The organism is Amycolatopsis mediterranei, from assembly GCF_026017845.1.
Taxonomy (GTDB): domain Bacteria; phylum Actinomycetota; class Actinomycetes; order Mycobacteriales; family Pseudonocardiaceae; genus Amycolatopsis; species Amycolatopsis mediterranei.
In genome coordinates this window covers 9,420,529-9,535,620 of sequence record NZ_CP100416.1, presented here as the reverse complement: position 1 = coordinate 9,535,620, position 115,092 = coordinate 9,420,529, and the positions used below count along the sequence as shown (strand labels likewise).

The following is a 115,092-nucleotide window of genomic DNA, read 5'->3' as shown; positions in this document are numbered from 1 at the left end:
ACCGCAGCTACGCCCAGCGCCTCGCCGTCGCCCTGGATCTGCTGGCCGATCCGGCGTTCGAAGCGCTGGTCAGCGGCGAGTGCATGTTTAAGGATCTTCCGTCCGTGCTACCCCGGCTGGTCGCGAATGAACTTTCCGCCCTGTGCCTCCGTGTCATGTATCAGCCGCAGTGACCACGTCCACCCGAACGCATCGGAGGTCTTGGTGTTCAGCATCACCGTCCGTGACCACGTGATGGTCGCCCACAGTTTCCGCGGGGAAGTCTTCGGTCCCGCGCAACGCCTGCACGGGGCGACTTTCGTGGTGGATGCGACGTTCCGCCGGGCCGAGCTCGACGAGGACAACATCGTCGTCGACATCGGCAAGGCCACGGAGGAACTCGGGGCGGTGCTGAGCGACTTGAACTACCGCAACCTCGACGACGAGCCGGAGTTCAAGGGCATCAACACCTCGACCGAGTTCCTCGCGAAGGTCATCGCCGACCGCCTCGCCGACGCCGTCCACGCCGGACGCCTCGGTGAAGGCGCGCGCGGCCTCGACGGGATCGTCGTCTCGCTGCACGAATCGCACATCGCCTGGGCGAGTTACGAGCGTGCCCTGTGAACTCCCTCTACGTGGTCCTCCCCGGGGACGTCGACGACTCGTCCGTGCCCAGCGGTGGGAACACCTACGACCGCCGGATGTGCGACCGGCTCGCCGCCGCCGGCTTCGACGTGCACGAGATCGCCGTCTCCGGCAGCTGGCCGCGGCCGGACACCGAGGCCCGCGCGGTCCTCGGCCACCTGCTCTCCGCGCTGCCCACCGGCTCGGCCGTGCTGCTCGACGGTCTGGTCGCGTGCGGCGTGCCCGAGGTCGTCGTCCCGCAGGCACGCCGGCTGTCGGTGTCGGTGCTGGTGCACCTGCCGCTGGCCGACGAGACCGGCCTGCCGCCCGCGCTCGCCGCCGAGCTCGACGCGCTGGAGCGCGAGACGCTGCGGGCCGTCGGCTCGGTCGTCGCGACCAGCGAGTGGGCCGCGCGCCGCCTGATCGGCCACCACGGCCTGGCCCCGCACCGCGTGCACTCCGTGACCCCGGGCGTCGACCCGGCGCCGCTCGCCGTCGGCACCGACGGGGTGTCCCGGCTGGTCTGCGTGGCCAACGTGACCCCGCGCAAGGGCCAGGGCGTGCTCGCCCAGGCCCTCGAAACCGTCGCCGACCTGCGCTGGACCTGCGAATGCGTCGGCGGGATCCGCCGCGAGACCAAGTACGTCGAGCGGCTGCGCGAGCACCGGCTCGGCGCCCGCTTCACGCTCACCGGCCCGCGCACCGGCGCGGCGCTCGAGGCCACCTACCACACCGCCGACCTGCTCGTGCTGCCCTCGCGCGCCGAGACCTTCGGCATGGTCGTCACCGAGGCCCTCGCCCGCGGCGTGCCGGTGCTGACCACCGACGTCGACGCGCTGCCCGACACCGTCGGCGTCGCGCCGGACGGCTCGGTGCCCGGCATGCTCGTCCCGGGCGACGACGTCGAGGCGCTCGGCGCCGCCCTGCGCCGCTGGCTCACCGAGCCCGCGCTGCGGACGCGGCTGCGCGCGTCGGCGAAGCTGCGCCGCGAGACCCTGACCGGCTGGGACCACACCGCCCGCCGGATCGCCGAGATCCTGCACCGGCAGGAGGCGGCGGCATGACCGCGTTCGCCCCCGACTGGCTCTACCTGCGCGAACCCGCCGACGCCGCGGCCCGCGCCACCGAGCTCCTCGAACCGCTGCGCGCCCACCTGCCCGAGGACTTCGTGGTTCGGGACCTGGGCTGCGGCACCGGCTCGCTCGGCCGCTGGCTGGCCGCCCGCCTGCCCGGCAGCCAGCACTGGATCCTGCACGACCACGACACCGACCTGCTCGCCCACGCCCAGGCGAGCCTCCCGGGCACCGCGCTCGACGGCAGCCCGGTCGACGCCGTCGCCGAGCAGCGCGACATCACCGCGCTGCGGGCCGCCGACCTCGCCGGGACGTCGCTGGTCACCGCGTCCGCCCTGCTCGACCTGCTGACCAGGGACGAGGTCACGGCACTGGCCACGGCGGTCGTCGAAGCCGGCTGCGCGGCCCTGCTGATGCTGTCGGTCACCGGCAAGGTGGAGCTCTCGCCCGCCGACCCGCTCGACCCCGCGCTCGCCGCTGCGTTCAACGCCCACCAGCGCCGGGTCACCGAAGACGGCCGCCGGCTGCTCGGCCCGAACGCCGTGGACGTCGCCGCGACCGCGTTCGGCAGGCTCGGCGCGACGGTCGTCCGCGCGGACAGCGCCTGGCGGCTCGGCCCGGACCAGGCCGAACTGCAGCGGCAGTGGCTCGAAGGCTGGGTCGGCGCCGCCGTCGAGCAGCTGCCGGAGCTGCGCCCGGTCGCCGACGTCTACCTGCAGCGGCGGCTGGAAATGGCCCGCTCCGGCGAGCTGCACGCGGTGATCCACCACGGCGACCTGCTGGTCCTGCCGCCGAGCCGGGCGGTGGCGGCGTGAAGCGCGCACTGGCCTGGCTGCGGATCCTCGGCGCGGCCGGCATCCTCGCCGTCCTCGTCTGGCAGCTCGGCAGCGCCGCCTTCCTCGACGGGCTCGGCCGGATCAGCGTCCCCGGCGTGCTGGCCGCCCTCGCCATCGGCTTCACGACGACGCTGTTCAGCGCGGGCCGCTGGCAGATCGTCGCCACCCGGCTCGGCCTGCGGCTTTCGCTGCGCACCGCCGTCGCCGACTACTACCGCGCGCTGTTCTTCAACGGCGTGCTGCCCGCCGGCGTCCTCGGCGACGTCCACCGCGCGGTCCAGCACGGCCGTGACAGCGGGGACGTGCCGCGCGGCGTGCGGGCCGTCGTCCTGGAACGCACCGCCGGCCAGGTCGTGCTGATCGCCTCCGCGGTCACCGTCGTGCTCGCGTCGCCGGACGTCGTCCCCGGCGCGTTCCGCGAGGTCGTGGTGGTGGCCGGGGTGGTCGTCGTGCTGGCCGCCGTCACCGCGCTGGTCGTCGGCCGCCTGCTGGGCGGCCGCTGGATCCACAGCCCGTCGAAGTGGCGCCGCGGCTTCGCCGCCACCCTCGCCGACGTCCGGCTCGGGCTGCTGACCCGCGAGACGTGGCCCAGCGTGGGCTTCCTGTCCGTCGCGACCCTGGCCGGGCACCTGGCCCTGTTCGTCGTCGCCGCCCGCGTCGCCGGGGTCGGCGCGCCGGTGTGGCAGCTGGTGCCCCTGATGGTCCTCGCGCTGCTCGCGATGGGCCTCCCCCTCAACGTCGGCGGCTTCGGCCCGCGCGAGGGCGTCTGCGCCCTGCTCTTCGGCGCGGCCGGTCTGGGAGCCGCCCAAGGTGTCACCGTCGCCGTGGTCTACGGCGTGCTCACGCTCGTCGCGAGCCTGCCTGGCGCCGGTGTCCTGTTCGTCCGGAGTGTCGCCGGGTTCCGCGAGACCCGCGCTCCGCACACCGGTGTCGTGCCCGCTCCGCGCACGGCGGCCGACACCGGGATCGAATCGGAAGTGGGGTTGAAGTCATGACCGCAAGTGACGTCAGTGATCTTGCCGGGGGTCTGCCGCGCCGGGCCGTGGTCGAGCGGGTCGTCGAAACCCGGCTGCCGACCCGGCACGGGACCTTCCGCGCGTTCGGGTACCTCGACCGCACCGGCACCGAGCAGGTCGCGCTGGTCTACGGCGACGTCGCCCCGCTCGGTGCGCTGGTCCGGGTGCACAGCGAATGCCTGACCGGCGACGTCTTCGGCTCGACGCACTGCGAGTGCGGCGACCAGCTGGCGGTGGCGCTGGACCGGATCGTCGAGGAGGGCTCGGGCGTGCTCGTCTACGTCCAGGGCCACGAGGGCCGCGGGATCGGCCTGCTCGCGAAGCTCGAGGCGATGCGCCTGCAGCAGGACGAGGGCCTCGACACGGTCGACGCGAACGTGGCGCAGGGCCTGCCGGTCGACGCCCGCGACTACCACGCGGCGGCGGGCATCCTGACCGACCTCGGCGTCCGCTCGGTGCGCCTGCTGTCGAACAACCCGGCGAAGGTCGAACAGCTCACGCGCTACGGAATCCGGATCAGCGAGCAGGTGCCGCTGCTGGTTCCGCCGAATCCGGAGAACCTGCGGTACCTGCGGACGAAGGCCGAGCGGATGGCCCACCTGCTGCCGCACCTGGGCCAGGCGTTCTCAGGCGCCTAGCACCTCGAGCACCCCGGCGAAGCGCTGGACCAGCGTGTCCAGCACGACGTGCCCCTTGGCCGCGCTCGCCAGCGAAGGACGGCCGACCACCCCCGACTCCGTGTAGGCCCGCAGGCCCAGTGTCAGCAGGTGCTCCCGGTCGGTGACGTGGTCGGCCGTTTCGTGTCCGGGCCGGACCAGGTGCGGGTGGGCGTGCAGCAGGATCGACGTCTCCAGCTCGCCCGCGTGCATGTCGTCGTCCAGTGACGTCCGCAGGCCGGCCGCGGTGTGCGCCGCCTGCCAGTCCGCGACCCCCGGGAACAGCGCCATCGCGCCCGCCGCCTCCTGGACCACATTGGACAGTACGTAGTTGCCGCCGTGCCCGTTGACCAGCACGAGCCGGTCCACCCCGGACGCTTTCAGGGACGCGGCGACATCGGTGACCACGGCGTGCAGCGTGCGCGCCGAAATGCTCACCGTGCCGGCCCAGCCCGCGTGCTCGTGCGAGCACGAGATCGTGATCGGCGGCAGGTGGAGGACGGGGTACGCCTCGGCCACCGCGCCGGCGAGGGTGGCCGCGATCACCGTGTCGGTCGCCAGCGGGAGGTGCGCGCCGTGCTGCTCGAAGCTGCCGACCGGGAGCACCGCGACCGACGCCCGCCGCTCCTGCTCGTCGGCGGTGGTGGCGAGCGGGAACAGATCGGTCATGCGCGCGTCCCTTCTCTATGTTGGTGGCATGACCGAGCATGCCGCACTACTGGACGTCGCGCGCGAGGCCGTGGCGAAGGCGACGGAGATCGTCAGGTCGCGCCCGAGTTTTTCCGTTTCCGCGAAAGGCGATCGCGATCTGGTGACCGACGTCGACACCGCGGTCGAGGACGCGCTGCGGGAGTTCCTCACCGCCGAGACGCCGGAGATCGGGATCCTCGGCGAGGAGCGCGGCCGCAGCGGGGACGGCGGCGGCCGCTGGTGGGCGCTCGACCCCATCGACGGGACCGCCAACTTCGCCCGCGGAATTCCGCTCTGCGGGATTTCCCTGGCGCTGGTGGACGGCGAGCACAGCACGGTCGCCGCGATCACGCTGCCGTACCTCGGCGTCACCTACACCGCAGCGCGCGGCGAAGGCGCCTTCGCGAACGGAGAGCGCGTCGGCGCTTCCACCGCGACGGAATTGTCCGACGCGATGATCGCCGTCGGGGACTTCGCGATCGGCGAGCTCGCCGAGGAGAAGAACCGCGCGCGGCTGACGCTGCTGTCGGACCTCGGCGCGCGGGCGCAGAAGATCCGGATGCTCGGCACGGCGGCCATCGACCTCGCCTGGGTGGCGGACGGAAAGCTCGACGCCGCACTGATCCTGTCCAACAACCCGTGGGACACCATGGCCGGCGTGCTGCTCGTGCGGGAGGCCGGCGGTGTCGTCGTCGACCGCGACGGCAGCGAGCACACGGTCGGTTCCGAGGCGACGATCGCCGTCGGCGCCGGGCTGCGCAAGGAGATCGTGGACGCACTTGATCGGGCGTACGGGGTTGTTCGTTAGGATTCCTGGGTACACCGTGGGCGGCGCCACAGCGCTCTTTTGCGCTGTCCGCGCAAGGTTTTCGGTTACGTTGGTACCGGTCGGCCGCGCAGGCTGGCATGCTGACCGGATCTCGTCGGCCACTTCGGAGAATGGTGGATGCTCGTGGAAAGTCGCCGGATCCGCGATCGGTACCGGCTGCTCGAGCCGATCGGCGGCGGCGCGATGGGCACGGTGTGGCGGGCCCAGGACGAAAAGCTCGACCGCACCGTGGCGATCAAGGAACTCCTGCTGCCGCACGACCACGACGAGCAACGCACCCAGGAGGCGAAGAACCGCGCGATGCGCGAGGCGCGGATCGCCGCCCGGCTCCAGCATTCCCACGCGATCACCGTGTTCGCCGTCCTCGAGGAGGAGGACCGGCCGTGGCTGGTGATGGAGTACCTGCCGTCGAAGAGCTTGGCACTGGTGCTCGGCGAGGAGCCGGCCACGGTGGACGACGCCATCCGCGTCGGCGTGCAGATCAGCTCGGCGCTGGCCGGCGCGCACCGCGCCGGGGTGGTGCACCGCGACGTGAAGCCGGCCAACATCCTGGTTTCCGAGGACGGCACGGCGAAGATCACCGACTTCGGCATCTCGCGCGCGATCGGTGACGTCAAGCTGACGGCCACCGGGGAGATCGCCGGAACGCCCGCGTACCTCGCGCCCGAAGTGGCCCGCGGCGAAGACGCGGACTTCGCCGCCGACGTCTTCTCGCTCGGGGCCACGCTGTACGCCGCCGTCGAGGGACAGTCGCCGTACGGCACCGCCGACAACCCGATCGCCTTGCTCTACAAGGCCTCCAGCGGCGAGATCGTGCCGCCGGAGAAGGCGGGCCGGCTGACGCCGCTGCTGCTGCGGATGCTGGCCTCCGAGCCGGCCGAGCGCCCGTCGATGGACGAAGTCGAGCAGGAGCTGCTGGCGCTCCTGCCGGACGCGGAGCCCGGCGATTCGGTGCTCGCGGCGACGGTGCCGGAAACCGAGCTCCCCGCTGTCCCGACCGTGCCGGCCGCCGTCTCCGTGCCCGCGGGCGAGGTCACCACGGTGTCGCCGGGCGCGCGCAAGGGCCTGATCGCCGTCGGGGCGGGCGCGGCGCTGCTGTGCGTGGCGGTCGTCGTGGCGATCCTGCTGGTCGTGCGGCAGCGGGCGCCGCAGGACAACAACGTGGCCGCACCGCCGTCGCAGACGCCGTCCACCTCGGCGTCCGCGACTCCCTCGACGCAGCCGTCGACGCCTGCGCCCTCTTCGCCACCGACGTCGGCGACCTCGGCGCCGTCGACCGCGCCGACCTCGCAGACGGTTTCGACGGTGTCCTCGTCGAAGACGGCGGCGCAGGCGCTGAGCGACTACTACTCGCTGCTCCCGGGCAATCCGCAGGCGGCGTGGAACCTGCTCACGGACAAGTTCCGGGCCTCGCGCAACCAGACGTACGAGAGGTACAAGAACTTCTGGGGCCAGTACCGGGTGGTGCAGGCGACCAGCGTCAAGGAGGTCGGGCCCAACCGGGTCACCGCGCACGTCACCTACGACGGCGGCAACCCCGAGAACGACACCTTCACGCTCGTCCAGGACAACGGCGTCTGGAAGATTGACTCGCAGAGCTGAACCTTCGCGGGCCGGGGTGCGTGTGACGTATGAGCCGTCACCGCCGTCGATCCACGCTGGAGGTAGCCGTGTCTGTTTCCGAACCCGACCTGCTCCGGCGTGCGCGATGAGGCCCGCCGACCCGATGGTGTTCATCCTCCCGGCCGCGCCGCCGGGCAGCGACACCTACGACAAGCGGATGTGCCAGAACCTGCCCGCCGTCGGGCAGCCGGTGCTGGAGCTGCCGATCGCCGGCGACTGGCCGGAGCCGGACGCGACGTCGAGACGGAGACTGGCGCGGTCGCTCGCCGCGCTGCCGGACCGGACGGTCGTGCTGCTCGACGGCATGATCGCCTCCGGCGTCCCCGAGATCGTCGTCCCGCACGCGCGGCGGCTGCGCCTGGCCGTGCTGGTGCACCAGGCCCTGGCCGACGAGCCGGGGCTCGCCCCGGCGCACGCCGCGGAGCTCGACGCGTGCGAGCGCGAGACGCTGCGGATGGCCGGGATGGTCGTCGCGACCAGCCCGTGGCTCGCCCGCCTGCTGATCGACCGCCACGACCTGGACCCGGGCCGCGTCTACGTCGCCAAGCCAGGAACCGACGCGGCCCCGCTCGCGGCGGGCGCGGACGGCGTGTCCCGGCTGCTCTGCGTGGGCGAGGTGACCCACCGCAACGGCCACGACGTGCTGGTCCAGGCCCTCGGCGAGGTCGACCACCTGGCCCTGTCGTGCGTGTTCGCCGGTTCGCTGGAGGCGGACCCGGCGTACGTCGCCGAGCTCGGCTGGTCGATCGAGCGGCTCGGCCTCGGCAACCGCATCACGCTCGCGGGCGACGCGGTCGACCTCGGCGCGGCGTACAACGCGGCGGACCTGCTGGTCATCCCGGCCCGCGCGGCGACGTCGGGCATGTTCGTGGCCCAGGCGCTGGCCAGGGGCATCCCGGTGCTGGCCGCCGAGGTGGGCGGGGTGTACGACGCACTGGGCGTCGACGCCGACGGCGAGATGCCGGGCCTGCTCGTCGAGCCGGACGACCCGTTCGCACTGGCCGACGCGCTGCACCGCTGGTACGCGGACCCGGAGTTGAGAAGGTCCCTGCGCACGGCGGCGCTGGGCCGGGGCAGCGCGCTGGAGGAGTGGGACGTGGCGGCCCGCCGCCTGACGCACGTCCTGTCGCGGCTGGCGTCCGAACCGCGGATCGTCGCCTGACGGCCTTGCCGGGGTGCTGAGATTCCAGCCTTCGCCCTGACTTGGCGGAACGGTTCGCCGGAGCACCGGCGAACCGGACCGTCACGCCAGGGTGAGCGCGTAGACCTCCACCCGCGGGTCGTTCGGCAGGCTCACCGACTGCACGGTCTTCCCGCCGTCCAGCCCGGCCGAAATCCCGAACAACCGGACCGGCGGCCCGTCGATCCCGCTGCCGGCCTTGATCCGGTGCGGCATCTCGAGCAGCACCGGACTGCCGGACCCCGCCCAGTCGCCGAAGGTCACGGCCAGGTCGGCGCTCGTGCCGTCGGTGTAGTGCGCCGTCAGCGTCGTCGACACCGGCCCGTTGTGCGACGCCCCGACCAGCTTCAACGCCCCGTGCTGCCCGGCGGGGAGCAGCAGCGACTGCCCGCGGGCCTCCACGAAGTTGGGTGACGTCCCCGAAGCGTCCGGCGCCGCGTACGTGACGCCGTCCCAGACCACCGGCCCCGCCGCCGGGAGCAGCGAAGCGTCGTAGCTCCAGCCGCCGCCGTCGAAATTGCCTTCCGTGGACGCGGCCACGGTCGCCGTGCCGTCGTGGTTGCGGTCGCGGCCCAAGTCCACCGCGCACTGCGGGCCCGGCGACACGCACGCCGACGGCGTGCGGACCTCGATCGTCGCCGAGCGGGTCACCGTGTTCGCGCCCAAGCCCGACACCGTCACCTGCACCGGGTAGGTCCCGAGAGCCGCGCCCACCGGCACATTCACCGTGATCGGCACCGTCCGCTGCACCGGCAGCCGTCCGGACCAGATCAACTCCCACGGCTGGACCAGGGTCTTCCACGGCGCCGTGACCGAGACCGTCACCGGCTGCACCACCGGGTTCTGGGCCACCACGTCCAGGTCGAGGTGGACCTGCTGCGCGGTGCCGGACGGGATCACCACGGACGTCTGCCGCAGCGAAGCGTCGACGTGCCGCCGCTGGTCACCCGGCGCGTTGTTCACCGAAGGCGGGGCCGCGGACGGCGAGGTTCCCCACGAAGACGGCCGGGACCCGAGCTGGTGCGCGAGCGTGCCGCCGTGCGCCAGCGAAGCCCAGTCCAGGGACGTCTGCCGGACGTCCCGGCCGTTGAGCGACACGCGCTGGATGTACCGGTTCGCGTCGCTCGCGCCCGGCGCCGACACCGTGAGCGTCCCGCCCTGCGCGGAGCCGTACTGTCCGATCCGGACGGTCGCCGACTCGAACTGCGGGCTCGACAGCGCGAGGAAGTTCGCGCCGCTCATCGTCGGGTACAGGCCGAGCGACGAGAAGACGTACCAGGCCGACATGGTGCCGAGGTCGTCGTTGCCGGTCATGCCGTCGGGGCCGGTGGTGAACAACGTCATCGCCGCGCGGACGACGGTCGCCGTCTTCGCCGGCGCGCCGACCCAGTTGTACGTGTAGGGGGCGAGCAGGTCGGGCTCGTTGTTCGGGTTGTAGGTGGACTTGCCGTAGTAGTCGTACGGGCTGGCGATCCAGTCCTTCCGCGCGGTGCCGGCGGGATCGGCCAGCAGCTTGTCGTAGGCGAAGAAGGAATCAAGCCGCTTCTCCGTCGACGTCCGGCCGCCCATCAGCGAGACGAGCCCGGCCGGGTCCTGCGGCACGAGCCACTGGTACTGGTAGGCGCCGCCTTCGTGGAACTGGTGGCCGGCGTCGACCGGGTTGTACGGCGCGAGGAAGGTGCCCTCGGTCGTGCGCGGGCGGAACTGCTGCGTCGACGAGTCCCAGAGATTCTTGTACCACTGACCGCGGTCGGCGAACATCTTCGCGTCGGCGCCGTGGCCCAGCCCGCGGGCCATCAACGCCAGCGCCGCATCGGCCGCCGAGTACTCCATGGTCGCCGACGCCGGGTGCTCGCAGTCGTTGTCGCCGCCCTTGGCCGCGCAGTCCTTGCCGAGCTCCAGCCCGCTCGGGATGTACCCACGCTCGTTGTAGTAGTTGACGCCGGAGCGGCCGTTGTACGGCGAATCGGCGGGCGGCGTGCTCGTCGCGTTCTTCTTGAGCAGCGCGTACGCCTCTTCCTCGTGCCCGGCGAGCAGGCCCTTCGACCACGCCTCGACGAGGAACGGCGTCACCGGGTCGCCGGTCATGATGTTCGTTTCGCTCTCGGCCAGCGCCCACCGCGGCAGCCACCCGCCGTCGCGCCCGATGGCGACGACCGACAGGGCGACGTCCCGCGCGACCTGCGGTTCCAGCATTTCGAGGAGCTGGTTCTGCGGCCGGTAGGTGTCCCACAGCGAGAAGTTCTGGTACGGCGTGTAGCCGCTCGCGGTGTGCACCTTGCCGTCGAAGCCGGTGTACGCGCCGTCGGTGTCGCCGGCCAGGTTCGGGTGCAGCTGAGCGTGGTAGAGCGCGGTGTAGAACGCCGTCTGCCGCTCGGTGGTGCCGCCGGCGATCTTGATCGCGCCGAGCCGGTCCACCCACTGCTGGTGCAGCGCGGTCTTCGTGGCGTCGAAGTCGAAGTCCTTGGTCTCCGCGGCGAGGTTCTTTCGCGCGCCGTCGAGACCGGTGTAGGACAGGCCGACCTTGAGCACGACGTCGTGGTCGGTGGTCGCGTCGAAGCTCGCCCAGGCGCCGTTGCCGCCGGTGCCCGCGGCGTCGCGGCTGCCGGGCGTGCGCGTCGAATCGCGCCAGGTGCCGAACGAGCTGAACGGCCGGTCGAAGGTGGCGGTGAAGTAGACGGTGTGTTCGTCGTGCCCGGCGCAGAAGCCGCCGGCTTTCACCCGCCCTTCGAGCGTCCGGTCGCCGACGACGTGGATCTCGGAGTCCTTGACGGACTGGTTGGCCTGACCGGTGTTGAACAGGACGTTCGCCGCGCCGGTCGACGGAAAGGTGTAGCGCTGCCAGCCGGTGCGCGCGGTCGCCGTCAGTTCCGCGTCGATGCCGTACTTCTTGAGGCCGACGCGGTAGTAGCCGGGCTCGGCGTGCTCGTCGTCGTGGCTGTATCCGGACCGGTAGGCGTTCTTGTCAACGTTGTCCACGGCGCCGGTGGTCGGCATGATCGGCAGCTCGCCCATCACGCCGCAGCCGACGCCGGACAGGTGCGTCTGGCTGAAGCCGTAGATCGCGTTCTGCAGGTAGTCGTAGCCGCCCTGCCCGCCGGTGTCCGGGCTGACCTGCACCATTCCGAAGGGCGCACTGGCGCCCGGGAACGTGTTCCCGAAGTTCTGCGTGCCGACGAACGGGTTGACCAGGCTCACCGGATCGACCGGCACGGCGGCGGCCGCGGTGGCCTGGGTCGAGGCGGCGACCACGAGCACGGCGGCCGCGGCGGCGATCAGTGGTCTGCTTGGCGACCCCATGGGGCGCGCACCTCCCAGGTGACAACGTTGTCAGAAGCGGACTGTCCAGCAGCTTTTCACATCGGGGGGCATTTGAGAAGGCGGCAAGCAGGTCAAGCCGTTGTCATCGCTTGCCGGAGCAGCCGGGCGGCGGCTTCGACGCCGGAGTCGGCGAGGTTGCCGTAGCCGAGGACGAGCGCGGGCTCGCCCGGCGCCGCCCGGTAGCCGTCGAGATCGGCCACCTTGACGCCGGCTGCCTTCGCCCTCCGGACGACGGCCGCGGCGTCCCGGTCGAGGTGGAGCAGGAGGTGCAGCCCGGCGGCGGCCCCGGAGAGCCGCGCGGGCCCGAGCGCGGCGACGAGCCGGTCGCGCCGGGCGCGGTACCGCAGCCGGGCGCCGCGCAGGTACCGGTCGTAGCCGCCGCTTTCGACGAAGCCGGCGAGCGCGAGCTGGTCGACCACGGGTGGCGGGTGCGCCCGAACTGTCCACTGTGGAGGCAGGACGGCCCAGCCGAGGCCGAGCGCGGGGCTGAGCGTCTTGCTCACCGACCCGAAGAGCGCGACCCGCGCCGGGTCGGTGCCCTGGACGGTGCCGACGGGCCGCCGGTCGTACCGGAACTCGGCGTCGTAGTCGTCTTCGAGGATCAGCCCGTCGACGTCGCGCGCCCAGCCGAGGAGCTCGGCCCTCCGCCGTGGCGAGAGGACGGAGCCGGTGGGGAACTGGTGCGCGGGCGTGACGAGCACGGCGCGGACGCCCGCCGGAATGCGCCCGACGTCGATGCCCTCGTCGTCGACCGGCACCGGGTCGACGGTCATCCCGGCGCTCTCGGCCGCCCGCCACAACCGCGTCCACCCGGGATCTTCGACGGCCAGGCGCGTGCTGCCGCGCTCGACCAGGGCGCGGCACACGCCGGCCACGCCGTCGGTGACGCCGCCGCAGACCAGCACGGTGCCGGGCGCGGCGCCGCGGACGCGCCGGAGGTAGTCGCCCAGGACCTGCCGCAGCCGGGGGTGGCCGCCCGGCTCGGGCAGTCCGAAGTCCGGGTGCGGTGTGGTCGCCAGGACTTCGCGCACCGCTTCGGCCCACGGCCGGCGGGGAAAGTTCCGCAGGTCCGGCAGGCCCGGAGCGAGGTCGTACCGCGGCGGGGCCGCGCGCGCCGGTTCCGCCGCCGCCACCGCGTCACCCACCCGCCGGATCCGGGTGGCCGATCCGGTGTGCCCGGCCAGGTACCCCTCGGCGACGAGCTGGGCGTACGCCTGCGTGACGACCCACCGTGAGCACCCGAGGTCGGCGGCGAGCCGGCGGCTCGGCGGGACAGTGCCGTCCAAGACGCCCTCCCGGATCGCCTTGCGCAAGGCCCTGGCCAGCTGTTCGTGCTTCGGACCCGGCCCGGCCGGCTCCAGCAGCACGCCCCAATCGGTCTGTGATCCCGCCACGGTGTTGGACTGTAGTACCGGACCGATCCGGGCTTAGCGTGGTCGGCATGAAGAAGGTGGAACTGGGCCGGACCGGCCGGCGGGTGAGCCAGGTGTCGCTGGGCTGCATGACGATGGGCACGTCGACCGACGAGCCGACGTCGGCCCGCATCCTGGACGCGTACCTCGACGCGGGCGGCGACTTCCTGGACACGGCGAACTGCTACGCGTGGTGGGCGCCGGACGCCACGGGCGGCGAAAGCGAAGCACTCCTCGGCCGTCTCTTGCGGGGCCGCCGCGACCGGGTCTTCCTGGCCACGAAGGTGTCGGCGGGGATCACGGACCTCCCGGCGGCCCGCGCGGCCCGGCACGCGGACGGCACGGTGGACTGGGACGCGGTGGAGCGCACGTTCGAGGGCGCGGGTGCCGCGGTGATCGAGCGCGAGGTCGAAGCGAGCCTGCGGCGGCTGGGCACCGGCCACATCGACCTCTACTACGTCCACGTGGACGACCGCCGCGTTCCGCTCGAGGAGACCCTGTCCGCTTTGGACGGACTGGTCCGCGCCGGCAAGGTGCGGCACATCGGCTGGAGCAACGTCCGCACCTGGCGCCTGGAGCGCATCCGGACCTTGGCGCTGGCCAACGGGTGGGCTTCCCCGGTGGCCGTGCAGGTCCAGCACTCCTACCTCCGCCCCGCGGCGGGCGTCGAAGCGGCGTCGATCGCGAGCGGCGAGCTACTGGACTGGCTGGCCGCGCATCCGGACGTCTCGCTGGCGGCGTATTCCTCGCTGCTGCGCGGGATCTACGACGACGCCGCCTACCGCGAGTCCACGCCGGTGTGGCGCTCCTACGCGGGTCCGGACGCCGAAGCGCGCCTGACCGCGGTGGCCAAGGTGGCGGCCGAACTCGGTGCCACGGGCAACCAGGTGGCGTTGGCGTGGTTGCTGCACCACGGCGTCATCCCGCTGATCGGACCGCGGACCTGGGCGCACTACGAGTCGATCGCGCCGGCCTTCACACTGGAGCTGCCGGAGGAATTGCTGTCCTTCTTGGACAACGCGTAGGCGGTGGCGAGCAGCGCGGCGACGCTCGGCTTGCGCTCGTCGCGCCGCCGCCACGTCATGGTGAGGTCGGTGGCCGCCCCGGCCAGCGGAACGGCGACCGCGCCCGCGTGCTCGACGAGGGCGGGCACGATCCCGCACCCCAGGCCGGCGGCCACGCACCGCGCGAGGGCGGCGAGGCTGCCGACTTCCGCTTCGACGACGGGGCCGTCGATCCGGTCCAGCATCTCCCGGAAGCCGCAGCCGTTGGGTGTCGCGAGGAAGCCGACACCGTCGAGGTCGCCGGGCCGGATTTCGTCCTTCGGCGCCAGCGGATGGCCGGGCGGGACGATGACGACGAGCGGTTCGGTGCCCAGCGACGCACTGGCGAGCGCCGGATCGGCGGGCGGCTCGCCGAAGGTGAAGCAAACGTCCATTTCGGACTGTTGCACGGCTTGGTAGAGCTCGCCGCGGCTGCCTTCTTCCAGCCTGATCCGCACGCGCGGCCACCGCGTCCGGTATTCGCCGAAGAGGGCCGGGATCCGTTGCGCGCACAGCGTTTCCAGTGCGCCGATGGTCAGGTCGCCGTCCGGTTCACCGCGTTCCTCGTCGACCGCGGCCCGGGCTTCCTCGACGAGTTCCAGCACCTGGTCCGCGTAGCCGACGAGCCGTTCTCCGGCGCCGGTGAGCCGCAGCCGCCGCCCGCGTTCGAACAGCTTCGAGCCGAGTTCGGCTTCGAGGGTCTGGATCTGTTCGGTGACGCTGGATTGCGCGTAGTGCAGCTCGGCGGCGGCGTGGGTGAAGTTGAGCGTCCGCGCGACGGCGCGGAAGGTGCGCAGGTGGCGCAGTTCCATGGCATCCCCCATCGGCGTTCCCGATAGCCGTCATCGTAACCGCCTGCTTCCGCCGAGATCACCGAGCGGTCACGCTTTCGGGGTGGCAAGACTCCTCGCCGGCCTTTCGCTGGGCTACTTCCTGGTCATGCTGGACACGACGATCGTGACGGTCGCGCTCCCGGCTCTCTCGCCGTCTTTGCCGGCACAGCAATGGATTTCGAACGGCTACACGCTGACGTTCGCGGCGTTCCTGCTGACGGCGGGGGCGTGGTCGGACCGCTTCGGCGCCCGCCGGGTGTTCTCGGCCGGCCTGGTCTCGTTCGCGGCGCTGTCCGGTTTGTCGGCGCTGTCGTTCGCGACGCCGTTGCTGATCGCCCTCCGCGCCCTGCTGGGCGTGGCGGGCGCGCTGCTGGTCCCGTCATCGCTGTCCCTGATCGCGGCGGCCTACCCGGTGCCTGCCGCGCGGGCGAAGGCGATGGGGGTGTGGGCCGCGGTGAGCGGAACCGGCTTGGTGGCGGGGCCGCTCCTGGGTGGTCTCCTGACGGAGGCGTTCGGCTGGCGGGCGATCTTCCTGGTCAACGTCCCGGTGGCGGCGGTCGCCTGGGCGCTGTCCCGATCGGCCCCACTGAGCCCGGCCAGGCCCGGTCGCATCGACGTCGTGGGCCAGCTCTCAGCCGTAGTCGCTTTGTCGACACTGACGTACGCCCTGATCGAGCGCTCGTGGGGCGCGTTGCTGCTCTCCGCGGTCGCGGCCGCGGTGTTCGTGCGCTCCCAGCGCCACCCGGAGGCGATGCTCCCGGCCCGCTTGTTCCGCAAACGCGCGTTCCCGCTCGGGCTGGCGGCGGGCGCGATCGTGAACTTCGGGTTGTCCGGAGTACTGTTCGTGCTTTCCCTGTATTTCCAGGAAAACCGCGGTTACCCGCCATCGGCGACGGGCCTGGCCTTTCTCCCGCTGACGATCCCGACGGCGTTCAACCCGATTTTCACCGGCCGGTTGGTGGCCCGTTCCGGGCCCCGGGTTCCGGCGGTCTCGGGCTTCCTGCTGATGTCCGCGGGCACGCTGGTCCAGGCGTGGTCAACCTCGCCCGCCATCTCGGCGGTCGCGCTGGCACTGCTGGGCTTCGGCGTCTCACTGGCCATCCCCTCACTGCTGGCGGCGGTGGTCACGGCGGCCCCGCCCGAGCTGACCGGCGTCGCCGGCGGGGCGTTGAACGCATCCCGCCAGACGGGCGCGGCTCTCGGAGTGGCAATCCTGGGCGCGCTGCTGACCGGCACAACGGCGTCGATCGCACTGCTCACGGCGGCGGGCGTGCTCCTGGCCGGAGCGCTGGTCGTCGCCGCGATCCCGGCGGCTCGGCTGGTGCGGGAAAGCTGAGCCGAAACTGCTCTCTTTCGGTTATCCTTGGATCCGGGAATTCTCCGAAGCACTCGGAGAAAAAATCACCGTTCCCGGGGAGGATTGGTCATGGTGAAGAAGCTGGCCGGAATTGCCGGCCCGGCGCTGGCGATCTGCGCGCTCGCCGCGCTGCCGCTGATCGGCGCCACTACCGCGTACGCCAACGCCGGGGTGTCGGCCGCCGTAGTCACCCCGACGCCCACCCCCGACGGCAACCCCTGGCACGGCTGAAGCCTGAAGCTGTGCGCAAGTTTCGGGTGGGCTCGGTGGCTCGGCTGTCGGGTCGACTGGCTGATCTCGACGTCCCGGCGGGTGCTAGGGTGCGGTGTAGGCCCTCGTAGCTCAGGGGATAGAGCACGGCTCTCCTAAAGCCGGTGTCGCAGGTTCGAATCCTGCCGGGGGCACAAAGTCCCTGGTCGGGGCGATGACCAGGGGCTTCGCGCTGGGTCGGCCCGTGCTTGACCCTCTTCTTCGGGAAGCCCGATCTTCGGACGCTCAGCCAGCGCGAACGAAATCGTGGCCGGGTAAGCACGTCGATTTTCGGTGGTGCCCGTGTGTGCTGTTTCAGTGGTGAACGGCGAGCCGCCAGAGCGACGTGACTTCGGCCGCGCGCGCGGCGTGCAACGGATCGTCCGGATCGGATGCGCGCGGGTGGCGCGGCCGCGTGTCGGTCTTCCCCACCACCGTCAGCCCGGCCGCGTCGATCGCTTCGAGGATATCGGCGCGGGACCGCAACCCGAGGTGCTCGGCGAGGTCCGACAGCACCAGCCATCCCTCGCCGCCGGGCTCGAGGTGCTTGCCCAGCCGGTCCAGGTATCCGCGGAGCATCCGGCTGCCCGGGTCGTACACCGCGTGCTCGATCGGCGAGGTCGGCTTGGCTGGCAGCCACGGCGGATTGCAGACGACCAGGGGTGCCTCGCCGGGTGGGAACAGGTCCGTCCGCACGAACCGCACGCGATCGGCGAACCCGAGCCGGTCGAGGTTGTCCCGCGCGCAGTCCAGTGCCCGCTGGTCCAGATCCGTGGCCACGACGGAGTCCACCCCGCGGGCGAGCAGCACCGCGGCGAGCACCCCGGAGCCGGTCCCGATGTCGAACGCGAGCCTGCTCGACGGGAGCGGCGCCGCCGCCACGAGGTCGACGTACTCGCCGCGGGCCGGTGAGAACACCCCGTAGTGCGGGTGGATCCGAGCGCCGAGCCCGGGCACCTCGACACCCTTGTGCCGCCACTCGTGCGCGCCGATCACGCCGAGCAGTTCGCGCAGCGACACGACCGATGGCCCCTCCGCCGGGCCGTAGGCCTCCGTGCACGCCTCCCGCACGTCCGGCGCCCGGCGCAGGGGGACGACGTGCCCGGGGTCGACGGGCACGAGCAGCCTGCCCAGCAGCTGGGCCTGCCGGGCCTGCCGTTGGCGGTGCAGGTGGAACGCCTCGGTGGCGTTCTTCGCCGGACGTCGCTTGCCCGCCCGCTCGATCCTCCGGTCGACCGCCTTCAGCAGCTGCCGCGCGTTCTGGAAGTCCCCGCGCCACAACACGGCCTTGCCCTCGACGGCCAGGCGGTAGGCCTCGTCGGCGGTGAGTTCGTCGTCGGCGACGACGATCTCGGCCGGCGGCGGCGCGTTGTTCTCCGACCGCCACTCGGCGGTCAGCTCCTCGTCGCCCTCGACCCAGCGGACGAACATGATTTCCCCCTAGACCACGGTTTTCCCGGCGGGCACGCCCACCACGTCGGGAACGAGTTCATCACGGACCGGCGCCGTCCGCAGGAGCAGGGCGGCTGGTACCGCCATGAAGACGAGCCCCAGGTGAACGCCGTGCCGAACGAGTCGGCGGCGGCCGCGCCGGTGAATGTCCACTCTGGACGTACTCGACAGCGGGACGCGGCCGGAAACCCTTGCCGCGACCCGCACTTCCGCGAGCCGGGTCAGCGGGTCAGCTCGCCGGTCAGGTAGCCGCAGCGCGTGATGCCGTCGGTGAAGCCGTCACCGGGGGTCGCGAACTCGGCCCCAGCGGCGTGCCCAGCGAAAGCGCGCAGTCGCCGGGCGACCGGAAGCCGACGCGCCGGCCGGACCCGCGCAGCAAGCCGGCGGTGTCCTCCCGCGGTTCGGCGTTCCATCTCCCGGATCGGCACGCCGAGGGTGTCGCTCGTCGCGGAGGGTCGCGATGACGTCCGGCGGCATGAGCAGGAGGGGCACGGATGGCGTAGCCCGACTCTCGTCGTCACCCAGGTGAGTGGTTCTCACGCCGCTCCCACAGCGCGGATACACCCTGGCGCACCGCCCACCGCACCTGACCTGGACGGACCAGTGCCTCACCTGGTCGTGTCTGGTTTCGAACTGCTGAACAACAGTAGGTAACCTTCGTTAACGGGACGCGGGGAGCCGCTCCCACCGGCTGTTGCGGAGGGCTTCGTTGATCAAGCTCATGTTCGCCGACGACGAGGAACTGGTGCGCTCGGGGTTGCGCGCGATGATGTCCGGGGCCCAGGACATCGAGATCGTGGGCGAGGCGAGCGACGGCAGATCCGCGGTGGAGGTCGCCCGGCGGTACCACCCCGACGTTGCCCTGCTCGACATCAAGATGCGCGCCCCTGACGACGGCATTCGCGCGCTCCGGGCCATCCTCGCCCTCCCCGATCCGCCCACCGTGGCCATGCTGACCACCTTCGACATCGATGAATACGTCAGCCTCGCGCTGCGGCTCGGTGCCAACGGCTTCCTCCTCAAGGACATCGACCCCGCCGCCTTGCTGAGGGCCGTGCGGGATCTGAGCCGGGGTGGGGCCGTCCTGGATCCGGGGGTGGCCGCGCGGATGGTCCAGTCGCACCGGGACGAACAACGCGCTGCTCAGCCCGCCCGGAAGCTGCTCGCGTCTCTGTCCGAACGGGAACGTGAGGTCGTCGCCCTCATCGGGCAGGGCCTGTCCAACGCCGAGATCGGCGGGCGGCTGCACCTGTCCGAAGCCACCGTCAAGGGGTACGTCTCCGCGGTGCTCTCCAAGATCGGTGCGGCCAACCGGGTGCAGGCCGCGCTGCTGGCCTACCGCGGTGGGCTGCTCGACCAATAGAACATGCTGCTCACGGCGCTGGAGTTCGTCGGGCTCGTCGCCTTCGCCGCCTCCGGGGCGCTCGCCGCGGTGCGGGCCCGGCTCGATGTCTTCGGTGTCGTCGTGGTCGGGCTCACCACCGCGCTCGGCGGCGGCGTCATCCGGGACGTCCTGCTCGGCATCCACCCGCCCACGACGCTGCGGAACTGGTCCTACCTCGCCGTCTGCGCCGGGACCGCCTTGGTCGTGTTCGTCTTCCACCCGCAGGTCGCGCGGCTGCGGCGTGGCGTTCTGCTGGCGGATGCGCTCGGGCTCGGCGTCTTCGCCACCGCCGGGACGACCATCGCACTCAACGCCGGCGCCACCGTCTACGCCGCGTGTCTGATCGGGATGACGACCGGCATCGGCGGCGGGGCCGTGCGCGATCTGCTGCTCCGGGAAATCCCGCTCGTCCTGCGGAAGGAGATCTACGCCGTGGCCGCGCTGGCGGGCTCGGTGCTGGTCGCCCTCGGTCACTCTGTGCAACTTCCGGAGGGGCTCGTGACCGTCGTCGCGGCCGCTGTCGTGGTTTCCATCAGGGTGGTCGCGCTCTGGCGGCACTGGAACGCGCCGGTCGCGCGCGGTCCCGAGTGAGAAATCCTTTGTGAGTTCTGCGTGTGTTCTTAGGCGGGTCTCAGCACGCTGCGTAAAACTAGCGCCATGCGCATCCTTGTGGTGGACGACGACCGCGCCGTCCGTGAGTCGCTCCGGCGGTCCCTGGAGTTCAACGGCTACCAGGTCCAGCTGGCCAGTGACGGTGCGCAGGCCCTGGAGGCGATCATCGCCGACCGGCCGGACGCGATGGTGCTGGACGTCATGATGCCCCGGCTCGACGGCCTGGAGGTCGCCCGCCGCCTGCGCAGCACCGGTGACGACCTGCCGATCCTGGTGCTCACCGCGCGCGACACCGTCTCCGACCGGGTGTCCGGGCTGGACGCCGGCGCCGACGACTACCTGCCGAAGCCCTTCGCGCTCGAGGAGCTGCTCGCCCGGCTGCGGGCGCTGCTGCGCCGCGCCATCCCCGAAGGCCAGAACGGCCAGGCCTCGGAGGCCCTGGCCTTCGCCGACCTGACCCTCGACCCCGGCACGCGGGAGGTCCGCCGCGGCGGCCGCGAGATCAGCCTGACCCGGACCGAATTCGCTCTGCTGGAACTGTTCCTTTCCTACCCGAAGCACGTCCTCACGCGGGGCCGGATCCTGGAGGAAGTATGGGGTTACGACTTCCCGACGTCGGGCAACGCGCTGGAGGTCTACGTCGGCTACTTGCGCCGCAAGACGGAGGCCGAGGGGGAGCCGAGGCTGATCCACACGGTGCGGGGAGTGGGGTACGTCCTGAGGGAAACCCCGCCGTGACCGAACCCGGCGATCCCCGCGGCACGCGCTGGGGAGCCCGCCGGTTCTCGCTGCGCGGCCGGGTGACGCTGCTCGCCGCCGCCTGCGTCGCCGGCGCTGTCGCGCTGGTGTCGATCGGCGCCTACATGGTCGTGCGCAGCAACCTCTACCAGCAGCTCGACGACAGCTTGCTGGCGCGCGCGCAGGCGGCGGCCAACTCGCCGCAGGTGCAGACCGAGCTGCGGCAGGTGCCCGGCGCGTTCCTGGCCAGCGCCGACCTGCAGATCGGGCAGCTCAACGCGGCGCCCGACGTCCAGCACGCCGTGATGACCTACCCGCTGTCGAGCTCGCCGCCGCCGTTCGGGCAGGACGAGCTGGCCGTCGCGAACGGCGATTCGCCGGAGTCGCTGCGGACGGACTTCCGCTCCGACAGCCGCGTGGTCGCCCTGCCGACCGGGCACGGCGAGGCCATCGTGCTGGCCCAGTCGATGGGCCCGACCAAGCGCACGCTGAACGAGCTCGCGCTGGTGCTCTTCCTGATCGGCGGTGCCGGCATCCTGGTCGCCGCCGCGGCGGGCACCGCGGTGGCCCGCACCGGCCTGCGCCCGGTCGACCGGCTGACGTCGGCCGCCGAGCGCGTCGCCAGGACCGGCGACCTGCGGCCCATCCCGGTCAGCGGCGACGACGAACTCGCGCGGCTCACCCAGACCTTCAACACCATGCTCGGCACGGTCGCGGACTCGCAGGAACGCCAGCGCCAGCTGGTCGCGGACGCGGGGCACGAGCTCCGGACGCCGTTGACGTCGCTGCGCACCAACCTCGAGCTGCTGCTCGCCGCGAGCAAGCCGGGCGCGCCGCCGCTGCGCGACGAGGACCGCGTCGACATCATCGCGGACATCAGCGGCCAGCTCGACGAGCTGACGCAGCTCATCGGCGACCTGGTCGAGCTCGCGCGCCAGGACGAGCCGCGCGAGCGCTTCGAGCGCGTCGAGCTGCTGGAGGTCGTCGAGCGGGCGCTCGACCGGGCGCGGCGGCGCGCGGGCGAGATCAACTTCGACGTCTCGCTGCAGCCGTGGGTGCTCACCGGCGACAACAGCTCGCTCGAGCGCGCGGTGCTGAACCTGCTCGACAACGCGGTCAAGTTCTCGCCGCCCGATGCGACGGTGTGGGTGCGGCTGTACCCGCTCGGCGACGGCACCGCCGTCGTCGAGGTCGCCGACGCCGGGCCGGGCATCGCCGAAGAGGACCTGCCCAAGGTGTTCGACCGCTTCTACCGGTCGTCGGAGGCCCGGACGCTGCCGGGTTCCGGTCTCGGGCTGGCGATCGTGAAGCACGCGGCCGAGCGGCACGGCGGGGCGGTGTACGCCTCGCAGGCACCTGAAGGCGGCGCGTTGATGACGATCCGGCTGCCGGGGGCGCCCGGCTGATCTCGGGCCCGCGGCAGCCAACCGGAATCGCCGTGAGCCGGTCGGCGTTGCCTGCTCGCGGCGGTGGCCGGGCGCGCTCGTTCTCCGGCGTTGTTCGGCTGGGGCCGGGGACGTCCGTTCCTGCCTGCGTCATGACCTGGTGTTTCGAAGTTCACCCTCGGCGGGTCTGCGGATCCCGTGTTTAGTCGTGTAGGATTTTGTGTAATTGGCTGGACGGGACGGAGTGAACGGTGCTGGCGCGTCAGCGACAGGCGGTGATCCTGGAAGAGGCTCGCCGGACCGGTGCGGTCCGTGTGAGCGACCTCGTGACCAGGCTGGGCGTGTCCGACATGACGGTGCGTCGCGACCTCGACGTCCTCGCCGGCCGCGGACTCGTCGAGAAGGTGTACGGCGGCGCCACTTCGGTCGTCGGCAAGAGCACCGACGAACCCGGCTTCGAGGCCAAGTCCGTGCGCCAGCGGGCGCAGAAGGAAGCCATCGCCGAACTCGCCGCGACGCTGATCCGGCCCGGCACCGCGATCGGCATCTCCGCCGGCACCACCACGTGGACGCTGGCGCGCGCGCTCGACGCCATCCCCGGGCTCACCATCGTGACCAACTCGATCCAGGTCGCCGACGTGCTCCGCGGGTCGACGCAGCCGGATCGCACGGTCGTGCTCACCGGCGGGGTGCGGACCCCGTCGGACGCGCTGGTCGGGCCGGTCGCGGTGCACAGCCTGCGGTCGCTGCACCTGGACGCCGTCTTCCTCGGCGTGCACGGGATGTTCGACGGGCCGGGGTTCACGACCCCGAACCTCACCGAGAGCGAGACCGACCGCGCGCTCGTCGAGGCCGGGCGCAAGCTGGTCGTGCTCGCCGACCACACGAAGTGGGGCACCGTCGGGATCTCGACGATCGCCGACCTGGACGAGGCCGACGTCGTCGTCACCGATGACGGAATTTCCGACGAGGCCAAGGAAATACTCGCCGAAAGGGCAGGGGAACTCATGATCGCCGAAACGGCGGAGACGGTCGAGGCCGAAGAAGCGTGAAGCGAACCGTACGACACCTGGCCGACGGCCGGGAGATCATCTACTTCGACCAGCCCGGCGCGCCCGACCGCGTCGCCGAGGACACCCGTGACCTGCCGCCGGTTTCGGCCGCGTCGGAGATCCGGCTGGACCCGCTGACCGGTGAGTGGGTCGCGATGGCCGCGCACCGGCAGACGCGGACCTACAAGCCGCCGGCGGACCTCTGCCCGCTGTGCCCGAGCAAGCCCGGAAAACCGAGCGAGATCCCCGAAAGCGACTACGACGTCGTCGTCTTCGAGAACCGGTTCCCGTCCTTCGCCGAAGATGTCATCGGTGAACCGTCCACTGTGGATGGTTTCGGGCTGGTGCCGGTGCGGCCCGGCCGCGGCCGCTGCGAGGTCGTCTGCTTCACCAGCAACCACGACGGTTCCTTCGCGCAGCTGAGCGCCAAGCAGGTGCGGGCCGTGGTGGACGCGTGGGCGGACCGCACGACCGGGTTGTCCGCGGTGCCCGGCGTCGAGCAGGTCTTCCCGTTCGAGAACCGCGGCGAGGAAATCGGCGTCACGCTGTCGCACCCGCACGGGCAGATCTACGGCTACCCGTTCGTCACCCCGAAGACCGAGCGGATGCTCGAGGTCGCCCGTGCCTACCAGGCCGAACACGGCCGCCCGGTGCTCGGGGACGTGCTCGCCGCCGAACGCAAGTCCGGCGCGCGCGTGGTGACCTCGAGCGAGCACTGGACGGCGTTCGTGCCGCCGGCGGCCCGCTGGCCGGTCCAGGTGCAGATCGTGCCGCACCGGCAGGTCCCGGACATCCCCGCGCTCACCGACGCCGAGCGCGACGACTTCGCCGACGTCTACCTCGACGTGCTGCGCCGCTGCGACGCGCTGTACGACCGGCCGCTGCCGTACATCGCGGCGTGGCATCAGGCGCCGGTGCACCGCGACCGGGAGCTCGGCTGGCTGCACCTGGAGCTGTTCTCCGTGCTGCGGGCGAAGGACAAGCTGAAGTACCTGGCGGGCTCCGAATCGGGCATGGCGGTGTGGATCAACGACGCGACGCCGGAGCAGATCGCGGAACGGCTCCGCGCGGCGGGCTGATCCCGGCATACTCATCTCCGATGCACAGGTTCGGCTCAGGAACCTCTCAGGACCATCGCGCAAGGTGAGGACATGACCGAGAACGACCCCAGCGCGCACGACCCCGCGGCACCGCGGCACCCCGAGACCGGCCGGCAGCCGGCCCAGGGCGGTTGGGCGGGGCACCCGTACGGTGAGCAGGCCCAGCCCGAGACCGGCGGTGCGCCGCAGTACTCCGAGCCGTCCTACCACGCGGTGACCGGGGCCGATCCGGCGTACGGCGGGCAGACCGCGAACCCGTGGTCCGCCCAGGGTGCGCAGATGCCGTCCGGCCCGACCCAGCAGAGCGTCTACCCGCCGCCGAACCCGTACGGGCAGCCCGGCACGTCCGGCTACCCCGTCGCCGCGCCGGAGCCCAAGCGGTCCGGCGGGAAGCTGCTGGCCGGCGTCGCGCTGGTCGCGCTGCTGGTCGGTGGCATCGCGGGCGGGACGGTCGGGTACTTCACCGCCGGGTCGTCCGGCCCGGCCAGCAACGCGCTCGATGCGCCCAAGCCGGCCCAGCAGACGGGCAACGCGCCCGCCGGCTCGGTCGAGGCCGTCGCGAAGAAGCTGTCGCCGAGCGTCGTCGAGCTGCAGGTCAGCGGCCAGCAGGGGGCCGGCGAAGGCTCCGGCTTCGTCATCAGCACCGACGGCTACATCCTGACGAACAACCACGTCGTCGAGGTCGGCGCGAACGGCGGCCAGATCCGGGCGGTGTTCCAGGACGGCAAGAAGGCCGACGCCAAGATCGTCGGCCGCGACCCGACGACCGACATCGCGGTCGTCAAGGTCACCGGCGTCGGCAACCTGACCCCGGTGGAGCTCGGCCGCTCCGACGACCTGCGCGTCGGCCAGTCGGTGGTGGCCATCGGCTCGCCGTTCGAGCTGGCCGGCACGGTCACCTCGGGCATCGTCAGCTCGCTGCACCGGCCGGTGCGCGCGGGCGGCAGCAGCGGCGACCAGACCACGGTGATGGACGCGGTCCAGACCGATGCGGCGATCAACCCGGGCAACTCGGGCGGGCCGCTGGCGAACATGTCCGGCCAGGTCATCGGCATCAACTCCGCGATCTACAGCCCGCAGTCGGCGTCCGGTGGCCAGGGTCAGGGCGCGTCCGAAGGCGGCAACGTCGGCATCGGCTTCGCCATCCCGATCGACCAGGCCCGCCGCACCGCGGACACGATCATCAAGACCGGCCAGGCGGTGCAGACCTACATCGGCGCGGAGGTCAAGGACGCCCCGCAGGGCGGCGCCGAGCTCGGTGCCATCAAGAGCGGCAGCCCGGCGGAGAAGGCCGGCCTGAAGGCGGGCGACGTCGTCACCAAGATCGACGACCGCCCGATCGACTCGGCCGACACGCTGGTCGCGGCGGTCCGCACCCGGGCCCCGGACGAGAAGGCGACGTTCACGCTCGCCGACGGCCGCACGGTCGAGTTGACGTTCGGCGGCCAGCCCGTCCTGCCCAACTGACCCGGTCCAGACGCTCGGCCGCCCTGGCGCGGCCGAGACCAACTTCGGCTCGACCCTCGTCTTCGGGGCCGGACCCACAAGGCCACGCGCGACCAGGCACTCGATGCCGGTCGCGCGTGGCCGCATTTGTGCCCGGATTTGTGCCCGGGGTCAGGGACCGGACCGGTCGGTCGCCGTGCCTGGGCGGTCGGTTGGCGCGCTTGGAGGGGCGGCCGGCGTGACCGTGAGGTCGGTTGGCGCGCCTGGAGGGTCGGCCGACGTGCCTGGAGGGTCGGCTTGCGTGCCGGGAGGGTCGGTCGGGGTGCCGGGAAGGGCATCTTGCGTGTCTGGCGGGGTATCTCGCGTGATTGGCGGGGCATCACGTGTTGGCCGGGGGACGAGATGGTGGCGGAGGGCCGTCAGGGCCACGGCCAGCCAGACTGCGGCCACGGTGAGGGCCAGGGCGGGGGCCGGATTGGTGTCGTGGAGGCCCGGCATCGAGGGGGTTCCGTACGGGCGCCAGAACAGCGGGAACGCCAGGATCGCCAGCACCCCGGTGATGACCGTGCCGGCCACCACCGGGGTTTTCCACGGGTGCGGCAGGACGCGGGCCAGGACGACGCCGAGCAGCGCCGTCAGCGGGGCGATGACGGCATCGTTGAGGATCGGGCCGCCGATGATCCAGCCGACCGTCCCGAAGACGTCCGGACGCAAGGGCAGCGCGTACTCGGCGAACAGCATCACGCCCCAGGCCAGCGCCGCGAGACCCGGCAGGGCGAGGAGCACTCGGGCGGTCTTCACAGCGCCTCCAGCTTCGTGACCCACTTCGTCTGCAGCACGCCAGGGCGGTTCGGGGCGATGATCCGGCAGGGGAAGCCGTGGTCGGGGGCGAGGACTTCGCCGTTCAGCTCCAAGGCCAGCAGCGTCAGCTCGTCGGCCGTGTGCTCGCCCGGGAGCACGCTGGCGCCATACAGCCCGCCACGCTCCGAAGAGGACACCCGGACCGCGGTGCCCGGTGACGCACCGGCGGCTTTCAGAAGCGCGGGCAGGGAGATTCCGCGCCAGGTGGCCGACTGGCTCCAGCCCTCCACGCACGCGATCGGGAGCTCCGCCGTCGTTTGCGGCAGGGCGCGCAGCTCGTCGAGCGAGAACTTCGTCGTCCCGCGTGGGGTCACCACCGAAAGCCGCCAGTCCGGCGACCACGTGACACCCGCGGCCGCCGCCGTGCGGTTCACCGGGAGGTTCTGCGTGCCCTTGCCGGTCTTCCAGGAAAGGGCGGAAACGCCGCGCAGGAACGGGACCGTCGCACCCGCGGTGGCCACGACCGCGACACCGGTCGCCAGCCCGGTGGTCACCAGGAAACCCCGCCGGGACAGCCCCTCGGCCGGCGCCTCCTCCACCGTCGTCCGGCTCAGGGCGCGGCGGATGATCGGCAGCTTCACCGCGACGTGCACCAGGATCGAGCCGATCGCCAGCCATGCGACCGCGTAGTGCACTTGGGGGAAGTAGAAGCCCCACGGGTAGTTCTGCGCGACGTTCAGCAGCCCGGTCGTCAGCTCGAAGAACGCCGCACCGGACAGCACCAGGATCGACAGCCGCTCCAGGGCGTGCGGCAGCGAGCGGACGAGCGGCCGGCCGAACAGCTTCGGGTAGACACTCCACAGTTTCGCCAGCAGCAACGGGATCGACGCCACGCCGGAGATCACGTGCAGCCCCTGCGTGACGCGGTAGAGCCCGATCGGGCGGCTGGGCCAGGAGAACCACCCCGGTGGGTGCTGGATCAGGTGGCTGATCAGCCCCGTCACGAAGCACGTCGTGAACGTGATCGCGAGCGCGAGGCCGATCTTCGACGTCACGCGTTCGTGGTGCGCCGGGGCCCGGAACTGCTCTTCTGCCGGAATCGGGAGCTTCACGACCGCTCCAATCGTGCGAACCAGCGGTGTCCGTGCCGGGTGGTCCAGTCGACGCGCAACCCGGCGCGCGCGGCGACCTCGGCGATCGCATCGACCCCGACCCAGGCCCAGGTGAACCAGGCGACGTCGGCGTGGCCGGGCCGCAGCCGGACGCGCTCGTGCCGCAGGCCCTGACCGGGCGGCTCCAGCTCGACGAGGACGTCGCCGCCGGGGGCGATCAGCCGCGCCGTGCGCCGCAGCAGCGTGGCCGGGTCGCCGCCGATGCCGATGTTGCCGTCCGCGAGCAGGGCGTGCCGCCACCGCCCTTCGCCGGGCAGACGGTCGAAGAGGTTGCGCTGCAACGCGGTTCCGCCGCGACGCCGGGTCAGCCCGACGGCCGTGCGCGAGCTGTCCACACCCAGCGCGACGACTCCGCGCCCGGCCAGCGCCGCGGTGAGCCTGCCGGGCCCGCAGCCGAGGTCGATCGTGGCACCCGAGCACGCGTCGAGCAGGACGTCGTCGCCCTCGGACGGTTCCGCCCAGCGTTCCACCGCCAGCTCGATCCGCTCGCCGTTGGCCAGCTCGAGCCAGCACTGGTGACCGAGCAGGCCGCGGTCGAACTCGTGGCCGGTGCTCACCGGGGCCGTCATCACGCCACCGCCCGTCCGCCGACCGCCGCGACGGCGCGGGCGAACCGGCCGCCCGGGCACGCCGCCGCCACCGAACGGGCGTCCGCCATGGTGTCCACATCGGACAGTTGGGCGGCGCGCCGCGGCCGCAACCCGCACGCGGTGAGAGCGCGCAGCGTCCGCTCGCCGGTGTCTTCGCGGGACATCGGGACGTCCGCGAGGGCTTGGGCGTGCCGCGGCTCGGCGAGGCCCAGCGCCCACCAGCCACCGTCCGCGGCCGGCCCGAGCACCGAGTCGTGGCCGCCGTGCAGGACCGGTGCGGCGGCCGCGGCGAGCGACTCCGGCGTGACCTGCGGGGTGTCCATGCCGATCTGGAGGACCGGCAGGCCCGCGTGCACCTGGGCGGCGTCCGCGTGGGCGTTCGCCAGCCGGGCGCCGAAATCGTGGCCACGCTGCGGGATCGTGGTGACGTAGCGGAGCGCCATGCCGATCTCGATGGGCCGGGCGGCCGCGCCGAGGTCGCCGGTCATCGCCACGACGGGCTCGGCGCCGGGCACCGCGCAGACGGCGTCGAGCGTGTCGAGCAAAGCAGCCGCGGCGATCTCGGCCGCCTGAGCCGGGGTGGCGGGCGGGCACAGCCGGGTCTTGGCCAGCCCCGGGACGGGCGCCTTGGCCACCACCAGCAGGATGAACGGACGCGTCATCGGGCCAGCACCCGCCCGAAGTCGCGGACCGCGCGCAGGGTGCCCCGCACCGACCCGGACACCTTCGACTTCGTCCCTTTGGCACGCTCGCCGTAGCGGACGTCGAACTCCCGGACCTGCCACCCGGCGCGCTGGGCCTTGATCAGCAGCTCCAGGGGGTAGCCGAACGCCCGGTCGGCGATGTCCAGGCGGAGCAGAGCGAGCCGGTCCACGGCGCGCAGGGGCGCGATGTCCCGCACCGGCAGCCCGCGGCTGCGCAACAGCGTCGCCAGTACGAGGTTGCCCATCCGCGCGTGCCACGGCCACACCCCGGGCCCGGTCGGCACCCGGCGTCCGACGGCCAGGTCGGCGCCGCTTTCGACCGCGCTCACCAGGCGCGGCAGGTCGGCGAGGTCCAGGGACCCGTCGGCGTCGGCGAAGCACACGATGTCCGCGGTGGCGGCTTCCAGCCCGGTGTGCACGGCCGCGCCGTAGCCGCGGCGCGGCTCGTGGACGACCTTCGCGCCGAGCGAGGCCGCCACTTCCGGCGAGCCGTCGGCCGAGCCGTTGTCGACCACGATCGCGCGGTAGCCCGGCGGCAAGCCGGCCAGTACGGCGGGGAGGGCACCCGCTTCGTCGAGGCAAGGGAGGACGACGTCCACTTCCAAGTCAGTCACGGCGCCGACCGTAAGGCCGTGGGAAACGTCGCAGAACCCTTGCGGGGCTTACCGAATCATGACATCGGACGAGTTCTTACCGCGTCGTTACGGCTCCCGGTTCCCGGGCGCGGATCACCCGCCGTGAACCTAGGGTGGGCGACGATGAGCGAGCCGACATCGGCAGCCCGGCTCGCCGAGCCGTCTGCCCGCGAACCCGAAGCCCCGGTCTCCGGCCGCCGCGCCGACCTCCTTGCCGTCGCCGCGGCGGTGGTGCTCGTCGCCGCGGCCACCGCGGTCGGCCTCTACTACAACCGGCCGCACTCCGGCGTGATCATCTTCGTGTCCGCGCCGCCGTTGTTCGCCGACTGGCTGCCGCACGTCGGCCCGGGCTCGGTGTTCGCCGTGCTCGTCGCAGTCGCGGTGGTGCTCCACGGCCCGGCGCTGGCCGCCCGCCTGCCGTGGCGCCGCACGCTCGCCGCCGGCTACCTCGCCTCGCTCGCCTGGATCTTCTCCCTGGCCATGGTCGACGGCTGGGGGCGCGGGTTCGCCGGGCACCTCACCATTCCCCAGGAGTACCTCCACGAGGTCCCGGGGATCACCGACATCCCGCGGATGCTGCGCGAGTTCTCCTCCCGCATCCTCGACTTCCGGCCCCAGTCGTGGACGACGCACGTGTCCGGTCACCCGCCGGGTGCGACGCTCGTCTTCGTCTGGCTGGACCGGCTCGGCCTGCACGGCGGCGCGTGGGCGGCCACGGCCGTGGTGCTCGTCGGCAGCCTGGTCGCGGTGGCCGTGCCGGCCACGCTCGCCCTGCTCGGCCGGCCCGAGGCGGCCCGCGAGGTGCTGCCGTTCGCCGTCCTCACCCCGGGCGCGGTGTGGATCGGCGTCTCGGCGGACGGCCTCTTCGCCGGGGTGACCGCCACCGGGCTGGCGCTGCTCGTGCTGTCCGCGACGGGGTTCACCCACGGCCGCCGGTACGCCGTTCCGGCCGGGCTGGGCGCGGGGGTGCTGCTCGGCTTCGGGATCTTCCTGTCGTACGGCCTGGTGCTGCTCGGCGTGCTCGTGCTGGCCGTCGCCGTCCTCGGCCGGCAGTGGCGGGCGGCCGCACTGGCGATCGTCGCGGCACTCGCCGTCGTCGGCGTCTTCGCCTGGGCGGGCTTCTGGTGGCTCGACGGCTACCACCTGGTCGTCGAGCGCTACTACCAGGGAGTGGCGCTGGTCCGGCCCTACTCGTACTGGGTGTGGGCCGACCTCGCCGCGGTGACCGTTGCGCTCGGTCCCGCGGTCGTGGCCGCCGTCCGGCGAGGGTTGGCGTCGTCTCCGCGCCGGGCCTTGCTCACCGATCCGGTCCTCCTGCTGGGCCTCGCCGCCCTGGCCGCCATCCTCTTCGCCGACGTCTCGGGCCTGTCGAAAGCCGAGACCGAACGGATCTGGCTACCGTTCGGGGTGTGGTTGCTGCCGATGACGGCGCTGCTGCCGCGGCCCGGCCGCCAGTGGTGGCTGGCCGCGCAGGCGGCGACGGCGCTGGCGGTCAACCACCTGCTGCTGACGGGCTGGTGAGGGAGACGTGATGAGCGATCAGGCCGGGCGAGTGCTCGTGGTCGACGACGACGAGACGGTCCGCGACGTCGTCCGCCGCTACCTCGAGGTGGCTGGGTTCACCGTCGACGTGGCCGGCAACGGCGCCGAGGGGCTGGCGAAGTTCGGCGCCCACGAGCCCGACCTGGTCGTGCTCGACGTCATGATGCCCGGGATCAACGGCCTGGAGGTGTGCAAGCGGCTGCGCCAGGTCAGCCAGGTGCCGATCGTCATGCTCACCGCCCTCGGCGAGGAGGAGAACCGCATCGCCGGCCTCCAGCTCGGCGCCGACGACTACGTGACGAAACCGTTCAGCCCCAAGGAACTCGCCCTGCGCGTGGCCTCGGTGTTGCGCCGCGCCCGGATGCCCCGCCCGGAGCCGGCCGCCGCCGTGCTCGTGGACGGCGACCTGCGCCTGCAGATGAAAGCGCGCACCGCGACCCTCAGCGGCCGCGAACTGCCGCTCACCACCCGGGAGTTCGACCTGCTGGCGTTCTTCCTCGCCCACCCCGGTGTGGCGTACTCGCGCGCGGACCTGCTCGAGAAGGTGTGGAGCTGGGACTTCGGCGATCAGTCCACTGTGACCGTCCACGTGCGACGGCTGCGCGAAAAGATCGAGCGCGACCCGGCCAAGCCGACCCGGGTCGCGACCGTGTGGGGTGTCGGCTACCGCTACGACCGGGAGCAGCCGTGATCGGCTCTGGCGAGTCCTTTCCGGAGATGCTGACGCACCTCTGGCACATCCTGCCGTTCGCGCTGCTCTTTTCGCTGCCGGTCGCGGCGCTGGGCGGCGTGGCGTTGTACGTCCTGCGCCGCGGTGCGCTGGCCACCACGCTCACGGTGCTGGTGCTGATCCCGGTGCTCGCCACGCTGGTCGGCGTCCTGGGGATCAGCGGGTTCATGTTCACCCCCGCGCTGACCACGATGCTGCTGGTCTGCCTGCTCGTCGCGCTGGTCACCGTGCCCGCGGCGATCATCCTCGGCCGGGCCATCGCCCGCCGCAGCGTGTGGGAGCGCGAGGCGCGCGAGCGGGAACGCGCCGCCGAGGCGTCCCGGCGCGAACTGGTGGCCTGGATCAGCCACGACCTGCGCAGCCCGCTGGCCGGGATCCAGGCGATGGCCGAGGCACTGGCGGACGGCGTGGTGTCCGAACGCAACGAGGTCGCCGACTACGCCCAGCGGATCAGCGGCGAAACCCGGCGGCTGTCCGCGATGGTCGGCGATCTGTTCGAGCTCTCGCGGATCACCGCGGGGGCCTTGGAGCTCACGATGTCCGCGGTGCCGCTGCGGGATGTCGTGAGCGACGCCGTGGCCGCCCAGGCGCCGGTGGCGCACCGGAAGCGGGTCCGGGTGCTCGCCAAGGCGTCGACCTGGCCGGTGGTGACCGGCAGCGACCCGGAACTGGCCCGGATCGTGCGGAACCTGGTGTCCAACGCGATCCGGCACACCCCGCCCGACGGGACGGTGGCGGTGCAGATCGGTGTCGACGGCAACGAGGCTCTGCTCGCCGTGGACGATTCCTGCGGCGGTATCCCGGACGACGAGATCAACCGCGTCTTCGACGTCGCTTTCCGCGGGACGCAGGCGCGGACGCCCGAGCGTGGCGGGACGACCAGCGGGGGCGGGCTCGGCCTGGCCATTGCCAAGGGGCTGGTCGAGGCGCACCGCGGGCGGATCGGGGTGCACAACCACGGCCCGGGGTGCCGGTTCGAGGTGCGACTGCCGCTCGCGATGCCCTAGATGAGTGATTCCGTGAAGATCACGTGAGGAGAGCCGCTGTGTGGGCGTGGGAGGAGGGTGTCCAAGATCAAACCGTGACGAAAGAACTAGACACCCTCCTGACCGCACTCTACGTGCTGATCGACGATCACGTGGTGCCGCCCCGTACCGGCCGGGGCCGCCGACCGGAACTGACCGACAGTGAGCTGATCACGATGGCCGTGGCGCAGGTGCTGCAGCGCTACAACAGCGAACGACGCTGGATCCGGCATATCCACACTGACGCCGGGTGGCGCACGATGTTCCCGACGATGCTGAGTTCCCGGCGATGCTGACCCAGTCCGGCTACCACAAACGGCTCAAGACCGCGCAGCCGTTGTTGTGCAAGGCGATCCTCACGCTGGCTGCGTGCAGCCCCTCATGGTTCGACGACCTGTGGATCACTGACGCCACCCCGGTGCCCTGCGGAATGTCGCGGGAGACGGTGAAGCGTTCCGACCTGGCCGGGCACGCCAGCTACGGCTACTGCGCGTCACACTCCCGGTGGTACTGGGGACTGAAGCTCTACCTCGTCTGCGCCGGCGACGGAATGCCGGTCATGTGGTGTCTGGCCACCCCGAAACTCGGCGAACGCGAAGTCTTGGCCGCCCTGCTCGAGGACAATCACCACCTCATCCGCAACGGCCAGGTCCTGTTGGCGGACAAGGGTTGCGCCGGTAAGGAGTTCAAGCAGCTGACCGAGGCGATGGGGCTGGAGCTGCTGCGCCCCGACCGCCGTGATGAGACCTACCGCAACGGCAACCTCGGTGGCGTCCGCCAGCGGATCGAATCGGTCAACCAGACCCTCAAAGGCCAACTCGACCTCGAAGCCCACGGCGGACGCACCCCGCACGGGGTGTTCACCCGGGTCGCGCAGCGCCTGCTGGCCATGGCCGCCGCCATCTGGCACAACTGGACCACCGGCGTGACCAGCAAACGCTCACTGATCGCATTCGACCACTAACACGAACTTCACGGAATCAACCTACTAGGGGCATGGCCGGTACAGCCCTGGTCCAGGTGCTCATGGCATGGAGGACGGCGGCGGCACGGCGGATGAGGCCGATTTTTCGTGGTGAGTCGGTAGACCACGTCGTTGTTTGAGCACGGTGAAGCGTGGTGACCGGCGGCGCCCAGCCGGGATCAACGGTGCTTTGGCGGTCGGCAGGGCGAGGCATCGGTGATGCGGTTGGGCTGGGCTTCGCTTCGGTGAGGCTGTCCCGGACCTCAGTCGTCAGAGTGAGACCGGTTCCCGGAGCTCGGCCGTGGCGAAGTCCGCGATGCCGTCCGCGAAGCCGATTTCCGCGGTGAAGCCGAGCTGCTCGCGGGCTCGGGCGGGGTCTGCCACCACGTGGCGGACGTCGGCCGGGCGGGCGCCGCCGATCACCTTCGGGGCCGGGCCCTTGCTGGCTCGGGCCAGCTCCGTTGCCAGGTCGCCCACCGTGTGCGGGGTGCCCGAACAGACGTTCAGCGGGCTTATCTCGCCTGCCGGACCTTCCATGTGCAGGGCCAGGACATTGGCCCTCGCCACGTCGTGGACGTGGATGAAGTCGCGCTGCTGGCGGCCGTCCTCCAGGACCCGGGGTGCCTCGCCGCGGACCAGTGCCGAGCGGAAGAGGGACGCGACTCCCGCGTACGGCGTGTTCTGGGGCATCCGCGGGCCGTAGACGTTGTGGTAGCGCATCGCCCACACCGTGCCGCCCGTCTGCCGGGCCCAGGCGCCCGCCAGGTGTTCCTGGGCCAGCTTCGTTGCCGCGTACGTGCTGCGGGGGTTCAGCGGCGCGTCCTCAGGCACCAGCTGCCAGCTCAGCTCCGCTTCGCACGACGGGCAGCGTGGCTCGAACCGGCCGGCGTCCACATCGGACCGGCGGCGCGGCGAGGGTGGCACCACGCCGTGGTCCGGACACGCGTAGCGGCCTTCGCCGTAGACGACCATCGACGAGGCCAGCACCAGCTTCCGGACGCCGGCGGCATGCATTCCGGCCAGCAGCACCGCCGTGCCGTAGTCGTTGTGCAAGGCGTACGACGGTGCGTCCGACGGGTCGATCCCGTGGCCCACCACCGCCGCCTGGTGGCAGACCGCGTCGACGCCGTCCAGCAGCTCCGCGACGATTTCGGTGTCGGTGACGTCGCCGCGCAGGAACCGGTGCCTGCCGGTGTACGGCGGCGGGGAGCTGGAGCCGTGGGCCGTGGGGAGGAGGTTGTCCAGCACCACGACCTCGTCGCCGCCGTCGGCCAGGAGGTCGGCGATGTGAGACCCGATGAACCCGGCTCCGCCGGTGACCAGTACGCGCACCCCGGCCACGCTAGGGGCCTTCGCCGGTGCTTGCCGTAGCCCGCGGCTTCACGTCACCGAATCGTCAGAACTCACCCGGCACCTCCCGGCGCCCGGTTGTCGAAACCGGCTACGGTGGGCGCCATGGAACGGAGTGCACAACGGCTGGGCCGGGCCCTCGTGGTCATCGTGGACGATCGCGTGGCGCACGGCGAGCACGAGGACACCACTGGCCCGCTGGTCACGGAGCTGCTCGAAGAAGCGGGCTTCATCGTCGACGGTGTCGTGGTCGTCGAGGCGGAGACCGCGGGTATCCGCAACGCGCTCAACACCGCCGTGATCGGCGGCGCCGACCTGGTGATCACCGTCGGCGGCACCGGCGTGCTGCCGCGCGACCGGACTCCGGACGCCACCGCCGGTGTGCTCGACCGACCCATCCCGGGCATCAGTGAGGCCATCCGTGCCTCCGGCCTGGCCGCCGGGGCCGTGGACGCCGGCATCTCCCGCGGGCTCGCCGGGGTGTCCGGCAGCACGCTCGTGGTCAACCTCGCCGGGTCGCGGTCGGCCGTCCGCGACGGGATGGCGACGCTGACCTCGCTCGTGCCGCACGTGATCGACGAACTTTCCGGCCTCGAAGAGGTCTGATCCCTCGCGGGCCGGAGCGGCGCCTCTCCCGTCGGAGGGGCGCTCGCACGGCCCGGCTTCCCCGCGGACCAGCTCGGCGGGCATTCGCTCTGGAGTTGTCAAACACCGCGTCGTGGGACACTGGGGTCATGCCGGGCGAACAGCGGAAACCCCAGACCAGCGAGCAGCGCCGCCGGGTCGACGAGATCTTCGGGGACGTCCTGCCCGAGACGACCTCCGACGAGCGCGATCCCGAGCGGCCCACCGGTCTCCCGGACGACTGGTACCGGGAGAACCGGCCACCGCACCACGACCGCTGACCTCGTTCAGTCGCGGTCGTCGCCGCGCTGGGTGTACTGGGCGCGCAGCAGGTCGCGGATCTCGATCAGCAGCTCCACGTCCGTCGGCTCCGACGGGCCCGGTTCCTGGCCGCGCTTGCGGCGCTCCTGCACCTTCTTGACCGGCATCACGATCACGAAGTAGACCACCGCCGCGACCAGCACGAAGTTGATCGCCGCGTTGATCACGCCGCCGAAGTCCAGGAACGTGGCTTTGTTGTTGTCGAAGATCTGGTACCCGAGACCGTTCGCGGCGTCCGTGCCGCCGATCGTGCTGATCAGCGGCTTGATCAGGCCGTTGGTGAACGCCGTGACGATCGCCGTGAACGCCGAGCCGATGACCACCGCCACGGCGAGGTCGACGACGTTGCCGCGCATCAGGAAGTCCTTGAAACCTTTGAGCACCTTGCTCTCCTCACGAACCGGAACGGGGACGCCCTCGCCCGTCTCGGCGGGCGTGGGCTAGCGGAGAGTAACCGTTACCGGACGCTCCAGTGAAATCGCCGCCACCCTCGTCGCGGCCGCTTCCGGCAGCCGCAGCAGCACCAGCGGCCCCTTGAGCGTGGCCGGTTCCTGGTGTCCGACCGTCACGACCGTCGCCCCGGCGGCTAGCACGGAGGCGGGTGCGGCCGGCTCTGGTGCCGCGACGACGTCGACGCGTTGGCCGGGCCGGAGCAGCGCGGCGACAGCCACGTCGGCCAGCCGGACCGGCACGGTCGCCGTGCCGGGATCAGCCGGGGCGGGGACCGTTGCCAGCCGGACGTCGGTCAGCGGCTCGCCGGCCCGGACGGCGCCCGCCAGCAGGCGCCCGTCGACGGCGTCGAGGGTGCTCAACACGCCCGTCGGACGTGCTTCGTCGGAGAGGTCGGCCAGCCTGACATCGGCAGCGCCCAGAGTCGCGCCGGAAGGGAGGTCGTGTGCCGCGAGGACGGTCGGTGCGCCTCGGGCGGAGCCGGGATGGATCAGGAACACCGCGCCCAGCACGAGCAGGCCGACGGCGAGCCAGCGGCGGATGAGCCGTGTCCGCCGGCTCTGCAGCCGGGTCAGGTGTAGCGGGCGGAGCTTCGCCAGGATGTCCACGGGGCCCCCTCGGCCGGATCGGGTGCGGCGGTGTGCTGCACGAGATCGACGTTAGGGAAGCCGGACGGGCCGCCGGAAGGGCCACGTCCGGCATCTGTGGACAACCGGGGTGTTGTGGACAACTGGCGGGTCAGGACGCGGCGGCGGCCGTCTTCGTCGTGGTCGAAGAGGAGGATGCCGAGCTCGTGTCCGGCTTCGACTCCGTCTTGGTCTCGGTCTTCGGCGGGGTGGCCGCGGTGCTCGACTTGCTCGAGTCACGCGAATCCGTGCGGTAGAACCCGCTCCCCTTGAAGACGACGCCGACCGAGCTGAAGACCTTGCGCAGCGCCCCGGAGCACTGCGGGCAGACGGTCAGGCTGGGGTCCGAGAACGACTGCACGGCTTCGAACCGGTGGTCGCATTCTTTGCAGGCGTACTGGTACGTAGGCACTGACGGCTCCTTTGCTGGCACTCATCCGACCAGAGTGCCAACCCGATTGTGCGGGAAAACATTCCCCGAAAGCAATTCCAGGTTGCTCACACCGGCAGTTCGACCACGCCTCGACCCGGCGTCAAGGCTCCGGTCATCCGCACGTCGTGCGGCTCGCCGGGCAGCCGTTCCACCAGCTCTTCGTCCCGGACGACGGCCAGCAGCGTAGCGCCGGCCGCGGCGAAGACCAGCGAGCGGTCGTAGTGGCCCGCCCCGCGCCCGAGCCGCACGCCCCGGCTATCCACGGCCAGCGCGGGCACCAGCACCAGCTCCGCCGCGCCGACAGCTTCGGTACCCAGGCGTTTCCCGCCCGGCTCCCGGATGCCGCGGAACCGGCTGGGCACGAGCTCGGCCTCGCCCGTGTACTCGGCCCAGTCGAGCGGATCGGTCCGGGACCGGATGACGGGGAGGAGGACTCGCGCGCCCCCGGCGGCCAGCGCGTCGACGAACGCCGTCGTGCCCGGCTCCGTGCCGAACGGCAGGTAGGCGCACACGGTGTTCGCTGTGACCTTCGCCACCGCGCTGACCAGGGCCGACGCCTCCCGAGCGTGCGATTCGGCTGCCTGCCCCGCCCGGGCGCGCGTCACCCGGTCACGCCACTCCGCCTTGCTCAGGTGCTCATTGCCCAGCGCGTGCATGACCTCACGTTAGGCTCTGCGCCCATGACGGGCGCCGCAACCACCCAGACGTTCAGAACCGCCATCGTGCCTGCCGCCGGCCTGGGGACACGGTTCCTCCCGGCGACGAAGGCCGTGCCCAAGGAGCTCCTGCCGGTGGTGGACACCCCGGGCATCGAGCTGGTCGCGGCCGAGGCCGCCGCCGCCGGCGCGGAACGCCTGGTCATCGTGACCTCGCCGGGCAAGGACGCCGTTGTCCGGTACTTCGAAAAGCAGCCCGAGCTCGAGCGGAACCTCGAGGCCAAGGGCAAGACCGAACTGCTCGCCAAGGTGCGCCGGGGCACCGATCTCCTCGCCGTCGAAACCGCCATCCAGGAACAGGCCCTCGGCCTGGGCCACGCCGTCGCGCAGGCCGAGCCGAACCTGCGCCCGGACGACGAGGCCGTCGCCGTGCTGCTCCCGGACGACCTCGTGCTGCCCACCGGCGTGCTCGAGCGGATGGGCGCGGTCCGCGCCCAGTACGGCGGCAGCGTGCTCTGCGCGTTCGACATCCCGAAGGCCGAGATCTCGCCGTACGGCGTCTTCGACGTCACCGACACCGACGACGAAGACGTCAAGCAGGTGCACGGGATGGTCGAGAAGCCGAAGCCGGAGGACGCGCCGTCGACCTACGCCGCGGCCGGGCGGTACCTGCTCGACCGGGCGATCTTCGACGCGCTCAAGCGGATCACCCCGGGCAGCGGCGGCGAGCTGCAGCTGACCGACGCGGTCGCGCTGCTGATCAGCGAGGGACACCCGGTGCACGTCGTCGTCCACCGCGGCGGACGCCACGACCTGGGGAATCCGGGTGGTTTCCTGCGCGCCGCGGTCGATTTCGCGCTTGAAACGCCCGAGTACGGTCCATCTTTACGGGCGTGGCTGACGGAACGGATCGGGACAGAGCGCCCATGACGGAATCCCTCGACGCGGCACGGCCGGAAGCGGCCGGGGACGAGGCCGAGCTGCGCTCGGTCGACGCGCAGATCTCGATGACCTTGGACGCCGCCGTCCGGCCCCAGCCGGTGCGCGTGGCGATCTCCGAGGCCCAGGGCCTGCTCTGCGCCGAGGAGGTGGTCGCCGAGCACGCGCTGCCCGGGTTCGACCAAGCCGCGATCGACGGGTACGCGGTGCGCAGCGTCGACGTCCGCAACGCCGGGCAGGAGCCGGTGCAGCTGCCGGTCGTCGGGGAGATCGCGGCGGGCTCGCGCCAGCCGCGCCGGCTCCAGCCCGGCCAGGCCGTCCGCGTCGACACCGGCGCGCCGCTGCCGACGCTGGCCGACGCCGTCGTGCCGCTCGCCTACACCGACGGGCACCAGGCCAAGGTCACGGTGCACCGCTCGGTGCCGTCGGCGGGGTACGTGCGGCGGGCCGGCGAGGACGTCCAGATCGGGGACGTCGCGGTGCGCCGCGGCGACACGATCGGCTCGGCCCAGGTGGGCCTGCTGGCCGCGGTCGGCCGGGCCAAAGTCCTCGTCTACCCGCGGCCACGGGTGTCGATCGTGTCCGTCGGCGACGAACTGGTCGACGTCGACCGGACGCCGTCGGTCGGGCAGGTCTACGACGTCAACTCCTACGCCCTGTCCGCGGCCGCCCGGGACGCGGGTGCCGAGGTCAGCCGGGTCGGCATCGTGCCGAGCGAGCCGAAGCGGCTGCGGGAGGTCGTCGAGGGCCGGCTGCTGATGTCGGAGATCGTCGTGGTCGCGGGCGGCGCCGGGGGCGCCACCGGCGACGAGGTCCACGCCGCGCTGTCCGACCTCGGCCGGATCGACATGACGCGGGTGGCGATGCACCCCGGCTCGGTCCAGGGGTTCGGCAGGCTCGGCCCCGACTCGGTGCCGACGTTCCTCATCCCGGGCAACCCGATGAGCGCGCTGGTGGTGTTCGAGGTGCTGGTGCGGCCGCTGATCCGGGCGGCGCGCGGGACCCGCAACCCGCACCGGCGGATCGTCGGCGCGCGGCTGCTGTCGCCGGTCACTTCGACCGCCGGCCGGCGCGGCTTCCTCCGCGGCCAGCTGCTGCGCGACGAGGCCAACGGCGAGTACCTGGTCCAGCCGCTCGGCCAGTCCGGAGCGCACCTGCTCGCGTCGCTGGCCGAGGCGAACTGCCTGATCAACGTGCCGGAAGAGGCGACCGAAGTCGCCGCCGGCGAACAGGTCCAAGTCACCTTCCTGGCGCAACGGGCCTGATGAACTCCGTGTCGGGCGTGTCCTATCCGGTCGAAAGCCGGCATCCGGGCTGGCCGGCGCGGCTCGGCCCGCTGCGGGTGGCCGCGGGCGAGGTCGCGATCCGGCCGGTCCGGCTGCGCGACGCCGGCGAGTGGAGCCGGATCCGGCTCCGGGACCGCGCGCACCTCGAAATGTGGGAGCCCACCGGCATCGGCCCGTGGCCGGAACGCAACGCCTTCTGGTCGTGGCCGTCGCAGTGGGCGGCGCTGCGTTCGCTCGCTCGGCGTGGTCAGTGCCTGCCGTTCACCATCACCCTGGACGGTCGCCTGGCGGGGCAGATCACTGTGGGTAACGTCATCCGGGCGTCGCTGCGGTCGGCCTGGATCGGCTACTGGGTGTCGTCCGAGGTGGTCCGCGGCGGGGTGGCGACGGCCGCCGTCGCGCTCGTCACCGACCACGCCTTCGGGCCGGGCGGCCTGCACCGGCTGGAGGCCACCGTGCGGCCGGAAAACGCCGCCAGCCTGCGGGTTCTCACCAAGGCGGGCTACCGGCGAGAGGGCCTGTTCGAGCGTTATCTCGACGTTGCGGGCGGCTGGCGGGACCACTACTGCTACGCACTGACGCGCGAGGAAACCGGGGCCGGGCTGGTGTCGCGGCTGGTCGCGACGGGCCGCGCCGACTACGCCTGAACGTGATTACCCACCCGGGTCAGTAGCCGCGTTACCACATGCTGTGAGTTTCACCTAATCCGGTGAGGCTTTTCCGTGATCCAAACCGGCGAGTCTCCGCCCGATCTGTTACTCCTGTGACTAACGTGATTCGTGGTGGAAGGATCGGGGGAGGTGACGGGAGATGCCCAGCTCCGTGATCATCGTCGCGCTCGCCGCGGCATGGCTCGTCGTACTCGTGCCCATGGTCGCGCGTCGGCGGCAGCAGGTCGCGAGAACGGCCGACTCGGCGCTCGCGGCGAGGGTCGTGCGCAGTGGACGCAACGAAGACCGGGAGGAATTCGCCATGTCCGACGATTCCGGGAAGTCCCGGCCTTCGGTGGAGGACGACCTCGCCGAACTGGAGGCCGAGCTCGAACTCGAAGACGACCTCGACGAACCGGAGCACGAGCCGGAGCCGCTCCCGCAGCCGGCCCGCGGCTCGCGGGCCGAGCGTGACCGCGCCGGCTACCGGCCCGGCCGCGGCGGCTTCGACCCCGAGGCCGCCGAGATCGCGGCCCGCGCCAAGTACGGCTTCCGGCAGCGCATCGTCGTCATCCTGCTCGTGATCGCGGTGGTCACCGGGGTCGTCGCGGGCTTCGTCGTCCCGCTGGCCTGGTGGGGCCACGGCGCGATCGACGTCATGCTCGTCGGGTACCTCGTGTACCTGCGCCGCCAGGTGCGCATCGAGGAGGAGATCCGGCAGCGCCGGCTCGCCCGCTTCAACAGCACCCGCGCGCCCCGGCGTCCGTCGGCTCCCTTGGTCTCGCCTTCGCGGGATTCGCGGGAGGAAGAGGACCACGCGGAAACCGAGGACGTGGAGGTCGTCGAGCCGGTCCGCCGCCAGGTCGTCGAGCGCCGCCCGTCCCCGACGTCCCGCGTCCGCCGCAGCGCGGTCGTCGTCGACCTCGACGACGAGGACCCGGCGTTCGAGGAGCTCGACGAGCCGGGGACCGGCCCTTATCGGCGGGCGGTCGGGGAGTGACCCCCCTGAGCGGGGTGCTCGTAGGGCACTGCTAAGCTCTACGAGCACAACCAAGGGGCTGTAGCGCAGTTGGTAGCGCGTCTCGTTCGCATCGAGAAGGTCAGGGGTTCGATTCCCCTCAGCTCCACAACGTTTCACAACCCGAACTCTCGGGTTGTTGGACACGAACCAGTGGTTCGTGTCCATTTTGTTATATGTGGTCTTGGGGGCCGCGCCGATGCATGAGTTGATCAGTCATGTGGTGGGTAGATGCGTCTGTGCTCACGGTACTGATCACGCAACTCTCCGGTCCCGAGTTGGCTCACGTTAGTGTTCTCATCGACGAGGATGCCGAGGCGTGGTCGCGGGGCCAGAAGGCGGCCTCCGAGGATCCGTCTCAGCCGACCTCCCCGAGCGCGCCCCGGTCACCGAGATCGATAGCCTCGCCGGCCCCGCCTGCCTACCTGCACCAGCGGGGCGCCGGACGCTGCGCGGCATTCCTGAGCCGCAAGGACACGTAGGTGGCCAAGCTCGATCGGTGACACGCTGCCACGGTCCGCCAGTGCAGCGCCCTGCCGGGGTCGTCAGAGCAGGATAGGAACATGAGCGGCGCGATTCTATATGACGGCTGGTGCGGCGAGCCTATTGCGTGGGCCCGACTCGGTGATCCCGTTATCGGGCAAGAGTGGACCGAGCATGGCTCGGTGGCCGTGACTACTCGGTTGTCCCGGCTGAGGCGCTTCGTAAGTACGGTCCCATCACTGAGCTGGTGGTTGGCCGCAACGGCGGCTTTGAGTCCGTCACCTACGGCGTGACCAAATTCGTCTCCCGGTTCCTGGATCCGCGAGGCACGGGTCTGTATGACTGTTGTCGTCGTGCACGACCCCACTCGGGACAATTACGAGTGCCCGGTCTGCCAGGCTGCGCCCGGCGAGCAGTGTGTGAACAAGAAGAAGCAGCCGTGCGGAACACACAACAAGCGGTCTCAGGGCGTTCGCGATGGAGATCGAGCAGGCTGATGCGGCGGCCCGAAAGGCGCGCGAGGAAGCGGAGGCTGCCGAACGGTGGCAGCGCGAGATGGCCTCGCCGCCGACTCTCGGCGCGGTGCTAGAAGTCAAGCGCTGGATGCTTGCTGATCAGGCGACATCCGATGTTGCCGACCGATACACTGTCGAACTTACCTACGCCAACCGGACGGTTCAGGCCACCGCGGACAGCGGGGAACGAGTGTTCTTGGCCCGCAACGAATACACCGGTGGTTGGCACGTCATCTGTGGTCAGCCGACGTCTATGCGCCTGCCGTGCCGGGGAGGTGGTGCTGGCGTGCCGTGTAGGGTGCGACACAAGCCAGGGTTGCACCTGCGCGAGGACTCGGCGTGGACCTGACGCGGCAAGCATGCCACCCGAATCTATGAGCCAATTCGGGTTTCACGACCCCTCAGATCGGACGGAGGGCGAATTTTGCGTCAATCTGACCGGTGTCATCGATCAGTCGGCGAAGTATCTGCTCAGCAGCTCCCCGTGACAGAACATCGTGCTCCCGCTGGTTGCTGTAGCTGCGCAGGCAGCCATAGCACGAAGTCTCGGGCCCGCAGTCGCAGAGGCTAACACGTCGAAGGGCGGCGTTGAAAACACTTTCGAGGCGTTGCTCGATCATGAGGACATGGCCTGCTCCGCCGGGCACGGCGTCGAAAAGGACGATCTCCCAGCGATCGATCCCAGTCGGAGTGAGTGAGCCGCCTATGTCGTCGCGACCAATCTCGAGCGTTTCGCATGCAGCTTCGACGATCGCGTAGAGCACTGAGTGCCATGCGTCCTGGTTGCCGACGAATCCAGCGACCCGGAGATCCAGCGTCAGGAGGTCTGTTTCGTAGGAGTGAGCGAGATCGAGCGGGTGCTGGGGCCCGTTGCAGTCGATGTCTCGGAGGAGATGCTTGTGCGCCGGACCTTTTTGCGGGCTGGCGACGCGAGCGGAACCGTGACCGCACCAGTCGCAGATCCAGAACCCACGGCCTCCTGGCCCGTCGGCAACAGCGATCAGCCGTCCCCGGGGACCGACTCGAACATTCGCGGATCCGCCCGGGAGCCGGAGCTGTCGGGTCTTGCCCTCGGGCGGATGCTTAAGGATGTGAGTAGCCCCGCTCCACGAGCGCATTGGCGGCCGCGGTCCAGGGTTCTTCGGCTCCTTGTCAGCGACAAATCCGAACTCGGGAATCGTGAGCTTCCGGGGGGTCGCCTCTGCGGCAGCTCCGCAGTAGGAGCAGGTCGTGTCGACATCCGCGACCGCTTGTCGGAATCCGCCGCATCGTTTGCAGACGTAGTAGTTGAACTCTTCGAGATCTCGGCCAGGAAGTCGGTAGATTCCGCGTGATGTCCAGAGTTTTCCTCCGGCGACAAGGGTAGCGTCGGGTGCGTACTCATGGATGGCGGCTGAAAGGTCGCGAGTCAGGTCGAGGCTCGACCCGAGATGCTTGCCTAGGCCGAACGCAGTTCGAAGCTCGACGCTGTCGGTGGGGAAGCCGTACTTGGGAAGGACGTTGTGGTTGGCCAAGAAGCCGAGCAAGTCTCGTCGACGTAGCGTGTTGCCGACTTGCTGGTATCGCTCGGCCAATTGGAAATTCTTGGCTTCCGCTGCCTCATCACGCAGGTGTTCGAGTTCCGACACGTCCGCAGCGAGCTCACGGCGGACGTCCTCCAGAAGATCAATGAGGTGCGACGCCCAGATCCCGCTCTCGACGCCGAGCTCATGCGCGATCTGCGCTGGCAGGATCCGCATCAGGGACTTGGTGATCTCAGTTGGCACTGGGGAGAGAAATCCCTTGATCAAACTGACCGTGGGCGCACTCTCGTCAGGCAAAAAGAATCCGCCAGCAGTGCGCTCGATCTTGTTCGTCGACGCGAAGTACCAGCGGAAGAATTCGGCCAGCGCCACCGAGTGTGCGTGCCGACGATTGATCCGGGCGTTGACGAGCGGTACGTATGGTGCTCGAATCACACCGGACATCATCACCTCCGGTTCGGCAAAATGCGTCAGGTCATGGCTACGTCGATTCGCATATGTCACCACGAGCGCAGCTGACCCGGAGCGTCGGCCTGCTCGGCCAGCCCGCTGGATGTAGTTGGCGGTGTTCGGCGGCATGTTCCTCAGCATCACTGCCTGAAGCTCGCCTACGTCGACACCGAGCTCGAACGTCGTCGAGCATGACAGTGCGTTGACGCGGCCGCGGATAAAGTCTTGCTGGATGGAAGCCGCCTCGACGTTCGACCACTGCGCGGTGTGTTCTTTTGCGGACAGCGGCACGGCGTTCATCGACCTGTAGATCGATCGATAGTGGTCGATATCGTCGTCCAGATCTAGTGGAACGAACGGCGCCAGCGTGCCGTCACAGCTCAATGCCGGGCAGACGCCACGCACGGTGAATGGGGAAATGCGCCGGCAGGTGGTGCACTGATGGACTGGATTTCGTTCGGAAACCCACACTAGTCTCAGCAACTCGTGGTCTACCTGGTAGGCGATGCCCAGCGCATGTTCCGTCGATGACCGAAGCCAGTCCACCGGCGAATTCGGATTGGTTAAGAACGCCCAAATGCCCTTCAAGAGAGCGATCGCGTCGGTGTCCACGTTCAAGGCTGTGAGAACTCGGCGGGTGTAGTCAACGCGACGGTTGGTTCCTTTCCCCGGCAGCCAGGACAAAACCTTGCGAACTGATTCAGGTCCAGACAGGCGGGCGCGGATCGGCCCGAGGCGAGGTGCGAATATTTCGTGGTTGGGCGGTACGTCCTCGGGCATGCTGACCGCGCCCTGTTGACGGAGTGTTCGGACGAGTTCCTGCAGGAAGGCCCATGCCTCACCGGGCCCAAGACCAAGATCCAGTAGGGGCTTCGGGACTTGCCAAGACCTGTCGCGGTACAGGGCGATGCTTGCCAAGCCAAGCCCCTCTAGCGACTGACGGTCGTCGGTGGCGAGGACCTCAGCCATGACCCATGGTGCGACTTGGCGGAGTTCCTGCTGGGCGGTCAGTCGACCAGGGAAGACTCGGGTGCGCTTGGCTGCCTTCCTCGTTTCGAAACTCAGGTCCTCGATGCCGACCGGTTCTTCATCTGCGCCGGAAGCAATCAATCCCTGCGAGATCAACCGCCGGCGCTGGAGGCGCAGGTAGGAGTCTTCGAGGTAGGGGGCGAAGTAGGCGGCCGCCTGGCGACTGTCGCTGAACGCGAGCAGCTTGCGCCCCTCGCCCGGGAGATCCGCTTCCCTTGGGTCCGATCCCGGTGGAAGGCATTGATAAAGCGACGTTGTGATTACGGCTCCGCTGGCGTCCGCGCCAGTCTCGAAGATACGTACGGTGCCAGCACCCCGTGCTCCGCAGACGAGGCAGCCGGCGATTTCGTCACCTTTTTGATTGAGGCGCCGCACCGGCCTTAGGTCGCTGGCTCTACAGCTTCGGTCAGCGCAAGCGGTAGCGCGCGAGTCGTTGAGCGAACCGCATTTGGCGCAGAGTTTGGCGTTGTTTCCCGTGACCCCTCTACCCTCGTCAGCTACTGCTTCTTCGTCTTCGTCGATCAGCTCAGGCTGATCACCGAGTACGAGCCATGTGCCCTTTTCGGTGGCCTTGCGAGGACGGAGGCGGATGACGCCGTCGACGATCTCCGATGAGCCCACGATGTGCACGGCGCCGCATCGCTTGCAGGACCCCAGCTCGAATACTCGGGTGTCGCATTCAGGACACAGGTCGTGACGCGCGAGATGCACGTGAGGGCCATTGGGGCTCAGGCAGGTGAAGGCGCCCTCAGTCGCGCGCAGGAACAGGTGATATCGAGCGGAAAGAACTGCGGTGCCGTCCTGGTTCCTGAGGCTGCTCGCGACTTTGACCGCGGCGGCGAGCCCGGCAGGCCCGTGCGGATCTTTGCCGAATACAGCTTCTACAACCGAATCGAACCTCTTCGGACCGCTGGCCAGCGTCGACCGGAGCGTTGCGAGAGCCTGTTCGTGGCTCAGCGCGATAGTGGCACCCGCACCGGGGCTCGAAGAGAATCCAGCTTTGCTCGCGAGCGCGCCGATAGCCGCATCGTGGTCTGGCTCGTCGAGGAGCCGGATGTAGTCGGCTGCCGTGAGCGGTCCCCAATATGGGCCTTCCGGAGCTGGGAGCCGCTCGGCGGTGATCAAGTCTTGCCTCGACGGGTCGCCGTCGACCGACTCAAATGGTTGGTCGAACAGGCTGGACGCGAACTTGGTCACTGTTGACGGCTCGGAATCGCCGCCGACGGTCGCGGATGTCGCGATGCATTGAAGGGCGGAACCCGGAGCGACTCGGTCTCGGACGCGGCGCAGAAGCATCGCGATCTCGGCGCCCTGCGTACCGTCGTAGACGTGCGCTTCGTCGACAACGATGAAGCGCCATGTAGAGGTGCCCCCGGAGCCGAACAGCTGCAGGTCGCTCGGGCGCAGGAGCAGGTACTCCAACATCGCATAGTTCGTCAGCAGCAAGTGTGGCGGCGTCGCTCGCATCTCTGTACGGCTCAAGAGTTCGTTCGGGAGGATCGGCTCACCGATGTTCAGCTCGCCGAAGCGCTCGCGAGCTTTGACCGGGTCGTGCTCGGTGTCGCCGGTATAGCGCCCGAACGTGATTGCCGGGTAGGTAGCCAGGAGCTGGCGCAGACGTTTCAGCTGGTCATTGGCCAGGGCGTTCATCGGGTAGAGCAGCAGCGCGCGGACGCCTGGGCCTAAGGTTCCCTCTGCGTCTTCCCGCACGAGCCGATCCAGGATGGGGAGCAGGAACGATTCCGTCTTGCCCGAACCCGTTCCCGTTGCGACGACCACATTGCGCCCAGCTGCAACCTTGCGGATGGCGCGCTCCTGATGCACGTAGAGCGGTCGATCCATTGGCATCGCGTTGCTGGCGAGCCGCGTGAAGCCGGATGCGAGAACGCCCTCGTCGATCAGCTCGTGAGCCGTGGCTCCGGGAGCATACGGCGGGGTCGCCTCGAGATAGGGGCCCTTGTCGAGGAGACTAGTTGTGTCGATCGCCCGCCGTAGCGCTGCGTCGAGCAGCGGGTCTCGGACTGCCAGAAGTGACTGCAGATAGCGTCGGTATGTCGCCTTGATCTGTGCTGATGTTGCGACGGCGTCGATGCTTCGTGTCATTTGGCTACCTCAGAGTTCCGGGCGGAGATGCTGGCGACGAGCAATTCGGCAAGGATCAGGTCAGTTGCCACTAGCTGGGGTACGACCTCGCCTAGGTCGCTCCACCAGCGCCGTTGCCGCTCAAGCCAACTTGAAGCAACTCCGTGGCCCCGGGCGGCGTGCCGCGCGGCGAGCGCGCATCCCAAGGACAGGGACGGCACCACGCGCCATCCCGAGATCGCCGTGGCGTGGCGGCGTGCGTCGAAGGCAGCCGTGGTGGTCGGGTCATTGATTATCCGAAGCAGCCGAGTCATCTCTTCGTAGATTTTTCGCGAGTTGGCGATGAGCCAATGCAGCCGTGGGTCCTTGCGTTCCCTCACCAGGTCCATCGTTCCGATCACACGGGAGTCGCCGCTGAGCAAGCCGTGCGGCACAAGTCCTGCTTGACGCACGAACGCTTCTCGCATGGCCGAGGCTTCGTCGTACAGATCGGCTGCCGCGTCCAGCCGTCCCGCGGTAGCGACTGGATCTTTGCCTGCGAGGATCTCGGTCACCTGAGCGCCGCACACGGTGGCTGCCGCGTCGATTTCTTCTCGAGACCACCCTGCGTCGGCGGCTGAGAGCAAGGCGGCAGGCAGTGCACCACGGACCGACCACTCGGGAGCCCGGTCGTCATGCGCCGCGATGAGGTTTGCCCGCACCAAGCCGGATTCGATGAGCAGAGACGAGATTGATGACCCCGGCGCTTTCGACGCGGTGAGCGAGAGAAGGGCGTCGCGAGGGGAGGAGTAGACGGCCGCATCGATGGCTCTGCTGACGGCTGTCACGCGATCACCTAGGGCGAGGGCGCCGATGAGTCCGCGTACCGACCACAGTCGGCTGAAGTCAGTGATGCGTTCAGGGAACGGGCGCACGCCGGCGAGGTATGCCGAAAGGGCGTTCTCCTCCGGATCGTCCTCCGCGAGCCAACCGTCAGCGTCGACGAACGAAGCTGTTCCTCGTGCTGGCCAGTCCGGCACGGACTCCGGCACCCACGCGTCGTCAATCCGGACGGTGACGATCACCGGGCCCGCGTCGCACAGCCAGCGGGGAAGTGCAGCCCGGCCGTGGACGACGGGAAGAGCCTCGGCCTCGCGCCACGGGGCACGCAAGGAGTAGACGAGTGCCATGAGACCGTCGAACTCGACGGATTGGCTCAGGATCAGGGTTCCTTCATGGGCGGTGATCTCGCGATAGAGCCGCTTCGGTCGGATTACCGCGACCTGCAGTGCACCGTCCGCACTGAGACACAGCCGGACGTGTGGGTGGGCGGCGATCGTGTCTGCGAGCTGGGCGAGATTGAACCGGTAGACACCGTTACGACCGACGCTTGGAGCGAGGGTTTGAAGCAGCCCGGTCGTTCCTAGCACGTGCAGCGTCGGGTCGGCCGAGACGCCGACATTCACAATGAATGTACCGGGAGATTCGCGGATATCCTCGCCGAATAGCGTCACCGGCCGGATGGACGCCATCGACGCGCCAGCTTTCGATTCATAGGCGACCGACATATGTGGCGGTGTGAGCTGAACGCGACATGCAGTAGTGCCCGCCGACAGTAGGACCGTGGCACCACGTTGCCGCTCGCCTAGGTCGGTTCGTGACCTGCTTACGGTTAGGTCAGGCGGTGCATCGACGGTGACCGCCACCGGTTGTAACCCCGCTGCGGTGAGTCGACGCCAGCTCGGGTCGAACTTGACGGACAGGCCCTCAGCGATGGCGAGCGTACGGGTAACGCCCCGGCCCCATGGGCCTCGAACACGCACGGTGAAAGTTCCCAACAGCGGCCGCGGCAGCCGAGCCCAGATCTCGTTCGGGTTCCAGCTGTCGTCCTCGGTGCTCCACTGTGCGAGCGTCTCGCCGTCGCAGTCGCGGATGTCAACTCGCCAACCAGCGTGTCGGAGATCGTCCGGCAACTCGATCGACGGGACGTCGGCGTACACTGGCATTCCCGTTGTCGTGCGGACGCCGAGCGTCAACTCCATCGCTGCGACCCGAGCCCCAGTGTGGTTGCGAACAGTGTGGACGGCGTCGGATCCAGCGAGCCGGACACTCTGGGCGCGAGCGAGATCGACCAGCAGCAGGCACCAACCGGACCAGCCCGGGGAGAGAGGACTTTCCGAGAGTCTGGATAAGTCACCGGTGACTTCGAGCTTGTCCGGTTCATCGCCCGGGAACAGGACCCACACGAGCCCCGCTGGGAGGGGGCGGACAGGAGACAGGCGGGCGCCATCTTCCCCGAAGAAAATTGCCGGGTCGTTGTCATCAACGACGGAAAGGTTCGCCTGGAGATGCTCCTTCCCCAACAGCGCTGCCGTCGCCAATCGAACGGGCTTTGGAATGACGACATCGGTCTGTGGTGCCGGTTCGTTCGCGCCAGGCCACAGAGCTTTCGTCGCAACACGCTGAACGTCTGCGTCAAGCCCGACGTTCCAGACCGCGGTTCCGTCGGGCGCATCACCGACTGGTGGCAGTCTCAGGAGGACGCCACGGCCGAACGGGTCGATCACGAGGTGGGGCTGCACCTCAGGTACCTTCGTTGGCACACTGACGTCCGCAGGTGCAATCTCTCCGCGTTCGTTGAGTTCGAGGGCCTTGAGGCGGAATCTTTCGGGCAGTTGCACATCGAGGCCGTCGCCGCCGGCCGATACTGCATCAAGCAGATCGAAAACTCGATCAGTGACATCGGCTGCGAACTCGCCGCCGTAGCGCAGGAAACGTTCGACAGGCTTGTCCACGTTGTGGAGGTGACGATCCGTCGCCCGCGAGGCGACCCATGCCAGCAACTCCGCCGCTGTCAACCCCGGCGACGCCGTCCGACGATCGGTGACCAGCCGGAAGTAGTTCTCCAGACAGTTGGTCGGAACACCGCAGTGCAACAGCATCCGGCCCACGTATCGTTGCCCCGCTTCATCGCCTTGTGCGACGAAAGTCGGCATCCCAAGTCGCTCGAGGTTGCGCAAGAACGCTCCACCCCATTCAGGGTTGAACGCTTGGCCAATGTCGCGATCGAGGAACGATCTAAGGTGCGGCCAAAGACCTGCGTGGTCATATCGTTCGGCAGCGACGAACGCGGTGGTCACGACATGCACGGCCGGCCACCGTCGTAGGAGCCGCTGTCGGTCTGCCCCGTCCAGGCCCGAGTACCGACCGCCGATCAGCTCCAGCGCTGTCGCGCAGTCGCGCGAGGAGATCGAGTCAAGCGCCTCGGCGACCAGCGACACGAGGCTCAGCCGTCGTCGCCAGTTGAGGTCAAGATCGGATAGGTACTCCTGCGCGGACCTTGTGCCGCCTGCGCTAACGCCCGTCATGCCAGTCCCCAGCCGGTCTTGCCGTGTGGTACCAGTCATGGTTACGGACCTGCTCGACAGGCTCGCGAGATTGGTACTGCGGCATCGACGCATCACTGTGACCGCTCGGCGTCGGGGCGGCGTCGGCGCGGACCACTCCGCCTGTTGTCATCAACGCGTCTCCCTAGCTCGTCCGACCTATGTCACAGTCGGTGACCCGCCGATCGAGTTTGTCTCAGTGCGGTTCTAGTTGCGTCCGCCGGAGGGGTCACGGTGAACAACGTCCGTGCGCCGGTCAGCGTTACCATTAGTTGCCGAATCGCTGTCATATGGTCACCGGTGGTGGGTCGAACTGCCTGAGCCGATACGGCGCAGCCGACGACGTCCTTGACCGTGGCGACGGCTTGCCGGCTGGCGTAGTACTACCTCCGGGGCGAGGTGACAGTTGGACTGTGGATTTGGGAGCGTCGAGACTCACCTACATCGGCAGGCGGGTCAGCCTTGGCCGTTGCACTGGTGACGTCGCGCCCAAGGAGGCGTTTTGGACGGTGTCCGAAGCGACAACGACGTGATCACGGCTGCGGCAAGTCGCAGCCTGTAGCCCCGCGAGTGATCTGCTAGCGCTGGCCCGATGTTCGTGTTGACGCCCCTGGCTCTGCGGTATGAGTGACGATTCCGGCGTCAGGCGCCGTCCTCGGCGGGAGCCCCGTCGGCCTGCCGGCATGACGTCAGGTCATTCCGACGTGGAGTGACCAACTGCTACCACGTGCGCGGGGTGCGGTCGCTGGACCATCCGGCTCGGATGATCGAGACGAGCGTCCGTGAGCGTGCTGTGCTGATGCAAGGTTCTTGCGGAGGGTCTCTGCGGAGGTGGGTCGCTGGTGGGCGGTCCAGTGGCGGGCGGTTTCTTGCCAGGTGCGATCAACCAGGTCGTCGTTGGACGTGATGGCCACCGGTCGGCTGCCGATATCGCTGGCCGGTCCTTCGTTCGGCCTGGTCGCGACGGTGTCGAAGGCGGCTTTAGGGTCGGCGGCGCAGCGGCGGGCCGGGTCATCGGACATCACTTGCCTCGGTGGTCACCGTGGTGCGGGGCGCCTGGGTGTCGCGCATGGTGACCTCGCGTTCGAGGAGCCGCGTACGCACGGTGTCGGCGGTGACGTGCATGCGGTTGCCGATGCGGGCAAGTGACCAGCCTTGGCAGTAGAGGTGCTCGGCGTCGTCACTCTAGTCGTCGGTGAGGCCGCGCCTCCTTCGTCGTCGCGGTGAAGGGTGGTGAGCCAACCGAGGACGGTGCGGCGCCACGGAGCTTCCACCCGCATGGCCCCGGAGCATGGGAGGCCGTCTTGACCGATGACAACGCCGACCAGGTTCGTGTACTCCCGGGCGTTGGCTCGTGCGCCGGCCCGTCCCCAGTTACTCCTTTCGTGTCAATGCCCAGCATCAAGGCCTATCGGGATCAATGCGTCATTCCGGCGACGACTCTCCCCGTCATGTCGGTATCCAGGTAGGTTCGGACCCATGGCGGACCCGCACCTCACCCTGCCGGAACGATCCGCGCTGCTCGCGCTGATGACCCTGATCCGCGAGGCGTCGAATGCCAACCTCACCGACGAACTGGGCATCAAGATCAAAAAAGAGGAGAGGCAACACCTGATCGAATTGGGCTACATCAAGGCGTGGCAGACCGGTCGATACCGGGCATGGGTGCACGAACTGACCGACGAGGGTTGGCGGCGCTGCGGTGACGAACTGGGCAGCCCCACCCCGAAGGGCGCACCAAAAGCCACCCGGCTGCAATACTCGCTGACCCGCCGGTTCGCCGCTTTCATGGCACGATCCGACCTGCGTATCGCGGACATCTTTGTCCTCGACGACGAGTCGACCCCGGCCGTTGACATGACGGACCGAATCCGCGCCGCGTACACCGAATTGGCTACCGCCCCTAGTGCCGGTGTCAGCCTGACTCGGCTGCGGCGCGCCTTCGCCGACGTGGCGCGTTCCGACCTGGACGCCGCCCTTCTGCGGCTAGCCCTGGAACCGTCAGTGCGGCTCAATCCTGAGTTCAATCAGAAAACCCTCACCCCGGCCGACCGGGCCGCCGCGCTGCGCACCGGCGGAGAGGACGTGCACCTGCTGTCCATTGAACAGTCATGAAGGCGATCGAACGCGACGCACTGACGGAACTGGCCAAGACCAACTGGGCGCCCACCAGGGAAAGCGTGTGGACGGAGCCCGAAGCGCACGTCGACGGTCTCAACGATCGGGCGTTGCGGACGGTCATGGCTGGCTTCGCTGACGCCAAGGCTAGTGACGCGGAGAGCCCGATCGGCGTGGTCGTCACCGGACGGCCCGGTTCGGGCAAGACCCATCTCGTCGCCACCGTGCGGAAGCGAGTCAGCGCGGCAGGCGGCTACTTCTTCGCCCTTGAACTACGGCACGAACGATCTTTCTGGCAGAAGGTCGTGCTCGACGTGCTCAGCGGTCTGCTCCAGTTCGGCAGTGACGGTTTGGAACAGGGGGTCATCCTGCGGCGGGAGCTGTCCCGGAAACTCAATTTGCCCGAATCCTTGCATCGGCAACTCGTGGGACTGGACAAACCAACCCGGGCCGGACTTGATGACATGGTAGGGGCGCTGGATCAGGTTGATCGGCGGCTCGCATTCGAATGCGGGCACACCCTGCGAGCCTTGGCGTTGCTGGCCAGCGATTCGGTGACGACCAGGGAGGTCGGCATCGCCTACCTTTCGTCGGAAAGCGAAGCGGTAGTTGGCGAACGAGCCGAATGGGGCCTTCGCGCCAATGCTAGGACATCGCACGAAATGGTCGGTGAACTGTTCAAGTTGATCGCGCTCACCGGGCCAAGTGTGATCGCGCTGGATCAAATCGATACCCTGATCAAACAGTCGGAACGAGGAGCCGACAGCGCCACATCTGAAGCCGCGTCCGACGCTACTTCGGACTCGATGGGATTGCCCAGGCGGCGGCTGTTTGAGGATGTCGGCAGCGGCCTCATGGAGTTGCGCGAAGCCACCCGCCGGTCACTGGTTCTGGTAGCCTGTATGGACTTGGTCTGGCAGGGCATCCGGGACTATGCGCCGGGCTCTGTCGAGCAACGGTTCCGCCGTGCCGAGCAATTGGACACCATCCCGGTGGCGGCGGTCGGGCAGGCGCTCATAGAAAGACGGTTCGCGCTCAAATTCGAAAAGGTCGGCTTCGTTCCGCCCTATCCGAGTTGGCCAATAAGGTTGGAGGCGTTCGCCGACGCAGTCCGGTTCACCGCTCGCGGCCTCATTCGCCGGGTCGACACCCACGTCCAGGTGTGTCTGGACGCGAATGAGGTCACCGAACTGAGCAGCCTCGCCGAGTCGAGCCGCGCTGACGCAGCCGCGCCGCGACCGGGGCCTGCAATAGTTCCGGTCGATCATGGCGCACTCACCGAGATAGACCGACAGCTGGCGGCCCTGGTGAACGATGTCAACATGATCGCGGAGATCGACAAGGCGCTCGACCCGTACCAGGAGGATCAGCGCATACCGGACCTCTTGTGTCCCGCCTTGAATCGGTGGGTTGCCGAACAGGGCGAAGAACGCTTCCAGTACGAGGTGCCTACGGAAACGATGGCCGCCGGCAATCCTGCCCTGCACGCCGAACTGCGACGGACCTTGGACGAGAGCACCGAGGACAAGATTTATTGGTCGTTTCGGGCGATCGCATGGAGTGACGGGCGAGCAGTGATCAACCGGATTGACCGAGTCCTGAATACCACCGGCCTGGACGTGGTGGCGCCGAAACGTAAAGTCTACCTATTGCGCACCGGCGATTGGTCGAACGGTCGCAAGACCCGACAGAAGGTCCAGGAATTCGAAACGGCGGGCGGAGTCGTGATCCGACTGCCAAGGGAGACATTGGAGATCGACTTCCGCACGTTCGCGGCATTGGAGCGACTAGCTGCGACCCAGCCACCGGCCCAGTTCAACGCATGGTTGCTCAGTCGCCGCCCGGCCAGCCACACCGCCTTGCTGCGCGAGGTGTTCGGCGACCCGCCGGATGACGCGGAGCCACCGGGTCCCGAACCCGAACCGACCCCTGAGCCGCAACCGTCCGATGTGTCCTGGCCGATGGCCGACCCGGACACCACCAACCCTGCCACGGCCATATCAGGTGGGGTGACGGTGGACCCGGTGACACTGCACGTTGGCGACCGGATGGACACCGGCGCGGCGGTGACGATCGCGTTGGAATCGTTGCGGAAGCACACGGCGATTTTTGCCGGGTCTGGGTCGGGTAAGACGGTGTTGATCCGCCGGTTGGTCGAGGAATGTGCGCTGCGTGGCGTGTCCGCGATCGTGCTCGACCCCAACAACGATCTGGCCCGGCTCGGCGACTCGTGGCCGCAGCCACCGGATGCCTGGGGGCCCAACGACGCGGTCCGCGCCGACGACTACCTTCGCAACACCGACGTCGTGCTATGGACGCCCCGTCGGGAAACGGGCCGGCCGTTGACGTTCCGTCCGCTGCCCGACTTCGCCGCGGTCGCCGACGACCCGGACGAGTTCCGCCAGGCCATCGACACGGCTGTCGCAGCGCTCGCACCACGCGCCCGCGCCGACGGCGCAACCGCGAAGGCCGAGCGGTCCCGCGCCGTTCTCAACCAGGCGTTGCAGTACTTCGCGTACGAGGCCGGCGGCGGGCTCAGCCATTTCTTGGACCTGCTCGGTGACCTGCCCGATGACGTAACACCACTGGCCAAAGCACATGAAATGGCCGCGGACATGGCGCAAACACTACGCGCGGCCATGATCAACGATCCGTTGTTCGGCGGCGTTGGCGAGCCGGTGGACCCGGGCGTGCTGCTCACCCCGGCGGCTGGCAAACGCGCCCGGATCTCGGTGATCAGCCTGATTGGCTTGCCCGCTGAGGAACAACGGCAGAGCTTCGTCAACCAACTCCAGATGGCCCTGTTCGCCTGGATCAAGCAGCATCCCGCCGGCGACCGGCCACTCGGCGGGCTGCTGGTCATGGATGAGGCGCAGACCATCGCTCCGTCCGGTTCGCTGACCGCAAGCACGTACAGCACCCTTGCGTTGGCCTCGCAGGCCCGCAAGTACGGGCTCGGCCTGGTGTTCGCCACGCAGGCGCCACGCGGTATCCACAACCGGATTTCCGGCAACGCCGCCACACAGTTCTTCGGCTTCCTCAACAGCCCGCCGCAGGTCGCTGCAGCCAAGGAAATGGCAGCCGCGAAATCCAGTTCAGTGCCGGACATCTCCCGGTTGAGCGCAGGCCAGTTCTACGCCGTCGCCGAGGGTTTGGCGTTCCAGAAGATCCGCACCCCAATCTGCCTGAGCTACCACCCGCCGAGCCCGCTGACCGTCGAAGAAGTCATCGCCCGCGCTCGGCAGGACTGACGCCTGTGCAAGGAGTGGACTCGCCGTGGAGAAGGTGATCGAGAGCCTGGTCAAGGGCTTCCAGCAGGACCAGGACCTGACCGAACTACAGGAGTCCGAGGCATTCGAGGCGTTCGCCGCCTATTGCGTGCTCAGTTCGTACTACAACGACCCCTTCAACCCGGACGCGTACCGTACCGGCGGCGGCAACGATCTCGGCATCGACGCGTACGCGGTCCTGATCGACGGGGACCTGTATCGGGACCCAACGGAAGTGCGGGCGGCGATGAGCCGCAAGCGGCCGCAGGTGCAGGTGGTGATCATCCAGGCCAAAACCAGCAGTAAGTTCGAGACCAAGGTGATCTCGGATCTCGCGGAGAATCTTGGTCACCTGTGTGGGTCCGGCGGGATCCCGTACGTTGTATCCGCCGACGTGGCCAGCCTGCGAGGCTGCTTGGACGTCGTGTTCGAGAACTCAGCCCGGTTGGCCGGTCAACTGCCGCAACTGCACGTCCGTTATGTGACCACCGGCGATCAGATCTCGGATATGATCAACCGCAAGGCGCGGTCGGCCGAGAAGCATTTGGACAAGCTCAACCGATTCGATACGACCGACGTGCGCTGCGTGAACTGGCGGGAGTTGCGTGCGCTGTACCAGCAGGCGACCAGCACCGTCCGGGTCACCTTGCCGGTGCCGAAACAGTTCGCCGTGCCGGCGGCTCCCGGCGTTGAACAGTCGTTCGTCGGGCTGATCGCCGCGCCGGAGCTGGTCTGCATCATATTGGATGACGGCTCGGGAAAGCTGCGTGAGAACCTGTTCGAGAGCAACGTGCGCGCCTTCCAGGGCTACAACAGGGTCAACAGCGGTATTCGGGACACCCTGCGGGATCCGGACAAACGGCAGAGGTTCGCCGTGATGAACAACGGCGTCACCATCGTGACACGGAAACTGGACCGTGTCGGCGACGATTTCGTGTTGGACGATTTCCAGATCGTGAACGGCTGTCAGACCTGTCACGTGCTGTTCCACGAGCGTGATCAGCTCACCGATCAAGTTTTCGTCAGTGTCCACATCGTTCACTCAGTGGACGAGGATGTGATCCAGGGTATTGTGGCCGCAACCAACCAGCAGACCCCTGTCAGCGACGAGGACCTGGCTGCGAGGGAGGACTTCCACAAGGAGCTGGAGGACTTTTTCACCCTCGGCTGGGATAAGCCACACCAGTTGTTCTATGAACGTCGCGCGAAACAGTACAGCGAACGCAAGGACGTGGAGAAGACCCGGGTCATCAGCCGCGCCCAACTCAGCCGCGCGTACCTGGCCATGTTCCTGAACGAATCATCCCGCGTAGGCCACTATCAGGAGCTGATCAAGGCACGCGGTACTGAACTGTTCGTCACTGGCCAGCCGGCGATCCTTTACTACACGGCCGCGGCAACCTGGTACCGATTGGAGTGGATGATCCGGAACCAGCGTATCAATCGCGGCTACCGGCCCGCCCAATATCACTTGATGGCGATGATCCGGCAGAAGCTGGTTGGTTCGGTGAAACTGCCGCCCAATGGTAGAGCTGCGCAGAAGGAGTGCGACAAAATTCTGAAGGTAATCTGGAATGCGGAAGCTGCGGAAAAGCTAGTCGTCCGCGAGTTGCTGCCGGTGATCCAGCGGGCCATCGACGCCGAACGGGCCGCCGGGGTGCCGTTGGGGGAGGCGGTGCGTAACGAGCGGTTTGCCGAGCTGGTCCGTAGGGAGCTGACGGACAGCACCGGTCGCTAAGGGCGCGGTGCGACCAGCCTGAGGTGCCGGTGCGACTTTGGCACCGGGGTCGGGCGTGTTCGGCGCCGCTAGCGCTAGCGACCGTGGCGCGTGCCCTGTTGTACAACGACCTCGGGCGCGCGCCCGGTATCTCGGCTGGCACGCGGTGCGCCTACGGCGGTGCTGCGCAAGGGCCAGTGGCCTGGTCGCCGCGATCGGCTTGCTCGGCACGGTGGGGGCCGCCCGCCGCGACGCACCTGCAGGTCAGCGAGACGAGGTGCCGATCAGGCTGGAATCCTGGCCCAAGTCAGGTGATCACCGATCTGGCCTTGATCTCGAGCGGTGAGTAGCCCAGACGAGTGACTGCCAATGCCGCTCGATGCTGTGGTGGCCGCTGATGATGGGCAGCGTGAGTGACGATTCTCGGGTCGAGCGCCGTCGGCGGGACTACGTGGTCGACCAGATCGAAACCGTGCCGATGACTGCCGAGCAGTACGAGCAGGCGGTCAGTGCGTTGGCAACCTTGATTGTCGAATGGGCGACGAGCCGCCGCCGGGACAACAGCATGACACCCGGGACGGGATCCGGTCATTCCGACGGTGATTGACCAGCCGTCACCATTGTGGCGTTTCGGTCGCCGGACCGTTCCGCTCGGACGATCGAGACGAGCGTCCGCGAGCGGGCCGTGCTGATGCGCAGGTTCTTGCGGAGGGCCTCGGCTGAGATGGGGCGCTGATGGGTAGCCCAGTGTCGGGCGTCTTCATGCCGGGCGCGGTCAATCAGATCGTCGTCGGGCGCGATGGCCACCGGACTGCTGGCGGCATCACCGGCAGGTCCTTCGCTGTGTCTGGTGATGGCGGTCGGCGTGGCCGCCGCCGTGTCGGTGTTTGTGATGGTGACGTCCGTGTCCGTATCGGTGCCGCCGACGTTCGCGTGGGTTGTCTCCTTCGACTGGCGGCTGATGGTGCTGATGGCCTGCAGCAGGCTTGGTCCGACTTCGGCCCAGCCGATAAGCAGGAGGGGCCGACGGCGTCGAACGCGGCCCTGCCGTAGGCGCCGGTGAGGAGTGGGTCGGCGATGTTGAGGGCGAGGGTGGTGAGGCTGGCGAAGGTGAGCAGTCGGCGGGCTGGCCGGAGTTGTTCTGGTGTGGCGTCGTGCAGGGCGAGGTGCCGCGTGCCGAGGAGCCGGCCGAGGACGGACAGGTCGACCGCGGGTGCGACCAGCGGTGCGACCCAAGCGGGGACGCCGAGTCGGAGGGCGAGGTTGAGGACGTTGCCGAAGCCGAAGAGGAAGGTGAGGCCGACGACGGTGCCCATGATCACGGTGACGGCCTGCACGACGGGGGGCAGTGTCTGGACCTGGTCGGGTCGACGGCTCGACGATGGATCGGGTCATCGAGATTCACCTGCCTCGGTGCGCGTCTCGGTCGGGGGGCGTCCCTGGGCGTCGCGCATGGCGACGCCGCGTTCGAGGAGCCGTGCGCGGACGGTGTCGGCGGTGACGTCCATGTGGTTGCCGATGCGGGCGAGTGACCAACCTTGCTGGTAGAGGCGCTCGGCGTCGTCAATCTGGTCGTCGGTGAGGCCGCGCCGCCGCATGGGTACGTCGTGGCGGTGAAGGATGGCGCTGACGGTGCGGCGCTCGATGCCGAACTCGTCGGCGAGCTGGTAGACGGTCGAGCCGGCCTGGTAGCTGGCAATGAGCTGCTGGGTCTGGGCGTCTTCGAGCCGGTAGCGGTGGTTACTTTCGGTACCTCCTGCTGACTCTGGGTGCCGAGGAGTAGGTGGCTGGATCGTCAGCTCTGGCCCGTCGACCAGGAGCAAAGAGTTCGGGTTGTGCCACGTCAGGCCCACCGAGGTATTTTGGACACACGAAGCCGAATCGAGTCGGTTTCGTTATCAGGGTCTGATCAGGAACCGTACAGCAGAGGCTTGTCAGGCCAAACGTGAGATGGGCGCCATCGCCCTCGGGTCAGACCCTGACGCTCGCAGTCGGCTGCGGCATGTCGCCTCCGTGACAGAGTTGGTCGGGTTGGCGGCGTTCTCGCCTGGGATACCGCAAGCGTTGACGCCACAACAGCTGTCGACTGCGACAAGGCTGACCGGTCCCGGGCTGGGTGGTCCCATCACACGGAACCCATATTTGCTATTGCTCGATACCACCGCCCATGTGGTCTACCACTCAGACCTGCCAGGCCGGGTATGTACACCGACTCTCGATCATGCTCGTGTCGCATAGGCAGGGGACGGAATCGGGGAGGGAACGAACGCGGTTGGCCCACCTCGCGAGTTGCGGCGGGTGGTATCACCCGTTCGCGGAGTTGGTTACGGCGGTGGCATGGGTGCCCAGACGTCAGTCGATACGTAAAGCCAGCTCATGGCGCGGTTTGTGTAGCAGAAACGTAGGCTTTGACGATACTACCTGCGTGGCGCACGGTCGTTGCGCGCTGAGCGAGCAGCGCCGACGTCACAGTGTTGTGTGAGGTCGCATCGGCACACCGTCCGCTGGAGGATGCCGCTGAGCGTCCACCACGGGCCTGAGCAGTGGTCACCGATCCGACTGGCCGCGGCCCTGAGGCGACCCGTGTTCCCAGCCCGACCTCAATCGGGCGATTTGCTTGTCAACGTTGCGGACCTGGGTCGAGTCGGCGCCGAAGGCTTCAGCCAGCAGTGGACGGACCGCTTCCAGTTCGGTCAGCGCTTCGTCGGGATGTCCGGCGGCGCCGAGCATCTGAGCTATGACGAAACGCGATTCAAGGACCTTCGCCACCGCGTCCTCGTCCGCTGATGTCTTGGCATTCAGCACGTAGAACCGCAATTGGGGGAGCGCTTTGTCCGGCTTGCCGATTTCAGCGTATGCGTGGCCCGCGTGATACGCGCAGTCCAGGACGTACGGGTCGGCGAACGGTAGATGCTCGCGGTAGTCTCGCCCGACGACGTCGAAGAGCGAAGCAGCGCGCGTGTACTCCCCGGCGTAGAACAACGCCGCGGCCAGGTAATGGCGTAGCCGAAGTGTCAGTGCTGGATCGTGGCGTGCACGTTCAACGCCGTCCTCGAGCAGATTAATCGCCTCAGCCGGCCGGTCGTTGTCCAGCAGCACCTGCACGTTGGCCGTGAGCTGCTCGAACTCGGTGTCCGTTAGCTTGTCCCGGCCGCCAGCAAGCCTTTCACGCCTGGCCGGGGCCAACAACGGCCGACGGAACGGCGAGGTCGGGTCTCGATTTTCGCCTTCCACGGACGTGTCGCTTGGCGCCGACGCCAGGGGCATGAGTGCGTCGTACACCGCCTCGGCAGAGGGTCGCCGTTGTGCGTCCTTGGCCAGCATCGAGGTCACCAGCGTATCGACAGCTACCGGGATGTCGGTCCGCCGAGCGCGCACTGACGGCACCGCTGACAGCTGGTGACGGGCACGCAGCGGCATGTCGGTCGTCGCATGGAACGGTACGTCCCCGACCAACAGCTCGTAGAACAAGCAACCGAGTGAGTAAATGTCGGACGCGGACGTCACTGCCTGCCCGAGCCACTGCTCCGGCGACATATAGGCGGGTGTACCAACGGTTCGGTCTACCTGCGTCAGTCGTGGCAATGCTCCTGCTCCACGCAGGATCGCGATGCCAAAGTCAAGCACCTTGACCAGGCCGCCATCGACGATCATCACGTTGGCCGGCTTGATATCGCGGTGGACTATGTCAACTCGGTGTACGTCGGCCAGTACCGCGGCGATCTGTGTCGCGATCGCTGCCGCCCAGGCGAGACTCGGTGGCGATGTCGTGTAATCGGTGTGATCGAGCGTTGCTTCCAACGTCGAGCCGCGTAGCAGCTGCATGACCAGCCACAGCTGAGTGCTTCCATCCGGGGCGGTCTCGACGCCGGTGTCATAGACGGCCGGTGTGCCGGGGTGTTCCAGTTGGGCGGTGGTGCGGATCTCGCGCAGGAAACGCTTGCGATCACGATTGAGAGTGTCGAGGATTTCGACTGCCTCGGGGCTGTTCGGTGCGACCGGGACAGACCCTGGAGAGGGTGGCCGCAGCAGCTTGATCGCCACCCGTCGATCAAGACGTTCGTCGTAGCCGTGGAAGACTTCGCTCATGCCGCCGCGGCCAAGCGAACCGTCCACTCGGTAGCGTCCGGCAAGCAGGGGTCTTTCGACTGGCGGTGCTGCCTCGTCGTTAACCATGGTGGATTCAGTACGGCTACTCCGCCCATCGGTCGGAGCGCTGTTGGGCTTGGTGTCCTCGCCGGACGACCCCAGCGCTGCCTGCCTGACAGCGGTCGGTTCGTCGGCGAACGCAGCCTGCACTGGTTTCGCGTCGTCGAACATTGCATCGCCCGGCTGACGTGTGATGGTCAGCGCCCTCAACAGGCCCGGGCCGACTTCCGCCCAGCCGATCAGCAGCAACGGTCCCACGGCATCGAACGCAGCCTTGCCGTACTCGCCAGCCACGATCGGGTCGGCCACGTTCAGTGCCAAAGTGACCGCACTGGCGAAGAACAGCAAGCGGCGAGCTGGTCGCAGTTGTCGCGGTGTCGCCACGGCCAGGGCCAGTTGTCGGATGCCGAGGAGGAGCCCGAGGACCGAGAGGTCGACAGCGGGTGCGACGAGGGGAGCGACCCAGGTGGGCACGTCGAGGCGGAGGGCGAGGTTGAGGACGTTGCCGAAGCCGAAGAGGAAGGTGAGGCCGACGACGGTGCCCATGAGCACGGTGACGGCTTGAACGACGGTAGTGCTGTTCGAGCCTGATCGGGGTGGCAGTGTGGTTGCTGGCCGGGTCATCGTGGGGTGCCTGCTTCGATGCGCGGACGCCCGTGGGTGTCACGCATGGTGACGCCGTGTTCGAGGAGGCGTTTGCGTACGGTGTCGGCCGTGACGTCCATCTGGGTGCCGATTCGGGCGAGTGACCAGCCGAGGTTGTAGAGGTGGATCGCGTCGTTGACCTGTTCAGGGGAGAGTCCGCGGCGGCGCATCGGCACATCGTGTCGGCGGAGGATTGTGCTGACCGTTCGCCGTTCGATGCTGAACCGGTCACCGAGCTCGTACACCGTCGCGCCGGACTGGTAGTCGGCGATCAGTTGCTCGATTTGATCGGCACGGAGTTGCCGGGCCCGGCCGGGTCGGTCGCGCTTGATCAAGGTCGGCTCGGGTGTATCGAGGCGGGGGAGCTTCTCGCGGAGCTCTTCCAGGGCTTTGACCTGGTCTTTTATGTTCGAGTAAGGTCCCCTAACCTCCACAGCAGGTCAAAGGCCGTCCACTTTGGAGTGGACGGCCTTTTCGTTGCCCTGATAGCGGCAAAGTACAGCAGTGGCGCTACTCGTCCAGACGCTTGAGCGCGTCCCGCAGGATCGACGGTGACGGTCACGCCCTCGCTGCCCGGATTGCCCGAACCGCCCGGGAACCGCAGCCGGCGGCTCCCTACGGGATTCCCTGGATGGCCAGCCCCACTCCGAAACCGAGCAACAGCACGCCGGTGCTGTATTCGATTCCTGAACGCACCTTGGGCCGACGCAACACCGCGCCGATCCGGTCGACCGTGAACACGTACAGGCTGAACCAGGTCAGGTACAGCGCCGCGAACACTCCACAATAAGTCAGGGCCTTGCCCAGCACCGGCCCGTCCGTGGGCAGGAACTGCGGCAGGAACGTCAGGAAGAACACCGCGAGCTTCGGGTTGAGCGCGTTGGTCAGGAACCCCTTGCGCAGGCAGCGCAACGGCTTCCGGTCGGTCGGCTCGCCCGTCGGCTGGCTGGCCGCCGCCTTGCGGGCGATGCGGACCGTCTGTACACCCATCCACACCAGGTAGATCGCGCCGACGATCTTCAGCACGGTGAACGCGATCGGGGACGCCACCAGGATCGCGGTCAGCCCGAGCGACGCCGCCGCGGCGTGCACCGACAGGCCGGTGGCGCCGCCCAATGTGGTCATGAAGCCCGACCCCTTGCCGCGGACCAGGGCCTGACGGGTGATCAGGGCCTGGTCCGGGCCGGGGATGATGATGATCACTAGCGCGGCCGCGATGAACACCCACATGGCTACGCCGCCCGATCCGCGCCGGCGGTCGTCCGGACGACCGCGGCCAGCGCGCGCAGGACCACTGCCGGATTTTCCCGGAAGTAGAAGTGGTCACCGGGGAACTGCCGCACGGTGACCGCCTCCGTCACGTGCTCCTGCCACGCGCGCAGCTCGGCCTCGACGATTGAGTCGTCCCGGCCGCCGAACACGGTCAGCGGCACGGGCAACGGCTCCTCCGGACGCCACTCGTACGTCTCCAGCACCTGGTAGTCGGCCCGCAGGTACCGGGCGACCATCGCCTTCAGCTCCGGATCGGTGAGGATTTCACCGGGCAGGCCGCCGTGGCGCGCGGCCACCTCGGCGATCAGCTCGTCGTCGGGCAGGCCGTGCACCGGCGGCTCGGTCCGCCGGGTGGACGGCGCCGGGAAGCCGGAGACGATCAAGCGGTCCGGCAGCCGGCGCCCGGTGCGGCGCAGTTCGCGGACGACCTCGTAGGCGACCAGTGCGCCGAGGCTGTGGCCGAACACCGAGTACGGGGCCATGGTCGGCATGACGTCGACCACCGCGGCGACCACCTCGTCCATTGTGGACAAGACCGGTTCGGACAGCCGCGACCCGCGCCCGGGCAGCTGGACGGCGCTCAGCTCGACGGACGGCAGCTGGCGCGACCAGCGGACGAACTCCGCGGCCGACCCGCCGCCGTGCGGGAAGCAGAACAGCTTGGGCCGGCCGGGCCGCGCCTGGCCCTGGACGAACCACCGGCCGGTGAGGCGGGGTTTCACGAGCGTTCGCCTCCCACCGCTTCGACGGTCACCAGGTGCTCGACCACCGCGTCGATCGTCGGGTTGCTCAGCACCTCGATCGGCTGCACGGTCCGGCCGAGCACCACCGACAGGTCGGCGACGAGCACCAGCGTCATCGCCGAGTCGACCCCGAGCGACTCCCACGGCGCGCCCGGGTCGACCTCCTCGGTGCCGATGTCGAGGACGTCGGCGACGAACGTCGTCAGCCACGCCCGCAGGTCCTCCTCGTGCGCGTTCACGATGCGATCTCCGTAACGTCGGGAAGCAGCTCGGAAGCGCCGAGGATCTGCTCCAGGTAGCCGTCGAGGAGTTCGACGGTCGGGTATTCGAGCACCGTGGCGACCGCGATCGTGATGCCGAACGCCGAGGAGATGGTGGCGACCAGCCGGGCCGCGAGCAGCGAGTCGCCGCCGGCTTCCAGGAAGTCGTCACCGAGGTCGGCGTGGCTCAGGCCGAGCACGGTGCACCAGATCTCGACGAGCTTGCGCTGCCGGTCGGTGCGTGGCGGCTTGGCCGGCCGCCCGGCCGCCGACGCCCGGCCGCGCGCCTTGGCGAGCAGGGCGCGGTCGACCTTGCCGGTGCTGGTGAGCGGGAGCTCGTCGATGGCGTGGATCGTGCTGGGCACCATGTGCTTCGGCAGGTGCAGCCCGAGGAACGCGCGCAGCAGTTCGCCGTCGAAGCGGCGGCTCTCGTTCGGCGCTTGGCCGACGATCACGTCGAAGCCGACCGAGGCCATCCCGCTGCCCTCGGGGGTCAGCACGGCCGTGTCCGCGAACCCGGCCTCCGCCAGCTCGGCGCACCACGTGGCCGCGTCGAGCAGCGGGTGCGCCGACCGCAGGCCGGTGTCCTCGTAACCGTCGAAACCCTGCTGCAGCCCCATGGTCAGGTCGAACCAGTCGTGGAAAGCGGTCTGCTCGACCAGCAGCAGCAGCCCGCCCGGCGCCAGCACCGACCGCAGGTTGCCCACGGAGCGGCGGATCTGCTTGGCGTCGTGCAGCATGCTGCCGGCGATGACGAGGTCGAACGCCTTGCCGTCGAACCCCTGGATGTCGGCGGGCTTGTCGATGTCGAAGAGGTCGAAGCCGATGTTGGGGTAGTCCGCGTACTGTTCCCGCGCCCGCTCGGTGAAGTAGGTCGAGATGTCGGTGAACGTGTACTCGGCCCGTTCGGGCAGCAGCGGCACGACGTGCTTGGTCAAGGTGCCGTACCCCGCGCCGACCTCGAGGATCCGCAGCGGCTTGTCCTCGGGCCAGGCCGCGGTGACCCGCCGGATGGCTTCGGCGGCGGCGTGGTGCACCGGGCCGAACAGGTGCTCGTAGACGGCGGGGGTGCGGTCGTTCGCGTACAGCTCGGCGGAGTGCATGTTCTGGGTGAGCACACCGTCGACGTTCGCCGCGATGGTCATCAGCCAGCCGGTCAGGTCGCCCGGCACGCCCAGCTTGTCGCCGAGCACGCGGTGCGTGGCGGTGACCAGCTCGTCCGGGATGGCCGTCGGGAGCGAGCCCGGCAGCATGCCGCGCTCGGTCAGGTTGACGGCCGCGCGGTGCAGCCACCGCTCGTACCGCGCGGCCACGCCCGCGGAACGCAGCAGCGCCGGGACGTCGACGTCGTCGGTCACACCGAACGAGCTCAGGGCGACCGCGGCCGCGTGGGCGTACACGTCGTTCAGCTGCGCCCACGCCGCTTGCAGCTCCGCGGCCGACGGGCCGGGGGCCGGCAGCACGCCGTCGCACAGGGCGCGCCACGTCTGTGCCGACTCGGCCGGGTCGGCGATCTCCTTGCGGTACAAGGAGTCCGGCCCGTCCGTGGTGTCGCGACCCGGGATGACGTAACCGAGCAGCCGGGCGCCGGCGCCGTCGTCGTCCGCCTTGACCGCCACCGCGCGGTCGACGCCGGGGTGCTGACCGAGCACGGCTTCGATCTCACCGAGCTCGATCCGGTGCCCGCGGATCTTGACCTGCCCGTCCCGGCGGCCGAGGAACTCGATGATGCCGCCGGGCAGGTACCGGCCGTAGTCGCCGGTGCGGTAGAGCCGGACGCCGGTCGCCGGGTGCCGCAGGAAGCCGGCGTCGGTCTTCTCCGGGTCGCGCCAGTAACCGCGGGCCAGGCCGCTGCCCTCGATGTACAGCTCGCCCGGCACCCAGTCCGGGCAGGGCCGCAGCCCGGCGTCGAGCACGTGGAAGCGCTGGTTCCGCAGCGGGACGCCGTAGGGGATGCTGCGCGTGCCTTCGGGCACCTCGTCGACCTGGTGGTAGTTGGACCAGATCGACGCCTCGGTCGCGCCGCCCATGCTGATCACGGTGGCGTCCGGCCAGATGTCGTGGATGCGGCCGGGCAGGTCGACCGGGATCCAGTCGCCGCTGAGCATGACCAGCCGCAGGCCCTCGGGAACGTCGCCGACGGCTTCCACGTGGTCGACCAGCATCTGCATCTGCGCCGGCACGGAGTTCCACACGGTCACGCCGTGCTCGCTCATCAGCTCGGCCCAGTGCGCGGGCTCACCGGCCTGGTCCGGGTCGGGCAGCACGAGCGCCGCGCCCGTGCCCAGCGCGCCGAACAGGTCGTACACGGACAGGTCGAAGCTCAGCTCCGCCAGCCCGAACACCCGGTCGTCGGCGGTCACGCCGAACCGCTCGGTGATGTCGGCGACGGTGTTCAGCGCCGACCGGTGCTCGATCATCACGCCCTTGGGCCGCCCGGTCGAGCCGGAGGTGAACAGCACGTAGGCCAGGTCCGACGGCTCGGCCGTGCTCGACGGCGGGGTGTCAACGGCCGCCAGCTTGTCGATCGGCACCAGCGTGGTGGCGCAGCCCGTCCAGTCGAGCTGGTCGGCCAGCAGGGAGGTGGTGACGACCGTGGTCGCCTGGCCGTCGGTGAGGATCCCGTTGCGCCGCTGCGCCGGCAGCCTGGTGCCGGCCGGCAGGTACGCGGCCCCGGCGAGCAGGACGCCGTACGCGGCCGCGACCTGGTCGGGGCCCTTGTCCAGGCTGACGCCGACCAGCCGGTCGCGCATCGGGGAGCCGTCCCCCGAGCGCCGGATGGCGTCGGCGACCGCGCCGGCCCGGCCGGCCAGCTCGCGGTAGGTGACGGTGCCGGCGCTGGTGATGACGGCGGGGGCGTCCGGGCGCTCGGCGGCCGCGGTCAGGAACGGCTCGTGCAGCAGGCCGTCGGGCAGCGGGCCCGCGGTCCGGTTGACCTCGTCGCGCTCGGCGAGCTGGTACTGCGGCGGGGTGACCCGCAGTTCGCCGTCCCAGCAGGCGCTTTCGGCCGCGAGCCGTTCCACCAGGCCGGTGTAGGCGGCGAACATGTCGTCGAGCAGGTTCCCCGGGAACAGCTCCTCGACGACGTCCCAGGTCAGGTCGAGCGAGCCGGTGAAGTCGACGACCTGGTGGTCGAACCAGACCTGCGGGGTCTGGCTGATCCGGTAGGTGATGTCGCCGAAGAAGTCGCGCGGGCCGGTGACGTCGGCGACCGTGCCCAGGCCGCTGGTGAACACGACCGGCATGGTGCCGAACGCGGTGTCCAGCCCGAGCCGGCGGCGTTCCCGCAGCGTGTGCAGCGCGCTGACGTGCCGGTGCCGCAGGTCCTGCTGGAGCTGGCGCTGGGTGCGGCGCACGCGCTCTTCGAACGTGCCCTCGGCGGTGTCGACCTCCAGCAGGCAGATCGAGGTGAAGTCGCCGACCACCCGGCGCAGGTGCGGGTGCAGGATCCGGTGGCCTTCGCCGTCTTCGGCGAGCAGCAGCGGGAGCCGGTTGAACAGCGTCAGGTTCAGCGTGAACTTCAGCGTCCCGCTCCACGCGGCGAGCACCTCGGAGAACGCGGTCGCCAGCACGGTCGTCGGGGTCAGCCCGCGCTCCTCGGACCGGTCGCGCAGGCGCTTCCAGGCGTCCGGGTCGAGCTGGAACTCGCGGTGGGTGAACCGCGGCTTGTGCACCGCGACCGGCGACGCGGCCAGCGGCAGGTCGGGCGGCGGCGCGAGCGTGGCGGCGCGCGACGTCCAGTACTCGAGGGCCCGCCGGGTGCGCGGTGAGTCCGCGTTGCGCTCGAGCGCGAGCACGTAGTCCCGGAAGGACACGTCGATCGGCGGGAGCTCGTGCGCCGGGTTCTCGCAGAGCAGCTGCCATTCGCTGAACAGCACCGTGACGCTGGCCAGGTCCACCATCAGCAGGTCGAGGCTGATGTGCAGGCGGTCCGCGTCGGCCAGGCGGGTGATGCGCACGTCGAACAGCGGCCACTGCGCCGCGTCGTACACGCGGTGCGACATGTCGGCCCGGATCTCTTCGAGCTTGCTCTCCACCTCGGCCGCCGGCGCGTCCCGCAGGTCCACGACGTCGATCACGAACCGCGGCACCTCGGGCAGCATGCGCTGGTTGCCGTCGGTGCCGACCACCGCGCGCAGCATGGGGTGCCGGTCGATGAGCCGGTTCCACGCCGTGGTGAGCGTGCCGGGGTCCAGCCGCCGGCCTTCGAGCTCGAAGTAGGCGTGCGGCGCGACGTTGCCGAGCACGAAGTTCGGGCCCCGGCCGACCCAGTACGCGTACTGGATTTCGGTCAGCGGAAAGGGACTGTCGCTGTTGCCCTCGGCGGGTTCGCTCGTTTGTTGCGCGGCCATCCGGATCGCGTTCCTCTCCGTCTCCGACACAGGTCACTGCTGGTCAGCATGGTGTGCCCACGCAGTGGGAAGCACCTCCGGGTGTGCTATGCGCTGAGCACCTCCGAAGATGCCGTTCCCCTGCCGGCACGGTGTTCTTGAACCATGCGCGCATCGCACGGGGCCCGGTATTTCGTCTTCGACCAGCTCGACGAACGCACCCTGCGGTTCCGCCCCGGGGTGAAGTGGGGCGCGCCGGCGCCGGACGTGCTCCCGGCGTCCATCGCGGACATGGACTTCCCGGTCGCCGAGCCGATTTTGGCTTCTCTGCGGGGATATCTCGACCTGGGTGACCTCGGCTATCCGAATTGGACGGACAACGCGAGTCCGTTGCGCGAAGCCTTCGCCCAGCGGATGAAGGCCCGCTACGACTGGTTTCCCGCCGCGGAGCACGTCCGCGAGTTCACCGACGTCACCCACGCCGTGCGGACGGCACTGGAACTGAGCACCGCACCGGGGGACGGCGTCGCGATCCACACCCCGGCGTTCGGGCCGTTCCCGGCGATGATGAGGCAGCTGGGCCTGCGGATGGTCCCGATCCCGATGCTCGACACCCCGAAGGGCTGGGTGTTCGACGCCGAGGACTTCGCCCGCCGCGTCGCGCGCGAAGGGTGCCGGGCGCTGATCCTGGTCAACCCGCACAACCCGACCGGCCGCGTGTTCACCCGGGCCGAGCTGCTCGCGCTCGCCGAGGTCGCCGAACGCCACGACCTGACGGTGATCTCCGACGACCTGCACGCCGATCTGACCTACGCACCCCACCGCCACGTGCCGTTCGCGTCGATCGGCTCCGCGCTGGAAGCCCGGACCGTGACGCTGTACGGCGCGAGCAAGGCCTACAACCTCGCCGGCATGCGCTGCGCGGTCGGCCACGTGGGACCGGTGGCACTGCGGGAAAAGCTCGCCGCGCTGCCGGCCGGGCCGAACGTCAACGTGCTCGGCATGCGCGCGAGCCTCGCCGCCTGGACCGAGGCCTCCGGCTGGCTGGACACCGTGGTCGGCTACCTCGACGACAACCGGCGGCTCATCGCCGGCATGCTCGCCGACCGGCTGCCGGAAGTCCGCTACCACGTGCCGCAAGGGACGTACCTGGCCTGGCTGGACTGCCGGGAACTCGGCTGCGGTGACAACCCCGCCGGGTACTTCCTGGAGCAGGCCCGGGTCGAGCTGGCCGCGGGCACCAAGTACAACCCCGGCGGCGACGGCTTCGTGCGCCTCAACTTCGGCACCCCGACCCCGGTGCTGCGCGCGATCCTCGACCGGATGACCGACTCGGTCGCGACACCGCAACGACTGGCGAGCTGAAGGGAACCCGGCATGACAGACCGACCGCTCGGCCAGTTCTGCGGCCTGGCGCGGGCATTCGAGATCATCGGCTCACGGTGGTCGGTGCTCGTCGTCCGGGACCTGATCCTGGGCCCGAAGCGCTTCGCCGAGCTGCACGAGACGCTGCCGCGGGTCACCGCGGAGATCCTGGAGCGCCGGCTCGGCGACCTCGTCGAGGACGGCGTGGTCCGGCTCGGCGCGTCCGGCGCCTACGAGCTGACCGACTACGGCCGGGCGCTGGAGCCGGTCCTGATCGAGCTCGGCCTGTGGGGCGCGCGCTCGCTCGGCGATCCTCGCCCCGGCGACCTCTTCTCACTGGACATCGCCATCCTCGCGCTGCGCTCGACGTTCCGCCCCGACCGCGCCCGCGGCGTCCGGGCGAGCTTCGAGGTGCGCTTCGGGGAACTGGTCGTCGGCGCGCGCGTCGACGACGGTGTGCTCACGGTCGAGGAAGGCGAGCTCCCCGGCGCCGACCTCGTCATCGAGACGCCGTTGCTCAGGCAGCTGATGGCCGGCGAGCTGAGCCCGACCGACGCGCTGTGGCTCGGCCTGGTCGAGGCGAAGGGCGACCCCGGCATGATCGCGACGTTCGTCCGGCTCTTCCACATCCCGGCGGCTCCCGAGGCACCAGCGGAAAGGATCGGCTCGTGATCGAGGACTGGAACGGCATCGCAGACCCGCGGCTCGTCGCGGAGAGGATGCTCGAGGGCTTCGCCGATCTCCCGGTCCTCGACTGCGGCCCGATCGCGGGCGGCCGGGGCCGGCTGCGCGCGATCTACGGCATGACCACGACCGAGTCGAGCTTCAAGTCGATCCTCGGGTTCGGGATCCTGCTGCTCGCCTACGAAGCCGGGCTGCTCGAGCCCGGCCAGACGGTGATCGAGTCGACGTCGGGCTCACTCGGCGTCAGCCTGGCGCTGGCCGGGAAGATCCTCGGCAACCCGATCGAGCTCGTCACCGACCCGAACATCCCGGCGATCACCCGGCGCAAGATCGAGCTGCTCGGCGCCAAGCTGCACATCGTCAGCGGCCCGCACCCCACCGGCGGCACCCAGCAGTCCCGCGTGGAGCTCCTCGAGGCGCTGTTGCGGGAGCGTCCCGGCATGCACTGGACCGACCAGAACAACTCGGACCTCAACCCGGCGGTGTACCGCCGCTGGCTGGTGCCGAGCGTCACGCCGAAGCTCGACCTGGACTGGATCGACGCGGCGATCTTCGTCGTCGGCACCGGCGGCCACTTCGTCGGCCTGTCGGAAATGCTGCGCAGCAAGGGAATCCCGTGCTACGTGGCGGACCGGGTCGGCTCGGCGACGTTCGGCCTCGAGCCCGGACCGAGCGTCCTGCGCGGCATCGGCAACATGAACTGCGTGCCGAAGGTGATCGGGTCCGCCATGCACCTGGTGGAGGACGTGTACTACTCGGACGACGAGGAAGCGGCCGCGGGCGTGCGCGAACTCGCCGGCCGCGGCATCTACGCGGGCGGCACGTCGGGCATCGCGCTGCAGGGGGCGGTCAAGCTGGTCGAGGCCACCGGCGCGCGCAACATCCTGACGTTCTTCCCGGACCGCGGTGACCTCTACGGCGACCAGTTCCTCGGCGCGTCCCCGGAGAGCGAGCTGGTGCGGGTCGGCGCCTAGGACGCCGTGCGCCGAACGAATGACGCGGCAGGGGCGCGAGCCGACGCCGTGCCGGTTCCCGCCTGCACCGTGATTGCTACCCGCCGGTAACTTATCCTCGGCGTATCGAAAAGCGCATACGTGCCGGCAACGCCGCGCTCCCTTGACTGGGTGGCATGAGCGAACCGGCACTCGGGATGACGATCTACGGGTGTGCACCCGACGAAGCCGTGCTGTTCCGGGAGATGGCGCCGGGCTTCGGGGTGACACCGACCATCACCGGTGCGGCGGTGTCCGAGGCCAACGCCGCACTGGCGGCCGGTAACCGGTGCGTCAGCGTCGGGCACAAGACGCCGCTCACCCGGAGAACTCTTCTCGCGCTCAGCCGGGTCGGCGTCACCTACGTCTCCACGAGGAGCGTCGGCTACGACCACATCGACGTCGGATACGCCCGGAGCGTCGGCATTTCCGTCGGGAACGTCGCCTATTCGCCGGACAGCGTGGCCGACTACACGCTGATGCTGATGTTGATGCTCGTGCGGGACGCCAAGTCCGTCATCCGCCGCGCGGAGGAGCACGACTACCGGCTGAACGACGTGCGCGGGAAAGAGCTGCGCGATCTGACCGTCGGGGTGGTCGGGACCGGACGCATCGGTTCCGCCGTCGTCGGCCGGTTGCGCGGGTTCGGGGCTCGGGTGGTGGCTCACGACTGCTGTCCCCAGGCCGGCCTCGACTACGTCGAACTCGACGAACTGCTGCGGCTGAGCGACATCGTCACGCTCCACACGCCACTCGACGCCGGAACGCACCACCTCCTGGACCGACGGCGGCTCGAGCGGATGAAGCCCGGAGCGTTCGTCGTCAACACCGGGCGAGGCCCCCTTCTCGACACCGAGGCGCTCGTCGCGGCACTGGAAAACGGCAGGCTGGGCGGCGCCGCGCTGGACGTCCTCGAAGGGGAAGAAGGCGTCTTCTACGCCGACTGCCGCGATCGGCCCGTCGACAGCGACCTGCTGGTGCGGCTGCAGAAGCTGCCGAACGTGCTGATCAGCCCGCACACCGCGTACTACACCGACCACGCGCTCGGCGACACCGTCGAAAACTCCATCATCAACTGCTTGAACTTCGAAAGCGGGAAGCGGCATGAATAGGCTCAAGGTCGGGATCATCTTCGGGGGCGCCTCCGAGGAACACCCCGTCTCGGTGAAATCCGCGCAAGAGGTCGCGCGGCACCTCGACACCGGGAAGTACGAACCGTTCTGGATCGGGATCACGAAGGACGGCGCCTGGAAACTCGGTGACGGCCCGGGCGAAAGCTGGGAAGCCGGGCGGACGGTCGTGCTGTCGCCGGACCGGAGCGTGCCGGGCTTGCTGGTCCTCGAAGACGGCAAGTACGAGACGATCGGCCTGGACGTGGTGCTGCCCGTGCTGCACGGCAAGCTCGGCGAGGACGGCGCGATGCAGGGCCTGCTGGAGCTTTCCGGGATCCCGTACGCGGGCTGCGACGTCCCGAGTTCCGCGCTGTGCATGGACAAATCCCTCGCTTACGTCGTCGCCGCGAGCGCGGGCATCGCGACGCCGAAATTCCGGACCGTCCTGGCGGGCGACGACGCCGGCGCGTTCACCTATCCCGTCTTCGTGAAGCCGGCGCGCTCGGGTTCTTCCTTCGGCGTCAGCAAGGTTTCCGGCCGGGAAGAACTGGCCGCCGCGATCAGCACCGCGGCGCAGTACGACGCGAAGGTGCTGATCGAAGAGGCCGTCGTCGGCAGCGAGGTCGGGTGCGCCGTTCTGGGGAACGGCCGCGAGCTGTTCGCCGGAGAGGTCGACCGGATCGCCCTCTCCCACGGCTTTTTCCGGATCCACCAGGAAGAGCAGCCCGAAAGCGGCTCCGAGAACTCGACGCCCATCGTGCCCGCCGACGTTCCGGCAGAGACCCGGGCGCGAGTCCAGCAGACGGCGAAGGCCATCTACCGCGCTCTGGGATGCAAAGGGCTGGCACGGGTCGACATGTTCCTCACCGACGACGGCACGGTGGTCCTCAACGAGGTCAACACCCTGCCCGGCTTGACGTCGTACAGCCGCTACCCCCGGATGATGGCGGCCGCCGGCGTGCCGCTGTCCGCGCTGATCGACCGGCTCGTTTCCCTGGCCATGACCGGGGCCGCCCGGTGAACGACGACTTCGTCTTCGTGGACCAGCTGGTGCCCGGCATCCGCTGGGACGCCAAGTACGCCACCTGGGACAACTTCACCGGCAAACCGGTGGACGGGTACCTCGTCAACCGGATCGTCGGCACGAGGACCTTGTGCGCCGCGTTGGGCGAAGCGCAGGAGAAGGCCGCGTCCCTCGGCTTCGGGCTCGTGCTGTGGGACGGCTACCGGCCGCAGCGCGCCGTGGACAGCTTCCTGCGCTGGGTGGACCAGCCCGAGGACGGCCGGACGAAGCTGTGGCACTACCCGAACATCGACCGGGCCGCGATGTTCGCCAAGGGGTACGTGGCGGCCAAGTCGGGCCACAGCCGGGGCAGCACCGTCGACCTGACCCTCTACCACCTCGTCACCGGGGAGCTCGCGGCGATGGGTGGCGGCCACGATCTGATGGACGAGATCTCGCACCACGGCGCACGGGGGATCTCGCGCCTCGAAGCGGGGAACCGCCGCTACCTCCGGTCCATCATGGAGGATTGCGGATTCGCTTCGTACGAGCGGGAATGGTGGCACTACGGCTTGAAGGACGAGCCCTACCCGGACACGTACTTCGACTTCCCGGTCGCGTAGCCGAGGGAGATGGGCAGCCGGACGGTGACGCGGAGACCGCCCGCCGGCCGCGGGGCGAGGGTGAGCGTCCCGTCGTGGGCCTGGGTGATGCTCTTGACGATGGCCAGGCCGAGGCCGACGCCCGCCTGGTCGGTGCGGATGCGCTCGGTGCCGCGCTGGAAGGGCTCGGCGAGGGTGGCGACCAGGGACCGGGCGAGGTGCTCGCCGGTGTTCTCGACGGTGAGCACCACGGTCCCGGGCTCGATACCGGTCGTCACCCACACCGCGCCCCGCTCGGGCAGGTTGTGGACGATCGCGTTGTGCACCAGGTTCGTCGCCAGCTGCAGCAGGAGGGCCGGCGAGCCGAGGGCGGGCGCGGCCTCGCCGGATGTCTCGACGGTGACACCCCGCTTCTCGGCGAAGAGCAGGAGCGTTTCGGCGGCTTCTTCCGCGACCAGGGACAGGTCGACGCGGTCACGGCTGAAGGCCCGTTGTTCGGCGCGGCTGAGCAGCAGCAGGGCTTCGGTGAGTTCGATCGCCCGGGCGTTGACGACGCGGAGGCGTTCGTCGAGTTCGCCGGTGGTGCGCTCGGGATCGTTGCGGGCGACGTCGAGGAGGCTTTGGGTGATCGCCAGCGGGGTGCGCAGTTCGTGGGACGCGTTGGCGGCGAACCTCCGCTGCTCGGTGACGTGCGCCTCGAGCCGCGCGAGCATGGTGTCGAAGGCGTCGGCGAGCTCACGGAATTCGTCGGTGCGGCCGGGCAGCCGGATGCGGTGGGACAGCGAGCCGGTGGCCGCGACCCGGGTGGCGTCGGTGATGCGGGTCAGCGGCGCGAGCATCCGGCCGGCGAGGACCCACCCGCCCAGCAGCCCGAACACCAGCAGGAAGACGATCACGACGGCCATGAACGGGACGAAGGCGCGGACCAGGCGCGAGCGGTCGATCCAGAAGTTGCCCTCGGTGATGATCCAGCCGTCGGGCAGGAAGTACAGGTAGAAGGCCAGCACCGCGCCCATCAGCAGGATGCCCGCGAGCATGACGAAGCCGGCATAGCTGAGGGTGAGTTTGAGGCGCGCGCTCAACCCCCGTTCCCTATCCACGGTGCTCGCCCCCGGTGTCGATGCGGTAGCCGACGCCGGGCACGGTCGCGATGATCCCGGGTTCGCCGAGCCGTTTGCGCAGCACGGAAACCGTGATGCGCACGGCGTTGGTGAACGGGTCCGCGTTCTCGTCCCACGCCCGTTCCAGCAGTTCTTCGGCGCTGATCACCCCGCCTCCGGCCGCCACGAGGACTTCGAGCACGGCGAACTGCTTGCGCGTCAGGGCCACGTACCGGCCGTCGCGGTAGACCTCCCGGCGGAACGGATCCAGACGTAACCCGGCGATTTCGTGCACCGGGGGCCGGTTGTGCGCACGCCGCCGGTCCAGCGCCCGGAGCCGGAGCACGAGTTCCCGGAGTTCGAACGGCTTCGTGAGGTAGTCGTCGGCGCCGAGCCCGAACCCGGTGGCCTTGTCGTCGAGCCGGTCGGCGGCGGTGAGCATGAGGATCGGCATCCCGCTGCCGGAGGCGACGATCTGCCGGGCGATTTCGTCACCGGACGGGCCGGGGATGTCGCGGTCCAGGACGGCGATGTCGTAGGTGTTGACGCTCAGCAGTTCCAGCGCGGTGTCGCCGTCTCCGGCGGTGTCCGCCGCGATGGCCTCCAGCCGGAGGCCGTCGCGGATGGCGTCGGCCAGGTAGGGCTCGTCCTCGACGATCAAGACACGCACCTTCCCGATGCTACGAGCGGGCGCCTATCGGCCGCATATCGGAAACCGCGTACGTGCCGGCAACACCGCGCCGCCTTGACTGGCCGTCATGACCTCCAGCCAACGCACGTCCCTCGGCCGGGGACACGGCGCCGTGCCGGACGGCCTGCCGGTCTTCGACGACGAGTCCCCGGCCGTGGCCAACCTCGATCCCGAGCTGCTCGACGCCCTGCGCCGGGCCGCGGCGGACGCCGCGGCCGACGGGGTGGCGTTCGTCGTCAACGGCGGCTGGCGGTCCTGGGCGTACCAGGAACAGCTCCGGCGGCAGGGGATCGCGAAGTACGGCTCGGAAGCGGAAGCGGCCCGCTGGGTGACCACCGCGGACAAGTCCGCGCACGTGCGGGGACAGGCGGTCGACGTCGGCCCGACGGCGGCCCGGAAGTGGCTGGCCGAACACGGTGCCCGGTACGGGCTGTGCCAGATCTACCGCAACGAACCGTGGCACTACGAACTGCGGCCCGAAGCCGTCGAACACGGTTGCCCGCCCCTGTACGCCGATCCGTCGCAGGACCCGCGGACGCGGTGATCAGGCGAAGTCCGCCGCGTGGTCACGCGCCCATTCCGCGAGCGTGCGGGCGGGCCGGCCGGTCAGCTCTTGCACGGTCGGCCGCACCACGTCGGGCGTCTCGACCGTGTCCGACCAGTAGTGCAGAAGCATCGAGACGATGTCGTCGCCGACGCCGTAGGAGCGCATTTCGGTGCGGAACTCGTCCGGCGTGGTCTCGGTGAAGTGCAGCTCCCGGCCGATGGCCGCGCCGATCGCGGCGAGCTGCTCGATCCTGGTCAGCGCCTGCGGGCCGGTCATGGGGTAGTGCCGGCCGGCGTGGCCCGGCTCGGTGAGCGCCACCGCGGCGACGGCGGCGATGTCGGCTTCGTGGATCGGGGCCTGCGCGGACGTCGGGTACGGCCCGCGGACGCCGCCGGTGAACCGGATCGGCCGGGCCCAGGACAGCAGGTTGCCGGCGAACGTGCCGGGCCGCAGGATCGTCCAGGACGCCCCGCTGTCGCGGACGGCGTCCTCGATCGCGGAATGGTGCACCTGGCTGGCCGAACCGCGGTCACGCTCGTGTTCGAGAGCGGCGGCGAGCGAGGAGAGCAGCACCAGGTGCGCGGGCGCCGCCGCCTTGGCGAAGCCGCCCACCTCCGCGGCCGGGAAGACGAACACGCTGTCGACGTCGTCGAACAGGCCGTCAGGCGGCGGCGAGGCCAGATCGCCGGCGACGAGCTCGACGTCGGCAGGCAGGCCGGCCGCTTCGGGGGAGCGGGTCAGCGCTCGCACGCGGTGGCCGCCGGCGAGCAGTTCGCCGACCAGGTGGCGGCCGACGGTGCCGGTGGCGCCGGTGACGAGGACGGTCTTCTTGGTGGTGGTCATGCCGTCGATGGTGGCGGGTATTGCGGCAAGATCCTTTCCGCAATAGGAGGCCGGTGCCGAATCCGCTTCCCGCCTGCCTTGCACGGACGATCCCCCGGGGTGGGCCGCGCGAGCCTCGGGCTAGGCCGGGTCGCGGTACCGGTGCAGCAGGGTGTTGAAATTCCGCAGCTTCTCGATGGCGTCTTCGGAGACCGGGTCCGGGTGAAAGTGCATCACGCTGTTGCGGATCCGCCTGATCTTCTCGAGGCGGGCGACGAACGCCTGCCGGTCCAGCGGCCACCCGAGCCGTTCCCAGATGTCCTTGTTCTCCAGGATCCGCTGGTAGTCGCCGAAGGCCAGCTGGTCGAAGCTCGTGACCGCCCGGCCGCACAGCGGCTGGATCGTCGGGAGGTCGAGGGCGCACCGAAGGATCCAGCGGAGCGTCTGGTCGAGCTCGCCGAGCTGGAAGAACGGGGTGGCCATCTCGCCGTAGCGCCGCGCGACGTCTGCCGTCGTGACGATGCCCATCACGGCTTTGCTTTCGTCCGTGACGAGCACGAACTCCCGCTGCTGCAGGGTGGGCAGGACGTCGAAGAGGTCGCGGTCGTAGGCGACGACCTCGGCGCGGACGATCGCGTCGGCGACGGCGGCGCCGGGTTTCCGGTGCATGGCCTGGGCGATCGAGCGCCACGTCACGGCCCCGCGGACGTTGCGCGGGCCGCTGAGCACGGCAAGCTGCGAGAAGTCGTTGAGGAGCATCTCGGTGATCGCTGCTTCGAGCGAGCTGTTGGGCCCGACGAACGTCACGCCGTCGAGCGGCGTCAGGTTGCCCACCGTCAGGCGGACGTTCAGGTCGTCGCCACCCTCGTCGTCTTCGGCGGCCGGCAGGGGGTCGGGTGTCGCCGGCCCCTCCGTTTCGTCGGGGGGCGTTGTCAAGGTGACCTCGGTGTCGAGCGTGACCGCGCGGAAGCCGGGTGACGTCACCAGCCCGTGATTGGCCAGATCCGCTTCGATCTGGCTGATCTGGTCGCCGCGATCTGCGACGCCCCACAGCTTCAGCAGTTCGCGGACGGTGATGCGCTCCGGATCACCCTGGTCGGCGCGGGTCCTGGCCTGGCGCAAGCGCTCGTGGACGCGCTGCGGCGCCCGATCTTCGGTCTGCGGGCTCGCGGTCGAGATCGCTTGGTCGAGGAACTCCTGGCGCACCGAATCCAGCAGGCGCTTCTCGTCCACCACCACCCAGGCCCGCCATCCGTCGACCGCGCGCATCCCGGCGGCCACCATCGCCGCGCGGGAGGGCGACCGGAACTCCTCGCCGTCGGGTTCGAGCCGGATCCGGCCGGTGCCGGTGACGGTCGCGTCGAAGGTCGCACCGATGCGCTTGCGCTTGAACCTGAGTTTCGCCCCGGCCTTGAGCAGGCCGGCGTCCAGCAGGTCCGGCACCGTGACGCGGCGGCCGCCGATCAGGTACATCGAACGGCCCTCGCCGGTCACCACTTCCGCAGCCCGGCGAACTTGCGCCGGGCGCCGATGGCCTGCTTGAGCACCCGTCGCTTCAGTTCCGTCCGGCTCAGGCGGTCCACCCGGGTGAGCTGCAGCTCGGCGGCGACGGCGAGCAGGCTCTCCCGATCGAGGTGCTGGGCCTCCAGGTAGGAAGCGCCTTCCTCTTCGGTTTCGATTTCCCGCAGGCGCGTGGCGATGGCGGCCGCGTCGACGCCGGGACTTGCGACGACCGGCGGCGGCGCCGGTGGAGTGGCGACCGGCTGCGGAGCAGGAGGTGCCGGTGCGGTGCCGACTGGCTGTGGATCAGCAGACGCCGGCGGCGGCTCGGCAGGAGGCGCCTCGGAGCCGTGGCCGGTGAGGAGGTCGATGAGCTTGGGCTTCGTGAGCTTGCTGTACGGGCCCAACCCGCGGTCCTTGGCCATTGCCTTCAGTTTCTCCACCGTCAACTTCCACAGACCTTCTCGCGTCTGGGGAAGCTCGGCCGCACCGTCGACAGTCAATTGGGCCGTCCCGTCGAGGATCGCTTCCAGCGTGGCCTCATCCTGCTCTGCCAGGAACTCGTAAACCCGCGCCTGCAAGGCAGCGAGCCGCTTGAGGTCGTTCATCGGCGATTACCGGAGAGTGAAAGGGCGCCGAGGACCTCGTCGGCGAGCTCGTCGAACTCCCGCACGACTTCGTCGCGGCCGGTAGTGCGCAACATTGCCGGCACGCCACTCTCCCCGGCGTCCCCGAAGTGCTTGGTGCTGTTGCGAATGTGGCTCTTCAGCACCGGAACCTGGGAGTTCGCCTGCACTTCCTCGAAGTAGCGGTGCTGGGCGGCCGTCAGCTGCTGGGAGTAGATCTGCACCATGGTGAACACCACGCCGAGGAAATCCGGTTCGATCGGCTCGTGCTCGCGGCCGCCGCCCTTGTGGTGGACGAAGTCGTTGAACTGCTGCACCAGTCCGGTGCAGTTGCCCACCAGGTAGTCCAGCCCCAGGGTGGACAGGTAGTCGGCCTTGGCCGGGACGAGGATCCGCTCGCTCGCGACGATCGCGGTCTTGGTGACGAGGCCGAAGTTCGGGGCGCAGTCGATGAGGACCAGGTCGTACTCGGCGAAGAAGCTGTCTTCCAGGGCCTGGCGCAGGCAACCGTGCAGGTCCAGGAACCGCCGCTTCGAGCCGTCGAGGGTGGTCGTTCCGCCGAGCAGGGCGGCGAGTTCGAGATCGATGTCGATGAGGCCGAGGTGGGACGAGATCAGGTCGAGCCGGCCGCCGGTGCCGTAGAGGACGTCGTTCACTCGTTCCGGTGACACGACGAGCTGGGGCAGCGGGATGTCCCGACCGGGCATCTCGGCGCCGTACCACTGTTTGATCGTGCGGTTGTCCGCCAGCCGCTCGTGCCAGTCGTCGATCGAGAAGAACGAGAACGTCAGGTTGGTCTGCGGGTCGAGGTCGAGGAGGAGGACCCGCAGCCCGCGGCTCGCGGCCACCGCCCCGAGGTTCGCGGTCAGGGTCGTCTTGCCCACGCCGCCCTTGTAGTTCATGACCGCAACGACCCGCATGCGCACTCCCCGGTGGTCTCGTGCCTGCGGCCTGTTTGTAGTACGCGGGCGGGCGGACCGGCATGGATCGCCGCCAACTGTCCGGAAACTGTCCAAGATCTGCCCGGGTCAGCGGGGAACCGCCGTCATCGGGAGGCTGTCGGGATAAGCGGCAGAAGTGAACTTCACCCGGACCGGCTTGCCCGCCACCGGGACCAGCCGCCAGCAGGCGGCCACCGTCGCCACCGTGATGACGATTTCGTTCTGCGCGAAGCGGTTCCCGATGCACTGCCGGTTGCCCGCCCCGAACGGGACGAACGCGCCCTTCGGGATCGCTTCCACCCGGTCCGGGGCCCAGCGGTCCGGGTCGAACCGGTCCGGGTCGGCGAACGACGTGGGGTCGTGGTGCAGCGCGTGCGGGCTGACGATCACCTCGGCGCCCTCCGGCAGACGGGTACCGCCTAAATCGACTTCGGTGAGGGTGCGGCGCATCAGCATCCACAGCGGGTACTGCCGCAGCACCTCGTCGACCACCTGCCGGACGTAGGTCAGCCGGGGGAGGTCGTCGATGGTGACCGGGCGGCCGTCCAGTACCTCGTCGAGCTCGGTGTGCACCCGCGCCTCGATGTCCGGGTGCCGGCCGAGTTCGTGGAACGTCCAGGCCAGGGCCAGCGCCGTCGTCTCGATGCCGGCGGTGAGCAGGGTCAGCACCTCGTCCCGCGCCTGCTCGTCGGTCATGCCGGCCAGCAGCAACGTCGACAGCAGGTCGCCGCGGTCGGTGCCGTCGCGCCGCCAGTCGTGGATCACCTCGATGACGATCGCCTGCATCCGGGCGATCGCCTCGTCGAACCGGCGGTTCCCGGGCACCGGGAGCTTTTCGACGAACTTGGGCGACAACGCGCGAATCATTCCCTGCTGGATGATCACGTAAATCGAGCGGCGGGCTTCGGCGATCGCCGCTTTTCCCAGTTCGGTGGAAAACAGCGCTTCGCCGACGATCGTCACCGCGAGGCTCTGCAGGTCGTCGTCGATCTGCCGCACCTCGCCGGCTCGCCACGAGCCGCTCATCTCCGCCGCCGCGCGTCGCATGATCTCCGCGTACGCGGTCAGGCGGTCGCGGTGGAACGCCGGTTGCATCAGCCGGCGCTGCCGCAGGTGGAACTCGCCGTTCGAAAGCACCAAGCCATTTCCGACGAACGGCCGGAACTTGTCGAACATGGCGCCCTTGCGGAACTTCGGACCCTCGTTGACCAGCACTTCGTGGACCAATCGCGGGCTCGCGACGAAGTAGACGGGTGCCGGACCGAGATAGAGCTTGACGATCTCGCCGTGCGCGGGCAATGCGTCGGTGAATGCGAAGCGTTGCCGGAGGAGCGCCGGAGTGTGCCCGAGAAATGGCCACCGGCCCGGGGCGACCGGGACGCTCATGCGTACTCCCCGCTGCGCCATTGTGCGGATTTCCCAAGGAGACGGCTTACGGTAGGCGCGTCCGGTCGAACGGGACAGTGCCCGATCGGGTGGTGTGGGCTCACGCGGATGGCCCAGTAGCCGGGCCGCGGGGAATCGCTAAGCTCTTTCCGGTCCGACTGAACTGAGAAGGTGTTGTTCGTGACACGATCACCGGAATGGGCTCCACCGGGTATCGAAATCCCCGTGCCTGCCATCGCGTGCGCTGCCCGGGGGATCTCGCGAACGCGCCTCGAGGTTTTCGCGCTTTCCGCCGGATTCGATATCGTCGAAGCCGGATCGGCCGGCCGCGCCGCGACGAACGCCGGAATCGGCCGCAAGATCTGATGCGGGCCTCCTCCATGCCGATGATCGAACCCCAGCCGGATCAGCCCGCCGCATCCGATGCGGAGCGCGGGCGGACCCGGCTCGCCCGGAAATGGGCGTACCTGCTCAGCGGCGTGACCGTCGTGTCGCTGAGCCGGGAGGAACTCGACGTCGAGCTCGGCGGCCTGCTGGGCGTGCTCTGCGATTGGCTGCACCGCGGCGATTCCCCGCACCGCAGCGATTCTGCGCACCGCGCGTCCCCGGACCTGACCCCGGCCGAGCGGATCGGCACGCGGCTGGTCGCCCTCGGCTACGTCGGCGAGCCCGGGCTGCGGTGCACGCTCGAGGTCCTCGGGAAAGGCCTGCCCGCGCTGCCCGAATTCCGGGCGGTGGAGGGTGCCGCCGATCGCGTTGTCGCGGCGCTGGGCGCGCTGTCCTGCGGTTTCCTGCTCGCGCACGAACGCAGTGTCCTCGACCAGCAGGAGATCATGCACCTGTCGCTGCTCAAGGCGGTGCGGGACGCCCAGTGGAACCTGAAGCAGAGCGAAGCGCGCTTCGAAGAAGTGGTGACGTCGTCGGCGAGCGGGATCGCCGTCGTCGCGCTCGACGGCCGGATCGTGCGGGCCAACGCGGCGCTGGCCGAGATGCTCGGGCACCCGGTCGGCGAGCTGGCCGGCTCGGTGCTGTACGACGTCGTCCACCCCGAATCCGTCGAGGTCCTCCGCGACGCGATGATGGCGCTCCTGGACGGCGGCAAGGAGCGGATCCGGCAGTCGGAGCGGCTGCTGCGCCGGGACGGCGACGTCGTCCGCATCTCGCTCACCGCCTCGCTGCTGCGCGACGCCGAAGACCGGCCCTCCCACTTCGTCGTCGTGATCGAGGACGGCACCGAGCTGATGCTGCTGCAGGGCGAGCTCAGCCGCCAGGCGCTGCACGACGTCCTCACCGGGCTGCCGAACCGCCAGTACTTCGGCACCCACCTGGAGACGGCGCTGCGGCGCGCCGATCCGGCTTACGGCGTCACGCTGTTCCACGTCGACCTCGACGCGTTCGGCATGGTCTGCAACAGCCTCGGCCGCCGCGTCGGCGAGCAGCTGCTGGTGCACTTCGCGCAGCGGCTCAGGGCGGTGATGGCCCGCGAAAAAGCCATGATCGCGCGGTTCCACAGCGACGAGTTCGGCATCCTGGTCGAGAACACCGAGTCGACGCCGGACATCGACGCCATCGTGCGCGCGATCAACGACGAGCTCGCCGAGCCGTTCTTCGTCGACGGGCACGGGCTCGCGCTGTCGGCCAGCGCCGGGGTGGTGCACCGGCCGGCGAAGGGCATCGACCCGGTGGAACTGCTGCGCCAGGCGGACCAGACGCTGTGGCGCGCCAAGGATCGGCGCCGCGGTCAGTGGCGGATGTTCGACCGGGAGGCCGACGCCCACGACCGGCGGACGCAGGCGCGGGCCGTCGGCATGGCCGGCGCCTGGGAACACGGCGAGATCGGCGTGCGGTACCGGCCGATGGCGCGGCTGGCGGACGGCGAAGCCGCCGGCGTCGAAGCCCGCCTGCACTGGAACCGGCCGGACGACACGGCGCTTTCGCACGAGTGCTGCGTGGAACTCGCCGAGTCGACCGGGCTCGTGCTGCCGCTCGGCGACTGGGTGCTGCGCGCGGCCGGCCGGCAGGGCGAATGGTGGCGGCAGCGCGCGGGGTTCGGCCTCCCGATGGTCGCCGCCCTGACCGGGCACCAGGTGTCGGACGACGCGCTCGGCACCCGCGTGACGCGGCTGCTGCGCGACACCGGCCTCCCGCCCGGGCAGCTGATGCTCGGCGTCCCGGCCGGGGCGCTGCCGGTGTCCGGCGTCATCGAGAACGTCACCGCGCTGGCCGACCTCGGCGTGCACGTCATGCTCGACGACTTCGGGCTGGGGCCCGACGACCTGCGGGCGATCGAGGACCTGCCGGTGGACATCGTGCGCGTCGACCGGCGGCTCGTGGAGTGGCAGGCGTGGTCGGATTCGACGTTCCTCGGCGCCCTGGTACCGCTGGTCCGGCAGGTCGGCGCGACGCTCGTCGTCGACGGGATCCACACCGAGGACCAGGCGAACTGGTGGCGCACGGCCGGCGCGGAGCTGGCGACCGGCGACTACTTCGGGGTGGCCAGGCCGCCGGCCGAGCTCGCCGGGCAGTTCGCCGGCACCTGAGGCCGCCACCGGGTCAGGCCGACGGCGACCAGGACGACCGCCATGCCGCCGATCACCCGGGGCGTCAGCGATTCGCCGAGGAAGAGCGCGCCGAGCGCGACCGACACGACGGGCAGCAGGTAGCCGACCGTCGCGGCGGCGGTCCGGCCTTCGTCGGACAGGATCCGGTAGTTGAGGTAGAAGGTGATCCCGGTCCCGAACACACCGAGGATCGTCACCGCGACGACGCCGGCGACCCCGGAGTCGACGGTGCGTTCCGCGATGCCGAACAGCGCGAACGGCAGGGCGTTGCAGAAGAACGCCGCGACGATCAGCCGGGCCCAGGTCCGGCCGTCCCGGGGCAGCCGCTGCCGGGCCGCGAAGGCCATGGCCAAGAGCGTCAGCGCGCCGAGGGCGCACCGGACGAGGGTGAGGTGGACGGGGCTCAGCCCGGTCAGGGCCAGCTTGATCCAGAGGAAGCCCGACCCCCACAGCAGGGCCAGCACCACTACGCGCGCCGAGGCGCCCCGTCCACCGTTCATGAGAGCAACGGTGCCGAAGAAGATCTGTCAGGACAAGCGATGAGTTCTGGACGGATCTTTAAGGTTTCCTACAGTGTCTTCGCGCCAAAGCCGGTCGCCGAACAGCGCCAGCGCGGCGGGCAGCAGGACCCCGCGGACGATCGTCGCGTCGAGCAGGATCGCGAACGCCATGCCGAGGCCGAGCATCTTGTACTCGATCGCGGCGAGGCTGAGGAAGACGCTGAACACCCCGGTCATGATCAGCGCGGCGCTCGTCACCACGCCGGAACTGCTCGCGGTGCCCTCGACGATCGCCTGCCGGGCCGGCACTCCCGGCCGCCGCCGTTCGCGGATCCGGCTGAGGATGAACACGTGGTAGTCGGTGCTCAGGCCGAACAGCAGCACGAAGAGGAACATCGGCAACCAGCCGAGCACTCCGCCGTAGGGCGTGAACCCCATCAGTGGGGCCAGAAAGCCGTCCTGGAACACCAGGGTGAGCACGCCGTAGGCCGCGCCGGCCGACAGCAGGTTGAGCAGGAGCGATACCACCGGCACCGCGACCGACCGGAACACCACGAGCAGCAGCACGAACGCGAGCAGCAGGATGAACCCGAAGGTGTACGGCGCCCGGGCGAGCACTTGGGTGGTGAAGTCGTGGGCTTCGGCGGTCCGGCCCGCCACCGCGTAGCCGACTCCGTCGATCCGCCCGACCGTTTGCGGCAGCAGGGTTTCGCGCAACGTCGTGAGCGTGCGGCTCGCCGCTTCGTCGTTGCCGGTGCCGCCGAGCGGGATCCGGACGACGAGCGCCTGGTCCACCGGGACGACGACGGCCGGCCGCGGGACTTCCGCGGTGAGTTCGCCGATCGCCCGGCGCAGCGCGGGCGTGTCGACCGGGCCACCGCCGGTGTTCCAGAGGACGACGTGCGCGGGCATGGTGAGGCCGGGAAACGCTTCCTGGACGCGCACGGCCGCATCGATCACCGGGATGCTGCGCGGCAGGCTTTCGGTCGGAGCCGGGTCCTGCAGCCGCATGCCCAGCGCCGGCAGGGTGAGCAGCACCAGCAACGCGGTGGCGAGCCCGCTCCAGAGCGCGGGCCGCCGGGTGACGACGGTTGCCACGGTGGCCCAGAACTCCGAGCGCGTCCGGCGGCGGCCCAGCCACGGGATGCGGCCGCGGTCGAGGCGGGAGCCGAGCAGGGAAAGCGTCGCGGGCAGCACCGTCATCGCCGCCAGGACGGCCAGGCCGACGACGAGGATCGTGCCCACGGTCAGGCCGCGGAGGTTGTCGAGGCCGGTGAACAGCAGGCCGGTCACGCAGAGCACGACGGTCAGCCCCGACACGGCGATCACGTGCCCCGACGTCCGCGCCGCGATCCGGATCGACTCGTCGACGCCGTGGGCGCGTTCCTCGCGGACCCGGCGCAGGAAGAACAGCGAGTAGTCGACGCCGACCGCCATGCCGATCAGCAGGGTGATCGCGGAAGTCGCGCTGTTGACCGGGATCCAGTTGTCCACAACGGACAGGAAGCCGAAGGTGGCGAACACCGCGGTGCCCGCCAGCAGGACCGGGACCGCCGCGGCGACCAGCGAGCCGAACACGACCAGCAGGATCAGCACGGTGATCGGCAGCGAGCGGGCTTCAGACCGCCCGATGTCCTCCTTGATGCTCTTGTCGACCGCGCCGGACACGGTGAGGTCGCCGGCTTGGGCCAGCCGGACGCCGGTGTGCCGGGCGGCGACGGTGTCCACCGCGGCCGTCGCCTTCGCCAGGCGCGCCCGGATTTCCGCTCCGGTGCCGGTGATCCGGAAGGTGACCAGGCCCGAGCGTCCGTCGGCGGACACCTGGGCGGGATCCTCGAGCGGGGAGCGGACGTCCGCGGCGGCGCCCGACGTCGTCAGCGTGGTCACCAGGTCGGCCGTGGCCGCCCGGGACAGGGGCTGGACGAGGACGTTCTCCCAGAAGGGTTCGCGGGTGTGCTGGCGGTCGAGGACGGCTTGGCCGGTACCGGCGTCGCCGGCGGGGCTCGATCGCGCGTCGGTGCCGGGGGCGAACGTGCCGACGGCCCAGGCCAGCGCGACGAGCGCCAGCCAGCCGAGGATCGCGGCGGCGCGGTGCCGCAGCGACCAGTTCGTGACGGTTTCGACCACCGGCCCCCGCCGGTGAGCCGGGGTGCCTGCAGGCAGCATGAACTAAAGTCCTTCCGTGAAGGAGTGATCCGATGAGAGCTCGCCTTCGGGCGAGGTGGTTGCTTCTTCTTCCTGGGCCGCCGAGTTGCCGCTCGGCGGTCCAGGGCCTCAGGTCAGTCGACCTCCTTGAGCACGTGTTCGATGGACCGCAGGCGGTCCTGGACGTCCCGCAGCTGCCGTTCGGTTTCCTCCTGCGTCCGGACGGCTTTCTCGGCCAGCGACCGGTATTCGCTTTCGCGGGCGAGCGCGGCCTTGGCGCGCCAGGTCGAGGCCAGCTGCACGATCGCGATCGACAGCACGACGGTGATCAGGACGAAGACCCCGGTCACGCCGATGATCTCCTGCCACTGGTGCCAGTTCATTTCCGTCCCTCCTCGCCGGCCCCCTGGACGGAGTCCGGTGTGGTCAGCGTCGGCGCGGCGGCCGCGATCGTCTCCGGCGTCAGCACGACGGAGAACGGCGTGAGCTCGTAGAACCGCAGCGTCTTGCCGTCCTCGCCGACTTCGGAGCTGGCGGTGACCAGGCCCGCGGCTTCGAGCTTGCGCAAGTGGACCTGCAGCAGCGCGCGGCTGATCCGCAGCTCGCGCGCCAGCTTGCTGACGTAGGTGCGTTCCGCGTGCAGGGCCGCGACGATCCGCAGCCGGTGCGGGTTGCCGAGGGCGCCCAGCTGCCGCAGGAGCTCGTCGCCGGTCGTCCACATGCAAACAAAAGTTAGCAGGTGGCGGCCGGCGGCGCCATCGGGGTGATCCCGGAGATCACATCGGGTGTTCCAGCCAGACGTTCGGCTCGACGTAAGTCGCGGTGTCGTAGGCGGTCGACGCGTAGACCGGCGCGATACCGCCCGGGACGAAGTTCTCGCCGTCCTGGAGCTTCACGCCCGTCCAGTCGTGCCAGTCGGCCAAGGATCCCGCCAGTGTCACCGCGAACGGGCACACCTTCACCACGCGCGCGCCGAGCCGCTCGTGGGTGCGCAGCCAGCGGTCGGCCGACAGTCCGTCGGGACGGCGGCGGGCCGCGTACTCCGGCATCGGCACCGCCGGCTCGGCCTCCTTGCCGATCGGGCGGACCGAGACGATCAGCTTGCGCAGGCCCGTTTCCGCCGCCCGCGCCTTCACCGCCTTCAGCATCGGGGCCGAGAGGCCGGTGCCCCGCAGGTGCGGTGCGATCACGACTTCCAGCGCGCACAACGCGTTCGGCGCGCGGCCGTCCATGACTTCCTGGGCCGCCCACTCGATCGCCTGGTCCCAGCCGTGGTCCGGCAGCTCGGTGCGGTCCGGGGCCGGGTAGGCCAGCGGGACCGCGAGGGCGCGGGCCATCGGCGTGCCGTCGTCGTCCAGCGCGATCAGGAAGTAACGCGCCCAGTGACGCAGGAACCGCTCGCCGGTGATCATCCGGCCGCTCGCGCCCTGGTAGATGAACTGGCCGCCGACGTCGCCGAGGTCCAGTGCGGCGTCGAGGAGGTCGGGGTGGCCGGCAAGATCGACAACGCGCATGCGCTCAGTGAAGCGAAAAGCCCGGGCCGTGGATAGCGGCAACCGGGCGACGCTCAGCGCAGGGCTTTCCGGCGCCGGGTCAGCGCGGCCGGGTCGAGGTTCGCCCGGGTGCCGGCGTCGTGACCGTCGAGGTAGCCGCTGCCGGACAGCCGCCGGGGCGAGGCGGCGCGCAGGTCGCCGTACTCCGAGTCGAACGCGTGCTGCACCATCTGCGCGCGGTCGCGGACCACCAGCTCCGCCGACCGCGCACCGGGCACTGCCGTGCGGACGGCTTCCTGTTCGGCGCGGGAAAGCCGTTCGTGGACCGCGCGGGCGAAGCCGTGCAGCCACGTGCGCCGGTACGCGGCCAGGGATTCGCCGGGGAAGAACCCGCCCGGCCGGACGCGGGTCAGCTGCGTGCTCGCCTGCAGCAGGAGGCTGGTGAACAGCAGCTCCACCCGCGCGAGGTCGGAGCGGAACCCGAACACCGTGACGCTCTCGACCTTCTGGCCGAGGCGGTGCAGCAGCGTCCGGCAGCGCAGCGGGTACGCGACCGAAGTGAGCAGGCTCGCCTTGTCGCGGCTGTACGGGTCGGCGATCGGGATCTTCAGCGTGCCGATCTCGTCGGTGCCGGCCCCGGACGCGGCGAGCATCGCCTGGTCGATGCCGTACCGCGCGACGAGTTCGGCGGCCTTCTGGTTGTACGCCTCGGCTTCCGCCTCGGTGACCGCCGGGTCTTCGGCCTTGGCCAGCAGCTTGCGGATGCGCTCGAGCTGCGGGTCTGACTCGGTCATGCCGAGAGGGTATTCGATCAGGTGTTCGGGCGCGTGGACCGGGTCGGCGTGTCGAGGTACGCGTCGAGCGTGACGGCCAGCGCCGCTTCGGGTGACGGCGCGAAGCTCGCCCCGGCCAGGCCGCCCCACAGCCACAGCTGGGCGAGGCCGTGCAGCGCCGCCCACAGCGACGCGGCGACCAGCCGCAGGTCGGCACCGGACCGTGCGAGCGGCGTCGGCACCGCCGCCACCAGCACGGCGAAGGTGTCGAACACCGCGCTCGCCGCCGCCGAAAGCGCCGGGTCGTCCGGGTCGACCAGGTCGCGGCGGAACATCAGCTCGAACATCGCCGGGTTGGTCAGTGCGAAGTCGAGATAGCTGTGGCAGGCCGCGGTGAGCCGCTCGCGCGGGGACGTTTCCGGCAGCGTCTTCCGGCGGGCGAGCAGGTCGGCGTACCCGCGGGTCGCGACGGCGGACAGCAGCTCCGCGCGGCCGGAGAAGTGCCGCAGCGGTGCGCCGTGCGAGACCCCGGCGGCCTTGGCGATCCCGCGCAGCGTGACCGCGCCGACGCCTTCGACGGCGAGCAGTTCCGCCGCCGTCGTGATCAGGCGTTGCCGGGTGCCCACGCCTCGTCCAGTGCCATCGGGAGCAGGTCCGGGCGCTTGGGGAAGAAGCCGTCGCCGGGCTGGCGGCCGATCAGCCGGTTGCGCGTGCGGGTGGCGGCGACCGGCAGGACCTCCCGGAGCAGCCACTGCAGATCGGCGCGCCGGCTGCCGGGCGCCGCGGTACCGGGCAGCGGCGCGAGCCAGGCGGGGTCGTGGTCGAGGCCGAGCCGGGCGAGGACGTAGGCGGCGAGCCGGCGGTGGCCGTGGGCGGACAGGTGCAGCCGGTCGGCGCCGAAGTAGCGCGAATCGGTGACGGCCTGGTCCGGCCACAGGTCGATGAGCTGGGCCCCGTAGCTGACGGCGGCTTCGCGGATGGCCTCGTTGAGCGCGACGATCCGCGGCCGCATCCGGCTGCCGAGCGGCATCCGGCGGGAGACGTCGCTGAGGGTGAAGGTGACGACCACGGGCGAGATCTCGGTGCAGGCGCGGATGGCGGCGTCGACCCGCCGGGCGACGGTCCGGGCGTCCCAGCCGCGGCTCATGACGTCGTTGCCGCCGCCGAAGAGGGCGATCAGGTCGGGGGCCAGCCGGGTGGCCGCCGGGAGCTGCTCGGGCACGATCTGGTCGAGCCGGCGCCCGCGGACGGCGAGGTTGGCGTAGCGGAAGCCCGGCTCGCCTTCGGCCAGGCGCGCGGCGACGAAGTCGGCCCAGCCGCGGTAGTGCCGCTGATCCGGGTACGGGTCGTCGAGGCCTTCGGCGCAGCTGTCGCCGACGACGACGAAACGGTGGTAGCTCATCCCGATCTCCGTAACCCGTGGTTCACCTTGTGGACACTGTCTATCAAACTTCTGTAGACGGTGTCTACTTCGGTTGCTTCGGGGTCACCCGAGCTCCCGGACGGCCACCCTGTGTCGACCTCCCCATCACGCGTGTCGACCCCTCCAGCACGGGTGATGTCGGCCGGATCACGCGTCCGGACGGTCGGGTCCCGTACCTGGAGGGTCGGCTCGCGTACCCGGACGGTCGGCTCGCGTGCCTGGAGGGTCGGTTCGCGTGATCGGGGAGTCAACTCGCGTGATCGGGGAGTCGACACGGTTACTTGCGGGGATGCGGACCGTCTCGCCGGTGCGGAGCCAGGGACCGAGCTTGTCGGGGTTCCGGACGGCCCAGATGTGCGTGATCCGGTCGTCCGCGACGGCGAAGGCGTAGACGGCGGCCAGCTCGTCGCCGCGGCGCAGGACCAGGCCGGGACGGCCGTTGACGGTGCGCTCTTCGAGCGTCAGCCCACCGAAGGCGGCGAGTTCGGCCACGTACCGCGCGACGAGTTCGTCCCCTTCGATCGGGGCGATCGCGGCGCGGACCCGGCCGCCGCCGTCGGCGGTCAAGGTGGCGGCGGGGTCGAGCAGCCCGATCAGGGTGCCGATGTCCCCGGCGGCCCAGGCCTCCTTGAAGTCCCGCACCAGGCCGGCCTGCCGGGCGACCGGCGCCGCGGGCCGGGCGGCGCGGAGCCGGCGGCGGGCCGTGGACGCCAGTTCCCGGCACGCCCCCGTCGTCCGGCCGGTCACGTCGGCGACCTCCGCGAAGGAGTATCCGAAGACGTCGTGCAGGACGAGTGCGACGCGCTGCGCCGGGGTCATCGCCTCGAGCGCGACGAGGAAGGCCGTGCTCACCGAGTCGTCCAGGGTGATCCGGTCGGCCGGGTCGGTCTGGTCGGGCAGCGGCTCGGGCAGCCACTCGCCCACGTACCGCTCGCGCCGCACCCGCGCCGAGCCGAGGACGTCCAGGCAGATGCGGCCGGCCACGGTGGTCAGCCAGGCGCCGGGCGAGGAGATCGCCGCCTGCTGCGCCGGGGACAGGGCGTACCAGCGGGCGTAGGTCTCCTGGACGGCGTCCTCGGCCTCGGTCAGCGACCCGAGCAGCCGGTAGGCGAGGTTGACCAGGTGACGTCGTTCGGCGAGGACGGGTTCCGATGGCGTTGTCATGACTCCTCCGACGACGCAGCCTGCCCGAACGTCAGGCCTGACATTCCCGCGGGCTGCTTCGTCGTACCGGTCGGAACCACCGACCGAACAGGGGAGAACGATGATCAAGATCGGGATCGTGCTGGGCAGCACCCGTCCGGGCCGCAAGGGGGACCAGGTCGCCCGCTGGGTGCACGAGCGGGCCGCGAGCCGGGGTGACGCGGAGTTCACCGTGATCGACCTGCGTGACCACCCGCTGCCCCACCTCGAGGAGCCGCCGGGCTTCTCGGGCCAGTACCGGGACGAGCGCACCCGGGCCTTCGCGGCCGTCGTCGCGTCGTGCGACGGGTTCGTCTTCGTCACGCCGGAGTACAACCACTCCCTTCCCGGGGTGCTCAAGAACGCCATGGACCACATCCACGTCGAGTGGAACAGCAAGGCGGCCGGGTTCGTCTCGTACGGCGGCGTCGGCGGCGCCCGCTCGGTCGAGCAGCTGCGGCTGGTCTGCGGGGCACTGCAGCTGGCCGACGTGGCCCCGCAGGTGACACTGCCCTTGGCGACGGAGTTCGCGAACCACACCGTGTTCGCGCCGGGTGACCACCAGCTCGCCGCGCTGGGCACCCTGCTCGACCACGTCGTCGCCTGGAGCACTGCGCTGGCGCCGTTGCGGGGCGGGGACGCGGAGGCCGTCATCAGGCGCCGGCTCGACGAGGTAATCGAGGCGCTGCGGGCCAAGGATCTCCAGGCGCTGCGCGGGATCTACGCGCCGGACGTGGTGTCCTTCGACGTCGAACCGCCGCTGCAGCACGCCGGGGTCGAAGCGAAGCTGAAGAACTGGGCGAAGGTGTTCACGATCTTCGAAAAGGTGGACTACGAGCTGCGCGACCTGACCATCACCGTCAGCGCCGGGTTGGCCGTCGGCCACGGCTTCGGGCGGATCAGCGGCACGCTGCCGACCGGGGAAGCCGTGGCAGGCATGTGGGTCCGGGCCACCTTCGTCTTCCGGAAGACCGGCGACGGCTGGCTGATCGGCCACGACCAGGCCTCCGTGCCGTTCGACGTGGTGAGCGGCCGGGGTGTCACCGACCTCGAACCCTGAGCGCACCCGGTCAGCGAGCTGATGGTGGCGTCGAGCCGAGTGCGTCGAACAGCGCCGTGGCGAGCACCAGCCCTTCCCGGGCGACCGGGGCGAGCAGGTGCTCGTCCGGCGCGTGCTGGTGGCAACCCGGGTACGAGTGCGGCAGCCACAGCGTCGCCAGCCCGAGGACGTCGGTGAACACGTGGTTCGGCAGGCCGCCGCCGAAGTTCGGCAGCAACGCCACCGGGCGGTCCGCGACCTCGGTCAGCACCGCCCGCGCCCAGCTGACCCACGGGTCGCCGACCGGCGTGCGGCTGGCACGGAAGCCGGCTTCGGTGCGCACCGAAACCATCGGAAACCCTTGTGCGTCAAGGTGCCGGCGGATCGCGGGTGCGACGTCGTCGACGTCCGTGCCCGCCACGTACCGCAGCTGCAGCACCGCCCGCGCGCGGCCGGGGATCGCGTTGACCGGGCGGTCGACGTCCCCCGCGCCGAGGGAGAGGACCTCCAGGGTGTTCCAGCCGTAGAGCCGCTCGGCGGGCGTCAGCCGCGGGTCGCCCCAGGTCTCGTCGAGGTCCGGGTCGCCCGGTGTGGTCCCGACGACGACGTCCGCCAGCGCCGCGCGCACGGACGACGGCAGCTCCGGCGGCAGCAGTTCCGGGACCTGGATGCGGCCGTGGCCGTCGACCAGGCTCGCGATCGCGCCGGCCAGCGTCGTGGCCGGGTTGCGCAGGATGCCGCCCCAGTTGCCGGAGTGGTGGCCGCCCGGACGGAGGTCGGCGTCCAGGTCGATCCGGACGCTGCCGCGCGCGCCGAGGAACAACGTCGGCGTCGCCGCGTCGAGGCGCGGGCCGTCGGAGGCGATCAGGACGTCCGCGCGCAGCAGCGTCCGCTCCTGCGCGGCGAACTCCGCGAGCCCCGGTGACCCGATCTCCTCGCCGGTCTCGAACAGGAACTTGAGGTTGAAGCCCAGCCGTCCGCGCTCGGCCAGCACCAGCCGCAACGCGGTCAGGTTGATCAGGTGCTGGCCCTTGTTGTCTGCGGTCCCGCGGCCGTACCAGCGATCGCCCTCCGCGGTCAGCGTCCACGGGTCCCGGCCACCGCCCCACCGGCCGGCTTCCCCGACGACGTCGGCGTGGCCGTAGCAGAGCAGTGTCGGCAGCTCGGCCGACTCGGTGCGGACGCCGACGAGGAACGGCCCGCCCGCCGGGTCGGGGTTCGCGTGCTGCGTGACGTCGCAGCCGAGTGCGGTCAGCGCCGGCGTCAGGATCTCGTCCAGGTAAGCCCGGATCGCGGCGCGGCCTTCCGGGGCGTCGCTGACCGTGCGGTAGGTGACCAGCCCGGCCAGTTCGGCGAAGAGGGCGCCGGAGTCGACGTGGGCGCGGGCCTTGCCGGGCAGATTCATGACCGCCAGCCTAAAGGCGCCGAACTGCACGAACGATCGTGCTACCTTCGGGCCCATGAACGTCGACGGGGTGTTTGTCGGGGAGCTGGGCGTGCTGGGGTACCGGCGGGACCGGCCGGTACTGAGCGCGATCACGAAGGCGCGGGTCGCGGCGCCCGAGCTGCACCTGACCGAGCTGAACCTCGACGGTGACCGGCAAGCCGACCTGACCGTGCACGGCGGGGTCGACAAAGCGGTGTACGTCTACCCGGCCGAGCACTACCCGGCCTGGGCGGCCGAGGGCTTCGAGGCCGAGCCGGGCGGCTTCGGCGAGAACGTCTCGCTGACCGGCGTCACCGAGGACGACGTCCGGATCGGGGACGTCTGGGCCTGGGGTGACGCGCTGGTCCAGGTGTCCCAGCCGCGGCAGCCGTGCTTCAAGCTGGCCATGAAGACCGGCCGCAAGGACGTCACGCCGCTGATGATCGACAGCGGGCGCTGCGGCTGGTACCTGCGCGTGCTGCGGCCCGGCACGGTGCCGACGTCCGGGCCGATCGAGCCGGTCGAGCGGGCGGACGGCCCGACGATCACCGAGGTGTACCTGGTTTCCTTCGCCAACTACGGGCAGCTGCCGGAGGACAAGGCCGAGGCGGCGCTGGACCTCGCCGACCGCGTGCTGGCCACCCCCGCGCTTTCGGTGTCCTACCGCGACGGCGTCCAGTCCACTGTGGACCGCTGGCGGGCGCGGCGTGCCGGGTGACGGCCGGATCGCGCGCGGCGACGCGACCCGGCGCCTGGTGCTGCGCCGGGCCGTGGACGTCGCTTCGGTCGACGGCCTCGCCGGGCTGTCCCTCGGCCGGCTGGCCACCGAGCTGGAGCTGAGCAAGAGCGGGGTGTTCGCGCTGTTCGGCTCCAAGGAGGAGCTGCAGCTCGCGACGATCGACGCCGCGCTGGCGATCTTCCGCTCGCACGTCGTGACGCCGGCGCGGGCGGAGGCGCCCGGCCTGCCCCGGCTGCGCGCGGTGTGCGAAAGGTGGCTGGACTACTCGGAACGGCGGGTCTTCCCGGGCGGGTGCTTCTTCTGCAACGTCGGCGCGGAGTTCGACGCGCGCCCGGGCCGGGTGCACGACGCCGTGGCGGCGGCGAGCGGCTCGTTCGCCGCCTTCCTGCGGGAATCCGCGGCCGAGGCGGTCGCGCTCGGGCACGTCGACACCGACGCCGAGGTGCTGGCGTTCGAACTCCACGCGCTGGGCCGCGCGGCCAACGCGGACGCCGTCCTCGGCGGCGACGCGAAACCGTACGACCTGGCCAGGCGGGCGATCCGGGCGAGGCTGGCCGCTTCGGCGCGTTGACCACGGTGAAGGCCACCTCCGCGGAGGTGGCCTTCACCGGCTCTCACTTCCAGTCGACCTGCGGGGAGCGGTAGAAGTCGATGCCCTGCGCCACCCAGCGCGGGGCCTGCTTCGCCAGCCGCGCGCGGTAGGCGTTCCAGTTGTGCGTCGACTTCGGGGACCAGCCGATCTCCGCGATGCCCGGGAGCCGCGGGAACGCCATGTACTCGATGTCGTCGCTGGTCCGGATCGTCTCGGTCCACAGCGGCGCTTCGACGCCCGCGACCTGGCTCTCGCCGACGCCGTTCACCAGCGACGCCGGATCCCAGTTGTACCCGTCCTTCACCTCGATCAGCGCGGCCCAGTCCTGGCCGAGCGGCGTCTGCGCGTTGTACTTCATGTCGAGGTAGGCGTAGTTCGCCGGCGACATCAGGATCTTGTTGCCGCGCGCCGCGGCCGCCGCGACGTCCGGGTTGTCGCCGCCGAAGTCCCAGTACTGCGGCACCGCCGACACCGGCGGGACCGACTTGGCGATCTCGTGCCAGCCGGTGACCTTCTTGCCGTACTTGGCGACGATCGGCTGCACCTTCCGCTCGAAGGTCAGGTAGTCCGCGGGCGGTGTCGAGTGCGCCTCGTCGCCGCCGATGTGCAGGTACGGGCCGGGCGTGAGGGCCGCCAGCTCGCGCACGACGTCCTCGACGAACTTGTAGGTGATCGGCGAGGAGATGCACAGCGAGCTGTAGCCGACCTCGGTGTCCGTGCGCACCGGCACGGCCTTCCCGTCGCAGTTCAGCTCGGCGTACGTCGACTGCGCCGCGTTGGTGTGGCCCGGCATGTCGATCTCCGGGATCACCGTGATGTGCCGCGAAGCCGCGTACGCGACGATGTCCTGGTATTGCGCCTGCGTGTAGTAGCCACCCGGGTCGCCGTCGACCGCGGTCTTGCCGCCGACCGTGGCCAGCTTCGGCCAGCTCTTGATCTCGATCCGCCAGCCCTGGTCGTCGGCCAGGTGCAGGTGCAGCGTGTTGACCTTGTACTGGGCGATCTGGTCGAGGTACAGCTTCACCTGGTCGGGCCGGAAGAAGTGCCGGGCGACGTCGAGCATCGCGCCGCGCTCGGCGAAGCGCGGGTAGTCGAGGATCGTGCCGCCGGCGACGGTCCACGTCCGGTGCTGCACGCGCTTCGCGTCGATCGCCGACGGCAGCAGCTGCCGCAGCGACTGGACGCCTTCGAAGAGCCCGTCGGCGGTGTTGGCTTTCACCGTGACGCCGTCGCGTGCGACCTTCAGCTCGTAACCCTCGGTGCCGATCCGCGCGTCGTGGCCCAGCTTCAGCGAGAGCGCGGGCAGGCCGGCGGCGTTCGGCACGACCGGCAGCGGGAAGCCGGTAGCCGGGCGCAGCAGGCCGCGCAGGTAGTCCGCGACCTGGCCGGCGCCGTGGTCGGCGGTGATCACGGTGGACGGCGTGAGCCGGAATTCACCGCGAGGATCGGCCTTCGCGGAGACGGGCGCCGGGACGACGTCGGTCACGCTCCGTTCGGGAGCGGCCGCGGCGGCCACCGCGGAAGCGGGCAGGCCGGCGGCCGTGAGACTCACGACGGCCGCGGTCAGGACGGCTCTGGACAAGCGCATCGAAGCACCTCCGGTCCGGGGACTCCCTGCAAAGGTACAGACCAGCCGGAGCATTTGGAACAGTTCTTAACGAAGGGCTTTCCGGATCGCGTCCAGGACGCTCGGGTCCTCGATCGTCGAGGGCACCGCCTCGTCGCGGCCGTCGGCGATCGCCCGCATCGTCTTGCGCAGGATCTTCCCCGACCGGGTCTTCGGCAGGGCGTCCACAATGGACACATCGCGGAACGCGGCGACCGGGCCGATGTCCCGCCGGACCAGCGCCACGAGTTCGTCCCGCAGCTGCTCCGCCGGGACGTCCACCCCCGCCTTGAGCACCACGAGCCCGCGCGGCAGCTGGCCCTTGAGCTGGTCGGCCACGCCGATCACCGCGCACTCGGCGACCGCCGGGTGCGAAGCCAGCACGGCCTCCATCGACCCGGTGGACAGCCGGTGCCCGGCGACGTTGATGACGTCGTCGGTCCGGCCCATGACGAACAGGTAGCCGTCTTCGTCGAAGTAGCCGGAGTCGCCGGTCAGGTAATGGCCTTCGTAGCGCGAGAGGTAGGCCTCGCGGTATCGCTCGTCGTCGCCCCACAGCGTCGGCAGCGAGCCGGGCGGCAGCGGCAGCTTGACCGTGATGGCGCCTTCGCGCCCGGCCGGCAGCTCTTCGCCCGCCTGGTCGAGGATCCGGACGTCCCAGCCGGGGACGGGCTTGGTCGCCGACCCCGCCTTGACCTCCATCGGCTCCAGGCCGCGCGGGTTGGCGGCGATCGGCCAGCCGGTCTCGGTCTGCCACCAGTGGTCGACGACCGGCACCCCGAGCTTCTCGTGCGCCCAGTGGTAGGTCTCCGGGTCGAGCCGCTCGCCGGCCATGAACAGCGTCCGGAACTGCTTCAGCTCGTGCTTCTCCAGCTCACGGGCGTCCGGGTCGACCTTCTTGACGGCCCGCAGCGCAGTCGGCGCGGTGAACAGCGCCTGGACGCCGTGCTCGGCGATGACCCGCCAGAACGCGCCCGCGTCGGGCGTGCCGACGGGCTTGCCCTCGTACATCACCGTCGTCGCTCCGACGAGCAGCGGCGCGTACACGATGTAGGAGTGCCCGACGACCCAGCCGACGTCGGACGCCGTCCACCAGACGTCACCGGCGTGGACGTCGTAGACGGCTTCCATCGAGTAGGCGAGCGCGACCGCGTGGCCGCCGGTGTCGCGCACGACGCCCTTCGGCTTCCCGGTCGTCCCGGACGTGTAGAGGATGTACAGCGGATCGGTCGCCGCCACCGGCACCGGGTCGGCCGGGTCGGCGCTCACCGCCAGTTCGCGCCAGTCGAGGTCGCGCCCGGTCAGCACGGCAGGCGCCTGCTCGCGCTGCAGCACGACGACGTGGTCGGGCTGGTGCTCGGTCATCCCCAGCGCGGCTTCGATGATCGGCTGGTACTCGACCACCCGCGTCGGCTCGATGCCGCAGGACGCCGCCAGGACGACCTTCGGTTTCGCGTCCTCGATCCGCGCGGCCAGCTCCTTCGGCGCGAACCCGCCGAAGACCACCGAGTGCACGGCGCCGATCCGCGCGCAGGCCAGCATCGCGATCGCGGCCTCCGGCACCATCGGCAGGTACACGATCACCCGGTCACCCTTCGTGACCCCCAGCGAGCTGAGCGCGCCGGCGAAGCGCGCGACCGTGTCCCGCAGCTCCTCGTACGAGTAAGTGCGTTTCCGTCCGGTCACGGGAGAGTCCCAGATCAGCGCGGCCTGGCTGCCGCGGCCGGCCTCGACGTGCCGGTCCAGCGCGTTGTACGAGGTGTTCAGCTCGGCGTCCGGGAACCACCGGAAAAAGGGCGGGTTCGAGGCGTCCAGCGCCCGCTCCGGCGGCCTGGTCCAGCTGATCGACTCCGCCGCGGCCAGCCAGAACGCGTCCGGCTCGGCCAGGCTGCGCCGGTAGGCTTCGGAGTACGCGCCCATGCTCCGCTCCTTCGGGTCGGACGTTCCGCCGATCCCCATCATGGCGCGGGAGCGGCGGCCGCGCCGGATTCCGCCGCCGAAAGACCCGGCAACCTCACGGAGCCCGGGAGCGTCCTAAGCTGGACCGCGGGGAAACGCCGCGTGACGGCCACGAAGTGAACACGGACAGTGAGGGGAGCCCGGCGGTGAACGGACTCGCGAGCGCGTTGCTCTCGCTAGCCCATTCCTTGTTCGGCCCGGGTTTCTGCCCCGGCGAATGGGTCTGGGCCACGAGTGCGGCCGGCGCGCTCGTCGCGCTGCTGCCGCCGATCGGCGCGGTCGCCGTGTCGATCATCCGGAAGGGCACCGGCAACCGCTACGACGCGACGACGCTGGGTGTCTTCGGAGGGATCGGCCTGGTCAGCGCGCTGGTGCTGCCGTGGCTGCTGTCGAACGGCGTGTCGGGGGTCTACCGGGCGGCGTTCGGCGGCGACAAGACCGGCCTGAGCCGGGCGGAACTGGCCTCGCTCGGCCGCGACGGCGGCTGCTGGGTGGGCAACCAGACGAAGTACCTCGGCGGCGGCCAGACCGTCTACGACGTGCTGTTCTCGAAGAACGGCAGTGACCTCCCGTTCTTCGTCTACCTGCTGGCCTTCGCCGTGCTGGGCGCCGGTTCGCTGTTCTTCGTCATGCTGCAGGGCCGCACGGCCTTCCGCCGCGGGCCGAAGTGGCCGTCGCGGTTCTTCTGGATCCCGTTCGCCGCGATGCTCGTGTTCAGCGTCGGCATGGAGGCGAACACCGCGCTGCACTTCTTGCTGGGCTTCCTGCCGTTCAGCGTGCTGGGCCTGATCCCGGTCGCGATGGTCGGCCCGCCGCCGTGGTCGGTGATCAACCGGTCGGACCGGCCGGACACGCCGCCGCGCCGCGAGCCGGAGCCGCAGGGGCCGCCGCCGTCGCAGGTCCAGCCGCGGCCCACCCCGCCGCCTCCGCCGCCGCTGCCGGTCAACCGGCCGTACCCGAAGACGGCGCTGGCGTCCGCGATGGAGCCGCCGTCCCCGCCGCTCGGCGCGCTGGCCGCGGCCCCCGGCCCGATCCCGCCGCCGCCCGGCTCCCGCAGCGCCGGCGGCAGCCGCTACCGCCGCGTCAAGCAGCTCGGCGCGGGTGGGTTCGGCACGGTCTGGCAGGCCGTCGACACCCAGCTGAACCGCACGGTCGCGCTGAAGATCGCGCACGCGCCGGACCGCGACACGGCCGAGCGCATGCAGCGCGAGGCCCGCGCGCTGGCCGTGGTCAGCCACCCGAACTGCGTCAAGGTGTACGACCTGGCCGAGGAGCCGGACGGCCTCGCGCTGGTGATGGAGTACCTCGAAGGCCGTCCGCTGGCCGAGCTGGTCGACGGCCAGGGCCCGCTCGACGACGTCGCGGCCGGCCGCCTGTGGGCGACGATGGCGGGGGCACTGGCGGCCGCGCACGAGAAGGGCGTCCTGCACCGCGACATCAAGCCGTCGAACATCGTCCTCGACCGCAGCGGCCTGGCCCACCTGATCGACTTCGGCATCGCCCGCAGCCAGGGCGATTCCAAGATGACGGCCACCGGGATGATGATCGGCACGCCCGACTTCGTCGCCCCGGAGCAGGCCATGGGGGCGACGGCGTCCCCGGCGTCCGACGCGTGGCAGCTGGCGGCGACGATCAGCTACGCGCTGTCGGGCCAGCCGCCGCGCGGAACGCGGGAGACACCGATGGCGGCCCTGATGGCGGCGGCCCGGGCCGAGCCGGTGTCGCGGCTGCCCCAGCGGAGCGCGCACGCGCGGCTGCTGGCGGCGTCGCTGGACCCGGAGCCGCGCCGCCGCCCGACGCTGAACGCGGTGCGGCGCGAGGTCGAGGGCTGGCTGTCGCGGGCGGGCAAGTCCGCGGACGGCCCGGTGACGCGGGTGGTGCCGCGGCAGCCGGGGACCGGGCTGCCCCGCCGCTAGCCGGGTTTCGCGGCCGAGAAGATCACCAGCTGCTTCGGTTCCACCTGGACGTCGACCTGCGCGAACCCGGCCTTCCCGAGTCGCGCGGGGAACGTCGCCGGGTCGACGACGTTCATCGTGTCGCCGATGTGCAGCAGGCGGAACCTGAGGTTGAGCTGGCCGTCGCTGCCGCAGTACGTGCCGCCCGGGCGCAGGACCCGCGCGGCCTCGGCGAAGATCGCGTCCTGAAGCTCCTTCGTCGGGACGTGGTGCAGCATCGTGAAGCACACGACGGCCGAGAACCTGTTCGCCTCGAACGGCATTTGCGCGCCGCTGCCCTCGACGACCGCCGCGCGGTCGCCGTACTTCGCCCGCAGCAGCTCGCTCGACGCGTGGTCGATCTCCAGGACGGTCAGCTTCGGGACCGCCTTGAGCAGCACGGCCGTGGTGGCGCCGAAGCCGGGGCCGATCTCGAGGACGTCGTCGCCGAGGTCGCGTTTCTCCAGCCAGGGCGTCAGTCGCTCTTCGACCGTCGCGGCCCACTTCTCCGAGCTGCAGATCCTGCGGTGGATGAGGTTCATCGGCATGGCACCGACGTTAGGGAGGCGCGCCGGTGACCGGTAGCCGATAGGCTGCCAACCGATGTCGCGAACCGGACAAGCCATGCTGCTCGGCACGGTCGACCTGCCCGCCGGCACCTGGTTCCCGTGGCACGAGCACCCGGCGCACCAGCTGGTCTGGTCGGCCCGCGGCGTCGTCGCGGTCAAGGCGGGCGACGCCGGCTGGGTGCTGCCGCCGACGCGGGCCCTCTGGATGCCCGCCGGCGTCCGGCACCGCACCGGCGCGCTCGGGCGGGCGGCGCTGCGCGGCATCTACGCCGACCCGGCGCGGTCGCCGGTGGCGTGGCCGCGGCCGCGGCTGGTCGTCGTCCGGCCGCTGCTGCGGGAGCTGCTGGAGTACCTGACCGGCGACGGCGTCGCCCCCGCGGCCCGGCTGCGGGCCGAAGCCGTGGCCTTCGACCTGCTGGAGCCCCTGGACGTGGTGCCGATCGTGGTGCCGTCACCGGCGGACCCGCGTGCGCTCGACGTGGCGGCGGCCGTGCTCGCGAACCCGGCCGACCCGCGGACCCTCGCCGAGTTCGGCCGCGACGTCGGGGCCGCGGAACGGACGCTGGCGCGGATCTTCGTCCGCGAGTGCCGGATGCCGTTCGGGACGTGGCGCACCCAGGCGCGGCTGCGGGCGGCGCTGCCGCTGCTGGCCCAGGCCACCCCGCTGGAGACGGTGGCGCACCGCGTCGGGTACAGCTCGGCGAGCGCGTTCGTCGCCGCCTTCCGGCGGGCGATCGGGGTCACGCCGGGCGCCTACTTCGCGGACTGACGGTGCCGATCGGTTACCAGTCCGACCGCAGTCACGGCCGAATGACTTCCTAGCGACGGTTACGTGCCGCGCGGGGGTCGGCCTGCTTTTGGCCGGATTGGTCACTACCGCCAGGACGGCAGCCAGCGCTCGGCCTCCCACTGGCCGTTCGTGATCGCGATGCCGTTCAGGATCGGCCACAGCCAGGCGAAATTCGCCACCACCAGGCCGACGTACAGCGACACCACCAGCAGGCCCGTGCCGCGTCTCTCGAAGCCGCGCCGGGCGCTGCCGAGGATCTGGCCCAGGCACAACGTCAGCCCCAGCACCAGGAACGCCGCCAGCGGTGTCGCGTAGAAGAAGTACATCTGGCGGTCGATGTTGGTGAACCAGAAGACGTACCCGCCGAGGTAGCCGACCAGCACGGCCGCGTAGCGCCAGTCCGCGCGGAAGATCGAGCGCCACGCCGCCCAGCCGAGCATCGGGATCGCCAGCCACCACATCGCCGGCGTGCCGATCAGCATCGTCGCGCTGATGCAGCGGGCCTCGCCGCAGCCGGTGACTTCGCCGTTGTAGCTGTAGAGCATCGGGCGCAGCCCCATCGGCCACGTCCACGGCTTCGACTCCCACGGGTGCGGGTTGTCCTTGGGCGTGACCAGCGTTTCGTGGAAGTGCAGGACGTTGCCCGTGTAGTCGCCGAGCGAGCGCAGCGCCGGCGGCACCCACCCCCAGACGCCCGGCGCGATGTCCTTGATCTCGGTGTAGTGCCGGTCGGTGGCGGTCTCGCTGGCGAACCACGCCCAGTACGCGGCGAAGTACATCAGGAACGGGATGAGCAGGATCGCCCACAGCGCGGGCAGCACGTCCCGGCGGATCGTGCCCAGCCAGGGCCGTTCGACGCCGGCCGCGCGCCGGGCCGCGACGTCGAAACCGACGCAGAGCAGCCCGAACGCGACGATGTAGTACAGCGCCGACCACTTGACGCCGAAGGTGAGCCCGATCATCAGGCCGGTCGCGAACCGCCACCAGCGGAACCCGAGCTTGGGGCCCCAGACGGATTCGTTGACCCAGCCTTCGCGGACCGCCGTGGCGAGCCGCCCGCGCACCTGGTCGCGGTCGACGAGCAGGCAGGCGAACGCGGCGAGCACGAACAGCGCGATGAAGATGTCGAGCATGCCCATGCGCGACTGCAGGTGCAGGACGCCGTCGCTGATCACCAGGATGCCGGCGATGGCGCCGAGCAGCGTCGAGCGCGTCAGGCGGCGGGCGACGCGGACGACCAGCAGCACCATCAGCGTGCCGGCCAGCGCGGGCATGATGCGCCAGCCCCAGCCGTTGTAGCCGAACAGCCATTCGCCGATCGCGATCAGCTGCTTCGCCAGCGGCGGGTGGACGACCAGCTCGTAGCCGTAGTTGTCCTCGTAACCGCCGTTGCGCAGCACCTGCCACGCCTGCGGCACGTAGTGCTTCTCGTCGAAGACGGGGCTGCCCTTGTCGGTCGGCACGCCGAGGTTCTGCAGCCGGACGATGCCACCGATCACGGTCAGCACGAGGGTGACGACCCAGCCGCGCAGCCGGTCGGCCGGCATGCCTCGGCCGAGCAGGGTCAGCTCGCGGTCGGTGGGCGGCCGGAGCGCCTCGACCGGGTCCGGCCGGACGCTTTCGTCGTCGGGACGGGTCAGCACGGCGGTCACGGGGCGATCCTACGGGCGGGGCGGGGCGTCCGTCGTCCGGATCCGCTGATCAGCCTAGGCTGGCCGGGTGACTTCGGGCCGCCTCATCCTCGCCGCCACCCCGCTCGGCGACGTCCGCGACGCTTCACCGCGCCTGGTTTCGGCCCTGGCGGACGCCGACGTGATCGCGGCCGAGGACACCCGGCGGCTGCGATCGCTGGCTTCGGCGCTGGAGGTGACCCCGCGCGGCCGGGTGGTCAGCTTCTACGAGGACGTGGAGACGGCGCGCCTGCCCAAGCTGCTGGAAGCGCTGCACGCGGGCGAGACGGTGGTCCTGGTGACGGACGCCGGCATGCCGAGCGTGTCCGATCCGGGCTTCCGGCTGGTGGCGGCCTGCGTGGCGGAAGACCTGCCGGTGACGTGCCTGCCGGGCCCGTCGGCGGTGACGACGGCGCTCGCGCTGTCCGGGTTGCCGTGCGACCGGTTCTGCTTCGAGGGGTTCGCCCCGCGCAAGCCGGGCGAGCGGACGAAGTGGCTGACGGCGTTGCGCGCCGAGCCCCGGACCGCGGTGTTCTTCGAGTCCCCGCACCGGCTGGCCTCCCTGTTGTCCGATGCGGCCGCGGTGCTGGGCCCGGACCGCCCCGCCGCGGTGTGCCGCGAGCTGACGAAGACGTACGAAGAGGTGAAGCGGGGGACGCTCGCGGAGCTGGCTTCGTGGGCCGAGGAGGGCGTCCGCGGCGAGATCACGGTGGTGCTCTCGGGCGCCGAGCCGCGGGCGGTTTCGGTGGCGGACCTGGTGGACGAGGTCGCGGCCCGGGTGGCCGCCGGCGAGCGCCTGAAGTCCGCGGCGGCGGAGGTCGCCGAGGCGACCGGAGTGTCCAAAAAGGAGCTTTACGACGCCGTGCTGGCGGCCCGGGTCAAGTGAGCAGCGCCGTCACCGCGGCGTGGGCCTTCGCCGCGTCCGGGGCGTCTCCGGTGATCACGTCCGTGTACACGAACGACTCGCCGATCCGGACCAGCAGGTAGGCCAGGTCCGGCACCGGCAGCGGCGGCACCAGCCGCCCGGCCGCGACCTCGCCGGCCAGCAGCGCCTCCAGCTTCTCCGTCGTCCGCTGCTGGCAAACGCTTGCGCGGGTGGTCAGCAGGCGCAACGCGCGCTCCGGCTCGCGGCGCAGGAAGTCCCTGAACGGGGGTGCGTCGTTCGCGATGCGGACGTACCCGCTGACGAAGTCCGCGATCCCCGCCGCCCCACGCCCGGCGCACGAAGGCCACAACCGAGCGATCGACGCGGACGAAAGCGACCACAGGATTTCGCCCAGCAAAAGATCGCGGGACCCCACCCGGCGGTGCAGGGTCGCCCGGCTGATCGACAGCTCCTGGGCCAGTTCGCCCATGTCGACCCGGCGGCCGGCGAGGAACCAGTCGCGGGCGAGGGTGAACGCGTCCGAGTGAGACATATGCCAGAATGTCTCACAACCACGACGGAGAGGGAACGCGACATGCGCGCAGTGCAGGTGACCGAGTTCGGCGGACCCGAGGTGCTCACCCCCGTCGAGCTGCCCGACCCGGTGGCCGGCCCCGGCGAGGTGCTCATCGACGTCGAGAGCATCGGGGTCAACTACGCCGACACCCACCAGGCCGAGAACTCCTACCTCGCGCCGTCCCAGCTGCCGCTCGTTCCCGGCGGTGAGGTCGTGGGCACCCACGACGGCAAGCGGGTCGTCGCCCTGCTCAACGGCGGTGGCGGGTACGCCGAGAAGGCCGTCGCTCCCCAGGCCACGACCTTCCCCGTGCCCGACGGCATCGACGACCTGACCGCGCTGTCCATGCTGGTCCAGGGCACGACCGCCTGGATCCTGCTCCGCAAGAACGCCCACCTCGAAAAGGGCGAATCGGTCGTGGTGCACGCCGCGGCCGGCGGCGTCGGGACCGTTGCCGTGCAGCTCGCCAAGGCCTGGGGCGCCGGACGGGTCATCGCCACCGCGAGCAGCGACGAGAAACGCGCGCTCGCCCTCGAGCTCGGTGCGGACGTCGCCATCGACTCCCGCGCCGAGGACATGACCGCCGCGTTGATCGAGGCGAACAACGGCCGCCGCGTCGACGTCGTGCTCGACATGGTCGGTGGCACGACGACCGACCAGAGCATCGCCGCGCTCGCGCCGTTCGGTCGCCTCGCTTTCTACGGCATGGCCGGGCGCGAGAGCCCGAAGCCGGTCGAGCTGCGCAACATCCTCGGCCACAGCACCACGATCAGCGGGATGTGGCTGCCGCACGTCTTCCGGGTGCCCGGCAACATCTTCGGGACCGCCTTGGCCGACCTGTTCGGCCTCGTCCGGGAAGGCCGGCTCAAGGCGATCCCGGGCGGCGAGTACGCGCTCTCGGACGCCCGGGGCGCGCACGAGGCCCTGCGCTCCCGCAAGACCGTCGGCAAGCTACTGCTCGACCCCGGCAAGTAGCGGGTTCGCCAGGAGGTGTTCCAGGGGTGCCGCCTTGTGGAGGCACTCCTGCCACTCCGCCTCCGGGTCCGAATCCGCGGTGATGCCGCCGCCGACCCCGAGCGCGATCGAATCCCCGGCGATCTCGAACGTCCGGATCGCGACGTTCAGCTCCAGTCCCGCCACCGGTGACACCAGCCCGATCGCGCCCGTGTAGACGCCGCGGCCGCAGCTCTCCAGCGAGGCGATCAGGTCCAGCGCGCGGATCTTCGGCGCGCCCGTCACCGACCCCGGCGGGAAGGTGGCGGAAAGCAAGTCCGCATCCGGCACCGAGGGCCGCAGCACCCCGGTCACCGTCGAGTCCAGGTGCCAGACCCCCGGCGCCGGGCGGACTTCCAGCAGCGAAGGCACCGTCACCGACCCGACCTCGCACACCCGGCCGAGGTCGTTGCGCACCAGGTCCGTGATCATCACGTTCTCCGCGACGTCCTTCGCGGACTGACGCAGCAGCGCGGCGTTCCCGTCGTCCTCCGGCCCGCGGCGGGGGAGGGTTCCCTTGATCGGCGTCGACCGCACCGAACGTCCGCGGCGCGCGAGGAACAGCTCCGGCGAGAACGAAACCACCGATCCCCACGGGCCGGACAGGAAGGCCGCGCGGCGGGGTGCCAGCGAACGCACTCCGGCCGCGAACAACGCCGGCGGCGAGCCGGCGAACGTGCCGGTGAACCGCGCGCAGATGTTGGCCTGGAACAGCTCCCCGTCCTCGATCGCGTGCACGCACGCCTTCACCGCGTCCCGGTGCTCCGACGGCAGCGGACGCCGCAGGGGCGTCGCCGTCCACGAACGGGCCGGCCCGTCGGCGGCCAGCAGTGACTCCATTGTGGACAGCGAAGGTCCGCCGCCGTCCAGGGATTCCAGGTAACAGGTGCCCGAGGCGGACCAGCGCAGCACGTGGTCGGCCCAGCCCCACGCGGACGCCGGCAGCGCGCCACTGCGGCCCGAAGGATCCGCCAGGTCGTAGGCCAGGTACCCGAACCAGCCGCCGCCGACCACGCCCGGCTCGGCGTCGGCCTGCGCGCCGGGATCCGGAAAAGCGCCCGGCGAAACGTGCAGTGATGGCGCGATCACGGCCCGGGAAGAAAACCACTCACCGGACAGCATCGCCGGCGGTGGCAGCCCGCGGGCCTCCGCATGCGCGGCCAGCGCGGAAAAAGCGCGTGACGGCGGCACGTTCGTCCGGAGCGGCCTGCTCGTCACGCGCATGGCGACATACCACCACACGTCAGAGCAGCAGGTCGCCCAATGTGAACGGGTACACGACGGCGTTCTGCTCCACCGGCGCGGCGATGCCGGGCACGTCCGGGGCGTACGCGTGCTGGTGCACGCCGAGCCGCGAGTGGAACCAGCCCGCTCGCCCGGGGATGCCGTTGTGCCGGACCAGCCACAGCACGACCTCGCTGTCGGCCCAGCGGTCCGGGTGCAGCCGGTGCTGCCAGCAGTCGTAGTCGGCGTAGACCAGCACCCGCTCGATGCGCGCCGCGTGCCGGACGTGCTTGATCCACGCCTTGACGAACCGGTCGTCGACGCTCGGCGCCGCCACCTCCAGCGCCGGCGCGAGCGAGCCCGGGGCGAACGCGCCGAGCCTGCTCGCCGTCCGCACGAAGAAGTCCGCCTGGTCGTGGACCGCGCCGGGCCGGGCGTAGTGCCGTCCGCCCGCGTGCAGCCCGGCTTCCTGCGCACCGGCCAGGTTGCGCTCCGCGGCCGGGTTGCTCCAGTTGACGTTCTCGCTGATCGTCACCGACACGAACCGGGTCTGGGCGCCGCGCACGGCCTGCCAGTCGGCCACCTGCTCGCGGTGCGACAGCGAGATGCCGAGCTCACTCTCCGGCTCTGTCACGGTCCCGCCCCCGGCGCGTCGGTGGAGAGCACACCATACGTCGCCGAGGACGGACCCGCAGTGAACACCCCGCGGTTGATCAGGCGTTTTCCTTCTGGAAGGTCCGTGTTCCCCACCACAGGGACAACACCGCCATCACCAGCACCACGACACTGCCCGTGAACAGGGCGTCCATCGTGAGGTCCCCGCCGAAGCTGTTCCGCTCGACGTCGACGACGTGCCGGAACGGATTGATCCGGGAAACCGTGTAGAGCCAGTCCGGCGCCCGCCCGGCGGTGATCGGCAGCAGGATCCCGGAGAGCAGCAACAGTGGGATGAGCACCGCGTTGAGCAGGGCGGGGAACGTCTCTTCGCTCTTCAGCGTCAACGCCAGCGCGTACGAGCACGACGCCAGCGACACCGCCAGCAGGAACACGATCACCAGGCTCAGCAGCACGCCGCCGACGGGTGCGTCGAGCGGGAACGCCAGCGTGGCCAGCACGATGATCAGCACGGCCTGCACGACGGTTTGCAGCGCGTTGGCCAGCACCTTGCCCAGCAGCAGCGCGACCCGGCTGACCGGGGTCACCCGGAACCGCTCGACGACGCCGGAGCGGAATTCGGCCAGCAGCCCGAACCCGACGAACGAGCTGCCGAACAGCGCCAGCTGGGCGATGAGCGCCGGGGTGAGCAGCATCCAGCCGTCCAGTTCGGACCGGCCCTGGTCCTGCACGGTCCGGACCATCAGCGGCCCGAACAGGAACAGGTACAGCAGCGGCTGCATGATCCCGATCAGCACCCAGGTCGGGTTGCGCAGCGCCGCCCTCATGTCGCGGCGGAAGATCAGCCAGGTGTCACGCAGCACGGCCGGCCTCCTCCGCTTCCCGCAGCGAACGCCCGGTGAGGGTCAGGAAAACGTCGTCGAGCGTGGGCCGGTGGACCTGGACCGACAGCATCGCGATGCCCTTGGCGTCCAGCGCCCGCAGCAGCTCCGGCAGGGCGACGTCGCCGCGCGGGACCCGGAACCGGACCTCGCCGCCGTCGATGCCCAGCTCCTGTGCGCCCGTGAGCCGCCCGGCGATCTCCGCGGCGTCCGCGGCCTGCTCGGGCTCGACTCCCACTTCGACGCGGTCGCCGTTGACCCGCGCCTTCAGCGCGTCCGGCGTCCCCTCGGCGACGATCCGGCCGTCGTCGATCACGATCAGCCGATCCGACAGCGCGTCCGCCTCGTCGAGGTAGTGGGTGGTGAGGAAGACCGTGACACCTTGTTCGGCGCGCAGCCGGCGGATGTGGTCCCACAGGTTGGCCCGGCTCTGCGGGTCGAGGCCGGTCGACGGCTCGTCGAGGAACACCAGGCCCGGCGAGTGGATCAGCCCGAGCGCGATGTCGAGCCGCCGCCGCTGCCCGCCCGACAACGTCTTGGTCAGCCGCTGGTCCAGCCCGGTCAGGTCGAGCTGCTCGGCGAGTTCGGCGCCGCGCGCGATCGCGTCGGCCTTGCTCATCCGGTAGAGCCTGCCCTGCAGCTCCAGCTCGTCGGCGACCTTGCTCTCCGGTGCGCTGCCGCCGCCCTGGGCGACGTACCCGATGCGCTTGCGCACGCCCAGCGGGTCGGAAAGGAGGTCGCAGCCGCCGACGGTCGCGGTGCCCGCGGTCGGCTTGAGCAGCGTGGTCAGCATGCGCAGCGTGGTCGTCTTCCCGGCGCCGTTCGGGCCGAGGAAGCCGACCAGCTCGCCCGCTTCGACGTCGAGGTCGACGCCCTTCACCGCGTGGACTTCGCCCCCAGTGCGGCCCTTGCGGCGGAACCGCCGCTCGAGACCGCGTGCCGTGATCATGAGAACCCCTCTCGAAAAAGTAGTCAATCTTGACTAGCTGAAGCGCACACTGTGCCCGAGCAGGATGCCCTAGTCAAACTTGATTACCGGGCGGGCGGTTCGCCGAAGACTTCGCCGGACTCGCCGGCCATCACGTAGTCGCCGGCTTCGAGCCGCTCGATCAGGCGCTGCAACCAGCTCAGGCTCGCGTCGGTGATCCCGCCCCACAGCCGGTACAGCTCGCCCACGTGCTCCGGCGTGCCCAGTCCCATGTTGACCTTCAGCTCTTCGAGCATCAGGCCCGCCTGCCGCTGCTCGGCTTCCAGGTGCACCAGCCGGTGCCGGAGCAGGTTGATCACCCGCGCCCGGGGCAGGGTGGTCATCAGCGAAATCGCGGCCGAGAGATCGGGGTGGTCGAGCTGGGGATCGGACAACGCCTTCGAGAGCAGCACCTGGTACTCCTGCTCGCCCTCGCCGGTGAGCCGGTAGGCGATCCGGTCCGGGCCGCCCTCGCCCGGTTCGACGTCGACCTGCTCCAGCAGGTCCTCGGCGGTCATCTTCTTCAGCGCGTGGTAGATCGACCCGGGCTGGACGTTGGCCCACTTGTCCGCCGACCAGGTCAGCAGCTCACGCCGCACCTGGTAGCCGTGCGCGCGGCCGTACATCCGCACCACCCCGAGCACGAGCAACCGTGTCGCCGACAACCGGGCCTCCCTCTGGACAATGCGCGTGACGCCCTCCGTAGGCTAATAAGGTATGAGCACCCCTGTGTTGACCGCGGTGGCCTGGCCCTACGCCAACGGCCCCCGCCACATCGGCCACGTGTCCGGATTCGGCGTCCCGTCCGACGTCTTCTCCCGCTACCAGCGAATGGCCGGCAACCGGGTGCTCATGGTCTCCGGCACCGACGAACACGGCACCCCGATCACCGTCCAGGCGGACAACGAGAACTCGACCCCGCAGGAGACCGCGGACAAGTACACCCGCCAGATCGGCAACGACCTGCAGGGTCTCGGGCTGTCCTACGACCTGTTCACCCGGACCACGACCGGCAACCACGCCGAGGTGACGCAGCAGATCTTCCTGGCGCTGCACCGCAACGGCTACGTCGTGCCCAAGACCACGCGCGGCGCGATCAGCCCGTCCACCGGCCGCACGCTGCCCGACCGCTACGTCGAGGGCACCTGCCCGATCTGCGGCTTCGACGGCGCCCGCGGCGACCAGTGCGACAACTGCGGCAACCAGCTCGACGCCGCGGAGCTGATCAACCCGAAGTCGCGGATCAACGGCGAGACGCCGAAGTTCGTCGAGACCGAGCACTACTTCCTCGACCTGCCGGCGTTCACCAAGACCCTCGGCGACTGGCTGTCGACGAAGACCGACTGGCGCCCGAACGTCCTCAACTTCACCAAGAACCTGATCGACGACATGCGGCCCCGGCCGATCACCCGCGACCTCGACTGGGGCGTCAAGATCCCCCTCGAAGGCTGGCGAGACCAGCCGCTGAAGCGGTTCTACGTCTGGTTCGACGCGGTGATCGGGTACTTCTCGGCCAGCGTCGAGTGGGCGCGGCGCTCCGGCAACCCGGACGCGTGGCAGGAGTGGTGGAACAACGCCGACGCCCGGTCGTACTACTTCATGGGCAAGGACAACATCACCTTCCACGCCCAGATCTGGCCGGCGCTGCTGTTCGGCCACAACGGCGAGGGCGACAAGGGCGGCGAGCCCGGCAAGTACGGCAAGCTGCACCTGCCCGACGAGATCGTCTCCAGCGAGTTCCTCACCATGAGCGGCTCGAAGTTCTCGACCTCGCGCGGGCGCGTGATCTACGTCGAGGACTTCCTGCGCGACTTCGGCCCGGACACGCTGCGGTACTTCATCTCGGTCGCCGGCCCGGAGACCCAGGACACCGACTTCACCTGGGACGAGTTCGTCCGCCGGACCAACTTCGAGCTGGCCAACGAGTGGGGCAACCTGGTCAACCGGTCCATCTCGATGGCACACAAGAACGTCGGCGCCATCCCGCGCCCGGAGGCCCCGACGGCGGCCGACGAGGACCTGAAGGCGTTGTCCCGCAAGGCGTTCGACACCGCGGGCGCGCACCTGGCCCGGTCCCGGTTCAAGCTGGCCGCGGCCGAGGCGATGAAGGTCGTCACCGCGGCGAACAAGTACCTCTCCGACCAGGAGCCGTGGAAGCTCAAGGACGACCCCACGCGGCGCGACACCGTGCTGCACACCGCGCTGCAGGTCGTCAGCGACGCGAACACGCTGCTGACGCCGTTCCTGCCGCACTCGGCGCAGAAGGTGCACGAGGCCCTCGGCGGCACCGGTGTCTGGGCGGCCCAGCCGGAGCTCAAGGAGGTCGACGACCTCGACATCGCCGGCCGGGTCAACCCGATCCTCACCGGCGACTACGCGGCCGAGCAGGCGAAGTGGGCGTCGACGCCGATCGAGGTCGGCAAGCCACTGGCCAAGCCGTCGCCGCTGTTCACCAAGCTCGACCCGGCGCTGGGTGAGACCGGCCCGGAGTGGGCACCGATCGTCAAGGATTAAGAGGTAGTGCATGGGTGACGAGAAGCGCGAGCTGCCGCCGGTCCCGGACCGGCTCCCGGTGTCGGTGGTGGACGCGCACACCCATCTCGACGCGTGCGGCGCGGTCACCGCGGCCGATGTCACGGCCATGGTCGACCGCGCCGAGCGCGCCGGGGTCGCCCGCGTCGTCACGGTCGCGGACGACCTCGCCTCGGCCCGCTGGGCCGTCGAGGCGGCGGGCTGGGACCGGCGCGTCTTCGCCGCGGTCGCGATCCACCCGACCCGGACCAAGGAGTTCGGCGAGGCCGAGCGGGCCGAGGTCGAGCGCCTGGCGGCCGGCGACCGCGT

At 70.2% G+C, this 115,092-nt stretch carries 103 protein-coding genes, 2 tRNA genes and 2 pseudogenes (2 of these 107 cut by a window edge); 55 read left to right on the top strand and 52 right to left on the bottom strand.

Annotated elements, in window-relative coordinates; translation table 11 throughout:
* The 6 genes in view from ISP_RS43145 to ribA are tightly spaced (at most 31 nt apart) and all read left to right on the top strand, a layout consistent with a single transcriptional unit that may run on beyond the window.
* Positions 1-173 carry the end of a zinc-dependent alcohol dehydrogenase gene (locus tag ISP_RS43145; RefSeq protein ID WP_013230079.1) on the top strand. It extends 790 nt beyond the left edge of the window, so only the last 173 of its 963 coding nucleotides appear in the window; its start codon lies beyond the left edge, outside the window; the stop codon is at positions 171-173.
* Positions 174-204: 31 nt separating this feature from the next.
* A complete protein-coding gene (locus ISP_RS43140; protein WP_013230078.1) occupies positions 205-603 on the top strand; it encodes a 6-pyruvoyl trahydropterin synthase family protein in 399 nt (132 codons plus the stop codon).
* Positions 600-1,667, top strand: coding sequence for a glycosyltransferase family 4 protein (locus ISP_RS43135; RefSeq protein ID WP_013230077.1), 1,068 nt, complete (start codon positions 600-602; stop codon positions 1,665-1,667). The genes ISP_RS43140 and ISP_RS43135 overlap by 4 nt, the downstream gene beginning before the upstream one ends.
* Positions 1,664-2,491 (top strand): methyltransferase domain-containing protein, encoded by an 828-nt coding sequence (locus tag ISP_RS43130; protein ID WP_013230076.1) that lies wholly within the window; start codon positions 1,664-1,666, stop codon positions 2,489-2,491. The genes ISP_RS43135 and ISP_RS43130 overlap by 4 nt, the downstream gene beginning before the upstream one ends.
* On the top strand, positions 2,488-3,507 hold the full coding sequence (locus ISP_RS43125) for a lysylphosphatidylglycerol synthase transmembrane domain-containing protein (protein ID WP_013230075.1): 1,020 nt from the start codon (positions 2,488-2,490) through the stop codon (positions 3,505-3,507). Before ISP_RS43130 ends, ISP_RS43125 begins: the two co-directional genes overlap by 4 nt.
* On the top strand, positions 3,504-4,166 hold the full coding sequence (gene ribA, locus ISP_RS43120; RefSeq protein WP_034284081.1) for a GTP cyclohydrolase II: 663 nt from the start codon (positions 3,504-3,506) through the stop codon (positions 4,164-4,166). The genes ISP_RS43125 and ribA overlap by 4 nt, the downstream gene beginning before the upstream one ends.
* On the opposite strand, the gene ISP_RS43115 is transcribed toward ribA, so the two are convergent.
* On the bottom strand, positions 4,155-4,853 hold the full coding sequence (locus tag ISP_RS43115) for a creatininase family protein (RefSeq protein ID WP_013230073.1): 699 nt from the start codon (positions 4,851-4,853) through the stop codon (positions 4,155-4,157). The genes ribA and ISP_RS43115 overlap by 12 nt on opposite strands.
* 28 nt (positions 4,854-4,881) lie before the next feature.
* Between ISP_RS43115 and ISP_RS43110 the strand changes: the two genes are divergently transcribed.
* The 3 genes from ISP_RS43110 (at position 4,882) to ISP_RS43100 (ending at position 8,488) form a co-directional block, all read left to right on the top strand.
* Positions 4,882-5,682, top strand: a complete 801-nt coding sequence (locus tag ISP_RS43110; RefSeq protein ID WP_013230072.1) for an inositol monophosphatase family protein — start codon at positions 4,882-4,884, stop codon at positions 5,680-5,682.
* A gap of 138 nt (positions 5,683-5,820) precedes the next feature.
* The gene (locus ISP_RS43105) at positions 5,821-7,305 is read left to right on the top strand and encodes a serine/threonine-protein kinase (protein WP_013230071.1); all 1,485 of its coding nucleotides are present in this window, start codon (positions 5,821-5,823) and stop codon (positions 7,303-7,305) included.
* Positions 7,306-7,429: 124 nt separating this feature from the next.
* Positions 7,430-8,488: a glycosyltransferase family 4 protein gene (locus ISP_RS43100; RefSeq protein WP_013230070.1), complete on the top strand. Its 1,059-nt coding sequence runs from the start codon at positions 7,430-7,432 to the stop codon at positions 8,486-8,488.
* Between the two features lie 81 nt (positions 8,489-8,569).
* On the opposite strand, the gene ISP_RS43095 is transcribed toward ISP_RS43100, so the two are convergent.
* Both ISP_RS43095 and pdxR read right to left on the bottom strand, forming a co-directional pair.
* Positions 8,570-11,806 carry a GH92 family glycosyl hydrolase gene (locus ISP_RS43095; RefSeq protein ID WP_013230069.1) on the bottom strand — a complete coding sequence of 1,079 codons (3,237 nt, stop codon included), beginning with the start codon at positions 11,804-11,806 and terminating at the stop codon, positions 8,570-8,572.
* A 92-nt stretch (positions 11,807-11,898) separates the two neighbouring features.
* Entirely contained in the window at positions 11,899-13,221 is a 1,323-nt protein-coding gene (pdxR, locus tag ISP_RS43090; RefSeq protein WP_230468616.1) for a MocR-like pyridoxine biosynthesis transcription factor PdxR, read from the bottom strand.
* Between the two features lie 47 nt (positions 13,222-13,268).
* Between pdxR and ISP_RS43085 the strand changes: the two genes are divergently transcribed.
* Positions 13,269-14,264 carry an aldo/keto reductase gene (locus ISP_RS43085; RefSeq protein WP_176742196.1) on the top strand — a complete coding sequence of 332 codons (996 nt, stop codon included), beginning with the start codon at positions 13,269-13,271 and terminating at the stop codon, positions 14,262-14,264.
* Here the strand turns inward: ISP_RS43085 and ISP_RS43080 are convergent.
* Complete coding sequence (locus ISP_RS43080; protein ID WP_230468615.1) at positions 14,192-15,106, bottom strand: LysR family transcriptional regulator; 915 nt, start codon at positions 15,104-15,106, stop codon at positions 14,192-14,194. The genes ISP_RS43085 and ISP_RS43080 overlap by 73 nt on opposite strands.
* 70 nt (positions 15,107-15,176) lie before the next feature.
* On the opposite strand from ISP_RS43080, the gene ISP_RS43075 reads away from it, so the two are divergent.
* From ISP_RS43075 to ISP_RS43065, 3 genes are all read left to right on the top strand, one after another.
* Positions 15,177-16,451, top strand: coding sequence for an MFS transporter (locus ISP_RS43075; protein WP_013230065.1), 1,275 nt, complete (start codon positions 15,177-15,179; stop codon positions 16,449-16,451).
* 90 nt (positions 16,452-16,541) lie between these two features.
* Entirely contained in the window at positions 16,542-16,703 is a 162-nt protein-coding gene (locus ISP_RS43070; RefSeq protein WP_014467773.1) for a hypothetical protein, read from the top strand.
* A 100-nt stretch (positions 16,704-16,803) separates the two neighbouring features.
* Positions 16,804-16,876, top strand: a tRNA-Arg gene (locus ISP_RS43065).
* 160 nt (positions 16,877-17,036) lie between these two features.
* Here the strand turns inward: ISP_RS43065 and ISP_RS43060 are convergent.
* Entirely contained in the window at positions 17,037-18,152 is a 1,116-nt protein-coding gene (locus ISP_RS43060; protein ID WP_014467772.1) for a methyltransferase, read from the bottom strand.
* Between the two features lie 730 nt (positions 18,153-18,882).
* Between ISP_RS43060 and ISP_RS43055 the strand changes: the two genes are divergently transcribed.
* The 7 genes from ISP_RS43055 (at position 18,883) to ISP_RS43025 (ending at position 25,911) form a co-directional block, all read left to right on the top strand.
* Positions 18,883-19,536 carry a response regulator gene (locus tag ISP_RS43055; protein WP_013230063.1) on the top strand — a complete coding sequence of 218 codons (654 nt, stop codon included), beginning with the start codon at positions 18,883-18,885 and terminating at the stop codon, positions 19,534-19,536.
* Positions 19,537-19,539: 3 nt separating this feature from the next.
* Complete coding sequence (locus ISP_RS43050) at positions 19,540-20,148, top strand: trimeric intracellular cation channel family protein (RefSeq protein WP_013230062.1); 609 nt, start codon at positions 19,540-19,542, stop codon at positions 20,146-20,148.
* Positions 20,149-20,214: 66 nt separating this feature from the next.
* Positions 20,215-20,907, top strand: coding sequence for a response regulator transcription factor (locus ISP_RS43045; RefSeq protein ID WP_013230061.1), 693 nt, complete (start codon positions 20,215-20,217; stop codon positions 20,905-20,907).
* Positions 20,904-22,313, top strand: a complete 1,410-nt coding sequence (locus ISP_RS43040; RefSeq protein ID WP_013230060.1) for a sensor histidine kinase — start codon at positions 20,904-20,906, stop codon at positions 22,311-22,313. The genes ISP_RS43045 and ISP_RS43040 overlap by 4 nt, the downstream gene beginning before the upstream one ends.
* 230 nt (positions 22,314-22,543) lie before the next feature.
* Positions 22,544-23,344: a DeoR/GlpR family DNA-binding transcription regulator gene (locus ISP_RS43035; protein ID WP_013230059.1), complete on the top strand. Its 801-nt coding sequence runs from the start codon at positions 22,544-22,546 to the stop codon at positions 23,342-23,344.
* Complete coding sequence (gene galT, locus ISP_RS43030; RefSeq protein WP_013230058.1) at positions 23,341-24,423, top strand: galactose-1-phosphate uridylyltransferase; 1,083 nt, start codon at positions 23,341-23,343, stop codon at positions 24,421-24,423. Before ISP_RS43035 ends, galT begins: the two co-directional genes overlap by 4 nt.
* A 72-nt stretch (positions 24,424-24,495) precedes the next feature.
* Positions 24,496-25,911: a S1C family serine protease gene (locus ISP_RS43025; RefSeq protein ID WP_013230057.1), complete on the top strand. Its 1,416-nt coding sequence runs from the start codon at positions 24,496-24,498 to the stop codon at positions 25,909-25,911.
* Positions 25,912-26,061: 150 nt separating this feature from the next.
* Here the strand turns inward: ISP_RS43025 and ISP_RS43020 are convergent, their stop codons facing one another.
* From ISP_RS43020 to ISP_RS43000, 5 genes are read right to left on the bottom strand one after another with little or no spacing between them, the layout of a single operon-like run.
* Positions 26,062-26,691, bottom strand: coding sequence for a hypothetical protein (locus tag ISP_RS43020; protein WP_013230056.1), 630 nt, complete (start codon positions 26,689-26,691; stop codon positions 26,062-26,064).
* Positions 26,688-27,803: a molybdopterin-dependent oxidoreductase gene (locus ISP_RS43015; protein ID WP_013230055.1), complete on the bottom strand. Its 1,116-nt coding sequence runs from the start codon at positions 27,801-27,803 to the stop codon at positions 26,688-26,690. The genes ISP_RS43020 and ISP_RS43015 overlap by 4 nt, the downstream gene beginning before the upstream one ends.
* A complete protein-coding gene (locus ISP_RS43010; RefSeq protein ID WP_013230054.1) occupies positions 27,800-28,432 on the bottom strand; it encodes a methyltransferase domain-containing protein in 633 nt (210 codons plus the stop codon). The genes ISP_RS43015 and ISP_RS43010 overlap by 4 nt, the downstream gene beginning before the upstream one ends.
* Positions 28,432-29,115 (bottom strand): TIGR04282 family arsenosugar biosynthesis glycosyltransferase, encoded by a 684-nt coding sequence (locus tag ISP_RS43005; RefSeq protein ID WP_013230053.1) that lies wholly within the window; start codon positions 29,113-29,115, stop codon positions 28,432-28,434. Before ISP_RS43005 ends, ISP_RS43010 begins: the two co-directional genes overlap by 1 nt.
* Positions 29,112-29,756: a glycosyltransferase family 2 protein gene (locus ISP_RS43000; protein ID WP_013230052.1), complete on the bottom strand. Its 645-nt coding sequence runs from the start codon at positions 29,754-29,756 to the stop codon at positions 29,112-29,114. The genes ISP_RS43005 and ISP_RS43000 overlap by 4 nt, the downstream gene beginning before the upstream one ends.
* Positions 29,757-29,915: 159 nt before the next feature.
* Between ISP_RS43000 and ISP_RS42995 the strand changes: the two genes are divergently transcribed.
* The 4 genes and pseudogenes from ISP_RS42995 to ISP_RS42980 all read left to right on the top strand — a co-directional run bounded on the left by ISP_RS42995 (position 29,916) and on the right by ISP_RS42980 (position 34,053).
* Positions 29,916-31,313 (top strand): hypothetical protein, encoded by a 1,398-nt coding sequence (locus ISP_RS42995; RefSeq protein WP_013230051.1) that lies wholly within the window; start codon positions 29,916-29,918, stop codon positions 31,311-31,313.
* Between the two features lie 10 nt (positions 31,314-31,323).
* Positions 31,324-32,025 (top strand): response regulator transcription factor, encoded by a 702-nt coding sequence (locus ISP_RS42990; RefSeq protein ID WP_013230050.1) that lies wholly within the window; start codon positions 31,324-31,326, stop codon positions 32,023-32,025.
* Positions 32,022-33,071: a sensor histidine kinase gene (locus ISP_RS42985; protein WP_013230049.1), complete on the top strand. Its 1,050-nt coding sequence runs from the start codon at positions 32,022-32,024 to the stop codon at positions 33,069-33,071. Before ISP_RS42990 ends, ISP_RS42985 begins: the two co-directional genes overlap by 4 nt.
* Positions 33,072-33,145: 74 nt before the next feature.
* A pseudogene (locus ISP_RS42980) lies at positions 33,146-34,053 on the top strand (IS982 family transposase).
* A 270-nt stretch (positions 34,054-34,323) separates the two neighbouring features.
* On the opposite strand, the gene ISP_RS42975 reads toward ISP_RS42980, so the two are convergent.
* Positions 34,324-35,385 (bottom strand): NAD-dependent epimerase/dehydratase family protein, encoded by a 1,062-nt coding sequence (locus ISP_RS42975; protein WP_034284184.1) that lies wholly within the window; start codon positions 35,383-35,385, stop codon positions 34,324-34,326.
* A 123-nt stretch (positions 35,386-35,508) separates the two neighbouring features.
* Between ISP_RS42975 and ISP_RS42970 the strand changes: the two genes are divergently transcribed.
* Both ISP_RS42970 and ISP_RS42965 read left to right on the top strand, forming a co-directional pair.
* Positions 35,509-36,009: a MogA/MoaB family molybdenum cofactor biosynthesis protein gene (locus ISP_RS42970; RefSeq protein WP_013230045.1), complete on the top strand. Its 501-nt coding sequence runs from the start codon at positions 35,509-35,511 to the stop codon at positions 36,007-36,009.
* A gap of 128 nt (positions 36,010-36,137) precedes the next feature.
* Entirely contained in the window at positions 36,138-36,308 is a 171-nt protein-coding gene (locus ISP_RS42965; protein ID WP_013230044.1) for a hypothetical protein, read from the top strand.
* A gap of 6 nt (positions 36,309-36,314) precedes the next feature.
* Here ISP_RS42965 and mscL read toward each other — a convergent pair whose 3' ends face one another.
* From mscL to ISP_RS42945, 4 genes are all read right to left on the bottom strand, one after another.
* On the bottom strand, positions 36,315-36,731 hold the full coding sequence (mscL, locus tag ISP_RS42960) for a large-conductance mechanosensitive channel protein MscL (protein WP_013230043.1): 417 nt from the start codon (positions 36,729-36,731) through the stop codon (positions 36,315-36,317).
* Positions 36,732-36,788: 57 nt separating this feature from the next.
* Positions 36,789-37,406, bottom strand: a complete 618-nt coding sequence (locus ISP_RS42955; RefSeq protein WP_013230042.1) for an SAF domain-containing protein — start codon at positions 37,404-37,406, stop codon at positions 36,789-36,791.
* Positions 37,407-37,536: 130 nt separating this feature from the next.
* On the bottom strand, positions 37,537-37,836 hold the full coding sequence (locus ISP_RS42950) for an FmdB family zinc ribbon protein (RefSeq protein WP_013230041.1): 300 nt from the start codon (positions 37,834-37,836) through the stop codon (positions 37,537-37,539).
* Between the two features lie 86 nt (positions 37,837-37,922).
* On the bottom strand, positions 37,923-38,513 hold the full coding sequence (locus tag ISP_RS42945) for a 5-formyltetrahydrofolate cyclo-ligase (protein ID WP_013230040.1): 591 nt from the start codon (positions 38,511-38,513) through the stop codon (positions 37,923-37,925).
* Between the two features lie 24 nt (positions 38,514-38,537).
* Here ISP_RS42945 and ISP_RS42940 point away from each other — a divergent pair, with 24 nt between their 5' ends.
* From ISP_RS42940 to ISP_RS42915, 6 genes are all read left to right on the top strand, one after another.
* Positions 38,538-39,443 carry a UTP--glucose-1-phosphate uridylyltransferase gene (locus ISP_RS42940; RefSeq protein WP_013230039.1) on the top strand — a complete coding sequence of 302 codons (906 nt, stop codon included), beginning with the start codon at positions 38,538-38,540 and terminating at the stop codon, positions 39,441-39,443.
* Complete coding sequence (gene glp, locus ISP_RS42935; RefSeq protein WP_013230038.1) at positions 39,440-40,717, top strand: molybdotransferase-like divisome protein Glp; 1,278 nt, start codon at positions 39,440-39,442, stop codon at positions 40,715-40,717. The genes ISP_RS42940 and glp overlap by 4 nt, the downstream gene beginning before the upstream one ends.
* A complete protein-coding gene (locus tag ISP_RS42930; protein WP_013230037.1) occupies positions 40,717-41,385 on the top strand; it encodes a GNAT family N-acetyltransferase in 669 nt (222 codons plus the stop codon). Before glp ends, ISP_RS42930 begins: the two co-directional genes overlap by 1 nt.
* A gap of 163 nt (positions 41,386-41,548) precedes the next feature.
* Positions 41,549-42,388, top strand: coding sequence for a divisome protein SepX/GlpR (gene sepX / locus ISP_RS42925; RefSeq protein WP_013230036.1), 840 nt, complete (start codon positions 41,549-41,551; stop codon positions 42,386-42,388).
* A gap of 54 nt (positions 42,389-42,442) precedes the next feature.
* A tRNA-Ala gene (locus ISP_RS42920) sits at positions 42,443-42,515 on the top strand.
* An 851-nt stretch (positions 42,516-43,366) separates the two neighbouring features.
* Positions 43,367-43,753 (top strand): hypothetical protein, encoded by a 387-nt coding sequence (locus ISP_RS42915; RefSeq protein ID WP_034284070.1) that lies wholly within the window; start codon positions 43,367-43,369, stop codon positions 43,751-43,753.
* Positions 43,754-43,805: 52 nt separating this feature from the next.
* Here ISP_RS42915 and ISP_RS42910 read toward each other — a convergent pair whose 3' ends face one another.
* Together ISP_RS42910 and ISP_RS42905 are read right to left on the bottom strand one after the other, a co-directional pair.
* Positions 43,806-48,509: a DEAD/DEAH box helicase gene (locus ISP_RS42910; protein ID WP_013230035.1), complete on the bottom strand. Its 4,704-nt coding sequence runs from the start codon at positions 48,507-48,509 to the stop codon at positions 43,806-43,808.
* Complete coding sequence (locus ISP_RS42905; RefSeq protein ID WP_235190562.1) at positions 48,506-51,607, bottom strand: hypothetical protein; 3,102 nt, start codon at positions 51,605-51,607, stop codon at positions 48,506-48,508. Before ISP_RS42905 ends, ISP_RS42910 begins: the two co-directional genes overlap by 4 nt.
* Before the next feature lie 1,143 nt (positions 51,608-52,750).
* Here ISP_RS42905 and ISP_RS42900 point away from each other — a divergent pair.
* The 5 genes from ISP_RS42900 (at position 52,751) to ISP_RS42880 (ending at position 59,564) form a co-directional block, all read left to right on the top strand.
* Positions 52,751-53,002 (top strand): hypothetical protein, encoded by a 252-nt coding sequence (locus ISP_RS42900; RefSeq protein WP_161790926.1) that lies wholly within the window; start codon positions 52,751-52,753, stop codon positions 53,000-53,002.
* A gap of 330 nt (positions 53,003-53,332) precedes the next feature.
* Entirely contained in the window at positions 53,333-53,968 is a 636-nt protein-coding gene (locus ISP_RS42895) for a hypothetical protein (RefSeq protein ID WP_013230033.1), read from the top strand.
* On the top strand, positions 53,965-57,222 hold the full coding sequence (locus ISP_RS42890; RefSeq protein ID WP_013230032.1) for an ATP-binding protein: 3,258 nt from the start codon (positions 53,965-53,967) through the stop codon (positions 57,220-57,222). Before ISP_RS42895 ends, ISP_RS42890 begins: the two co-directional genes overlap by 4 nt.
* Positions 57,223-57,247: 25 nt before the next feature.
* Positions 57,248-58,978, top strand: coding sequence for an AIPR family protein (locus ISP_RS42885; RefSeq protein ID WP_013230031.1), 1,731 nt, complete (start codon positions 57,248-57,250; stop codon positions 58,976-58,978).
* Between the two features lie 379 nt (positions 58,979-59,357).
* Complete coding sequence (locus ISP_RS42880; RefSeq protein WP_230468990.1) at positions 59,358-59,564, top strand: hypothetical protein; 207 nt, start codon at positions 59,358-59,360, stop codon at positions 59,562-59,564.
* On the opposite strand, the pseudogene ISP_RS48455 reads toward ISP_RS42880, so the two are convergent.
* The 8 genes and pseudogenes from ISP_RS48455 to ISP_RS42845 form a co-directional block, all read right to left on the bottom strand.
* A pseudogene (locus tag ISP_RS48455) lies at positions 59,546-60,273 on the bottom strand (hypothetical protein). The gene ISP_RS42880 and the pseudogene ISP_RS48455 sit on opposite strands and share 19 nt — an antisense overlap.
* A 75-nt stretch (positions 60,274-60,348) precedes the next feature.
* On the bottom strand, positions 60,349-60,810 hold the full coding sequence (locus ISP_RS42875) for a helix-turn-helix domain-containing protein (protein WP_014467767.1): 462 nt from the start codon (positions 60,808-60,810) through the stop codon (positions 60,349-60,351).
* Positions 60,811-61,504: 694 nt separating this feature from the next.
* Positions 61,505-63,652 (bottom strand): serine/threonine-protein kinase, encoded by a 2,148-nt coding sequence (locus ISP_RS42870; RefSeq protein WP_230468613.1) that lies wholly within the window; start codon positions 63,650-63,652, stop codon positions 61,505-61,507.
* Between the two features lie 74 nt (positions 63,653-63,726).
* Positions 63,727-64,086, bottom strand: coding sequence for a hypothetical protein (locus tag ISP_RS42865; RefSeq protein ID WP_013230027.1), 360 nt, complete (start codon positions 64,084-64,086; stop codon positions 63,727-63,729).
* 280 nt (positions 64,087-64,366) lie between these two features.
* Positions 64,367-64,981, bottom strand: coding sequence for a LysE family translocator (locus ISP_RS42860; protein WP_013230026.1), 615 nt, complete (start codon positions 64,979-64,981; stop codon positions 64,367-64,369).
* 2 nt (positions 64,982-64,983) lie between these two features.
* Positions 64,984-65,745 (bottom strand): thioesterase II family protein, encoded by a 762-nt coding sequence (locus ISP_RS42855; protein WP_013230025.1) that lies wholly within the window; start codon positions 65,743-65,745, stop codon positions 64,984-64,986.
* Positions 65,742-66,005, bottom strand: coding sequence for an acyl carrier protein (locus ISP_RS42850; protein ID WP_013230024.1), 264 nt, complete (start codon positions 66,003-66,005; stop codon positions 65,742-65,744). The genes ISP_RS42855 and ISP_RS42850 overlap by 4 nt, the downstream gene beginning before the upstream one ends.
* Positions 66,002-70,378 (bottom strand): non-ribosomal peptide synthetase, encoded by a 4,377-nt coding sequence (locus ISP_RS42845; RefSeq protein WP_013230023.1) that lies wholly within the window; start codon positions 70,376-70,378, stop codon positions 66,002-66,004. The genes ISP_RS42850 and ISP_RS42845 overlap by 4 nt, the downstream gene beginning before the upstream one ends.
* 144 nt (positions 70,379-70,522) lie before the next feature.
* On the opposite strand from ISP_RS42845, the gene ISP_RS42840 reads away from it, so the two are divergent.
* The 6 genes from ISP_RS42840 to vanX all read left to right on the top strand — a co-directional run bounded on the left by ISP_RS42840 (position 70,523) and on the right by vanX (position 76,136).
* On the top strand, positions 70,523-71,722 hold the full coding sequence (locus ISP_RS42840; protein ID WP_013230022.1) for a MalY/PatB family protein: 1,200 nt from the start codon (positions 70,523-70,525) through the stop codon (positions 71,720-71,722).
* Between the two features lie 12 nt (positions 71,723-71,734).
* Complete coding sequence (locus ISP_RS42835) at positions 71,735-72,394, top strand: winged helix-turn-helix transcriptional regulator (protein ID WP_013230021.1); 660 nt, start codon at positions 71,735-71,737, stop codon at positions 72,392-72,394.
* A complete protein-coding gene (locus tag ISP_RS42830; RefSeq protein WP_013230020.1) occupies positions 72,391-73,380 on the top strand; it encodes a PLP-dependent cysteine synthase family protein in 990 nt (329 codons plus the stop codon). Before ISP_RS42835 ends, ISP_RS42830 begins: the two co-directional genes overlap by 4 nt.
* A 155-nt stretch (positions 73,381-73,535) precedes the next feature.
* A complete protein-coding gene (locus ISP_RS42825) occupies positions 73,536-74,510 on the top strand; it encodes a D-isomer specific 2-hydroxyacid dehydrogenase family protein (protein ID WP_014467765.1) in 975 nt (324 codons plus the stop codon).
* Positions 74,503-75,531: a D-alanine--(R)-lactate ligase gene (gene vanA / locus ISP_RS42820; protein WP_013230018.1), complete on the top strand. Its 1,029-nt coding sequence runs from the start codon at positions 74,503-74,505 to the stop codon at positions 75,529-75,531. Before ISP_RS42825 ends, vanA begins: the two co-directional genes overlap by 8 nt.
* Complete coding sequence (vanX, locus tag ISP_RS42815) at positions 75,528-76,136, top strand: D-Ala-D-Ala dipeptidase VanX (RefSeq protein WP_013230017.1); 609 nt, start codon at positions 75,528-75,530, stop codon at positions 76,134-76,136. Before vanA ends, vanX begins: the two co-directional genes overlap by 4 nt.
* On the opposite strand, the gene ISP_RS42810 is transcribed toward vanX, so the two are convergent.
* Positions 76,100-77,197: a sensor histidine kinase gene (locus tag ISP_RS42810; RefSeq protein ID WP_013230016.1), complete on the bottom strand. Its 1,098-nt coding sequence runs from the start codon at positions 77,195-77,197 to the stop codon at positions 76,100-76,102. The two genes, vanX and ISP_RS42810, sit on opposite strands and share 37 nt — an antisense overlap.
* Before the next feature lie 10 nt (positions 77,198-77,207).
* Complete coding sequence (locus tag ISP_RS42805) at positions 77,208-77,885, bottom strand: response regulator transcription factor (protein ID WP_014467764.1); 678 nt, start codon at positions 77,883-77,885, stop codon at positions 77,208-77,210.
* An 88-nt stretch (positions 77,886-77,973) separates the two neighbouring features.
* Here ISP_RS42805 and ISP_RS42800 point away from each other — a divergent pair, with 88 nt between their 5' ends.
* Positions 77,974-78,450 carry a D-alanyl-D-alanine carboxypeptidase family protein gene (locus tag ISP_RS42800; protein ID WP_230468612.1) on the top strand — a complete coding sequence of 159 codons (477 nt, stop codon included), beginning with the start codon at positions 77,974-77,976 and terminating at the stop codon, positions 78,448-78,450.
* Here ISP_RS42800 and ISP_RS42795 read toward each other — a convergent pair whose 3' ends face one another.
* The 5 genes from ISP_RS42795 to ISP_RS42775 form a co-directional block, all read right to left on the bottom strand.
* The gene (locus tag ISP_RS42795) at positions 78,451-79,296 is read right to left on the bottom strand and encodes an NAD(P)H-binding protein (RefSeq protein WP_013230013.1); all 846 of its coding nucleotides are present in this window, start codon (positions 79,294-79,296) and stop codon (positions 78,451-78,453) included.
* A gap of 120 nt (positions 79,297-79,416) precedes the next feature.
* On the bottom strand, positions 79,417-80,769 hold the full coding sequence (locus ISP_RS42790) for a restriction system modified-DNA reader domain-containing protein (RefSeq protein ID WP_013230012.1): 1,353 nt from the start codon (positions 80,767-80,769) through the stop codon (positions 79,417-79,419).
* Positions 80,766-81,383 carry a hypothetical protein gene (locus ISP_RS42785; RefSeq protein WP_013230011.1) on the bottom strand — a complete coding sequence of 206 codons (618 nt, stop codon included), beginning with the start codon at positions 81,381-81,383 and terminating at the stop codon, positions 80,766-80,768. Before ISP_RS42785 ends, ISP_RS42790 begins: the two co-directional genes overlap by 4 nt.
* On the bottom strand, positions 81,380-82,321 hold the full coding sequence (locus ISP_RS42780; protein WP_013230010.1) for a ParA family protein: 942 nt from the start codon (positions 82,319-82,321) through the stop codon (positions 81,380-81,382). The genes ISP_RS42785 and ISP_RS42780 overlap by 4 nt, the downstream gene beginning before the upstream one ends.
* Positions 82,322-82,429: 108 nt before the next feature.
* A complete protein-coding gene (locus tag ISP_RS42775) occupies positions 82,430-83,728 on the bottom strand; it encodes a cytochrome P450 (RefSeq protein WP_034284065.1) in 1,299 nt (432 codons plus the stop codon).
* Positions 83,729-83,953: 225 nt separating this feature from the next.
* Here ISP_RS42775 and ISP_RS42770 point away from each other — a divergent pair, with 225 nt between their 5' ends.
* Together ISP_RS42770 and ISP_RS42765 are read left to right on the top strand one after the other, a co-directional pair.
* Positions 83,954-84,094: a hypothetical protein gene (locus ISP_RS42770; RefSeq protein WP_161790927.1), complete on the top strand. Its 141-nt coding sequence runs from the start codon at positions 83,954-83,956 to the stop codon at positions 84,092-84,094.
* Between the two features lie 20 nt (positions 84,095-84,114).
* Positions 84,115-86,268 (top strand): putative bifunctional diguanylate cyclase/phosphodiesterase, encoded by a 2,154-nt coding sequence (locus ISP_RS42765; RefSeq protein WP_230468610.1) that lies wholly within the window; start codon positions 84,115-84,117, stop codon positions 86,266-86,268.
* Here ISP_RS42765 and ISP_RS42760 read toward each other — a convergent pair.
* The 9 genes from ISP_RS42760 to sigJ all read right to left on the bottom strand — a co-directional run bounded on the left by ISP_RS42760 (position 86,211) and on the right by sigJ (position 93,787).
* A complete protein-coding gene (locus ISP_RS42760; protein WP_034284062.1) occupies positions 86,211-86,789 on the bottom strand; it encodes a DMT family transporter in 579 nt (192 codons plus the stop codon). The genes ISP_RS42765 and ISP_RS42760 overlap by 58 nt on opposite strands.
* A 27-nt stretch (positions 86,790-86,816) precedes the next feature.
* On the bottom strand, positions 86,817-88,955 hold the full coding sequence (locus ISP_RS42755; protein WP_176742195.1) for an MMPL family transporter: 2,139 nt from the start codon (positions 88,953-88,955) through the stop codon (positions 86,817-86,819).
* Between the two features lie 113 nt (positions 88,956-89,068).
* Positions 89,069-89,317, bottom strand: coding sequence for a hypothetical protein (locus tag ISP_RS42750; RefSeq protein WP_013230005.1), 249 nt, complete (start codon positions 89,315-89,317; stop codon positions 89,069-89,071).
* Positions 89,314-89,655 (bottom strand): ArsR/SmtB family transcription factor, encoded by a 342-nt coding sequence (locus ISP_RS42745; protein ID WP_013230004.1) that lies wholly within the window; start codon positions 89,653-89,655, stop codon positions 89,314-89,316. The genes ISP_RS42750 and ISP_RS42745 overlap by 4 nt, the downstream gene beginning before the upstream one ends.
* Positions 89,656-89,710: 55 nt before the next feature.
* A complete protein-coding gene (locus tag ISP_RS42740; RefSeq protein ID WP_013230003.1) occupies positions 89,711-90,448 on the bottom strand; it encodes a hypothetical protein in 738 nt (245 codons plus the stop codon).
* A 53-nt stretch (positions 90,449-90,501) separates the two neighbouring features.
* Positions 90,502-91,221, bottom strand: a complete 720-nt coding sequence (locus ISP_RS42735; protein ID WP_013230002.1) for a DUF2786 domain-containing protein — start codon at positions 91,219-91,221, stop codon at positions 90,502-90,504.
* Positions 91,222-91,238: 17 nt separating this feature from the next.
* Entirely contained in the window at positions 91,239-91,826 is a 588-nt protein-coding gene (locus ISP_RS42730; RefSeq protein ID WP_013230001.1) for a TetR/AcrR family transcriptional regulator, read from the bottom strand.
* Complete coding sequence (locus ISP_RS42725) at positions 91,805-92,602, bottom strand: SGNH/GDSL hydrolase family protein (protein ID WP_013230000.1); 798 nt, start codon at positions 92,600-92,602, stop codon at positions 91,805-91,807. The genes ISP_RS42730 and ISP_RS42725 overlap by 22 nt, the downstream gene beginning before the upstream one ends.
* A gap of 168 nt (positions 92,603-92,770) precedes the next feature.
* Positions 92,771-93,787 carry an RNA polymerase sigma factor SigJ gene (gene sigJ / locus ISP_RS42720; RefSeq protein WP_013229999.1) on the bottom strand — a complete coding sequence of 339 codons (1,017 nt, stop codon included), beginning with the start codon at positions 93,785-93,787 and terminating at the stop codon, positions 92,771-92,773.
* 100 nt (positions 93,788-93,887) lie between these two features.
* Between sigJ and ISP_RS42715 the strand changes: the two genes are divergently transcribed.
* Entirely contained in the window at positions 93,888-94,865 is a 978-nt protein-coding gene (locus ISP_RS42715) for an NAD(P)H-dependent oxidoreductase (RefSeq protein WP_013229998.1), read from the top strand.
* 10 nt (positions 94,866-94,875) lie between these two features.
* Here ISP_RS42715 and ISP_RS42710 read toward each other — a convergent pair whose 3' ends face one another.
* Positions 94,876-96,249, bottom strand: a complete 1,374-nt coding sequence (locus tag ISP_RS42710; protein WP_013229997.1) for a M20 family metallopeptidase — start codon at positions 96,247-96,249, stop codon at positions 94,876-94,878.
* 55 nt (positions 96,250-96,304) lie between these two features.
* On the opposite strand from ISP_RS42710, the gene ISP_RS42705 reads away from it, so the two are divergent.
* A complete protein-coding gene (locus ISP_RS42705; protein WP_013229996.1) occupies positions 96,305-96,988 on the top strand; it encodes an MOSC domain-containing protein in 684 nt (227 codons plus the stop codon).
* Complete coding sequence (locus tag ISP_RS42700) at positions 96,978-97,580, top strand: TetR/AcrR family transcriptional regulator (RefSeq protein WP_013229995.1); 603 nt, start codon at positions 96,978-96,980, stop codon at positions 97,578-97,580. Before ISP_RS42705 ends, ISP_RS42700 begins: the two co-directional genes overlap by 11 nt.
* 43 nt (positions 97,581-97,623) lie before the next feature.
* Here ISP_RS42700 and ISP_RS42695 read toward each other — a convergent pair whose 3' ends face one another.
* The gene (locus ISP_RS42695) at positions 97,624-99,189 is read right to left on the bottom strand and encodes a beta-N-acetylhexosaminidase (RefSeq protein WP_013229994.1); all 1,566 of its coding nucleotides are present in this window, start codon (positions 99,187-99,189) and stop codon (positions 97,624-97,626) included.
* 66 nt (positions 99,190-99,255) lie between these two features.
* Positions 99,256-101,127, bottom strand: a complete 1,872-nt coding sequence (locus tag ISP_RS42690) for a propionyl-CoA synthetase (protein WP_013229993.1) — start codon at positions 101,125-101,127, stop codon at positions 99,256-99,258.
* A gap of 185 nt (positions 101,128-101,312) precedes the next feature.
* Between ISP_RS42690 and ISP_RS42685 the strand changes: the two genes are divergently transcribed.
* The gene (locus ISP_RS42685; RefSeq protein WP_013229992.1) at positions 101,313-103,082 is read left to right on the top strand and encodes a serine/threonine-protein kinase; all 1,770 of its coding nucleotides are present in this window, start codon (positions 101,313-101,315) and stop codon (positions 103,080-103,082) included.
* On the opposite strand, the gene ISP_RS42680 is transcribed toward ISP_RS42685, so the two are convergent.
* Positions 103,079-103,648 carry a class I SAM-dependent methyltransferase gene (locus tag ISP_RS42680; RefSeq protein ID WP_013229991.1) on the bottom strand — a complete coding sequence of 190 codons (570 nt, stop codon included), beginning with the start codon at positions 103,646-103,648 and terminating at the stop codon, positions 103,079-103,081. The two genes, ISP_RS42685 and ISP_RS42680, sit on opposite strands and share 4 nt — an antisense overlap.
* 76 nt (positions 103,649-103,724) lie before the next feature.
* Between ISP_RS42680 and ISP_RS42675 the strand changes: the two genes are divergently transcribed.
* Positions 103,725-104,438 (top strand): AraC family transcriptional regulator, encoded by a 714-nt coding sequence (locus ISP_RS42675; protein WP_013229990.1) that lies wholly within the window; start codon positions 103,725-103,727, stop codon positions 104,436-104,438.
* Positions 104,439-104,542: 104 nt separating this feature from the next.
* Here the strand turns inward: ISP_RS42675 and ISP_RS42670 are convergent, their stop codons facing one another.
* Positions 104,543-106,111 (bottom strand): dolichyl-phosphate-mannose--protein mannosyltransferase, encoded by a 1,569-nt coding sequence (locus ISP_RS42670; protein WP_013229989.1) that lies wholly within the window; start codon positions 106,109-106,111, stop codon positions 104,543-104,545.
* Positions 106,112-106,178: 67 nt separating this feature from the next.
* Here ISP_RS42670 and rsmI point away from each other — a divergent pair, with 67 nt between their 5' ends.
* Positions 106,179-107,015, top strand: coding sequence for a 16S rRNA (cytidine(1402)-2'-O)-methyltransferase (gene rsmI, locus ISP_RS42665; protein ID WP_013229988.1), 837 nt, complete (start codon positions 106,179-106,181; stop codon positions 107,013-107,015).
* Here the strand turns inward: rsmI and ISP_RS42660 are convergent.
* On the bottom strand, positions 107,008-107,547 hold the full coding sequence (locus tag ISP_RS42660; RefSeq protein ID WP_013229987.1) for a QsdR family transcriptional regulator: 540 nt from the start codon (positions 107,545-107,547) through the stop codon (positions 107,008-107,010). The two genes, rsmI and ISP_RS42660, sit on opposite strands and share 8 nt — an antisense overlap.
* 42 nt (positions 107,548-107,589) lie before the next feature.
* Here ISP_RS42660 and ISP_RS42655 point away from each other — a divergent pair, with 42 nt between their 5' ends.
* Positions 107,590-108,546, top strand: a complete 957-nt coding sequence (locus ISP_RS42655) for a quinone oxidoreductase family protein (protein WP_013229986.1) — start codon at positions 107,590-107,592, stop codon at positions 108,544-108,546.
* Here the strand turns inward: ISP_RS42655 and ISP_RS42650 are convergent.
* The 5 genes from ISP_RS42650 to ISP_RS42630 form a co-directional block, all read right to left on the bottom strand.
* Complete coding sequence (locus ISP_RS42650) at positions 108,523-109,788, bottom strand: aminodeoxychorismate synthase component I (RefSeq protein ID WP_013229985.1); 1,266 nt, start codon at positions 109,786-109,788, stop codon at positions 108,523-108,525. The two genes, ISP_RS42655 and ISP_RS42650, sit on opposite strands and share 24 nt — an antisense overlap.
* 19 nt (positions 109,789-109,807) lie before the next feature.
* Complete coding sequence (locus tag ISP_RS42645; protein ID WP_013229984.1) at positions 109,808-110,422, bottom strand: glycoside hydrolase family 25 protein; 615 nt, start codon at positions 110,420-110,422, stop codon at positions 109,808-109,810.
* 79 nt (positions 110,423-110,501) lie between these two features.
* Complete coding sequence (locus ISP_RS42640; protein ID WP_013229983.1) at positions 110,502-111,266, bottom strand: ABC transporter permease; 765 nt, start codon at positions 111,264-111,266, stop codon at positions 110,502-110,504.
* Positions 111,256-112,233: an ATP-binding cassette domain-containing protein gene (locus ISP_RS42635; protein WP_013229982.1), complete on the bottom strand. Its 978-nt coding sequence runs from the start codon at positions 112,231-112,233 to the stop codon at positions 111,256-111,258. Before ISP_RS42635 ends, ISP_RS42640 begins: the two co-directional genes overlap by 11 nt.
* 83 nt (positions 112,234-112,316) lie before the next feature.
* A complete protein-coding gene (locus ISP_RS42630) occupies positions 112,317-112,916 on the bottom strand; it encodes a PadR family transcriptional regulator (protein ID WP_013229981.1) in 600 nt (199 codons plus the stop codon).
* Between the two features lie 52 nt (positions 112,917-112,968).
* Between ISP_RS42630 and metG the strand changes: the two genes are divergently transcribed.
* On the top strand, positions 112,969-114,765 hold the full coding sequence (metG, locus tag ISP_RS42625; protein ID WP_014467759.1) for a methionine--tRNA ligase: 1,797 nt from the start codon (positions 112,969-112,971) through the stop codon (positions 114,763-114,765).
* 10 nt (positions 114,766-114,775) lie between these two features.
* On the top strand, positions 114,776-115,092 hold the 5' end (the start) of the coding sequence (locus ISP_RS42620) for a TatD family hydrolase (protein ID WP_013229979.1). The gene runs 520 nt beyond the window's last position; 317 of the gene's 837 nt are visible here — the first part of the coding sequence; it begins with the start codon at positions 114,776-114,778; its stop codon lies beyond the right edge, outside the window.

Coding starts and splice junctions, on each gene's coding strand:
- glp (WP_013230038.1), top strand. CDS start 39,440: ATGACGGAATCCCTCGACGCGGCACGGCCGGAAGCGGCCGGGGACGAG.
- ISP_RS42680 (WP_013229991.1), bottom strand. CDS start 103,648: ATGCCGATGAACCTCATCCACCGCAGGATCTGCAGCTCGGAGAAGTGG.
- ISP_RS43045 (WP_013230061.1), top strand. CDS start 20,215: ATGCGCATCCTTGTGGTGGACGACGACCGCGCCGTCCGTGAGTCGCTC.
- ISP_RS42990 (WP_013230050.1), top strand. CDS start 31,324: ATGAGCGATCAGGCCGGGCGAGTGCTCGTGGTCGACGACGACGAGACG.
- ISP_RS42750 (WP_013230005.1), bottom strand. CDS start 89,317: ATGAACTGGCACCAGTGGCAGGAGATCATCGGCGTGACCGGGGTCTTC.
- ISP_RS42995 (WP_013230051.1), top strand. CDS start 29,916: ATGAGCGAGCCGACATCGGCAGCCCGGCTCGCCGAGCCGTCTGCCCGC.
- ISP_RS42765 (WP_230468610.1), top strand. CDS start 84,115: ATGATCGAACCCCAGCCGGATCAGCCCGCCGCATCCGATGCGGAGCGC.
- ISP_RS42655 (WP_013229986.1), top strand. CDS start 107,590: ATGCGCGCAGTGCAGGTGACCGAGTTCGGCGGACCCGAGGTGCTCACC.
- ISP_RS42735 (WP_013230002.1), bottom strand. CDS start 91,221: ATGACCGAGTCAGACCCGCAGCTCGAGCGCATCCGCAAGCTGCTGGCC.
- ISP_RS42775 (WP_034284065.1), bottom strand. CDS start 83,728: ATGAGCGTCCCGGTCGCCCCGGGCCGGTGGCCATTTCTCGGGCACACT.
- ISP_RS43005 (WP_013230053.1), bottom strand. CDS start 29,115: ATGACGCGTCCGTTCATCCTGCTGGTGGTGGCCAAGGCGCCCGTCCCG.
- ISP_RS42860 (WP_013230026.1), bottom strand. CDS start 64,981: ATGTGGGTGTTCATCGCGGCCGCGCTAGTGATCATCATCATCCCCGGC.
- ISP_RS42740 (WP_013230003.1), bottom strand. CDS start 90,448: ATGCGCGTTGTCGATCTTGCCGGCCACCCCGACCTCCTCGACGCCGCA.
- ISP_RS42870 (WP_230468613.1), bottom strand. CDS start 63,652: ATGGGCACCGTCGTCGGCCTCACCTTCCTCTTCGGCTTCGGCAACGTC.
- sepX (WP_013230036.1), top strand. CDS start 41,549: ATGCCCAGCTCCGTGATCATCGTCGCGCTCGCCGCGGCATGGCTCGTC.
- ISP_RS43070 (WP_014467773.1), top strand. CDS start 16,542: ATGGTGAAGAAGCTGGCCGGAATTGCCGGCCCGGCGCTGGCGATCTGC.
- ISP_RS43085 (WP_176742196.1), top strand. CDS start 13,269: ATGAAGAAGGTGGAACTGGGCCGGACCGGCCGGCGGGTGAGCCAGGTG.
- ISP_RS42890 (WP_013230032.1), top strand. CDS start 53,965: ATGAAGGCGATCGAACGCGACGCACTGACGGAACTGGCCAAGACCAAC.
- ISP_RS42755 (WP_176742195.1), bottom strand. CDS start 88,955: ATGCTGCCTGCAGGCACCCCGGCTCACCGGCGGGGGCCGGTGGTCGAA.
- ISP_RS42710 (WP_013229997.1), bottom strand. CDS start 96,249: ATGAATCTGCCCGGCAAGGCCCGCGCCCACGTCGACTCCGGCGCCCTC.
- ISP_RS42825 (WP_014467765.1), top strand. CDS start 73,536: ATGAGCGAACCGGCACTCGGGATGACGATCTACGGGTGTGCACCCGAC.
- ISP_RS42725 (WP_013230000.1), bottom strand. CDS start 92,602: ATGAGCTACCACCGTTTCGTCGTCGTCGGCGACAGCTGCGCCGAAGGC.
- vanA (WP_013230018.1), top strand. CDS start 74,503: ATGAATAGGCTCAAGGTCGGGATCATCTTCGGGGGCGCCTCCGAGGAA.
- ISP_RS42945 (WP_013230040.1), bottom strand. CDS start 38,513: ATGCACGCGCTGGGCAATGAGCACCTGAGCAAGGCGGAGTGGCGTGAC.
- ISP_RS43080 (WP_230468615.1), bottom strand. CDS start 15,106: ATGGGGGATGCCATGGAACTGCGCCACCTGCGCACCTTCCGCGCCGTC.
- ISP_RS42745 (WP_013230004.1), bottom strand. CDS start 89,655: ATGTGGACGACCGGCGACGAGCTCCTGCGGCAGCTGGGCGCCCTCGGC.
- ISP_RS42965 (WP_013230044.1), top strand. CDS start 36,138: ATGCCGGGCGAACAGCGGAAACCCCAGACCAGCGAGCAGCGCCGCCGG.
- ISP_RS42940 (WP_013230039.1), top strand. CDS start 38,538: ATGACGGGCGCCGCAACCACCCAGACGTTCAGAACCGCCATCGTGCCT.
- ISP_RS43025 (WP_013230057.1), top strand. CDS start 24,496: ATGACCGAGAACGACCCCAGCGCGCACGACCCCGCGGCACCGCGGCAC.
- ISP_RS42785 (WP_013230011.1), bottom strand. CDS start 81,383: ATGAACGACCTCAAGCGGCTCGCTGCCTTGCAGGCGCGGGTTTACGAG.
- ISP_RS42690 (WP_013229993.1), bottom strand. CDS start 101,127: ATGGGCGCGTACTCCGAAGCCTACCGGCGCAGCCTGGCCGAGCCGGAC.
- ISP_RS42910 (WP_013230035.1), bottom strand. CDS start 48,509: ATGACACGAAGCATCGACGCCGTCGCAACATCAGCACAGATCAAGGCG.
- ISP_RS42695 (WP_013229994.1), bottom strand. CDS start 99,189: ATGCGCTTGTCCAGAGCCGTCCTGACCGCGGCCGTCGTGAGTCTCACG.
- ISP_RS42915 (WP_034284070.1), top strand. CDS start 43,367: ATGGAGATCGAGCAGGCTGATGCGGCGGCCCGAAAGGCGCGCGAGGAA.
- ISP_RS43115 (WP_013230073.1), bottom strand. CDS start 4,853: ATGACCGATCTGTTCCCGCTCGCCACCACCGCCGACGAGCAGGAGCGG.
- ISP_RS43060 (WP_014467772.1), bottom strand. CDS start 18,152: ATGTTCGTCCGCTGGGTCGAGGGCGACGAGGAGCTGACCGCCGAGTGG.
- ISP_RS42895 (WP_013230033.1), top strand. CDS start 53,333: ATGGCGGACCCGCACCTCACCCTGCCGGAACGATCCGCGCTGCTCGCG.
- ISP_RS42795 (WP_013230013.1), bottom strand. CDS start 79,296: ATGACCACCACCAAGAAGACCGTCCTCGTCACCGGCGCCACCGGCACC.
- ISP_RS43095 (WP_013230069.1), bottom strand. CDS start 11,806: ATGGGGTCGCCAAGCAGACCACTGATCGCCGCCGCGGCCGCCGTGCTC.
- ISP_RS43105 (WP_013230071.1), top strand. CDS start 5,821: ATGCTCGTGGAAAGTCGCCGGATCCGCGATCGGTACCGGCTGCTCGAG.
- ISP_RS43050 (WP_013230062.1), top strand. CDS start 19,540: ATGCTGCTCACGGCGCTGGAGTTCGTCGGGCTCGTCGCCTTCGCCGCC.
- ISP_RS42880 (WP_230468990.1), top strand. CDS start 59,358: ATGGGCAGCGTGAGTGACGATTCTCGGGTCGAGCGCCGTCGGCGGGAC.
- ISP_RS42930 (WP_013230037.1), top strand. CDS start 40,717: ATGAACTCCGTGTCGGGCGTGTCCTATCCGGTCGAAAGCCGGCATCCG.
- ISP_RS43130 (WP_013230076.1), top strand. CDS start 1,664: ATGACCGCGTTCGCCCCCGACTGGCTCTACCTGCGCGAACCCGCCGAC.
- ISP_RS42760 (WP_034284062.1), bottom strand. CDS start 86,789: ATGAACGGTGGACGGGGCGCCTCGGCGCGCGTAGTGGTGCTGGCCCTG.
- ribA (WP_034284081.1), top strand. CDS start 3,504: ATGACCGCAAGTGACGTCAGTGATCTTGCCGGGGGTCTGCCGCGCCGG.
- ISP_RS42705 (WP_013229996.1), top strand. CDS start 96,305: ATGAACGTCGACGGGGTGTTTGTCGGGGAGCTGGGCGTGCTGGGGTAC.
- ISP_RS42840 (WP_013230022.1), top strand. CDS start 70,523: ATGCGCGCATCGCACGGGGCCCGGTATTTCGTCTTCGACCAGCTCGAC.
- ISP_RS43010 (WP_013230054.1), bottom strand. CDS start 28,432: ATGACGGCCCCGGTGAGCACCGGCCACGAGTTCGACCGCGGCCTGCTC.
- ISP_RS42715 (WP_013229998.1), top strand. CDS start 93,888: ATGATCAAGATCGGGATCGTGCTGGGCAGCACCCGTCCGGGCCGCAAG.
- ISP_RS42800 (WP_230468612.1), top strand. CDS start 77,974: ATGACCTCCAGCCAACGCACGTCCCTCGGCCGGGGACACGGCGCCGTG.
- sigJ (WP_013229999.1), bottom strand. CDS start 93,787: ATGACAACGCCATCGGAACCCGTCCTCGCCGAACGACGTCACCTGGTC.
- ISP_RS42835 (WP_013230021.1), top strand. CDS start 71,735: ATGACAGACCGACCGCTCGGCCAGTTCTGCGGCCTGGCGCGGGCATTC.
- ISP_RS42635 (WP_013229982.1), bottom strand. CDS start 112,233: ATGATCACGGCACGCGGTCTCGAGCGGCGGTTCCGCCGCAAGGGCCGC.
- ISP_RS42650 (WP_013229985.1), bottom strand. CDS start 109,788: ATGCGCGTGACGAGCAGGCCGCTCCGGACGAACGTGCCGCCGTCACGC.
- ISP_RS42970 (WP_013230045.1), top strand. CDS start 35,509: ATGGAACGGAGTGCACAACGGCTGGGCCGGGCCCTCGTGGTCATCGTG.
- metG (WP_014467759.1), top strand. CDS start 112,969: ATGAGCACCCCTGTGTTGACCGCGGTGGCCTGGCCCTACGCCAACGGC.
- ISP_RS42845 (WP_013230023.1), bottom strand. CDS start 70,378: ATGGCCGCGCAACAAACGAGCGAACCCGCCGAGGGCAACAGCGACAGT.
- ISP_RS43100 (WP_013230070.1), top strand. CDS start 7,430: ATGGTGTTCATCCTCCCGGCCGCGCCGCCGGGCAGCGACACCTACGAC.
- ISP_RS42660 (WP_013229987.1), bottom strand. CDS start 107,547: ATGTCTCACTCGGACGCGTTCACCCTCGCCCGCGACTGGTTCCTCGCC.
- ISP_RS42675 (WP_013229990.1), top strand. CDS start 103,725: ATGCTGCTCGGCACGGTCGACCTGCCCGCCGGCACCTGGTTCCCGTGG.
- ISP_RS42780 (WP_013230010.1), bottom strand. CDS start 82,321: ATGCGGGTCGTTGCGGTCATGAACTACAAGGGCGGCGTGGGCAAGACG.
- ISP_RS43110 (WP_013230072.1), top strand. CDS start 4,882: ATGACCGAGCATGCCGCACTACTGGACGTCGCGCGCGAGGCCGTGGCG.